Here is a 112048-nt window from a genome sequence, read left to right on the forward strand (position 1 = left end):
CCGGGTCCGCAGCCGAAGCTCGATGCCGTCAGCCACGAGGACCGGCTGAGTGGCGCCGTTGTTCCACGCGGCCCACGCTAGCCGTCCGGGAGGCGGGCGTACAGGCCGGTCGCGCACCCGTTCCGAGCCCGCGAGCGAGCCGATACCGCCGAACGCTTACCGGTGGCGCACCCGGGCGAAAAGAATCGGAAACATCGCCGAAACCCGGACCAGTTTCCTAACTGGTCTGGACCACGATTTCCAGGATCACCCGTCCGGCGGTTTCTCGTTGCCCCGCAATGGAGAGTTCCCACTGGGCGGTCATCGGCGGAACACTTGCTCCACCTCGGGCAATTACTAGGGAATTTCCCGAAACGACTTTCGAAGGGGTGTGGTGACGCCGGGCGAGCGGTATATCTGAAACGACCCGATCCGCAGTGGCCGGCCGGACTCCCCCGGCCGGTTCGACGCCGCCCGCCCCCCGTCACCGGAGGCACCATGCACCGCCTGGACCCCGCCCGCGAACACGTCATCGGGCTCTACCGCATCGTCATCGGCTTCCTGTTCGCCTGCCACGGCTTGAAAACGCTCTTCGGCCTGTTCGGCGCGAAGGCGGCCGCCGCGGTCGGCGTGTGGCCCGGCTGGTGGGCCGCGGTCATCCAGCTCGTCTGCGGCGCCCTGGTCTGCGTCGGCCTCGGCACCCGGTACGCCGCCGTGCTCGGCTCCGGCTCGATGGCCTTCGCCTACTTCACCGCGCACCTGCCGGACGGGCTGCTGCCGATCCAGAACGGCGGCGAAGCGGCCACCCTCTTCTGCTGGGCCCTGCTGGTCGTCGCGTTTGTCGGCCCCGGCCGCTTCGCGCTGAGCAATCTTCCTGCCCTGCAACGGAGTTCGCAGCGGACGGGAACCCGCGTCACCGCTTAAGGACGGGAGATCCCGACGCCGCTGCGCGCGTCGGGCCCGTACTTCGCCAGCTCCCCCGCGAGGTCGAGCCGGCCGATGCCGCCGCCCTTGGCGCGGTCCTCGTCGGTCAGCAGCTCGCGGGGGATGATCCAGACGACCTCGAACTCGAGCCCGCTGGGATCCTTGGCGTACAAAGACTTCGTGGTGCCGTGGTCGGACGAGCCGACGAGCGCGCCGGCCGCCTCGAGCCGGCCGGCGATCCGCTCGAGGTCGCCGAGGGTGTCGACCTCCCACGCGAGGTGGTACAGCCCCACGGACGTCCGCCCGGCGCCCGAGTCCGCGGCCTCCGAGCCGAGTTCGAAGAGGCCGAGGTCGTGGTCGTTGGTCGAGCCGGGCGCGCGCAGGAAGGCCGCGCCGCGGTGCGCGTCACCGCCGTCGATGTAGTCGAAGCCCAGCAGGTCGCGGTAGAACGCGACGCTCTCGGCCAGGTTCCGGACGTACAGCACGGCGTGGTTCAGGCGGAAGATCGACATCGGCTCCAGTGCCCAATCGATTGAAGTTTCAACTTCCAGGCTAGGCGCGTGACCCGAGCCGGTCAACCCACTCTCAGTGGGTCCGCCGACCGTCCGGGCGACAAACCTTCGACACCGCATCGAGGCCTGGTCCGGCGGCCCGCCGGTTCGTAGGGTGGGGAAACCGCAGGACGTCGTGTCAGCCGTCCCGCGGGCGGTGGCCCCCCGGATCCGACCTTTCCCCGAAGCCAAGTCCGGGGTGCCATCGCACTCATTTACATACATACGGCCTGTATGTAACCTGGCGAGCATGACGCCACGCAGCGAGTCCCTCGGTCAGGAGCACCGCGTCCGGCTGCCCGCCGGCGAGGTGCGGTACTTCGAGCGGGGCGCCGGCGCCCCGGTCGTGTTCGTCCACGGCGTGCTGACGAACGCCGAGCTGTGGCGGAAGGTCGTGCCCGACGTCGCCGCGGCCGGGTTCCGGTGCCTGGCCCCCGACCTGCCGCTCGGGGCGCACGACCTCCCGATGCGCGCGGACGCCGACCTCTCCGTGCCCGGCAACGCCGACCTGATCGCGGATTTCCTCGACGCGCTCGACCTGCGTGACGTCACGCTCGTCGCGAACGACACCGGCGGCGCGCTGACGCAGGTGCTGCTCAGCCGCCGGCCGGAGCGGGTCGGGCGGGTCGTGCTCACGCCGTCCGACTGCTTCGAGTACTTTTTCCCGCCGATCTTCAAGGCGCTGCCGCCGATCGCCCGGATCCCCGGTTCGATGGCGGTGCTCGGCCAGCTGCTGCGGATCCGCGCGCTCCACCCGCTGCCGCTGCTGTTCGGCTGGGTGGTCAAGCGGCCGCTGCCCGACGCCGTCGCGCAGGCCTACCTGTCCCCGCTGCGGAAGTCGGCCGGGGTGCGCCGCGACCTGCGCAAGCTCCTGCGGGACGTGCACCCGCGCCACACCCTGGCCGCCGCCGAAGCCCTGCGCACGTTCGACCGGCCGGTGCTGCTGGCCTGGGCGGCCGAGGACAAGCTGTTCCCGATCCGGCTGGCCCATCGGCTCGCCGCGCTGTTGCCGGACGCGAAGCTCGTCGAAGTCGCCGACGCCTACACGTTCCTGTCCGAAGACCAGCCCGTGGTGCTGGCCCGCCACGTCGTCGAGTTCGCGGGTGTCATGGCAGATTAGGCGGGTGCGACGTACCCAGCAGGACCGTTCCACCGGCACCAAGGCCGCCCTGGTCGCCGCTGCGCGCGAGCTGTTCGCCGCCCGCGGTTACCAGGCCGTCCCGGCCGACGAGATCACCCGCAAGGCCGGGGTCACCCGTGGCGCGCTGTACCACCACTACGCCGACAAGCAAGGCTTGTTCCGCGCCGTCGTCGAGGAGCTGGAACGCGAGCTGACCGAAGAGGTCGAGGTCGCGTTCGCGCAGGGACCGGACCCGCTGACCGGGATGACCCTCGGCCTGGGTGTGTTCCTCGACGCCTGCCTGCGTGACGAGGTCCAGCAAATTTCGCTGACCGACGCGCCCGCCGTGCTGGGCTGGGACGTGTGGCGCGAAATCGAGGCGGAGTACGGCCTCGGCCTCATCACCGGTGTCCTGGAGCAGGCCAGGGCGGACGGGCTGATCGTCGAAACGCCCGTCCGGACCCTGGCCCAGCTCGTGCTCAGCGCGGTGATGGAGGCGGCCAGGATGATCGCCTCGGCCGACGACCCCGCACGCACACGCGCCGAAGTCCAGCAGGTGCTGGCCGGCTGGTTCGCGAGCCTGCTGCGGACCTAGCGCGTCCGGTAGGTGCTGAGCACTGCCGGACCCACCTGGGTGCTCGACACCAGCCGCAGGTCGGCGGACGCCGAACCGTCGAACAGCCGCCGTCCCGACCCTGCCACGCTCGGGAAGACGAGCAGGCGGTACTCGTCGACCAGGCCGCGGCGGGCCAGCAGCTGCGCGATCCCGACCGACCCGATGACGATCAGGTCGCGCTCCCCGCGCGTCACCTCGTCGACGAGTTCTCCTTGCAGCAGCGAGGAGTTCTGCCACGCGCCGACGTCGGTCAGCGTGTGGGAGGCCACCAGCTTCGGGATCGAGTTCATCCGCTGGGAGAACTCGTCCGTGCGCTCCGGCCAGAGCTTCGAGAACAGCTCCCAGGTGGTCCGGCCGAGCAGCAGCGTCCCGGTTTCGAGCAGCGGGCCGAGCCGGAACTTGTCCCCGGCGACGGCCTCGCGGCCGTGCCGGAACGCCCAGCCGCCGGTGGCCGTGCCGCCGGAGCCGTCGGGGTCCTCCACAACGCCGTCCACGGTGACGAACTCGACGACGGTCACGCTCATGACAACTCCCGGTGGTCGTGGCGCGCCCTCCTGGCGCGGCCTCACCGGTACCTACTCGGGCCCGCTCCCGGATTCATCGCTCAGCTGCGCGGGAGTGGTGCCGTCGGCGACGTCGACGGTGTCGAACCAGCCGCAGGCGGGCTCGCCGGGCGGCCGGTCGAACCGCGTGACGTACGGCTTGACGTCGAGCACCGGGGTGCCGTCGAGCAGGTCGACCCCGGCGAACCGGATCGTGGCGCCGCGGACTTCGAGGATCCGGACCAGGCTGAGCCCGATCGGGTTCGGCCGCCGCGGGCCACGGGTGGCGAAGATGCCCATCCGGCGGCCTTCGCGGCGGAGCAGGAACGGGACCTGGGTCAGCGCGCCGGCCGGGCGGTCGGGCCGGTCCAGCAGGCTGACCAGCCACGCGTAGTCGAACCCGGCCAGGCCGGCCAGGCCTTCGGCGTACCGCTCGTCGAGCTCGACCGTACCTTCTTCGGCGCGGTTGGCGCCTGCCTGGACGGGGGTGTGCTCGAGGTCCGTGCGGGCGGTGCGCACGACACCGATCGGGATCATCGGCCCAGCTTAGGATCCCCGACCGGTGCCGTGCGCGGCCGTCACGCCGTGACGAGCGAGAGGCCGTAGGTCTGCAGGATCTCGTTCACCGGCTGGAACCACGTCTCGCCGCCGGAGCTGCAGTTGCCCCAGCCACCGGAGGTCACGCCCTGGGCCTGGTCACCGGTGATGAAGGAGCCGCCGGAGTCGCCGGGTTCGGCGCAGACGTTGGTCCGGGTCACCTGGTAGACCGCGCCCTGGGAGTAGTTGACGGTCTCGTTCAGCCCTTCGACGACGCCGCAGTGCCAGTGCGTCGTGGAGCCGGAGCGGCACACCGACGTGCCGGCCGGCGCGACCCAGGAGCCGCGCACGAGCGCGTCGCTGACCGTGCCCCAGCCGAGCACGACCGGGGCGGTCCACCAGCCGTTGCCGATGCGGATGAACGAGTAGTCGTTGCCGGGGAAGGAAGAACCGGCGAAGGTGCCCATCGCCGAGCCGTCCCAGCCGACGACCGAGCTGCCGGCGCCGCCGCAGTGGCCGGCGCTGACGAACCCGCCCTGCACGGAGAACCCGATCGAGCAGCGTGTGTTGCCGTTGATGTAGTACGGGTCGCCGCCGACGGTGCCGGCCGAGAACGGCTCGGCCGCCGGCGCGGTCGCCACGGTGACCGGGCCCGCCGCGCGGGCCTTCGCGAGGAAGGCGTCGACGTCGGCGCCGTGCGCGCCCGGGCGCAGCGTCACGACGACGCTGCCGGCGCGCGGGTCGGCGCGCCAGCCGCTGACGGCCGCGGGCGCGGGTGACGCCTTCGCGGAAGCGTCGATGGCGGCCTTGGTCGCGTCCAGCTTCGCCGCGCTGGTCCGGGCGGTGGTGGGTTCGGCGCCGGACTGCCGGACGGCGGCGGCCGCGGCCGGGTCGGTCACGCCCACCACGAGCTTGCCGAGGGCGGGGTCGAACCACGCGCCGCCGAACGCCGCGCCGGCCGCGCGCTGGGCGGCCGGCAGCACCCGTGACGCAGTCGCCTCCTGGCCGAGCCGGGCTTCGGCCTGGGCGGTGGTCAGGCCGAAATCCCGCTGCATGGCGGCGATCAGCCCGGGCGAGGCGACCGCGGGGCTGAAGGACGCCGAGGCGAGCGACGCCGTGAGGACGGCGGCGCCACCGAGGGCGAGGGCGATTCTTCGACGCATGGGAACTCCTCCAAGGCCGGGGGAAAGAAACACACCGTTCGCCGAGTGTGCGGCGGGGCGGGTGGATGGTCCAGATTTGTCCGGTCTTCTGTCCGCTATTCGCGGAGGCGAACGACTGTCCACTGCGGACTCAAGAAATGAATGCGTTGCACCGCAACGGGTTCCGCGCACAGCGAAGAGCCGCGACCGAGTCCCGCTCGGCCGCGCCGGAGGTGCCGATCCTTCCTTACAACGTTGCAAAAAGGTCTGGACCAAGTAGAGCACACGCCCGCCGGCGACGGCCCGAACCGGAGTCTGCGGGGCAGCAGACGTGCATGACCGTCCCCTCCCCCGCGAGCACGGGGCGTTGACAGCCGCCGACCTGCTGGGCCAAGATCCTATTTCCTATAGGATTCTGCGAGCAGGGGGAACGGTGGCTGTCGTCACGCGGGCCGAGGTCTTTCTCGTCGACGTCGAGGTCGAGCAGGCGCGGACCGACGCCGTGCAGGCGTTCGTGTCCCAGGAGACCGTGTTCGTGGAGCTGGCCACGGCCGACGGCGGCAGCGGGCTCGGCTACTCCTACACGATCGGCACCGGCGGCAGCTCCGTCGTCGCCCTGCTGCGCGACCACCTGCTCCCCCGGCTCGTCGGCCGGGACTCCCGGCTGGTCGAGGCAATCTGGCGGGACCTGTTCGCCGCCACCCGCGCGACGACCGTCGGCGCGATCACCTCACTCGCGCTGGCCGCCGTCGACACCGCGCTGTGGGACCTCAAGTGCCGCCGCGCCGGCGAACCGCTGTGGCGCGTCGCCGGCGGTTTCCGGCCGCGGGTTCCGTTGTACGACACCGAAGGCGGCTGGCTGCACCTGAGCACCGAGGAGCTCGTCGCGGGCGCGAAGGCCGCCGCGGCCACCGGGTGGGGCGGGGTGAAGGTGAAGATCGGCAAGCCCGACGCGAGCGAGGACCTCGAGCGGCTCACCGCGGTCCGGGAAGCCGTCGGGCCGCGGTTCGACCTGATGGTGGACGCGAACCAGTCGATGACGGCCGCCGAGGCCGTCCGCCGGGCCGCCGCGTTCGCCCCGCTCGACCTGTTCTGGCTGGAGGAGCCGCTGCCCGCCGACGACGTGGCCGGGCACGCCCGGCTCGCCGCGTCGACCCCGGTCCCGATCGCCGTGGGTGAGTCGCTGTACTCGATCGGGCAGTTCCACGACTACCTGCACCGCGGGGCCGCGGCGATCGTGCAGCCCGACGTCGCCCGGGTCGGCGGCATCACGCCGTGGCTGAAGGTCGCCCACCTCGCCGAGGCGGCCAACGTCGACGTCTGCCCGCACTTCCTGATGGAACTGCACGTGAGCCTCGCCGCGGCGATCCCGAACGGGCGCTACGTCGAGCACATCCCGCAGCTGCGGGCCATCACCCGGACCGAAATGGCGGTCGAAAACGGGCACGCGGTGCCCCCGGAAACACCCGGGCTCGGAATCGACTGGGACCGCGACGCGATGGACGACCGCCGCACGGTTTGACACCCTGCGCGGACGCAGCAGCGCCCGGCCACCCCTTTCCGGGTGGCCGGACGGTGCCGCGGAAATCAGATCTCGTCGACGTGGTAAGTGACCACCCGGGCCGGGACCAGCAGCGCGCCGGAGCATTCCGCGACCGCCGGACCGAATCCGTAGGGCACGAAATCGCCGGCCACGAACCAGAAGGCGTTGCCGTTGGCGCACTGCGCGATCACCCGGTAGCCGTACCCCTCACCGGGGAAACAACTGACCGAAACGCCCTGTCCGAACAGGATCCCGTAGCGCTCGCCGAAGCAGCCGGGTGGCGCGAAATCGCCGCCGGCCGCCGCCGCGGGCACGACCGAAAGTCCCAGCAGCGAAAACACAGCGAGCCCGAGAACCGCCAATTTCCTTCGCATGACTACTCCTCAGCGCGGAGAAACCCGACACAAAGGAGCATAGGAGCGCCGAAGAATTACCGGCAATTCATCGGGCCAGTGAACAACCACGCAGCGGAAAGTCACCACGCTGCTCCATCCGGGCTAGCCCACGCCCCTGGACGGATGGCGAAGGGTGAAGCGGTTCCCCGGAGGCTCACGCAAACCCCGGTAACGGGGACCCCCGCCCGGCAGCCCCACGAAGGCGTGCCGGGCGGGTGACGACCCACCAAAATGTCCGAAGTGGACGGTCAGTGGGCGAAGGCGGTGAGGAAGCGGTCGCGGAAGGAGTCCATCTTCCACACCGGCGCCTGCGCGACCGGGTGCAGGCCGTCGGTCCAGCCCCAGCCGGAGATCCGGTCCAGCACCTTCGGGTCCTTGGCGACGATCGTGATCGGCACGTCGTGCACCGCGCCCTGCGGGGTGACCACCGGCGGCTGGTGGTCGCCGAGGAACACCAGCACCAGGTTGTCGTCGCCGTAGTTCTGCACGAACGAGATCAGCGTCTTCAACGAGTAGTCGGTGGCGTCGCGGTAGGCGTCCCGGATCTTCGCGGGGTCCTTCCAGACCGACTCCGGCGCCTCGCCGGCCGCCGGCTGCGGGGCGAAGACCGAGCCGTCGCCGACCTGGTTCCAGTCGACGAGCCAGGGCCGCGGCGACCACGGCGCGTGGCTGGAGACAAGGTCGACCTCCGCCATCACCGGCTGCTTCCCGGCCTTCGCGAGCTCGTTGCGCTGCAGCATCGACATCGTGAACTGGTCGGGCATCGTGGCGTAGGCGTAGCCCGGCCCGTGGTAGCCGATGCTGCGGGCGTCGTAGTAGGCGTCGGGGTGGTAGAACTTCTGCCCCTCGGGCCAGTCCTTCGTGTGCGCGGGCACGTCCCAGACGGTCCGCCAGCCCGCGCGCTGGAACGCGCCGCCGAGGGTCAGCCGATCGCTGCTGAGCAGGTCGTTGTACCGCTGCTGGTTGTCGATCCACATCCCCGACTGCACGCTCGAGTGCGCCAGCCAGCTCCCGCCGCCGAACGTCGCCGAGGACAGGAACGCGCTCTTCGCGCCGATGCCGGCGGCCCGCAGCTGCGCGGTGCCCGCGTCGAGCGTCGCGCCGATCTTCGGGGCGAAACCCGGGTCGTCGAGCGCGATCCGGCCGTAGCTCTCCACGAAGGTGAGCACGACGTTCTTGCCGCGCAGCCCGGTCAGCAGCTGGTCGCCGGGGGTGGTGCGGAAGGCGTCCTCCGCGGCGATCTCACCGAAGGGCCGCTGGTCCCGCAGGTCCGCGCCCACCTGGCGCAGGTCGCCGTAGGCCAGCGCGGCGGCGCTCTGGGCGGCGAGCGGCTGCCCCGGCGCGATCTCGACGCCGAACACCGAGCTGACGATCCAGATCACGCCGAGCACGGCCACCACGCGTGTCGCCCCGGTCCGGCGGCCGGCGGCGATCCGGGTCAGGCGCAGCATCGCGAGGACCATGAACACCATGACGGCGACCGCGAGCAGCCCGGCGCCGACCAGCGCGGCGATCGTGCCGATCTCGCCGATCTGCCCGGCGAGGAACTCGACGCCGGCCTGGAAGAAGCTCCAGTCGTAGACCGGGTCGAACGGCTTCTCGAGCGTCGCGTAGAAGCCGGTGTCGAGGGCCTTCATCAGGGTCAGCAGCCCCAGCACGAGCCCGACGGCCACGGCGACGACGTTCCGCGCCCGCGGCGGCAGGACCAGCACGAACGCGGCGACGATGAGCCCTTCCACCGGCACGCGCACGAGTGCCTCGGCGGAGAAGGACGTGAGGTCGTCCGGGGCGAGCAGCCCGAACAGCACGAGCAGCGTGGCGAGCACCGTCAGGACCAGGCCGGCGAAGGCGTGCCGGCGGCGGCCGGGCCAGGGCAGCCCGAAGTCGGGCAGGGCGGTCCCCGGGTCCGGGGAGCGGCGGCGGGCGAGCCGCGGCAGCGGCAGACCGGTGTTTCCGAGCATGCGGGCCTCACGTCGTGGTTCACGGCGGTGACCGCCTCCCCTGCGGCGGGTCCGGCGGTCCTCACCGGATATACGAGCCGGCCCGGCGCGCGGTTCAAGACGCGAGCGGCCGCGCCTTACCCGGGTTGGCGCCGTTCAAACCCGAATGCCGGGCTTTCACCCGGGAAAGGGGCGGGAATACCCACGACAGGTGAGTGCGTACGGCCGTTCGGTTGCGGGCCCGTTGCGCCGGTGTTCTCCTCGGGATGTCCGAAGATCGGATTTACCGATGGAGGCTTACCGATGAATCTGTTCGACAAGGCGAAGGAAGCCCTCGGGAAGCACCCGGACCAGGCCGACCAGGGTGTCGACAAGGCCGCCGAGGCCGCCAAGCAGCGCTTCGGCGACCACGCCGACAAGATCGACCAGGGCTCGGACAAGGTGAAGGACTTCCTGCACAAGCAGGGCGGCGGCCAGCAGGACGCGCCCCCGCAGTGACCTTCCGCCGGTGAGGCCCAGCCGTCCGGGGGAAAGCACGCTTCGCTCCCCCTCCGGCTGGGTACCACCGGCTCCGTGGTCGCCACCTATCTCGTCCCCGTCCGGACCGCCCTCATCCTCTTCCCGTTCCTCGTGCTGGCCGTGATGCTGCCGGCGGCGTTCGTCAGCTACCGCCGCCGCGGCCGGGCCGGCGGGTGGACGACGGTCGTGTTCTACGCGTTCCTCTTCTACCTGCTGGCGATCGCGACGCAGACGGTGCTGCCGCTGCCCGCCGATCCGGCCTACTGCGCGGGGCACACCTACGCGAGTTCTCCGCAGTTGCGGCCTTTCTACTTCGTCGAAGTGGTGTCGCAGCGGGCCCGCGGTCACTGGAGTCCCGGCGCGCTGCTGCACAACCCGGCGGTCTGGACCACGGCGCTGAACGTCGTCATGCTCGCGCCGCTCGGGTTCTTCGTCCGCTACGCGCAGCGGATGCGGCTGGTGCCGGCCACTTTGGTCGGTTTCGGCGTGTCGCTGTTCTTCGAGCTGACCCAGCTGACCGGCCTGTGGTTCGTCTACCCGTGCCCGTACCGGCTGTTCAGCGTGGACGACCTCATCCTCAACACCGCCGGTGTCGTCGTGGGCTGGCTGCTCGCCGGTCCGCTCGGCCGGCTGCTGCCGCCGCCGGCGCCGGAGCACGAGCGTCGCCGCTACGCCGAGAAGGTCACCTTCACCCGGCGGCTGTTCGCGCTGGCCACCGACCTGCTGGGGTTCGCCGCGCTGCTCGGGTTCCTGTTCGGCCTGCTCACGCTGTTCGGCGAGGACCTGACGCACCGCGACACGCCGGTCGCCATCCTCGCCCTCGTCTGGTTCGTGGTGCTGCCGGCGGTCACCGGGTCGACCCCCGGCAAGCGCGCGATGCTGCTGCGGGTCGTGCGCCGCGGCCGCCGCCGGGCCGGGCCGATCGCGCTGCTGGTCCGCAACGGCATCCTGCTCTCCCCGCTGTGGCTCGGCTGGCTGGTGCTCGACCTGGACCACTGGGACCTCGGCGAGCACCCCGAGCAGCTGCTCCTGCCGGTCGCGCTGGCCGTGTCGGTGTTCGTGGTCGGCGTCTGGACGCCGCTGGCGGTGCTGCTCGACAGCGAGCACCGGGCACCCTACGAAAGGCTGACCCGCACGGTCGACGTCGCCATCGTGCCCCCGGCCCCCGAGCCGCCGAAACCCGCTTCCGAGCCCGTTCCGGCCGAGGTCCTTAAAGGACGGTGAGGGACCACCGCGCTGCCTCGGCCGGGTCGCGCTGGTAGATTGCGGCCGGAGCAGGTTGAGCCGCCAGCCCGCGTCCCTGATCCCTCATCCAGGAGCTTTCCATGACCACCGACGCCACGCGGCCCCGGCAGCGGTTCTCCGGTGACGGCTGGTCGCTGGACATCCACGAGGCCCCGGACCTGAGCGTGTACACCCTGCGGGGCGAGTTCGACTTCGCCGTCTCGCCGAAGCTCGCGGAAGTGTTCCCGCCGGAACCCGGCGGCGGCCGGGTCGTCGCCGACATGACCGAGGTGGAGTTCTGCGACTCGAGCTGCCTGCAGGCGCTGCTGCGGCTGTCACGCGGGCTGCGCGCGGCCGGCGGCCGGTTCGCCGTGGTGACGACCGTGCCGGCCGTGGTCCGGCCGATCGACCTGCTCGGCCTCGGCGACGTCATGCCGGTGCACCCCACGCTCGACGCGGTGCTCGCCGCCTGGGGCGCCGAATCATGACGACTTCCGAAACCCGTGTCAGCGGGGCCGGTTCCGGGCATGAAGAAGGGGAGGCCTTTTCCCCGGGGCCCGGCACGGCGAAGGAGGCGGACGTGAAACTGCGAGCTGTCCGGCACGAGCTCGGCATCTCCGCCGACCTCACCGAACTGGCCAAGGTCCGGTCCTGGGTCCGCGCCGTCCTGTGCGACCTGCCGGCCCACGTGGTCGGCACCGCCGTCATGGTGGTCGACGAGCTGACGTCCAACGCGCTGCGCCACGGCCGCGCGCCCTACCACGTCCGGCTGCTCCCCGGCGCCGCCAAGCTGCGGATCGAGGTCGACGACGGCGCCGGTGAGCCCGCCCGCCGCCGGGCGCCGTCCGACCACGGCGGGCGCGGTCTCCTGCTGGTCGAGCGCTGCGCGGCGGCGTGGGGCCAGCTGCGCCGGCCCACCGGCAAGACGCTGTGGGCCGAGCTGCCCACCGAGCCCGGGCCGGTCCATGGCTGAGCGCGTGCGCACGGCGCCCGCCGCCCCCGTGGTCGTCGACCGGGGCTGGGAAGCCGCGCCCACGGCCGCGGTCGTCGCCGACGGCGCCGGCGTGGTCCGGATCCTCAACGAAACCGCGCGTGAGCTCTTTCCCGGCGCCCGGCCCGGCTCCCCGCTCACCGGCACGGTCGCGGACTGGCTGGCCGACGCGCACGAGGCGTCAGCCGACGAGGTCGTCCGCGGCGAAGTCGGCGAACGGGCCTTCGCGGCCCATCCGATCCCGCACGGCGACGCGACGACGTGGTGGCTGATCGAGGAGACCGACGTCCTGGCGGCCCGGGAGTCGCTGGCCCAGGAGCAGCGGCGGACGGCGTTCCTCAGCGACGCGTCCGCGGCCCTGCTGGGCTCGCTCAACCTCGAACGCTGCATGGAGGTCGCCGCGCGGCTGGCCGCGGAGCACCTCGCCGACGCCGCCCTCGTGCTCGCCCCGACCACCGGTGGGAGCTTCCCCGCCGTCACCTGCGTCCGCGGCGGTGAGCCGGCGCGGTCCCGGCTGGAGATCGACCCGGACGAGCTGCCCGGTCTCGGCGAGGCCCTGCAGGGCTTTCCGCCGGTGCCTTCGCGCTGGCTCGACCCGGACGCCGCGCCCGGCTGGGTGCTGCCCGGGGACTTCGGGCCGGTCGGCTCGATCGTCGTCACGCCGCTGCCCGGCCACGGCGTCCCGGCGGGTGCCCTGGTGCTGCTGCGCAGCGGCGACCGGGCGTCGTTCACCGACCAGGAAGAGCTGTTCGCGCGCCTGTTCGCGGCGCGCGCCGGCGCGGCGATGTCGGCGGCGCGGGTGTTCGCGCAGCAGGCGTCGATCACCGACACGCTGATGCGCGAGCTGCTCCCGCCGACCCTCGAACAGCTCGGCGGGGTCGAGTTCGCCGGCCGGTACCGCCCGGCCCGCGACGGCGAACGGATCGGCGGCGACTTCTACGACGTACACTCGGCCGTCACCACCGACGGCGAAGAGGCGCTGGCCGTGCTCGGCGACGTCTGCGGCAAGGGTCTCGACGCCGCCGTGCTCACCGGGAAGATCCGCACCACGCTGCGGGCGCTGCTGCCGATGGCGGGTGACCACCACCGGCTGCTCGACCTGCTGAACCGGACGCTCGGGGACAACCAGGACGCCCGGTACGTGACGCTGGTGTTGGCCTCGGCCCGCCGCGAGGGCGCCACCGTCCGGCTGCGCGTCACCTGCGCGGGACACCCGCCGCCGCTGGTCGCGCGGGCCGACGGCCGGGTCGAGGAGGCCGAAAGCCGCGGCAGCCTGATCGGCGTGCTGCCGGAGATCGAGTCGGTGAGCGCGGACATCACGCTCGAGCCCGGTGAGACCTGCCTGCTCTACACCGACGGGATCATCGAGGCGAAGGGCGGCCCGCTGGGCGACGCCATGTTCGGTGAGCAGCGGCTCCAGGAGATCGTCGCCGAGTGCGCGAACATGCCCGCCGACGCCGTGGTCGAGCGGGTGCAGATGGTCGCGTCGCAGTGGATCGGGCGCGGCGCCCACGACGACATGGCCGTCCTGGCGATCACCGCGCCACGCGGGCAGCACCTGGCCGCGGTCGGCGGCCACAGTCGCGGGAGGTACACCGCATGAGCACCGCGACCCGCCCGGCGGCCGGCGTGGCCGGGCAGGCCGAACGGCTCTGGGACGCCGTCACGGCCGGGGACGAGTACGCCGCCGGTGACGTCGTCGTCCAAGCGCTCGGCGACGGGACGGACCCCGAGAGCGTGCTGCTCGACGTCATCGGCGCAGTGCAGCGGCGTGTCGGGCAGGAGTGGGCGGCCAACCGGCTCACCGTCGCGCAGGAGCACGCGGCGACCGCGATCAACGACCGCGTCATCGCGACGTTCGGGTACGTGCTGCGGCGGCCCGAGCCGCACCTCGGCCGCGTCACGGTCGCGTGTGTCGACGGTGAGTGGCACGCGATGCCCGCCCGGCTGCTCGCCGAGGTGCTGCGGCTGCGCGGGTTCCACGTCGACTACCTCGGCGCCCAGGTGCCGGCCCCGCACCTGGTGGCGCACCTGCACCGCACCGGGCCGGACGCGGTCGCGCTGTCCAGCTCGATCGCCACCCGGCTGCCGACCGCGCACGCCACGATCACCGCGTGCCAGGCGGCGGCCACCCCGGTCATCGCGGGCGGCGCCGCTTTCGGGCCCGACGGCCGGTACGCGCGGCTGCTCGGCGCCGAAGCCTGGGCCCCGGACGCGCGCACGGCCGCCGACCGGCTGACCGAGCCGCTCCCCCGCCCGCACGGCGCGCACCAGCCGCTCGACGACCTGCCGCACCTGGCCGACCAGGAGTACACGCTGGTCACGCGCAGCTCCAGCCGGCTCGTGAAGGCGGTGCTGGCCGGGCTGGAGGAGCGGATCCCGGCCATGCGGGCCTACACCGACCAGCAGCGCCAGCACACGGCCGAGGACGTCGCGCACATCGTCGAGTTCCTGGCGACGGCGTTGTACGTCGGCGACGCCGAGCTGTTCATCGGCTTCCTGACCTGGACCGCCGGCATCCTCACCGCGCGCGGTGTCCCGGCCGCCTCGCTGGTGCCCGCCCTCGACCTGCTGGAGACGGAGCTGCGCGACTTCCCCCGGGCCACCGGCTTCCTCCGCGACGCGCGCACGCACCTGGCGGACGCGGCCGCCGGATCGGGGCTGTCGGCATGACGAGCGCGTTGAACTGCACCTGGGACGTCCCGGACGCCACCACGGCCCACGTCGTGGTGGCCGGCGAGCTGGAGTTCACCACGGCGGCGCTGCTGCTGAAGCTGGTGACGGACCGCCTGGCCGAATACTCGGGCGTGCGCGACGTGCACCTCGACTGCGCCGGGATCACGTTCTGCGACTCGTCCGGGCTGTCGGTCCTGATCCGCGTCCACCGCGCGGTGACCACGGCCGGCGCCCGCCTGCACCTGGACAACCGGCAGCCGTCGCTCGACCGGCTGTTCATGCTGACCGGAACGGCGGCGTACCTGACCGGCGAGTCCCCGGCCGCCCGGGCCCGCGTCGACTCCTAGGCGTCCTTCCGGGCCAGCGCCGAGGGCCACCAGATCCGCCGGCCGACGTCCACGGTCAGGGCGGGCACCAGCAGCGACCGCACCAGGAACGTGTCCAGCAGGACGCCGAACGCCACGATGAACGCGATCTGGGCGAGGAACAGGATCGGGATCACCGCGAGCGCGGAGAACGTCGCCGCCAGCACCACACCGGCCGACGTGATCACCCCGCCCGTCAACGACAGCCCGCGCAGCGTGCCGTCGCGTGTTCCCCTCGTCAGTGCCTCTTCGCGCACCCGTGTCATCAGGAAGATGTTGTAGTCGATTCCCAGCGCCACCAGGAAGACGAACCCGAACAGCGGCACGACCGGGTCCGCGCCCGGGAAGCCGAGGACGTGGTTGAACACCAGCGCCGAGACACCCATCGTCGCGGCGAAGGACAGCACCACCGTCGCGATGAGCAGCAGCGGCGCCAGCAACGACCGCAGGAGCAGGGCGAGCACGGCGAAGATCACCAGCAGCACGATCGGGATGATCAGCTCGCGATCGTGCACCGACGTCTGCTGCGTGTCCAGCTGGATCGCCGTCGGGCCGCCGACCTTCGCGTTCGCGCCGGGCACCGCGTGCACGGCGTCCCGCAGCTTCCCGACGGTCGCGACCGCCGCTTCCGAGTCCGCCGGATCGTCGAGCACGGACAGGATCTGGACCCGGCCGCCGACCACCTTCGGCTTCCCGTCGGGGCCCGGCAACGGCAGCGACTGCGCCACGCCGGCCGGCTTCGCCGCGGCGAGCACGGCGGGCAGCGCGTCCGCGTCGGCGATCGTGATCGCGGGCGCGCCGAGCCCGCCCGGGAAGTGCCGGCCGAGGACCTCCTGGCCCGTCCCGGACTCGACCTGGGTGAGGAAGACGTCCGACTGCGCGGTGCCGGACGCCTTGAGCTGGGGCAGGAACGCGACGCCGATGCCGAGCACGAGCGCCGTCACCACCCAGACCGCGCGCGGCCGCCGGCCGACCAGCCGGGCCACCCGGCCCCAGATCCCGGACGTCTCGGGGTGCGGCGAGCCGAGTGCCGGCTTGAACGGCCAGAACGCGCCGCGCCCGCACAGGGCCAGCACGGCGGGCAGGAACGTGGTCGACGCGAGCAGCGCGGAACCGATGCCGATGGCCGCGACCGGGCCGAGGCCCTTGTTCGAGTTGAGGTCGCTGAACAGCAGGCACAGCACCCCGAGGATCACGGTGCCGGCCGACGCGGCGATCGGTTCGAGCGTCGCGCGCCAGGCGAGCTTGAGCGCGTCGAACCGGCTCGGGGTGTCGCGCAGCTGCTCGCGGAAGCGCGCGACGGTCAGCAGCGCGTAGTCGGTCGCCGCGCCGAACACGAGGATCGAGAGAATGCCCTGGCTCTGGCCGTTGAGCGCGAGGACGTCGTTCTTGGCCAGCAGGTAGACGACGAGGCTCGCGAGCCCGAGCGCGAACACCGCCGACAGCAGCACCAGGAACGGCAGCAGCGGGCTGCGGTAGACGACGATGAGGATCAGCGCGACCACGCCGCCGGCGACGAGCAGCAGGATGCCGTCGATGCCGCCGAACGCCTTGACCAGGTCGGCGATCTGCCCGGCCGGCCCGGTGACGAGCACGGTGAGCCCGGCCGGGGCGCCGGTGAGCCGCTCGCGGACCTCCTTGACGACGTCGGCGGGGGGTTGCCGTCGGCGAAGATCGGCACCGCGAGCTGCACGGCCTGGTCGTCGCGCGGCGCGTTTTCGGGTTTCCCGAGCGGGCCCATGACCCCCGGCACGCTGCCGAGCTCCCGCGCCTTGGCCTCGAGGAACCGGCGGTCGTCGGCGGTCAGGCCGCTCGGGCGCTCGGCGACGACGGTCGCGGGGAGCACCTGGCGGGAGCTGAACGCCTTCTGCTCGTCGGAGACTTCGGTGGCTTCGGCCGAGCGCGGCAGGAAGGCGGCGTTGTCGTTCTTCGCGACTTCGCTCAGCTTCCCGGCGAAGGGGCCGCCGAAGCCGCCCAGCCCGAGCCAGGCGATCACCAGGAGCGCGGGGATCAGCCAGCGGAGGCGGCGCGGCTTCTCGTTCATGGTCGCTAAGGTCCTTTCGTGGGCGGACACGCCCAATTGTTCAGCAGGCTGAACATTCTGCACGACGACCCGGAGTGACGGTGAGCACAACCCCCGAACCCGACCTGAGCACCTGGCCGACCGGCCGGCTGCTCGCGGTCGCCGCGCGGCTCGTGGAGCAGCGCTGGGCGGCCGTGCTCGCCGAAATGGGGCTCACCCACGCCGGACTGATCGCGCTGCACGTCCTGCGCGACGGCCCGCTCCCCCAGCGGACGCTGGCCCAGCGCTGCCAGGTCACCGACCAGACGATGAGCCGCACGCTCGACCGGCTCGCGAAGGCGGGTTTTGTCACCCGGACGGCTGACCCGGCGGACGCGCGCCGGCACCTGACCCGGCTCACCCCGCGCGGCCGGACCGTCCACGACCGGGCGGTGCGCGCCGAACCCGCACTGCTCGGTGGGCTCGGCGAGGACAGCACCTTCCGCGCCGGCCTGCTGGAGTTGATCACGCGGCTGTCCGCGGAGGATCGAGACCAACCGGTGACCTGAGCGGCCCCGCCCAGGCCGCGGGGTGTACGCGAGGCGCCACTGTGCGCTTGAGGCCCCGGCCGAGCTCACCCGGGCGATTCACTTCCCGCGGGCCTGGGTAGGTCTTCTTCCATGTGGATCGCGGTGAGCACCCCAGTGGCCCTCCTGATCGCAACCGTCCTGATGGAGCGGTTCGAGCGACGATGCACGCTGACGCCCGCCACGAAGGGCGAACCGGCCGAGCTGCCGGCTTCCGGCGCTCTCGACTAGCCGTCCTTTGTAGACAGCCGGACGACGCTCCCCCTCCTGCGTCGCCTGGCCACCTTGATGTGATCCACGTCTCATTCCTCCCCGTCGAGAACCCCGGGGTCACCCCGCGGCGACTGACGAAGCAGATCCGGCGGACTCCGGATCGAGGGAGGAGAACACCATGCGCACCAAGGCCACCCGCACGGTGACCGGACTGGCCGCGGCGGCCGGGCTCGTCACGGCGGTGAGCATCGGGATCGCCGGCGGCGCGTCGGCGGCGCCGGGAACCACGGAGGGGACCATGACCACCACGAACCAGCCGGAGCCGCCGAAGGGCGCCCGGGCCACCGTGCAGGTGAGCCCGAACCCGACGACGCAGCGCGGCCAGGAAGTGACCATCACCGGCAGCTGCGGCGGCGGCACCGGGCTCAAGTCGGTGCTCGGCGGCTTCCCGGAGCACCCGGCACTGGAGAACATCCGGATCGTCGACGCCGGTCCGGACCACTTCGTCGCCAAGGCGACCGTGGCACAGCACATCGGGAACGGCGTCGGCCCGGTCTTCGTCGACTGCGGCGGCGAAGCGGGAGTGACACTTCTGGTGACCCACGTCTGACCCGGCCGGGCCCGCTCACCGGGAATCACCTCCGATGAGCGGGCCATCCGGGCCGATTCCGCGGAATTCAGCAGGTCTTCCACGCGAAGTGGTAAATCGTGTCCACGCTCGCGTGTTCGGAATCCATTTCGATGTAACTCGCCCCCGAGGAGGTGCCCGCGTCGGCCCGCAGTTCCGCATTGATGTTCAGGTTGCGGTCCTCACCGCAGGGCGCGAACACGAGCTCGGCGACGTCGGTGACGTCGGTGGCGCGCCACACGCCGTGGAACGGCCCGGGGAAGGTGTGGCGCACCCGGGCGGTCGGCGACGTCCCGGCGAAGTAGTAGTTGGCCTGCTCGAGCGCGCTCGCCCCGCTCTCGATGTGCGCGAAGCCGCGGTACTCGGCCGAAGCGATCGCGTACGTGAATCCTTGGGGCACATGGACGAGCACGTTGATCTGGCAGTTCTTCCGGGCGTCGAGCGCGGAGGAGCCGCCGCCGGCCTTGGCGGTGAAGTTCGAGTAGTGCACCGTGAACGCCGTGTTGTCCGACGCGACGTCGGCCGAGGCGGTCGCCGTGCCGGCCGGGCAGCCGGACCCGTTGATGGTCTTGATGTCGAGCGTGATCCTTTGGTCGGGAGCCGAATCCGCCACGGATTCGACGGGTGCGGCGACGGCGGACAGAATCATTCCGGCTACGACCAACATACCGAGCATGACGCTCCTCCAAATGGGCCACGGTGCCTTTTGATCACGATGATCGCGCGCGGAACGGATCGTAGCGCGATCGCAACCTTTTCGACGGCCACTGAACGGAGTAACACGGCGACCCGGCGTGCGGGAAATCCATTTCCCGCTCATTCATCTTTCAACAATGGGATATTGTGAAAATCGGCGTCTCAAAACTGGTCTGGACCAGTATCGCGCCGGAGCGAAAGCGGCGGGGTCGAGCCGGCGAGCAGCGCCTCGGCGTCCAGCGTCGCCGCGCCGCTCCCCCGCTCCGCGAACCGCCGGGCCACCAGCGCGCCCGGGTCGGCGACGTGGTCCGCGCGCCCGGAGAGGAACGCCCACTCGTGCTCGTCGGACCCGAAGTACAGCACCGTCCCGAACACCTCGCGGAACCGCCGCCACGACGCGCGCAGCGTCTCGTTGCGCCACAGCGTCGGGCAGCCGGCCTGGCAGGTCACCACCCCGCCCGGGGCCAGCACCCGCAGGCACTGGCGGAGGAAGTCCGTGCCATACAGGCGGTTGTGCTGCGCTTCGGGGTCGGTGTTCTCGTCCGGCAGGTCGATCACGACCACGTCGTAGTGGCCGGCGGGCGCCGCGGCCAGGAACGCCCAACCGTCCTCATAGGACACCCGGACCGGGCCCTCGCCCCGCGTCGCGAGCGCCAGCTCCTCGGCGGTGTAGCCGTAGGGCAGGTGCTCGGCGCAGGCCCGGACGGCCTGCTCGTCGATGTCGACGTGGTCGACGTGCGTGGCGCCGGCGTCGACCGCGAGCTGACTGGCGACCCCTTCGCTCGAGCCGATCACCAGCACCTGCCGCACCTGGTCGGCCAGCAGCAGCGCGGGCACCATCAGCGCCTCGTGGTACACCAGCTGGCTCGCCTCGGTGCTCTGGCGCTCGCCGTCGCAGAAGAGCGAAACCCCCTGCGCGGTCTTGCCGATCAGCACCTCCTGGTACGGCGTGCGCGCGTCGAACACGACGTCGCCGACCGCCCAGACGCGGGTGAGGCCGGCGCCGACCGGCTCGTGGATCGAGGGCATCAGCGTTCTCCCCGGTGGACGACGGACAGGTGGACCGAGCCGGCGTCGAGCGCCTTCGCCAGCAGCCGCAGCGCATGCTCGGGGTCGGCGCGGTCACCGCAGGTGAACACGTCGGCGAAGAGCGACCCGTGCTCGGGGTAGGTGTGCACGGACGCGTGCGACTCGGCCAGCAGCGCGATCACCGTGGCGCCCTGCGGCGCGAACCGCTTCGCCACGACGTCGACGACCGTCGCGCCCGCCTCCGTCACGGCCGCGCGGAGCAGCTCGCCCAGCCGGGGAGCGTCGTCGAGCAGGCCCGGGTCGATGCTGTGCAGCTCGGCCAGGACGTGCCGGCCGGTGAACCGGCCGATCTCAGGCATCACCCCACCGCCCGACGCAGTACGTGCGCAGCGGCTCGATGCCGTTGAACGCCACCGACGCGTAGCTGGCGGTGTAGGCCCCGGTGCCGGGCAGGTCGAGCCGGTCGCCGGTCCGCAGGGCCAGTGGCAGCTCGTACGGCGTCCGCTGGTAGAGGACGTCGTCGCCGTCGCAGGTCGGCCCGGCGAGCACCACGGGCCCGCTCGGGCCGCCGGCGTCGACCGGCTCGAACCGGTAGGCGATCGCCTCGTTCTCGGCCTCGGCGAGCCCGTTGTACCGGCCGATGTCGAGGTACACCCAGCGCCGCTCACCCCGGTGCGCCACGAGCACGACCTCGGTGCGCAGCAGGCCCGCGTCCGCGACCAGCACGCGTCCCGGCTCGAGCAGCAGCTCCGGCCGTCCGGCCGGGAAGTGCGTGTCGAGCGCCGAGGCGATCGTCGTCGCGTACGCGGCCAGCGGCGGGACGGCGGTGCGGTGGGTGGTCGCGAAGCCGCCCCCGAGGTTGAGCCGCGTCAGCATAACGCCTTGGGCCGCGGCCTCGGCGAACAGCTTCGCCGCGGTCGCGATCCCGATCTCCCACGCGGTGACGTCCGGCTGCTGCGACCCGACGTGGAAGGCGATCCCCGGCCGCAACCCCAGCGCGGCCGCGCGCAGCACCAGGTCTAAGGCCTCCGCGGGCTCACAACCGAACTTCCGGCCGAACGGCGTCACCGAGTCCGGTGCCTCGAGCACGACCCGGATCGAGACGGCCGAGCCCGGGGCGTGCCGGGCCAGGTGGTCGACGTCGTCGGGCGCGTCGGAGGTGAACTCGCGGACCCCGCGTTCGAAGGCGAAGGTGATGTCACGGGGTTTCTTGATCGGGTTGCCGTAGGCGAGGTCCGCCGGGTCGGCGCCACGCTCGAGGCACAGCGCCAGCTCGGCCGGCCCGGCGACGTCGAAGCCGACCCCGGCGGCCACCAGCGCGTCGAGCACCGGCGGCGCCGGGTTGGCCTTGACGGCGTACCGGACCAGCGCGCCCGGGAACGCCGAACGGAACTCGCGCGCCCGCACCGCGACGGCGTCGGTGTCGACGACGAGGCACGGAGTCGGCGGGTCCCGGTCCTCGAGGAACCGGCGAAGGGGTTCGGCGCACACGGCGCCAGTCTCGCAAACGGCGTCAGGCGAACCGCCACAGGTGGTCCGGTGACCCGTTGTCGTCCCACTGGGTCACCTGCGCGCCGTCGGCCGTGGACTGCTGGTCGACGGCCATCACCTTGCCGCTGCGGACGTTGACCAGCTTCGACCAGCCGCCGCCCGCGTCGACGATCCGCCAGTTGTGGTCGGGGGTGCCGTTGTCCTGGAACTGCTGGACGTGGGCGCCGTTGTCGAGGCTCTGGTCGTGGACCGCCAGGACCTTGCCGCTGTTGCGGTTGACGATCCGGACGGTGCCGTCCCCGTTGTCCACGACCGCCCAGAGGTGGTCGGCCGTGCCGTTGTCGCTCCACTGCGTCACCTCGGCCGTGTCGGCCAGCGACATGTTCGACACCGCCAGCACCTTGCCGGAGCGCTGGTTCTGCAGCTTCCGCCACGCGGTCGTCGACGCCGCCGGGCGGGTCAGCAGCGCCAGGTAACCGCCCGCCACCGGGCGGGCCTGGAAACCGCGCTGGGTGGCGTCGGCCACGACGTACCAGTCGCTGAACGGGACGCGCTGCGGCGTGGTGTTCGCGTAGCTGTAGACGCCCTCGACCAGCGTCGTCCGGATGTTCGGCTGGTCGGTGAGCCACGCGGCGGTCCACAGCTCCCAGTCGGCCTTCGTGTAGTTGTTGCGCGGGTCGAGCAGCACCCCGTGGGCGCTCGCGCGGCCCTGGTACCAGGCCGCCTCCTGCGTCGCGACGCCGAGCGGGACCAGGTCGAGGCCGAGCACGCGGTCGGCGAAGCCGTTGTACTTCAGGCTCCAGGTGCCGGGCTGGTCGTAGGCCAGCTTGAGGTGCTGGTTCGACGGGTCCTGCGCCAGCGTCACCCACTGGCTGACGTAACCGCGGGAGACCGACCGGTACCGCTGGGCGTCGGCGGTGTTGCCGGTCGCGGCGGCGATGATCCCCATCGCCCCGACGCCGATGATGCCCTTGAGCGCGAGGTTGGCGCTGTGGGCGATGAACCCGGTGAAGTCGTCGGTCTGGTTCTGGAAGCCCGGATCGAGGGTGTTGCCGACGAGGTACTCGGCCCACTGCCGCAGGATCCGGTAGTGGGTGTTCGCGAAGGCGGCGGCGTCGGCCGAACCGAGCCGCTGCACCAGCGCGGCGGCCATGATCAGCAGGTTGGCCGACTCCTCGACCGGCATGCTCTCCTCGTTGCCGTCGTTGTGCCCGGTCGCGTCCGGGTAGTGGGTGCCGAGGTCGTGCTCGGCGTACTGCATCGGCCAGCCGCCGCGCTCGGCGTAGTCGAGCAACGGCTCCAGGACCAGCCGCAGGTACGCCGGGGAAAGGTAGAGGTAGGCCGGGAACGCCGGATAGGTGACGTCCACAGTGGACATGTTGCCGTTGGAGGAGATCTCCTTGAGGAAGCCCCACGGCGCGCCGCCGCGGTCGACCAGCTCGGTGCCGCCGAACGCCTGCCGCAGCGCCAGCGCGCAGATTCCCGCGTAGTGCTCGCCGGTGGTCCCGCCGCCGGCCGCGGCGACGGCGTCGTCGTGCAGCCGCTGGTCGATCGCGGTCGCGGCGCTCAGCGCGCTCGCGTAGTCGTCGGCGAACCAGACCGCCATGTCCTGCCAGCTGCCCCAGTAGTGCGTCCACCAGGGCCGCAGCTCGGCGCCGAGGTAGCGCACGGCGGGCGTCCGGACGTGCCCGATCGCCAGCGTGAACGGCGCCGACGTGCCGCCGGCCGCGATCGTGCCGAGGTCCTTGTTGAAGGCGAGCACCGGCCAGCGGTCGCTGATCGCGCGGGGCTGGGCGGTGTCGCTGGTGTTGCTCAAGGCTCCTTGGCCGGCGGACGCGGCGCGCACGACGGTGTCCTGCCCGATCTGCCAGCTGACCCCGGACGCCGGCGCGGCCAGCACCAGCGAGCCCCAGCCGGCCTGGTCGCCGTTCTCCTGCAGCACACCCGGGCTCGCGGGGGTGCAGCTCAGCAGCGTGTAGCCGCCCGCTTGCTGCCGCGTCCAGGTGACCGGCGTCGAGGTGTTCCCGTGCACCCACTCCGCGGAGGTGTCGAAGTGCAGGTCGACGGCGTGGGCGCGGCCGTCGGCACTGGCGGCCTGGAGCGTCACGTAGCCGAACGGGACGCTCTGGCGCTGCAGGTTCGCCGGGTCGACCGGCGAGAAGAACGTGACGGTGAGGTTCACCCCGCCGCCGGTCAGGACGTAGGTCGAGCGGGTGCCGGTGACCTGCAGGCTGACCTGCGTCATCGGCGTGAGCGCGGGTCCGCTCGGCAGGGCGGGCTGCCCGGCGAAGACGTAGGCGGCGCCGTCGATGCGGGCGAGACCGCAGAGGGCGGTGATGTGCCCGGTCCAGAAGCTCGACCAGGTGCCGGGGAGGTTGTCGGCGGGCTGCCAGGTGGACAGGTACGGCGAGCGGACGATCAGCGGCGTCGCGGGCGGCCGGATCGGGCCGAAGGTGCCGGCGGCGGCCGCGCCGCCGGGCAGCCAGAGCGCCGCGGCGACGGCGGCGGCCGTCCCTCCGGCGAGCCGGAGCAGGTCACGGCGGGTCAGGTGATCGCGTTCTCGGACGGACATCGGTGTCCCCTTCCACGGCGGCGAACAGCGCAGGCCCACTTTTACATCGTTGGTACAACGTTGTAAATCCGCCGATGGTCGGTCCGGGAAGGGCCACCGGACCACCGGGTCCGCAGGTCCGGTGGCCTTTTCGAGCCATCGGCGGGGTCGCTCCGCTCGTCTTGCCGAGCACCCCGGCCCTCCCCCGCCGATGCGGCAAGATCGGGCGCATGCACGCCGACCTCGTCTTCACCGGCGGGCCGGTCTTCACGCCCGGCGGCCGGGCAGCGGGGCCGGTCGCCGTCACCGGCGGGCGGATCACCGCCGTCGGCGGCGACCCGAAACCCCTGATCGGACCGCGCACCGAAGTGGTCGACCTGCACGGCCGGCTGGTGCTGCCCGGGTTCCAGGACGCGCACGTCCACGCCGTCGGCGCCGGGATCGAGCTCGGCCGCTGCGACCTCACCGGCGCCACGACGGTCGCGCAGTGTCTCGACGCAGTCGCCGCGTATGCCGCTTCCCACCCGCGGCTCGAGTGGCTGACCGGCAGCGGCTGGTCCCTGGAGACGTTCGAAGGCGGCCTGCCGCACCGGCGGCTGCTCGACGGCGTCGTCGCGGACCGGCCGGTCGTGCTCATCAACCGCGACCACCACGGCGCGTGGCTCAACGGCGCGGCGCTCACCCGCGCCGGGATCACCGGCGACACTCCGGACCCGCCCGACGGGCGCATCGAGCGTGACGCCGACGGCGTCGCGACCGGCGTCCTGCAGGAAGGCGCGATGGACCTCGTCATCCGCCTGCTGCCCCCGAGCACCCCCGCGGACGAGCTCGCCGGGCTGCTGCGCGCGCAACGGCTGCTGCACTCCTTCGGCGTCACCGCGTGGCAGGACCCGCTGCTCGGCGAGTACGGCGGAATGCCCGACCCGGCCGGCGCGTACGCCGACGCCACGGCGCGGGGCGCGCTGACCGCCCGGGTCACGGGCGCCCTCTGGTGGGACCGCGGCCGCGGCGCCGACCAGCTCCCGGACCTGCTGGACCGCCGGGAGTCATTGCGCCGCAAGGGGTTCCCTGCCCGCGGCGTCAAGATCATGCTGGACGGCATCGCCGAGAACCGGACCGCGGCCCTGCTGAGCCCGTACCGGTGCGGTGACCACAGTGGACTGAGCTTCGTCGACCCGGTGGCCTTGCGCGAGCACGTCACGCTCCTGGACGCACACGGCTTCCAGGTGCACTTCCACGCGCTCGGCGACCGCGCGGTGCGCGACGCGCTCGACGCCGTCGAGGCGGCCCGCGCCGCGAACGGCCGGACCGGTCACCGGCACCACCTCGCGCACGTGCAGGTGGTGCACCCCGACGACGTCCCGCGGTTCCGGCGGCTCGGCGCGACCGCGACGATCCAGCCACTGTGGGCCGTGCACGAACCGCAGATGGACGAGCTGACCATCCCCTTCCTCGGCGCCGGCCGGGCGGCGTGGCAGTACCCGTTCGGCGCCCTGCTGCGGTCCGGGGCCACCCTGGCCGCCGGGAGCGACTGGCCGGTGAGCAGCCCCGACCCGCTGCAGGGCATCCACGTCGCGGTCACCCGCACGCCGTACGGGGAAGACGTGCCCCCGTTCTTCCCGGCGCAGCGGATCGGCCTCGGCGCGGCGATCACGGCCTACACGGCGGGTTCGGCGTACGTGAACCACTTCGACGACACCGGCTCGATCCGGCCGGGCCGGCGCGCCGATCTGGTGGTGCTGGACCGCGATCCCTTCGACGGCCCCGAAAACGAGATCGGGGCCGCGAAGGCCGAACTGACCTTCATCGGGGGCCGGTGCGTCCACGGGCCATGACGGCCGGTTCCGGCTCGACGGTCACCCGCGGGCGCAGGGGCAGGTTCTCCAGCCCCTCGACGTCGAGCACCAGGAACCAGTGCGCGTTGGCCGGAATGTGGATCTTGAACATCGGTGTGGTGGCCACCCCGCCGTGCATCCGGTAGTACTGCCGGCGCCGGTATGCCTGGTAGTTGACCGCCGTCAGCAGCCTGACGTTGGCCATCGCGTCCAGGCGGACGGTCACCAGCGCGTCTCTTCGCACCGTCCCGAGGTCGAACACGTTCGCTTCCATCTTTCGTCCCTGCTTCCACGCGTGGGTTCTGAGGTGGGTCGCGGGCAGCGCGGAGCACGCCGCGAGCACACGACGGAGCGGAGGTTCGGGACGGGACCTAACCGGGGCCGGTGCCCGGTTCGCACGCTCGCCAGAGCGGGTGGAAGTCACCATGCGACTGCGCGAAGCCCCTGCCGGAGTCGGGGGCGAAGTCGGCGGTCAGGAAGGCGGGCGGGATCGGGGAGCCGCCGCCGACGGTGGCATCGGCGGGAGCGGGGCTTCGCGGGGCCGGCGGGTTCTGGGGGTGGTTCTTCTTTTTCTGGAGCAGCTGCGGTTTGTGCAGCGGCTGGGCCTGGGTTCCGGATCCGGCTTCGGCCGCGTTGGGTCCGGTCGTGCGGGCTTTGGTGGCCGCGGCGGGGCGGGCGGGTTCCGCGGACTGGGGTGAATCCGGGGTTGTCGCTTGGGGTGTGTGCTGGGGATTCGCCTCGCGGGTGGGTGCGAGCGGCTGGTCGGCGACGGGGCTCCCGGCGGGCGGGGCGGTTGTGCCGGGGCGGGCACCGTCGTTGCCGGCGGGGGCCACGACTTCGGTCACCGGGGCGACGAGGTCGGTGACCGGCTTGACGATCGGGGCGGTCGCTTCGGTCAGCGGCGCGACGAGGTCGGTGACCGGCTTGACGACGGGTTTCGCGACGTCGGTGATCGGCTGCAGCACCGATCCGACGGTGCGCGCCACGGGTGCGGCGGCCTGGACCACGGGAGCGGAGATGGGCTCGACGAGGTGCGCCACCGGCTCGACCACCGGTGCGGCGGCCTTGACCACCCGCGCAACCGGCTCGACCACGGGAGCGGCGGCTTTGACTACCCGCGCCACCGGCTCAACGACAGGCGCAGCACTCTCGACCACTCGCGCAACCGGCTCAACCACCGGTGCGGCGGTCTTGACCACTCGCGCTACGGGCTCGACCACCGGTGCGGCGGCCTTGACCACCTGCGCAACCGGCTCGACCACGGGAGCAGCGGCCTTGACCACCCGGGCCACCGGCTCAACCACCGGTGCGGCGGCTTTGACCACCTGCGCAACCGGCTCGACCACGGGAGCAGCGGCTTTGACTACCCGGGCCACCGGCTCAACGACAGGCGCAGCACTCTCGACCACTCGCGCAACCGGCTCAACCACGGGCGCAGCAGTCTTCACAACCTGCGCAACCGGCTCCGCTACAGGCGCGGTGGCCACCCGCGCTACCGGCTCGACCGCCGAGGCGGCAGTCTCGACCACCAGCACCACCGGCTTCACCACGTCAGACGCGGCCTTCACTGCCGGCTCAGCCACAGGCGTACCGGACTTCACAACCCGCCCCACCGGCCCAACCGCCGAAGCAGCAGTCTCGACCACCGGCTTCCCCACATCACCCGCAGCCGCCACCACCGCAACTCCGGCCGGCGGCGAAGCCCCCGTCGCCGCTTGCGCGTGACCTGACACCAGCCACGACAGCAACCACAACCCCGCCACGGCCCCGGCCAGCATCAGCAGCCGACGCGCGGTGGTGGTCGCGTCGCTTGCCCGGGTCACGTCGGGGAACCTCCAGAGGCGAGAGCAGACCTGGGACTTACCCTCCAACGCCCCCGGTCACACTCACGCTACGGCTCCACTGCGTCTTCCACTCGTCCGGACCATCAGCAAGCCTGAGTAAAGACTCCAGTCGGCGGAGCCCGGTACCCCAGTCGCCACGACCAGGTTGATCAGGGTTCCTGAGCGTGGTGCATCAGCGCGCCCAACGCCGTGATGCCGTGCTGGAGGCCTTCGCGGAACGTCGCGCGCTGGCCCGGGCTCAGGTCCGCGAGCAACGCGTCCTCCACCTCCGCCACCGCCGGCGCGCAGTCGGCGAGCAGGCCGCGGCCGGCTTCGGTGAGGCCCGCCAGCAGCACCCGCTTGTTGCCCGGCTTGGGGGTGCGCGCGATCAGTCCGCGCTTTTCCAGCGCCAGCACCATTTCGTGCATGGTCTGCGGCCGCAGGAACGACCGGCGCGCCAGCTGGGCCGACGACAGCGCGCCGCTGGCTTCGAGGACCGTCAGCGCCGTGTACTGCAGCGTGGTCAGCCCGAGCGGCCGCAGCGCGTCGTCGAGCAGAGCCCTGACCACCAGCTCGAGCCGTTTGACCAGGTAGAGGGTCAACGGCGCGCCGGCGGGCTGCTGCTCCGCGGTGGTGCTCACGCCGCCCATCATGACACGCGGCGGCCGTTATGCTGCGATCATGGACCACGCTCGGCAGACCCGCGTGCGGCAGGCGTTCGACACCTTCTTCGCCCCGCCCGCGCCCCCGCCGGAAAGCCACGTCCTCGACCTCTTCCACCGCACCGCCGAAACCGTGCCCGCGTACCGGAAGTTCCTGCAGGAGCACGGCATCACGCCTGCCGACGTCGCAACGATGGCGGACTTCCGCACGCTGCCGCTGGTCGACAAGGCCGGCTACCACCGGAAGTACCCGCTGCCCGAACTGTGCCGCGACGGCACGTTCGCCGGGCTCGACATGATCGCCGTCTCCTCCGGCTCGAGTGGGCACCCGACGATCTGGCCCCGCTCGCTCGAGGACGAGCTGCACGTCGCCCGGCGGTTCGAACAGGTGCTGGTGGACGCCTTCGACGCCGGCGAGCGCGGCACCCTCGCCGTCGTCTGCTTCCCGCTCGGCACCTGGGTCGGCGGCCTCTTCACCACGGCGTGCGTGCGTCACCTCGCGGCCAAGGGCTGCCCGATCACCGTGGTGGCGCCGGGCAACAACAAGGCGGAGATCCTGCGGGTGCTGCCCGAGCTCGCGCCGCACTTCGAGCAGGTCGTGCTGCTGGGTTATCCGCCGTTCGTGAAGGACGTCGTCGACACCGGGCTCGCCGAAGGCCTCGACTGGCCCGCGTACTCGGTCAAGCTCGTGCTCGCCGGTGAGGTCTTCAGCGAGCAGTGGCGGGACCTCGTCGCGCAGCGGGCCGGGATCGCCGACCCGGTCCGCGACATCGCCTCGCTCTATGGCACCGCCGACGCCGGCGTGCTCGGCACTGAAACGCCGGTGTCGGCGGGCATCCGCCGGTTCTTCGCCGACCACCCGGACCTCGCCCGCGAGGTCTTCGGCGACGCGCGGCTCCCGACGCTCGTGCAGTACGACCCGGCCAGCCGCTTCTTCGAGGTGCACGAGGGCACGCTCGTCTTCACCGGCGACGGCGGCATCCCGCTGATCCGCTACCACATCGCCGACGACGGCGGGGTCCTGCCGCACGACGAGCTGCTCGCCTACTGCGCCCGCCACGGCTTCACGCCGCCGCCTGGGCCGGAGCTGCCGTTCGTGTACGTGTTCGGCCGGTCGCTGTTCACCGTCTCCTTCTTCGGCGCGAACGTCTACCCGGAGAACGTCACCGTCGGCCTGGAGCAGCCCGGCATCAGCGACGTGGTGACCGGGAAGTTCGTCATCGAGGCGGTCGAGGACGCCGACCGCGACCGGCGGCTGCGCATCACCGTCGAGACGGCGCCGGGCGCGACCGCCGACGCCGCGCGGATCGCGGAGTCGGTGCGCGCGCAGCTGTGCCGGCTCAACAGCGAGTTCGCGCACTACGTCCCACCGGAGCGGCAGCTGCCCGACGTCGTCCTGCGGCCCGCCGGGGATCCCGAGTACTTCCCGGTCGGCGTCAAGCACCGCTACACGCGGCCGGCCTAGGCGCGGGCGAGCTTCCGGAACCGTTCACGGCGTTCGCCGGCCGACGAGCCGTCGGCGATGTCGTCGTCGAACCACGAGCAGAGTGCGGCCCACAGCTCCGCGCGGGCGGTGAACTCCTCCTCCGTCACCAGCGCGCCCTCGAACTCCGCGATGTCGGTCACCAGCTGGTCGAGCCGCTGGTCGCAGAGCCGCACGTACTCGCGGACGACGACGTTGGCGTCGAGGCCGGTCTTGCCGCGCGAGCCGGCCGCGCCGCGCAGCTGGGCGTGCAGCCGGTCCTCGCTGTAGAGCGGGAACCCGCTGATCGAACCCGGGTACCCCGAGTCGGCCGACCACTCGCGGAACGCGCAGATCGCCTGGTAGCGGGTGTACCAGTCCTGTTTCCCGGTGGCCAGCCGGGAAAGCTTCCGCCAGGCGTCACGGTCGGCCGAGCGCCAGCGGTCGAGCGTCCGGCCGTCCGGCCGCGGCCCGGGATCGAGGATGCGGACCCGCCAGAAGTGCGCCCGGCACGCGGCGATCTCGCCGACGAGGTGCCGCACGTAGCTGACCTGCTCCCAGACGTGGGCGCGCTGCGGCCGCAGCGGGGCGGCCCGGTCCGGGGAGAAGGTGACCATCTCGAAGACGCGGAACAGCTCGTGCCCGCGCAGCGCGGCGAGGTCGGGGTCCTCCCCCATCACCCACGAGCGGCGCTCGGGCAGCCGTCCGCTGTGGCTGATCGTCGCGGCGTGGTAGAGCTCGCGGATCGCGCGGCGCGCCACTTCGTCCCGCGCTTCGCCGGTGAGACGCGGGTTGCGGGCCCGGTCGCGCAGATCCCGTTCCCCGCGGGGACCGACTTCGAGCATGGCGACGGCGTAGACGCTCGCCGCGTTGTAGCACTCTTCCCACGACTTGCGTCCGCCCGCGGCCTCGACCGTGTCGTCGAGCCTCTGCGGGTCCGGCGGCCACCGCCGGTCCGGGCAGACGTCGGCCAGCTTCACGCGGCTGCGGGGGTAGGCCGGGCGGGGTTCGGGGACGGCGCCGGACATCGGCTCGACGTCGGCCATCGCGCGCCGCACCACCGTCCAGATCAGAGACAGCTCGAGCGCGCGGTTCGTCAGCTGCTGCCAGCTGCGGGTCCAGCGCCGGCCGAACCGGCGGTAGTCCTCGAGGAGCCGCTCGATCTCGTACTGCGAAAGCGCGCCGAGGTACGACCGCATCTCCGCGGCCCGCTGGTTGTACTCGGCCAGCTGCTCCGGCGTCGCCTCCTGGACGACCAGTTCGCGCGCCGGCACCCGCAGCACCCGGCGGTGCAGCTCGAGCCGCTTCTCCCGCGGGATCGGGTACGGCCGTGTCCGGACATCGAGCTCGACGTACCGGCGGAACCGCAGTTCCAGCGCCGCCCGTAGTTCGGCGCGGCGCAGCGCCCGTGCGTCGTCGGGCGCGCTCGCGGTCGTGCGCCGCACCCACCACGAGCCGGCCACGGAGTCGCCGTGGCCGAGCACGAGGGCGTGCCGGTACCGGGCGATCAGCAGCGCGACGTCCCGGCCGCGGCCGGCGTGACGCGGCTGCCGCGCGAAGTCGGGGCCGATCCACCAGCGGGCGAGGGCCGGCTTTCCCCGGCTGCAGACGGTGATCACGTCGTCGTAGGTGGCGAGCGCGTCGAGATGCAGGTCGAGCTGCTCCTGCAGCGCCGCGATCTCGAGTCTGATGTAGACGTTCGACGGGTCGAGGCTGACCGCGCGGTAGTACTCGGCGAGGGCTTCGTCGTAGCGGCGGTAGGTGACGAAGTGGTTGGCGCGCTGGTAGGCGTCGAAGAGCTCGTAGGGGATCTTCGCGTCGCGCCAGGCGGCCCAGTGGATGTTCGTGCGCACGTAGGCGCTGCGCGGGATGACCAGCGCGGCGACGGCGTTCGCGGCCCGGTGCAGCACCCGCGGCCAGTTCTCGTCCTCGATCACCAGCGGGCTGGCCGCGAACCGCGGGACGCGCACGAGCTCGAGGATCAGCTGGTAGCGGCCCGCGGTGTTGCCCGGCCGGACCGTGCCGGTGACGGTGAACGCGGCGGGCGGCTGCGCGAGCCGGATCAGCTTGGTGGCGGCCTTCCACCAGCCGTCGGCGGCGTCGCCGGCGTGCTCGACGATCTGGATGAAGTCGTACGAGCTGCCGACGCCCGGGACCGGCGTCGGTGTGTAGAGGCGGGAGTCGTTGAGGAACCGCTTGAAGGTGGCGGTCAGCTCGACGGCGGAGTCGATCTCGCGGTCGTGGCTGTCCGGCGCGCGTTCGTCGACGAAGAGCCGGATGTCGATCTGGTTGGCGCGGAAGGCGGCGGCTTCGAGCCGGGCCTTGCCGACGAAGTACAGGGTGAGGACGGCGGAGACGACCACGACGGACGTCTGCAGCACGGTCCAGGTGATGATGCTCGCGACCTTCGGGTCGCGGACGAACGTCCAGCTCTGGAAGAACGGCAGATAGGGCACCACGGCGAAGCTGACGGCGACGAGCCCGGCCGTCACCGCCGCGAACCACCACCTGATCCGGTGAGCCTTCGGCAGTTCGGCTTGGTCGAAGCCGGCATGTCGTCGCGCGGGCACCGTCGATCACCCCCTCGTGTCGCCAGGTTACTCGCAGAGGGGGTGCGTTTCGTTACGGCCCGTGATCCGCGACGTCGGCGATCACCTGGGCGTGGCACAGCAGGGGGACACACCAGCAGCCGAGCCGCTTGCCGCGCAGCTCCGGCAGGAGCGCGAGCAGGTCCGGCCGGGCGAGGAGGTGCTCACGGTACTGGGCGAGGACTTCCTCGCGGGTGCCGTCTTTCCCGGGCCGGAACGGGCTGGCGAGCTTCGAGCCGGCGAGGTGCCAGCCGCCGCGGTGCATCGCCCGCCCGACGTAGACGACGTCGGCGTAGTCCGGGTCGTCGCGGTGGCCCTTCAGGTTGACGACGGTGGTACCCATGGGCCCACCTTGGCATGGCGGCCGGTGGAGTGCCTCTGCTGACACGACGGCTGATGGTCGGCGACCAGCTCATCCAGCCGCCGCCGAGCCCGAACCGGATCAGAACCCGGGCCGGGTCCGGGCCCGGCAGCTCGGCCCGCATCGGCAGCCCAGCCATCAGCCCACCCTGGCACGGCGGCCAGTTTCCTCCTACTGACCCGAGGCCTGGTGATCCGCCACCAGCTCATCCAGCCGCCGCCGAGCCCGAACCGGATCAGAAGCCGGGCCGGGTCAGGGCCCGGCAGCTCGGCCCGCGTCGGCAGCCCAGCCATCAGCCCACCCTGGCACGGCGGCCGGTTTCCCCTACCGATCCGAGGCCTGGTGATCCGCCACCAGCTCATCCAGCCGCCGCCGGGCCCCAGCCGGGTCCGGACCCGTCAGCTCCGCCCGCGTCGGCAGCACCGCCGTCAGCCCCCACGCCCGCCCCCGCGCCCAGGTGGCGTCGTCGATGTCCAGCGCCGCGCGGAACCGCCGACGCCCGGCCGCCGACAGCACCGACCACGCCACGATCAGGTCGCACGCCGGGTCGCCGACCGCCATCGTGCCGAAGTCGATGACCGCGCTTATCCGGCCGTCGCGGGACAGGAGGTTCGCCGGGGCCGGGTCGCCGTGGATCCAGACCGGTGGGCCGTCCCACGGCGGGGCCGCGCGCGCCGCCTCCCACACCGCCGCCACCGCCGGGATGTCGATCAGGCCCGCCAGCGCTTCGATCCGCGGGGCGAGCCGGGCCGGGGCGATCGCCGAGTCGCGTTCGTCGGTCGTCGGGACGCCGCGAAAGCCGTTGCTCCACTGGGGTGGCGGGCCGCCGGTGGTGTCCGCCCGGCGCAACGCGGCGAAGAACTCCGCCAGCTCCTCGGCCGGGTCGGCCACGCCGTCCGGGTCGAGCGACTCGCCGGGCAGCCAGCGCAGCACCGACCATGGGAACGGGTAGCCCTCCCCCGGTTCGCCTTCGGCCAGCGGCACCGGGACCGGCAGCGGCAGCCCGGGCGCCAGCTTCGGCAGCCATTCCTGCTCGCGCGCGACCTGCCCGGCCCAGCGCCCGTACCGCGGCAGCCGCACCGCCAGGTCCGGTCCCAGGCGGAACGTCGCGTTGTCCACGCCCTGCGTCGGCGCGGGCTCGACCGGCAGCCCGGCCCACCGCGGGAACTGCGTCGCCACCAGGCGCCGGACCACCGGCGTCGTGATGGTCGCTTCGTCGGACGACAGGTCTCCGGTGGCCAAGGCACCCCTCACGTCGGTGTGGTCGCGGCCGATCACACCGGGTCACGGCGCGGCTGTCCACCGAATTTGCCGCGCTGGTCCACCTAGTGCAGATGCACTATGCTGGAGGTCCTGGTTGAACCGTCAGCCGCCGCTACCCGACGAAAGGGTGTGCCGCGATGGTTCCCGAACCCCGCCCGGCCGACCACGATCTCACCGGCGCCTGGGTCAACGCCCACGGCGACATGTCCCTGCGGGTCGTCCGCCCCTCCCGCCACACGGTCGTGGTCGAGGTGGCCGGCGAAATCGACCTCTCCACCGCGCGCCGGCTCGACGAAGTCCTCCAGTCCCGGATCCGCAGCCAGGTCGAAGAGGTCGCCATCCACCTCGACGGCGTCACGTTCTTCTCCGTCGCCGGGCTGAACTCGCTGCTGCGGGCGCAGCTGCTCGCCGACGCCGCGGGCGCCCGCCTCACCGTCGACCCGGGACGGTCCCGGGCGGTGCTGCGGCTCTTCACGTTGCTGCCGATGGACTTCTACGGCGTGATGAACCCCCGGCCGGTCGGCTGACCCCGGATCACGAAGGCGTGCCGCGGCCCAGCCGCCGGACGGCTTCGACGATCACCGTGTTCGGCGAGCCCTTCACCAGGTACTCGGTGACGCCGGCCGCGGCGAGCCCGGCCATCGAGGCCCGGTCCGCGTAGGCGGAGAAGGCCAGGATGGCGGTGCCGGGGCTGCACCGTGCGATCTCGCGCGCGGCCCGCGCGCCGCCCCCGCCCGGCATCCGGACGTCGAGGACCGCGACCGCCGGCCGGTGGCGCTCGGCGAGCCGGATCGCCTCGTCGGCGTCGCGGGCGACCGCGACCACCGCGATGTCCGGCTCCTCGTCGAGGACCTCCTTGAGGACGTCGCGGATCATCACGTCGTCGTCGGAGATCAGCACGCGCAGCGCGGTCACGGTTCGAGCCCCGTCACGTCGGGCAGCATCGGCAGCCAGAACTCGACCACCGTGCCGTCGCCCGGGGTGCCGGCGACCGACAGCCAGCCGTGCGCGGCCTCGGCCCGTTCGTGCATCTCGACCAGCCCGAAGTGGCCCGAGCCGACGTCGTCGCCCGGGGTGCCGACCCCGTCGTCGGTGATCCGCACGAGCGTCCCGTTGTCCACTGTGGACAGCGTGAGGTCCACTCGGGTGGCCCGGGCGTGCTTGTGGACGTTGCTCAGCGCCTCCTGGCAGATCCGGTACACGGTGATCGCCGCCGCCGGGGACGGCTCGGCGGTGAGGTCGTCGTGCACCGTGTGCGCGAGCCCCCACCGGCCCGCGACCTCGTCGACGTACCCGGCCACGGCTTCCACCAGGCCGCGCTGGTCGAGCTCCGGCGGGCGCAATCGGGACACCAGGCCGCGCAGCCTGCCGATGGCGGCCTGCACGGCGTCGTCGAGCCCGCTGACGGCGCTCGCGTGCGGCTCCGGCAGCCGCCCGGCCAGCAGCTGCAGCCGCATCCCGACGGCCACCATGGACTGGATCGACTCGTCGTGGACGTCCCAGGCGATCCGGCGCCGCTCGACCTCCTGGGCGTCCACGAGGTGGCCGACGAGCCGGCGGCGCTCGCGCAGGGCCTGCTCGGCGTTGCGGCGCTCGGTCATGTCGCGGGTGACCTTCCCGAAGCCCTGCAGCCGGCGGTTCGCGTCGAAGAGGGCGGTGATCACGACGTTGGCCCAGAACCGGCTGCCGTCCTTGCGCACCCGCCAGCCCTCGTCCTCCAGCCGGCCCTCCTCGGTCGCGATCTCCAGCTCCCGCGCGGGTTTCCCCGCGGCGACGTCTTCGGGCGGGTAGAACACCGAGAAGTGCTGCCCGATGATCTCGTGGGCCGCGTAACCCTTGATCCGCTCGGCGCCGGTGTTCCAGCTCGAGATCCGCCCGGCGGGGTCGAGCATGAAGATCCCGTAGTCCTGCACGCTCTGCACCAGCAGGCGGAACCGTTCTTCGCTGTCCCGCAGGGCCAGCTCGGCCGCGCGGCGCTCGGACATGTCCCGGGTGACCTTGCCGAAGCCGCGCAGGCTCCCGTCGTCGTCGACCAGCGCGGTGATCACGACGTTGGCCCAGAACCGGCTGCCGTCCCGGCGCACCCGCCAGCCCTCGTCCTCCAGCCGGCCCTGCTCGATCGCGGTCTCCAGCTCCCGCGCCGGTTTCCCCGCTGCAATGTCTTCGGGCGGGTAGAACACCGAAAAGTGCTGCCCGATGATCTCGCCGGCCGAATAGCCTTTGATCCGCTCCGCCCCGGCGTTCCAGCTCGCGATCCGGCCACCGGTGTCGAGCAGGAAGATCGCGTAGTCCTGCACGCTGTGCACCAGCCGGCGGAACGGCTCCTCGCGGTCGTCCGCCGGATCACCGACAACCTGGCCGAATCCCCGCACCTGCCCGTATTCGTCGAGCAACGCCGTTGTCACGACGTCGGCCCGGAAGCGGGAGCCGTCCTTGCGCACCCGCCAGCCCTCGCCGCTCGACTGACCCCGCTCGGCCGCGATCTCCAGCTCTTGCGCGGAAGCCGCGTCCTCCGGCGGGTACAACACTGAGACGTGCCGTCCGACGATCTCCTCGGCCGGGTAGCCCGCGACGCGCTCGGCCCCCGCGCTCCAGCTCGTGACCCGCCCGTCCGGGTCGAGCAGGAAGAGCCCCTGTGCCGGCCGGAGCGCGTCGTCCATGCCGCAACTGTGCCGGATGCGCGGGCGCGGAGCACGCCGTGACGGGCGGGGCTCAGCCCGCGAGCTCGGCGGACGTGGCGGGCAGCGCACACCAGACCACCTTTCCCCGGCCGTGGCGCTCGGACCCCCAGGCCAGGGACACCCGCTCGACGAGGGTCAGGCCCCAGCCGCCGTCGGGTCCGGCGGGCCGGCGCACCGGCGGCGCCGGGTCGTCGTCGAACACCTCGACGCGGATCCGCTCGGCGGCCACGCTGATCTTCAGGACGGGTACTCCGCTGCCGTGGCGCAGCGCGTTGGTCGCGAGCTCGGTGACGACCAGCAGCACGTCGTCGACGACGGTGCTGTCCGCCCAGGCGAGCAGGGTGAGCCGGGCGAACCGGCGCGCTTCGGCGAGTCCGCCGGCCAGGTCGGTGAGGGTGCACTCCGCGACGAGCGGGGCCGGGCTTTCCACGGCCTCAAGCGTGCCCCGGCGCGGTGCCCCGCGCGAGATGCAGGCAGCGCGGGACCACTGGTGCACCTGCATCAGCCGATGAGGCCCTCCCGGCGGGCGACGGCCACCGCTTCGAGCTTCGACCGCGCGCCGAGCTTCTCCAGCACCCGCTGGACGTGGTTGCGCGTGGTGTTGCGGGAGACGCCGAGCCGCCGGCCGATTTCGTCGGTGGTGGCGCCTTCGGCGAGCAGGTCGAGGGTCTCCCGCTCGCGCACCGTCAGCCCCGCGCCGGGCGCACGTCCGGTGAGCTGGTCGAAGACCCCGGGCAGCAGCTCCGGGTCGAAGACCACCCCGCCGGCGGCCACGTCCCGCACCGCGGACTCCAGCACACCGAGCTGCGACGACTTGAGCAGGAGCCCGGCCCCGCCCGCCTTCGCCACCTGCACGGCGATCGCCGCGGTCGCGTCGCCGGTCAGCACCAGCACCCGCGCGCCGCCCGAGCCGAGCTCCGCGATGACACCGAGGGCGTCGCCGTCGGAGAGCCGCCGGTCGAGCACCACGACGTCCGGCTCGTGCGCACGCGTGTCGAGGACGGCTTCGGCCCGCGACCGGGCGCGGCCGACCACGGTGATCCCGTCGGCGCGGTCGAGCGCCTGCTGCAGCGCCTCCGCCACCATGTCGTGGTCCTCGACGAGGAGGACGCGGACGGGACGGGGTTCGTCGGGGCTGCTCACGGGGATCCCTCGCTGGACGGCGGCTGCCGACCCATCTTAGGCGCTCCGCGGGGTTCCTTCCTCCGGTGTGGACGCCGCTCAGAAGCCCGGGGAACTCGGCCGCAGCAGGCCTTCGGGCCCGGTCACCGGCAGCCGGCCGACGAGCTCTTCGTGGTCGCCCGCCGTCCGCAGCACCGGCGGGCGGACCGGCCCGGCCGGCGGGGTGGCGGAGCGCAGCCCGTCGAGGAACCGGACGACCGCGTCCGCGGGAGGCACCACGTCGCCGCCGAGGTACCCGAGCACCTCGGCCGTTTCCCCGCCCGCGGGCTCGACGACCGCCGCCCAGCCGTGCACCTCGTGCCAGACCAGCGCGAGATCGTGATCGTGGTCCGGCCGCGCGCGGTCGAGGGCCACGTAGCCGGAGCTGGGCACACCGAGGTCGAGCGAACACGACTCGAAGCCGACTCCGGCGGCCTTCGCGACCCGCCCGAGGTAGGCCCGCAACCCGCGGGCGAAGTGGTATTCGGTGTCCTTGCCGAAGTCCATGAGCTTGTCCACGGTCGTGCCTCCCGGGGCCGGTGCGCTGCCCGGATACCCGGTGCCGGCGCGGTTACACGCTCACTCCTCGATCGCGCCGCCGACGGCACGCAGGTGCGCGCGGAAGGTCAGCGCTGGGTCGGTTTCCCGCGCGGCGAGGAAGTCGCGGAAGCGGACCTGGTCGCGCAGCGGCTCGCCGGAGCGGATCCGGTCGGCCTGGCGGCGTTCCGTGTCACGGATGCCCTCGGCGAGCGTGAACAGCTTGCCGGCGCGGTCGAGCGGGACGAACAGGACACCGTCGTCGTCACCGAGCACGAGGTCCGCGGGCCCGATCCGCCAGGTGCCGACGACCGCTTCGTCGAGTCCGCCGTCGACCCGCGGGCCGAGGCTCAGCGGGCCGGTGGGGAGCGAACCGAGACTGAACACCGGCAGGCCGATGGCGCGGATGTCGGCGGTGTCGCGGTGCAGCCCCCAGATGACGACCCCCGCGAGCCCGGCCGCGCGGGCCTCCAGCACCACCAGGTCGCCGACGCAGCTTTCGTCGAGGCGGCCGCCGTTGTCGACCACCAGCACCCCGCCCGCGGCCGCGTTCTCGAACGCCTCCAGGAAGACGTCGACACTGCCGACGTGCCGGGCGGGCACGGCCGGGCCGAACAGGCGGCTGCCCGGTTCCACCGCGCGGGTCGTCGCCGGGGCGCAGCGGACCGGGAGCCCGGCCCGGATGCACGCGTCCGCGAGGTGGGCGGTGGTCAGCGTCTCGAAGCGGGTTCTGAGGTCGTCCATGCCGATCAGCTAACCACCGTTCCCGGTTTCGGCGGTCACCCAGGCCAGGTATTCGGCGCTGCCGCCTTCGACGGGCGTGGCGATGATCTCCGGGAGGTCGTAGCCGTGCAGCTGCCCGAGCCGTGCGGTCAGCGCGGGCACCCGGGCGGCGGTCGTCTTGATCTCCACGCGCCACTCCTGGTCGCTGCGGACCTCGCCCTCCCAGCGGTAGACGCTGGTCACCGGGCCGACGATCTGCGCGCACGCCCCCAGCCGTTCCGCCACCGCCGCGGCGGCCAGTTCCCGGGCCGCCGCTTCGGAATCGGTCGTGGACGTCACGATCACGTGCTCTGCCACCATGTCCGCGAGGCTACCGGCGCAGGCGGGCCATCGCCGCCGCACCGAGCAGCGGCCCGACGGCGAGCAGCGGCACCGCGGCACGCCAGCCGACGGCGTCGGCCACCAGCGGCAGCAGCTGGATCGTGCCCGCGCTCAGCAGGAACCCGAAGGCCGTCATCGCGGTCAGCGCGGTGCCGACGTAGCGCGGGTCCGCCGTTTCCGCGAGCGCCGCGGAGAACTGGCCCGAGTCGGCGATCACCGCGACACCCCAGACCAGCAGCACCGGCAGCAGCAGGCCGGCGCCCGCGGCCGGGTACGACAGCAGGGCGCAGCCCGCGCTGACGAGCATGGCCGCCGTCGCGACCACCACGCGGCCGCAGCGGTCGGACAGGACACCGCCCAGCACGCAGCCCGCCGCCCCGCACAGCCTGATCACGGCGAACGTCGTCAGCCCGCCGGGGCCGCCGGTCGCGGCGAGGTAGGCCGGCAGCCACGCCCACAGCGCGTAGAGCTCCCCCATGTGGCCGAAGTAGCCGAGGCACACCAGCCGCTGACGGCGGTCGGCCGCCATCCGCAGCAGGTGCCGCGGCTGCCACGGCGGCGCCGGGGCCAGGTCCGGGCCCGGCCGGACGAACACCGCCGAGATCCCCGCCCCGGCCGTCGCCAGCGCGGCCGAGCAGAGCAGAACGGCTTGCCACGGCAGGGAAGCCGGCGCGGACCGCAGGCTCGGCAACGCCGACCCGACGGTCAGCGCGGCCAGCAGCACGCCGAGCGCGGTCCCCCGCCGCCGCGGGAACCACGACACCACGGCCTTCATCCCGACCGGGTAGACGCCGGCGAGCGCGAAGCCGGTCAGGAACCGCAGCGGGACGACGACCCCGTGCGCGCCGGCGCACCACGGCAGCACCGCCGTCGCGCCCGCCGCCAGCAGCGCGCTGCCCGCGATCAGCACCTGCGGCCGGACGCGGTCGGCGAGGTTCAGGGCGGCCGAAACCACGGCGCCGCAGGCGAAGCCCACTTGGACGGCCGCCGTGAGCAGGATGGTGTGTTCGCGGGAGAGGCCCCATTCCGCGCGCAGCGCCGGAACCACCGCGGACGCCGAGAACCAGACGCTCATCGCGCACACCTGCACCGCGGCGAGGAGCGCGAGCTGCCGGGCGCCCGTCGTGGGCCGCGCCGGCGCCGGCCGGAGAGTGATCACCGGTCCTACTTGCGCTCACCCGGCGGTGCGGGTCAACGCCCGGTCATGCCTCTTCACTCCATGGGTTGGAAAACTTCTCACATCCTGGGCTCAGGTCGTGGGCTTCGCGCTCGTCGAGGTCGTCGGCGTGGTGGTCGTGGTCGGGGTGGTCGTGCGGGTCGGCGTCGTCGTCCGCGGCGGGGTCTTGCGCCGGGTCGTGGCCGGCGGGTTCGTGTGCTGGGGCACGACCGTCACCTGCGCCGGCTGCGAGTCCTCCGGCGACGGCAGGGTCACCAGCGTCGGCGTCTCGGTCGCGGAGCTCGACGCCGGCGGGGTCGTCCCGGACGGGGTTCCGCCCGAGCTGCTCACCGCGACGGCCACCCCGCCGATCGCGACGACCGCGACCGCGCACAGGCCGACCACCACGCCCCGGCGGGAAGCCCGCCGGCCGGGGCTCGCGGTGTCGGACTTGCCGCGCCCGAGCGACGGCGGCGGCGCACCCGCGCCGAACCCCGGCGTGGCCATCTCGCGCGTCTCCTCCCGCGGCGCCGGCACGCGGACGACGTCGGGCGGCGGCACCGGCCGGAGCGCCGGCTGTGATCGCGTCGCCTGCACCAGCCCGGACCGCCCGGACGCCAGTGCCGCGGCGCCGAGCGCGACGCCGTACTTCGGGTGGATGTCGACCGCGGTCGGCCGGCCGAGCTCGGCCGACACGAGCTGCGACACCAGCGGGATCCGCGACGAGCCGCCCACCAGCAGCACCGCGCCGAGGTCGGCCGGCCGGAGGTTCGCCGAGCGCAACGCCCGGTGCAGCGACCCGATCGTCGCGGTGATCGACGGGCGGACCATCTCCTCGAACTCGCCGCGGGTCAGCCGCACCTCGGTCTGCACCGTCGGCAGCAGCACCGGGACGGCGGTCTCGGTGTCGGCGGACAGGGCTTCCTTGGCCAGCACGCACTCCTGGCGCAGCCGGACGACCGCGGCCACCGCGCCGGCGTCGTCGGGGTCGATCTGCGACAGCTTCCCGTCGAGCGCGCGGTCGACGTGCCCGAACACGGCTTCGTCGAAGTCGACGCCGCCGAGCCCCTCGATCCCTTCCGGGGTGCCGAGGATCTCGAAGCCGCCGCCGCGCTTGCGCAGCACGGTCGCGTCGAAGGTGCCGCCGCCGAGGTCGTAGACCGCGACGACGGCGCCGTCCTCCAGCCGTTCCTGGGCGGCGTAGTGGGCCGCCGCGGCCTCCGGCTCGGTGATCAGCCCGACGTGGTCGATCCCGGTCAGCCGGGGCACCTGCTCGAACAGCTCGCGCTTGTACGGCCCCCAGTTCGCCGGGTGCGTGAGCGTGATCCGGTCGGGCCGGCCGCCCTGCTGCCCGGCGACCGTCCGCACGACGTACCCGAGCAGGTGCGCCATCAGCGACGCCACCGAATGCGGCGCGCCGCCCAGCAGCACCGGTGTCGGGTCGCCGAGGCGCCGTTTGAACTCGCGCGCCACGCGGTCCGGCTCGACGGCCGCGCGCCGGCTCGCCGCGTCCCCGACCAGCACCCCGCCGTCGGCGCGCAGCAGCATCACCGACGGGATCGCCGCGGTGCGGTCGCCGAGCGACACCATTTCGACGTGGCCGGCGCTGTCGACGGCGGCGGCCGTGAAGGTCGTGCCGAGGTCGATGCCCAGTCCGTAACCCATGTCAGCCTCCGCCGGCGGTGTGCGCGTGGTCAAAAGTCGGGTGCTCGTCCGGGACCGGCTCCGGTTCCTCGGCGTGCGTGGGGTGTTCGTGGTGGTCCTGGTGTTCGTGGTGGTCTTCGGGCGGCGGCGGGTCCACCGGCTCCGGTGGTTCCGGTGGCGGTTCGTCCGGCACGCCGCGTGTTTCCGGCTCGTGGTGCCGGGGCGGCTCGAACGGGTGCTTCTCCGCCGCGGGCGGACGCGAGCCGGTCACCTCGCCGGCGTCGTGGTGCGCGGGTTCGCGTTCGGTCGCGAAGCTGTGCCGCGGCGCCGGGTGCTCGGCGAGCGTGGCCGACGCCGCCATCGTCGTCTCGACGGCCGCCGGCGCGGTGTCCACTGTGGACGGCTGACGGGCGAAGGTGACGACCGGCGACGCCGGCGGCCCGGGCAGCGACGGCGCCGGGGCGGTGACCGACGCGGTCACGGTGGTGCCGCGGGCCTTGTCGGTGATCACCTCGGTCTGGTGGATGGTCGGCCCGGCCGGCTCGCCGAAGGGGTCCTCGGCCCGGGCCTGCTCGTCCACGCCGACCTCGACCTCGATCCCCGGCGGGCCGGTCTCGGCCTCGTCGAGCACGACGGTCTCCTCCTGGAACACCTCGATGTCGCCGTGCCCCGGCGCGTCGGGGGTCAGCTCGTAGGTCAGCGAACCCTGGTGCTCCACGGTGATCGTGCCGTCGGGGTTCTCGTGGATCACGACGTCGGCGTCCTGGACGATGTCGATGTCCGTGTCGCCGGGGGTCCCGTCGCCGGGCACCACGAGGTGCTGGTGGTCGACGTAGACCTCGTCGTGGCCGTGGTTGTGCACCACGAACCGCTCGGTCGCGTCGATGACGAAGTTGCCGAACTCGTCTTCACGGACGTCGATCTGCTCGAACTCCTCGACGGTCGGCAGGTCCTCCAGCGGTGTGCCCTCGGTGGTCTCCGGGTGCCAGACCGTGCCGGTCTGCGCCTCGACGGAGCCGTTCTCCCCGCGGGTGACGGTGCTGGTCTCGACGTGCGGCACGTACTCGTGGCCGCTGTCCTGGGCAGTCTCCGCGGCGGCCGGTTCCGGCTGCGGCGGGGGCGGTGGGGGCTGGCTCGCGCCCGGCGTCAGCAGGTTGCCGGCGACTTCGGAGGCGACGGCGCCGGCGACGGCCGTGGCCGCCCGCTTGATCTTCTTCGGCAGTTCGGTCACGACAAGACCTCCGCCCGGGCTTCGCTGAGCAAGATTCCTTCGCAGGTGCGGACCAGGACACGGGCGGCCTCGCGGACGTCACGCGGCGACGCGGGGTGCTCGGCGCGCCGCTGCCACCTCAGCAGCTGCGCGCCGAGCGCCTGCCGGACCGCGGCGCGGCCCGCGTTCCCCGGCAGGTTCAGCCGGCTCGCCGCGTCCACCCCGGCCGCGCCGAGCAGCCGTTCCGCGTCGCGAGCCTCGTCGGTGGTGAACAGGACCACGCCGAGCCGGATCGAGTCGATCAGCTGGATCTCGGCGAACTCGTGGGCGCCGGCGACGATCCGCTCCCACTCGTGCAGCAGGCCGCCGGTGCGGTCCGGGAAGGCGCGCAGCACGAGCTCCGCCGCCTGCAGCGCCGACCGCGCCTTGAGCACGTCGGCCCGGGCGGCGAACTGCGTGGTCAGCAGCGAGCGCAGGCCGTGCAGGCCGCTGCGGGCCAGCAGCTCCCCCGACAGCGCCCGCGCGCCGGTCACCAGGCCCCCGCGGGTCAGCTCGACCGACAGCCGGACGCCGAAGAGGCCGTAGCGGGCCAGCAGCTCGGCGCGTTCGGCGGCCGGAACGTCCACTTCGGACTCCCCGCGGGCGAACCTGTCGGCCGACGTCAGCAGCCCGGCCACGTCGGCCTCCGGCGCGGCGGCCAGCACCCGGAACGCGCGGTACTCCGACTCCTTCAGCGTCGCGGCCGAGCTGGCCAGCAGGCCGGCGACCGGCACGACGGTCTGGCAGAGCCCGCGGACCCGCGAGTCGCGGGCGTACCGGCCGGCGATCTTCGCCGCCGAGTCCAGCGCGTCCACGCGGGCGTGCCCGACCTCGTCGGCCCGGGCCAGCACGCCGATGGTGTTCACCGGGCGGCGCTGGGCGGGGTCGTCGTGGAAGGCCTCCAGGAACCGGACGTCGTCGCCGTGGACGTGGCGCATCAGGTAGATCACCGCGTCCGCCGTGCCGACGCCGTCGCCCTCGGGGACCAGCGCCACCTCGGTGCGTTCGGACACCGCCGGGCGCGCCGAGCCGAGCCCGGGCGTGTCGATCAGCGTCATCACCCGCAGGGCGGGCGACGGCCAGTCGACGACGAGCCGGTCGACGTCGCCGGGCGGCAGGCCCAGCTCGAGGCCGAGCGTGCCGGACAGGCGCCCGAACGGCAGCTGGCGCGGCATCCCGCGCACCGGGTGCAGCATGATCCGGTAGGTCGGGCCGTTGCGGTACCAGGTGACGACGCGGGTGCACTCGCCTGCGTCCGTCGCCGCCAGCTCCTGGCCGACGAGCGCGTTGAGCAGGGTCGACTTCCCGGCCTTGACGCGCCCGGCGATGGCGACGCGCAGCGGCTCGGCGAGCCGGCCGGCGATCTGCCGCAGCATCGGCTCGGCGGGGGTGCCGGCGTACCCGGCGCAGGCGCGGGCGACGAAGCCGCGGACCTGGAGGTAGAGCGTGGTCATCGGGTCACCGCCGGAACCGGCCGGGACTGCGGCGCGCTGCGCAGGGTGAGCTCGTCGGCGCGGCGCGCGAGCACCTCGAGGGCTTCGATGTCGGCCTCCAGCCGCTTGAGCTCGCCCGCCTCGGACTCGTCGTCGAGGACGGCCTTCTTGGCCGCGGCCAGAGCTTCGGTCAGGGACCGCTGCAGTTCTTCGACCCGCGCGCTGTAGGCGTCGCGGAGCTCTCGTTGGACGGTCCGCATCGCGTCGCGGGAGTCCTTGCCGACCTGCAGGTTGAACTCGTCGACGAACCGGCGCACGGCGGTCTTGGCCAGGCCGCGGCGTTTCTCCAGCTGCCGCTTGCGTTCATCGACGAACCCGGAGCGGCCCATGAGCAGGCCGGCGGCGACGCCGAACGGGGTCGGGATGGCGAGCGCGGCCATCTTCGTCAGCATCGAGAACATCAGGAAACCGCTGTAGGCCTTCTGGAACGCGGCCATCCCGGTGGCGCCGCGGGTCTTGACCCCGGTGAACGACGAGTCGATGTCGATCTCCTCGACCACCTTCACCGGCGCCTGGACTTCGCGCGGCAGCACGGCCTGCGACTCGGCGAGCTCGAAGTGCTCGGCGACGCGGGTGGCGAGGTGGCGGGCCTGCTTGACGAACGTCGCGTAGTTCTCGAGCGTCTCGTTCGCGAGGCGCTGTCGCAGCCACTTCTCGAACTCGTCCCAGTTCTTGGCGGGGTCGCCGTCTTCGATGGCCTCTTCGGCCTCGTGCAGCACCCCGCGGGAGCGGGCGCGCAGGTCGTAGTCCACATCGGACGAAATGTCGGCGAAGCCGTCGAAGAGCAGCTGCTGCCACTTCGCGGACTGGCTGCGCAGCGCGTCGACGCGGTCGTTGACCCGGCCGAGCTCGGTGACGAGGGCGGCGGACTGTTCGGGGTGGGCGAGCGAGGTCCGGCGGGCGCGCAGGGCGGCGTGCAGCTGCCCGACGGCGGACCCGACGTGCAGCCCGACGGCGTTCAGCGCGGACCGCTCGGCGTCCCCGACGACCCCCTGCAGGCGCTTGACCAGCTGCGGGAAGCCGGACTCGACGTTCATCGACTGGTCGGCCGAGCGGGCCGCGACGGTCCGCAGCTCCGAGGAGACCGCGACGGTGTCGAGGGTGATCCCGCAGGCTTCGAGGTGGCCGGCGTTGAGCTCGAGGATCCGCCGCCACTGCGGGTAGAGGTCGATCTTGGTGAGGACGAAGAAGACGCTCGGGCAGAGCTCCTTGACCGTCCGGAGGAACCGCAGCTCGGCGCCGGTCAGCTCCTGCGAGGCGTCGGAGAGGAAGAGGACGGCGTGCGCCCGCGGCAGCGAGCTGACGGTGACGGCGTTGTGCAGCGAGCCGAGCCCGCCGACGCCGGGGGTGTCGACCAGCACCAGCCCACCGGAAAGCAGCTGGCGGCTGATCGACGCGGTGACCGACTTCAGTTTCCGGACGTTCCCCGGGTTCCCGGCTTCGCTCACGTGGGTCGGCAGGTCGTCGAGGGAGATCCGCTCGGTCCACGGCGGCGACGAAGGGTCGGCCGGCTCGTAGGTCGCCAGAGCCCCGGACTCCGGCGCGAACCGGACGACGGTCGGCACCGCGGTCGCGATGTCGTCGTCGACCGGGCAGATCTTGGCGGTCAGCAGGGCGTTGATGAGAGAACTCTTGCCCTGCTTGAACTCCCCGACGACGTAGACGGTGACGTCCGGTTCGGACAGCAGGCGCCGGGCGTCGGTGAGCCTGCGGACGAGATCGTCCCGCCCGTAGGCCCGCGCCCCCTTGACCGCGAGGTCGAGTGTGTCGAGGGCGATGGCTCCCCCGCCGCTCGGCTCCTGCATGACCGCTCCTCAGTCCTTACCGGATGTCCGCTCAGTAGTGCTCGACGTCGTGGTGGTGGTCGGCGTGGTGCTCCTGGTGGTGCTCGTCGTGGCGGTGGTGGTCGTGCTCGTGGCTCTCGTGGTGCCCGGTGGACGCCTGCTCGTTGAACTGGTTTCCGCCGTGGTGGCCGCTCGCGCCCTGCTCGTTCTGGAAGATGTTGCCGTGGCCGCCCGTGGAGGCCTGCTCGTTGAACTGGTTCCCGCCGCCGGCGCCTTGTTCGTTCTGGAAGATGTTGCCGTGGCCGCCGGTCGAGGCCTGCTCGTTGAACTGGTTGCCGCCGTGGCCGGCGCCCTGCTGGTTCTGGAAGATGCTGCCGTGACCGCCCGTGGAGGCCTGCTCGTTGAACTGGTTCCCGCCGTGACCGCCGGAACCCTGCTCGTTCTGGAAAATGCTGCCGCTGCCACCGGTCGAAGCCTGCTCGTTGAACTGGTTCCCACCGTGACCGCCGGAACCCTGCTCGTTCTGGAAAATGCTGCCGCTGCCACCGGTCGAAGCCTGCTCGTTGAACTGGTTCCCACCGTGGCCACCGGAACCCTGCTCGTTCTGGAAGATGTCGCCGCGACCACCGCCAGTCGAAGCCTGCTCGTTGAACTGGTTGCCACCGTGACCGCCGGAACCCTGCTCGTTCTGGAAGATGCTGCCGCTGCCACCGGTCGAAGCCTGCTCGTTGAACTGGTTGCCACCGTGACCGGAACCCTGCTGGTTCTGGAAGATGTCCCCGCGACCACCACCAGTTGAGGCCTGCTCGTTGAACTGGTCACCGCCGTGGCCACCGGAACCCTGCTCGTTCTGGAAGATGTTTCCCACGCCGCCGCCGGTGGAGGCCTGCTCGTTGAACTGGTCCCCGCCGTGACCGCCCGAGCCCTGCTCGTTCTGGAACACGTCACCGTGGTGACCGGCCGAAGCCTGCTCGTTGAACTGGTTCCCGCCGCGGCCGGCGCCCTGCTCGTTCTGGAAGATGTCCCCGCGACCACCACCAGTCGAAGCCTGCTCGTTGAACTGGTCCCCACCGTGCCCGCCGGAACCCTGCTCGTTCTGGAAGATGTCCCCACGACCACCAGTCGAAGCCTGCTCGTTGAACTGGTCCCCACCGGAACCCCCCGAACCCTGCTCGTTCTGGAAAATGCTCCCCGAACCCCCACCCGTGGAAGCCTGCTCGTTGAACTGGCTCCCACCGGCTCCTTGCTCGTTCTGGAAAACGTCGCCCGATGAAGTCGTCATCGTGTGCACTCCTGCTCTTCGGATCGGTGAAGCCGATGCCCCTCCGTTGTCATCCAGTCTTGGGCCGCGAGCCCCTCCGGTCATGAGTAGCGCGCTACTCGGCTTCGCGGCCGCGGCCGGCGCGGGCTACCTAAGGACCGTCGCCGGGACTACTCCCCTCCGGGCGGCCCACCACCGAAGCGAGCTCGCGGCGGCCGGAAATACCCAGCTTCGCGTAGACGCCGTGCAGGACGTTGTCGACCGTCCGCACCGAAACCACGAGCCGGTCCGCGACCGCGCGGCTTGTCAGGCCCGTGGCCACCAGGCGGGCGATCTCCAGCTCGCGGACCGTGAGGTCGAGCGGTGTGTCCAATAGGGCCAACGCCGGTGTCGCCGCGTCCTCGCAGGACGCCAGCCACGCCCGCGCGCGGTTGGCCGACGTCGCCGCGCTGCCGAGCTTGCCCGCCGCGCGGTGGGCTCGGGCCGCCTCGGCCGATGCCTCCGCTGCCAGCAGACGTGCGCCCGTGTCGGCGAAACCCGTTGCCACCTCGTCCAGTTCCGTTGCGGACGCTGCCCGCGCGTGCGCGGAGTAGAGCGCCCCCAGCGTGCCGCCCGGGGAGCCGAAGGAGTCCGAACCCGCGCCGAAGCGGACCAGGTCGTGGCGGATCTCGGCGGCCACCGCGAGCCGGCCCGCCACCTCCGCCGTCGCCGCGGCTTCGGCGGCCAGCTCTCTGGCGCGCGACAGCTCGCCTCGCGCGGCGGCCAGCCAGGCGCGGCTCCACCCGCCGAGAGGATCCGCGGGCAGGCCGGGCACCTCCTCGGCGCGGCCGGCCATCGCCGTCGCGCGGGCCAGGGCCGCCACGACGGCCGGCCGGAACGCGTGCGGCTGGTCGTGCTCCTCGGCCGCCAACGCCTCCCGCAACCAGCGGATCGCCGCCCGGATGTTCCCGTACGCCAGCGCCACCGTGCCCAGCGACGCCGCCGCGCCGGCCAGCGCCGGGCCCCAGCGGTCCCCCACCGCGTCCCGGTAGCCCTCCCCGGCCAGGTCTTCGGCCTCTTCGAGCCGTCCCGACCGGCACAGCGCGACGATCCGCGCGTGCTCCAGCCGGACCCTCGCCCCGGGCGCACAAGCGTCCGAAATCCGCGAAGCCACGGCCATTCCCTCTTCGACGACGCCGAGGCACGCTTCGGTGCGTCCGCATTCCGAGAGGGCGTCCGCCGCGACCACCAGCGCCGCGAGCCGGAGCGGATCACCGCGGCGGTTGCGGTCCAGCACCGGCCCGAGCAGGTCGAGCGCGGTCCGCGGCTCACCCGCGGCCGCCCGCAGCGCCGCCCGGGCGGTCACCAGGTCGTCCGCGGTCCCGGACACCCCGGTCTCCGCGGTGTCCAGCACGGCTTCGGCCTCTGGCGCGCGGCCGAGCCCGAACGCCAGGTTCAGCGCCCGGGTCGCGGCGACGCGGGCGTGCTGCGCGTCCGACACCGTCTCGCCGGCCAGCTCGGCGAGCAGCGCGTCGGCGTCGGCGTGGCGGCCGCCGGCCACCCGGACCTGGGCGAGGAGGAACTTCGCCCCGAACCCGCCCCCCATCCGGACGGCCTCCGCCGCCAGCTGTTCCGCCTGCGGGAAGTCCTTGCGCAGCAACGTCTCCGCCGCGGCCCGGACCAGCTGCGGGTCGGTCGGCAGCCCGGCGGCCAGGCGCCACCGCACCAGCCGCGGTTTGTCCTCGGCGCGCCGGGCGCCGGTGAGGTCCAGGGTCTGCGCGAGGATCCGGTAGGTGTCACGCTGGCGCAGCGGTGACGTCCGGCGCCGGATCACCTCCGCGTACAGCGGGTGCGCGAGCCGCACGTTCAGCCGCCGCCCGGTGCGTTCCGAGACGACCAGCCCGGCCTGCTCGGTGGTGGCGAGGACCCGCCCGGCGCCGAGGCGCACGAGGGGCTCGCTGCCCAGCGGCTCCCCGAAGGCGAGCAGCTCCAGCAGCCGCCGTTCGTCGGCGTCGACCCGGTCGGTGCGGGTCTCGATCAACTCGACCAGCCGCGGGGTCGCCCGCAGCGCGCCGCTCCACCGCCACACGCCGTCCCGGGCCGACAGCTCGCCGCTGTCGAGCCCGCCCTGCACGAGCTCCCGCAGGAAGAGCGGGTTCCCGAGGGTCAGGTGCCAGAGCCGGTGCTCGGCGCCGTCGTCGAGCCGGCCGCCCAGCGCGGCGGTGACCAGCTCGGTGGTCTGCGGCCGGGTGAGCTCCCGGACGTCGAGCCGCTCGGCGACGCGGTCCTTCCACAGCGCGAACACCGGGTCGGGCACGCTCACGCCGTGCGGCGCGATCACGATCACGAATGCCGACGCCGTCGCGGCCAGCTGGTGCACCAGGGTCGCCGAGAGGTCGTCGAGCAGGTGTGCGTCGTCGACGCACAGCACGAGCCGGCGTCCCTCGGCGCCGCGGGTGAGGTGGCCGGCGACCTGGTTGAGCCGGTGCGCGCGGTCCGCCGGGCCTTCCGTGCCCCCGGGCAGCAGATGCGCGAAAGCGCCAAATGGAATCGTCGAGGCCGACGACATCGCGCGCACCCAATGCGTGCGCGCGCCCCCGGCGGCCAGTTCGGCCAGCAGCACCTTGGCCAGCCGGGTCTTGCCGGCGCCGGCGCGCCCGGTCAGCAGCAGGCCGCACACCTCCGCGTCGGCCAGCGCCCGGCGCGCCGCCGTCAGTTCTTCGTCGCGGCCGACCAGCGGCCAGTTCGTCCCCACACCCACTGCCTCCCCGTGCCTCGCGGCTTTCCGGTGTCCGCGCACACCTGTTCCACGGATAATGACCACGCACGGCCCGGTGGAGTACCGGATCCGCGCGGCGATTTCGCATTAATCGCCGAATGGCGCGGCGAACACGACAGAACGGACATTCGATCTTTCATTCCGTGAGCATTTACCGTCCATTAACGGGAAATCGTGATCATTGATTTCCCGGTGATTCTTTTTCCCGCCCGAGCATGATTCCGGCGACCCGTGGCAGGACGACGGCGTTCCAGCCGCCCATCCCGGTGGCCAGTGCCGGCTCCGGGCCGCCGGTCCACACGCGCACCTGTCCCGCGCGCAGGTCCGTGCCGAGCACCGCCGCCCACGGCACCTTCTTCCCGGACCACCGGCAGCGGCGCAGGCCCTCGGCGTCGGCGTCGATCCGCGGGCGCCGGCCGAACCGGGCGGTGGCGCCGGCGGTGATCGCGTCTGCCGCGGCGCCGGCGATCCGCGGGCAGGCCGCGCATTCGACCAGTTCGACCAGCCGCCGCCAGGTCTCGCGCGCGTCGTCCAGTTCGCCGCCCCGGCCGAACGCGTCGAAGACGAACCGGCCGCGCACCGGGCCCGCGGCCAGGCCGAGCGCGTAGCTGGCCTGGCGCGGCCGGGCCGCCGCCGCGTAGGCGACCCGGTCGACCTCGGCCAGCCGGAAGACCCGGTCCCCGATCACGATCACGTCCCCCGCCGCGGCGAGTGTGCGCCCGCCGCTGGAGACCCGTAGCCCGCCGGACCCGGTGAACGAGAACTTCCCGGCCGCCACGGGTTACTTGCCGGTCTTCGCCAGGCAGAGCACCACGCCGGTCTGGCCCTCCTTGCCCTCCCAGAACACCTGGTCCGCGTCCGGGTAGGCGGTGCACGCGCTGACCTGCGCTTCCGTCTGCGTCTTGTCCTCGATCCGCGCGACGACCTTCAGCGTCGCGTTCGCCGCGCCGCAGTCGACGATCTTCACGTAGTTCTCGCCGCTTTCGGTGACGCAGTTGCCGGCTTGCGCGTTCTCGCCGTTGTCCCGGGTCGCCACCCAGACCAGGGCGAGGATCGCGGCGACGACGACCAGGAACACGGTGAGCACGATCTTCTGGCGCCGCTTCGACTTCTTGGGCGCGGCGGGCGGCTGGGCCGCCCCGGGTTCGCCGGTGTGGGTCATGGTGTTTTCCTCCCTCGAAAAACCGGTTGTCACCTCCTGGGCGTTCCACGGCCGTTCCACGACGTTCCACCGGAGTTCGAGACAGCGTCCCGCTCGGACGGCCAGGATGGGGCGAGTCCCGTTCGCCGACGTGAGGACCCGAGGATGACCCGACTGCCCGCTCTGGCCGTCTCCGCGATCACCGCCGCCGCGCTGCTCACCGCCGGCACGGCCGAGGCCGCGAGCCCGCCCTTCACCGGTTCGGTGTTCCGGGCTACCCACAACAGCTACTCGGGCAACGTCGACGGCGCGAAGAGCTCCATCGCCTACCAGCTCGACCACGGCGTCCGGTTCATCGAGCTCGACGTGCACGACAACGGCTACGCGACGAACCACGACTACGGCGTCGGCCACGACTCGCCCGGCAACGCCGTCGACCACAGCGGCGGCAACCCGGCGTCGAACAACCTGCGCGACTGGCTGGCCACGGTGAACTCGTGGTCGGCGGCGCACCCGGCGGCCGCGCCGATCGTGGTGATGCTCGACCTCAAGGACAACCTGACCGACAACACCTCCTACGCGGCCGGCAACCTCACCGCCGTCAACCAGGAGCTGGAGTCGGTGTTCGGCAGCCGGCTGCTGCGGGCGCAGGACTACCCGGCGGGCCAGCCGACGGTCGACGCGCTGCGCGGGCGGGTGCTGCCGCTGCTGTCCGGCGACGCCGGGACGCGTGCCGAGTACAAGCGTGACGTCGGTTCCCACCCGGCGGTCGCGCTCAACGGCCGCGGCCAGGTCGTCGAGGTGCACGACTCGGGCGCCGGCGCGCTCTGGTACTGGACCGGCACGTACGGCGCCGACGGGCGCATCACCTGGCTGCGGCACGGGAAGTACGACAACGGCCAGACGCCGGCGGTGGCGCTGAACGACAACGGCGACCTCGTCGAGGTGCACCAGTCCCAGAGCGCGTCGACGCTCTGGTCGCACGTCGGCAAGCTCGGCGCGGACGGCGAGATCACCTGGCAGGCGAGCCGGCAGTACGACAACGGCGTGCTGCCGACCGTCGCGTTCACCGACGGCACCCACCTGCGGGAGATCCACCAGAGCCAGAGCACCAGCCAGAACTGGGCCTGGAACGGCACCCTGGCGGGCACGACGGTCTCGTGGACCGGCAACACCAAGACCTCCGACGCACGGTTCGCCAAGGACGTCGCCACGAACGGCAGCCGGCGGGTGAAGGTGTGGACGGGCGCGGACGGCCCGACGCCGTCGAACACCCTGCGCGTGGACACCGCGAGCGTCGCCGGTGACCGGATCCGCTACCGGCAGGTCGCGTTCGACGAGTTCCAGAAGGGCGACAGCGCGGAGCTCCAGCAAGGTGCGCTGTTCTACGGCGCGCCCGCGACGGAGTCGGCGTTCATCACCGCGGCCCGCGGCTCCGGCAAGCTGGTCCGCGGCTGGGACTTCGACTCCGCGAGCCAGGCGACCACACCGCTGGCGAGCTACCCGGCGACGAACCACCCGTACGACGCCTGGTACCAGACGCTGCTGACCCAGAACGGCGCCGTGGAGTAGGGAGCCTCAGCCGGGGCGGTAGCAGCAGCGGGTCCCGGTGCGGACGCCGTCGCGCAGGACGTCGCCGATCACCGCGTCCGCCGCGGCGATGCGGGTCAGCGCCCGCCGGATCGCCTTGCCCACGGCGATCCGGGCCTTCTCCTCGGCCCCGGCGAACTCCCGCACCCGGCCGGCCAGGCCCGCGGCGGCGGACAGCTCGCCGAGCAGCCAGTCGCGTTCGGTCCGCACCCGCTCGGCGCGGCCGTCGTCGTGGTTGGCCTCGTGCTCGTCGAGCTCGGCCTCCAGGGTGGCCAGCCACCGGCGGTAGTGGCTGGTGGCGGCCGGGTCGAGCACCGGCTGCGCGGACGTCGCGGCGGGCCGCACGCCGGGCCCGGCGGCCAGCTCGACGGCCGGCAGCTCGTGGCCCGGGTACTCCAGCAGGGTCGCGAGGTAGCCCATGCCGACGCTGTGCTCGACGAGCACCGACCGCGCGCCGAGGCTCACCAGCCAGTGCTTGCCGTGCCGGTGGCAGGTGACGCGCCCGGCGGCCGGTCGCGCGGGCGCGTCGGGCAGGACCATGCCGAGCTCCGCCGCTTCCTTCACCGCCGCGGCCCGCTCGCGCTCGGCGCCGGCCGAGCCCGGCAGCAGCGCGAGCGCCTGGGCGAGCCGGGCACGGGAAAGGGCCGCGGCCGGCCAGTGCGCCAGGGCCAGGTTGTCCCGCACGGCGGCCCGGAAGTGCCCGGCCGCGCGTTCGGCCTCCCCGGCGGTCAGCATCGCCACGCCGAGCGCGTGCTGCACCGAGCCGAAACACGCGACGCCCAGGCTGGCCGTCATCGGCAGCCGCGCGAACGGGGTCAGCAGCGCGTACGCGGCGAGCGCCGACTCGACGTCCGAGAGCAGGCACGCGGACTCGACGATGCCGTACATCGCCACCAGCCAGCTGCTCGACCGCGGCAGCAGCGCGAGGTCACGTCCGCGCAGCCGGGCCAGGGCGCCGGCGGCTTCACGGTGGTCTCCCGCTGCCGCGGCGGCCACGGCCAGCGCGGCGACCGGCGCGTTGTCGATCGCGCTCAGCGTGGGCGAGTTCGCCGTCTCCCGCAGCACCGGCGCCAGCTCCGCGATCCGGCCCTGGTACCAGCGGATGGCGACCAGCTGCGCCGCGTACCAGGCGGGCGCGTCCGCGTCGCCGGCGCGCTCGCCGCGTTCCGCGCAGGCGGCGGCCCGCGCTTCGGCCCCGGCGAAGTCGCCCGCGCGGATGGTGAGCATGACGTCGACGGCGTCGAGCACGAACCCGACCGCGAGGTGGTCCCGCTCGGCCAGCTGCCCGCGCAGGTCGGCGAGGCCGCGCCGGGCGTGCGGGTCGCCGTCGAGGAAGAGGTCGACCGTGCGCCAGAGCAGGCCCATCAGCAGGTCGCTGCGCCGCGAGGTCCGGAAGCCCTCGGTGATCAGCTCCTGCGCGAGCGCGCGGCGCTGCCCGCCGTGGTCGGGCCCGAGCAGGCAGTGGTGGGCGAGGCTCGCGGCCTCGGCCCAGGCCACCGGGTCACCCGCGCGCTTGGCCTCTTCCAGCACCGCGAGGATCCGGTTGCTCTCCCCCGCCACGTAATCGGCTTCGCCGGCGATCCGGGCCTTGAGCCGCAGGGCCAGCGACGAACCGGGCTCCACCGCCTCACGGGCACTGCGCAGCCTCGCCTGCAGCAACGCCGCCGCGGGCGCGCTGCGGTGCTCGTGGACCCACAGCCCGCCCAGGCCCAGCGCGGCGCGCGCCATCGCCGTGCCGTCGGCCGCGGCCTCGGCGGCCCGGTACGCGCGGTCGAACCACTCGCGGCCGGCGCGCAGGTCACCGTCGACGCCGAGCGCGTGTTCGCCGTGGCCCAGCAGCTCTCCGAGACCGCTCGGCGCCGGCCGGGTTCCGCTGTCCAGCACTGCCCGCCCCCTCTCCCCGGCGAAGATGGTCCCCCCGGAACCGGACCGGGTCAACACGGGAAACCCGCGCCGGTGGCCGGGAATTTTCCGTCCTCGGCCGTCCATTCGGGACAGTCACGCACCGGACGCCGACGGTGACCGTCAGCGGACGGCCAGGGAACGGTCAGCGCCGCCCGGGAAGCTCCGGGGCATGAAGAACCTCACCGTCCTCATCTCCGGCGCCAGCATCGCCGGCCCCGCCCTCGCCCACTGGCTGACCCGCTACGGCTGCACCGTCACCGTCGTCGAACGCGCCCCCGCGGTGCGGCCCGGCGGGCAGGCGGTCGACTTCAAGGGCGACACCCACCGGACCGTGCTCGAGCGGATGGGCATCCTCGACGAGGTCCTGGCCCGCCAGACCGGCGGAACCGACCAGACGATCATCAACGCCGAGGGCCGCGCCCAGGCGGTGATCCCCGGCGAGTTCACCGGGGGCGAGATCGAGATCCGCCGCGGCGACCTGGCCCAGCTCCTCTACGAGCGCACCGCCGAGCACTGCGAGTACCTGTTCGGGGACACCATCACCGCGCTGGTCGAGACGGCCGACGGCGTGGACGTCACCTTCGCCGACGCCGCGCCCCGCCGGTTCGACCTGGTGGTCGGCGCGGACGGCATCCACTCGAACGTCCGGCGGCTGGCCTTCGGTCCGGAGCGGGACTACGTCCGCTTCCTCGGTCATTACTACGCGCTGGCCGAGCTGGGCGAAGAGGTCGCCGACGGCGACGCGGTGATGTACAACGAACCGGGCCGGATGACCGCGGTCGGCGGGCCGAAGGCGTCGGCGTTCTTCGTGTTCGCCTCGCCGGAGCTGGACTACGACCGCACGGACGTCGCGAAGCAGCGGAAGCTGGTGGCCGAGGCCTACCGCGGCGCCGGCTGGCGCGTGCCCGAGCTGATCGCGAAGGTCCCGCAGGCTCGCGAGTTCTACCTGGACTCGCTCGCCCGCGTCACGATCGACCACTACTCGCGCGGCCGCGTGGTCCTGCTCGGCGACGCCGCGTACGGCAACACGCTCGGCGGCTTCGGCACCGGCCTGGCGATCGTCGGCGCGTACGTGCTCGCCGGCGAGCTCCTGGCCGCCGGCGGCGACCACCGGGCCGCCTTCGCGGCGTATGAAGAGCAGTTCCGCGGCTACGCCAAGATCTCGCAGCGCGGCAGCGCGGGCCCGTTCCTCGCGCCGCCGTCCCGGCTGCGGATCAAGCTGCGGGACTGGACGTTCAAGTCCCGCTTCCTGCTCCGCATGATGCTCAAGGCGACCGACAACTTCGCCACCCACATCGCGCTGAAGGACTACGCCTCGGGCTCGTAGGCCAGGTTCGGCCGCAGCCACTGCTCGACCTCGGCCACCTCGACCCCCTTGCGGCGCGCGTAGTCCTCGATCTGGTCGCGGTTCAGCCGCCCGACGGTGAAGTACTTCGAGTCCGGGTGGGCGAAGATCAGCCCGGACACGCTCGCCGCCGGCGTCATCGCGAACGACTCGGTCAGCGCCATCCCCAGCTCGTCCGCCTCCAGCAGCTCGAACAGCTCGCGCTTCTGGCTGTGGTCGGGGCTGGCCGGGTACCCGAGCGCCGGGCGGATGCCGCGGAACCGCTCCGCGTGCAGGTCTTCCAGCAGCGGGTCGGCGTCCGGCTCGAACCAGTCGCGGCGGGCCTTGAGGTGGATGTGCTCGGCGAAGGCTTCGGCGAGCCGGTCGGCCAGCGCCTTGACCATGATCGCGCGGTAGTCGTCCTGCTCGGCCTCGTACTTCGCGGCGAGCTTCTCGGCGCCCTGGATGGCGACGGCGAACCCGCCGAGGTGGTCACCCGCGGGCGCGATGTAGTCGGCGAGGCAGCGGTTCGCGCGGTCCAGCGGCTTCGACGTCTGCTGGCGCAGCATCGGGAAGCCGACGTGGGCGAACTCGCCGTCGAGCAGGATGTCGTCACCCTCGCGGTGCGCCGGCCAGTACGCGTACGCGCCCTTCGCGGTGAAGCTGCCGTCGGCGATGATCTGGTCCAGCAGCGTGTTCGCGTCGTCGAACAGCTCCCGCGCGACCGGCTGCTCCAGGATCGCCGGGTACTTGCCCTTGAGCTCCCAGGCGAGGAACAGGAACTGCCAGTCGACCATCTCGCGCAGCTCGGTGATGCTCGGCTCGACCACCCGGACGCCGGTGAAGGCCGGGGTCGGCAGGTCGTCGAACGACACCTTCTCCGGGTTCGCCCGCGCCTGCTCGAGCGTGAGCATCGGGCGGCGCTGCTTGTTCGCGTGCTGCTCGCGTAGCACCTCCTGGTCGGCCCGGTTCCGCTCGGCCAGCTCGATCGACCGGTCCGGGTCCAGCAGGTCGGAGACGACGCCGACCACGCGCGACGCGTCGAGCACGTGCACGGTCGCGTTGTCGTAGGCGGGGGCGATCCGGACCGCGGTGTGCTGGCGGGACGTCGTGGCCCCGCCGATGAGCAGCGGCAGCTTCAGCCCGCGGCGCTGCATCTCGGTGGCCACCGAGACCATCTCGTCGAGCGACGGTGTGATCAGCCCGGACAGCCCGACCGCGTCCGCCCCCTCGGTGACGGCGGTGTCGAGGATCTTCGCCGCCGGCACCATCACGCCGAGGTCGATCACCTCGTAGTTGTTGCAGCCGAGCACCACGCCGACGATGTTCTTGCCGATGTCGTGGACGTCGCCCTTCACCGTGGCGAGCACGACCTTGCCCTGGCCGTTGGACACCTCGGCCCGCCCCGCGAGCCGGGCCTCCTCCTTCTCGGCCTCCATGAACGGCTCGAGGTAGGCGACCGACCGCTTCATCACGCGGGCGCTCTTGACCACCTGCGGCAGGAACATCTTGCCGGAGCCGAAGAGGTCGCCGACGATCTTCATGCCGTCCATCAGCGGGCCTTCGATCACCTCGAGGGGCCGCGCCAGCTGCTGCCGCGCCTCTTCGGTGTCGTCCTCGATGAAGTCGACGATCCCGTGCACGAGCGCGTGCGAAAGCCGTTCCTGCACGGTGCCTTCGCGCCAGGAGAGGTCGACGACCCGCTTGGTGCCGCTGCCCTTGACGTTCTCGGCGAAGCTCACCAGCCGGTCGGTGGCGTCCTCGCGGCGGTCGAAGAGCACGTCCTCGACCAGCTCCAGCAGGTCGGCCGGGATGTCCTGGTAGACCGCGAGCTGGCCGGCGTTGACGATGCCCATGTCGAGCCCGGCCTGCACGGCGTAGAAGAGGAACGCCGAGTGCATCGCCTCGCGGACGACGTCGTTGCCGCGGAAGGAGAACGAGAGGTTCGAGATGCCGCCGCTGGTCCGGGCGCCCGGGCAGCGCTCCTTGATCCGGGGCAGCGCGTCGATGAACGCCTTCGCGTAGCCGTTGTGCTCGCTGATGCCGGTGGCGACGGCCAGCACGTTCGGGTCGAAGATGATGTCCTCGCCCGCAAAGCCGGCCTGCTGCGTCAGCAGGTCGTACGCGCGGCCGCAGATCGCGACCTTGCGGTCGGCGGTGTCGGCCTGGCCCTGCTCGTCGAAGGCCATCACGACCACACCGGCGCCGTAGTTGCGGATGACGCGGGCCTGGGCGAGGAACGGCTCCTCACCCTCCTTGAGGCTGATCGAGTTGACGACGCCCTTGCCCTGGATGCAGCGCAGGCCGGCTTCGAGCACGGTCCACTTGGAGCTGTCGACCATCACCGGGATGCGGGCGACCTCGGGCTCGGTGGCGATGAGGTTGAGGAAGGTCGTCATCGCCTGCTCGCTGTCGAGCAGGTCGGCGTCCATGTTGACGTCGAGCAGGTTCGCCCCGCCGCGGACCTGCTCGAGCGCGACGTCGACGGCGGCCTGGTGGTCGTCGGACTCGATGAGCCGCCGGAACCGCTTCGAGCCGGTGACGTTGGTGCGCTCGCCGATCATCACGAACCCCGTGTCGGCGCCGATGCCGAACGGCTCGAGCCCGCTGAACCGCGTGTGGGTGCGCGGCGCGGGCACTTCGCGCGGGGTGACGCCTTCCGCGGCGGCGGCGATCTTCTTGATGTGGGCCGGGGTCGTGCCGCAGCAGCCGCCGACGAGGTTGACCATGCCGTCGCGGGCGAAGCCGCCGATCAGCCCGGCGGTCTCCTCGGGCGTCTGGTCGTACCCGCCGAAGGCGTTCGGCAGCCCGGCGTTCGGGTGACAGGCGACGTAGGTGTCCGCGAGCCGCGACAGCTCCTCGACGTGCGGGCGCATCTCTTCCGCGCCCAGCGAGCAGTTGACGCCGACGACCAGCGGCTTCGCGTGCTCGATCGAGCTCCAGAACGCCTCGACGGTCTGGCCCGAGAGCGTCCGGCCGCTCAGGTCGACGATGGTGACCGAGATCCACAGCGGCAGGTGCGGCGCGACGTCGCGGGCCGCGGCGATGGCCGCCTTGCAGTTGAGCGTGTCGAAGATCGTCTCGATCATCAGCAGGTCGACGCCGCCCTCGGCGAGCCCGGCGATCTGCTCCGCGTACGCGGCCTTGACCTGCTCGAACGTGACGGCCCGGTACGCCGGGTCGTCGACCTTGGGCGACAGGCTGAGCGTGACGTTCAGCGGGCCGATCGAGCCGGCGACGAACCGGCCGCCCGCTTCGTCGGCGGCCTGGCGCGCGAGCTGCGCGCCGCGGACGTTCATCTCGTGGACGTGGCGCTCCAGCCCGTAGTCGGCCTGGCCGATGCTGGTGGCGGTGAAGGTGTTCGTCGTGGTGATGTCCGCGCCCGCGGCCAGGTACTGGCGGTGCACGTCGAGGATGACGTCCGGGCGGGTGAGGTTGAGCAGGTCCGGGTCCCCGGTGACGTCGTGGGTGTGCTCGCCGAAGCGGTCGCCGCGGTAGTCGGCCGGGGTCAGCCCGGCGCCCTGCAGCATCGTTCCCCAGGCGCCGTCGAGCACCGCGACCCGCCGGCCGAGCAGCTCGCGCAGGCGCGCGGTGGCGTCGGACTCTCGCGGGGTGTTGGGGTTCACCGGCAGCCTCCCTCGGTCGGGAGGCGCCCTTGGGTGGTCGTGCCGGCCGAGCGTGGCGGACCCGGGTCCGTTGCAGCGCCTCTCGACCTGTGACCCACGGTAGCGGACCGAGGCCCGGGCACGCCATCTTGCGGACTGCTCTGTCCACGGACTGGGACGAATCCGGCAACAACCCGGCAACCCGGCCCGCCTTGAAAACTGAAACACGTTCTAATACGCTCCTCGCGTGGACTACGGAATCGTGCTGTTCACCAGCGACCGAGGCATCACCCCGGCTTCCGCGGCCCGCGCCGCCGAAGCCGCCGGGTTCGCCACCTTCTACGTGCCCGAGCACACGCACATCCCGGTGAAGCGCGAGTCGCCGCACCCGCGCACCGGGGACGCTTCCCTGCCCGACGACCGCTACAGCCGCACGCTCGACCCGTGGGTCGCGCTGGCGACGGCGGCCGCGGTCACGTCGCGGATCCGGCTGTCCACCGCGGTGGCGCTGCCCGTCGAGAGCGACCCGATCACGCTGGCCAAGACGATCGCGAGCCTGGACCACCTCTCCGGCGGGCGGGTCACGCTCGGCGCCGGGTTCGGCTGGAACGTCGACGAGCTGACCGACCACGGGGTGCCCGGCAACCGCCGCCGCACCGCGCTGCGCGAGTACCTCGAGGCGATGAGTGCACTGTGGACGGAGGAAGAAGCCGCCTACGCCGGGGAGTTCGTCTCCTTCGGGCCCAGCTGGGCGTGGCCGAAGCCGGTCCAGCCGCACATCCCGGTGCTGCTCGGCGCGGGTCCGACGGAGAAGACGTTCCGCTGGATCGCGCGCCACGCCGACGGCTGGATCACCACCCCGGCCGACACCGACCTGGACGGGCATCTGGCCCTGCTCAAGGAGATCTGGCGCGACGAAGGCCGCGAAGGGGCGCCGCGGGTCTGCGCCCTCGGGGAACGCCCGGACCGGGAGCGCCTGGCGCACCTGGACTCGATCGGCGTCACCGAAACCGTCTTCGGGCTCCCGGACCGGGCGCCGGAGGAGGTCGAAGCGTGGGTCGGCCGGCTCGCCGGCAAGCTCGGCCTGGTCACCGCCCCCGCACACTGAACCGGCGGGACACGGAAGATCCGTGTCCCGCCGGTGCCGACCACCCGGGGTCAGCTCGCGGTCACGCCCTGGCGCGCCCGCAGGTCGAGCTCGATCTGCTCCAGGCTGCGTCCCTTGGTCTCCGGGACCAGCCACTTGGTGAGCACGAACAGCACCACGTTGATCCCGGCGAACAGGAACATCGAACCGCCGATGCCGAGCGAGCCCACCGCGGAGATGAGCGGGAAGACCGCGCTCACGATGCCGGTCGCCGCCCAGAGGACAACACTGCTGACGCCCATGCCGGCCGCGCGGTACTTCAGCGGGAACACCTCGGCCATCATCACCCAGACGACCGCGCCCCAGCCGAGCTCGTAGCCGACCAGGTACAGCACCATCATCACCAGCATCAGGATGCCGCGGGTGCCGGTGTCGTGGACGTTCAGCACGACGAGCCCGGCCGCCGCCAGCGTCACGACCATGATCACGTTGCCGATGAGCAGCAGCGGCTTGCGGCCCCAGCGGTCGACGACGAACACGACCCACGCGGTGAACAGGAACTTCGTGACACCCAGCAGCACGCCGGACAGCAGCGCGGCCTGGGTGGCGAAGCCGAGGCCGATCAGCATCGTCGGGAAGTACGCGTTGATCGCGTTGACCCCGCTGAACTGCTGGCCGACGGCGAGCAGGATCGCGACGACCATCATCGGGCGCACGAAGCCGGAGAACAGCTCGCGGAACCGCGGCTTGGCCTCGGTGTCCAGCCGGATGACGTCGCGGATCGTCTCGATCTCTTCGTCGAGGTTCACGGAGTTGCCGTGCGCGCTCGCCAGGACCCGCCGGGCTTCCTCCTCCTGGCCGTTCTTGAGCAGCCAGCGCGGGGTCTCCGGCAGGAACGCCAGCCCGACCAGCAGGATCGCGGCGGGCACGATGGCGCCGGCGAACATCCAGCGCCACGCCGAGATCGGGCCGAGCCAGTAGCTGACCAGGAACGCGATCAGGATGCCGAGCACGATGAAGATCTGGTTGAGCGCGCCCATGGCGCCGCGCAACCGGGCCGGCGCGAGCTCCGACAGGTAGGTCGGCACCGTCGAGGACGAAAGCCCGATGCCGAGGCCGATCACCAGCCGCGAGATCACGAGCAGCGCGAACGTCGGCGAGAAGCTCGCCGCGAGCGTGCCCACGATGACCACCACCGCGGCGACCATGATGGTGCGCCGCCGGCCGAGGGCTTCGTTGATGCGGCTGGAGAACAGCGCGCCCACGATCGCGCCGACCGAGAGGCTGGCGGTGATCACACCCTTGTCCCAGGCGGTCAGCGACCACGCTTTCCCGATGAACGGGAGCACCCCGGAGATCACCCCGAGGTCGTAACCGAACAAGATGCCGCCGAGCGCGCCGAAGAAGTACAGCGTGGTTCGGCTGATATGCCGCGGCGGGGCCGTCTGCGTCATTGCCGGGTCGCCTCTTTCATAGGTTCAGTCCAGCCAGCGGGGACCACACTCACACGCCGGAAAAAACCGGGCAAGGCAGTCCTGATAACAATTCAGAAACGTGATCGCCGTTCACATATGTGATACCGCTTGGCGCACAACGTTACTCCGTCCGCGCGAGCGCCGATTCGGTACACAATGGACACGATCTGTCTCGTACGGCGGTTCAGGAATCCTTTGTGGATGATTACGGAAAGCGAAATCCGCGCGCGATTTGCGACGGTGCGTGAACCGGTTTCCGCTGAGCGGGAAATAGCCGCAGAGGCGTTCGGCCACCTGAACGGGCGGGCGCGGGTCCGGCCGCGCGAGCACGGCGCCGAAGCTGGACCGCAGCGGCGTCGAGGCGGGGTCGCCGCACGGCCGCGGGAGCTCGATGCGCGGGCTGAGCCTCAGCCTCGCCGAGGCGGCTTCAGAGTGAAATCCGCGGGCCGTACGGGGCGCGGTGAGGAAGGAGTCCGGGGGTGCGCGGACCGGCGTCGGCCGGAAGGGGGTTTCAACCCACCCCCAGGCGGTTGAAACCCCCTCCCCGCGCCCCCAGACCCGGACGTCGCTCCCAGCAGCCGCAGCCTGCTCGGGCGCTGTCCCGGTGACTATCACTCTCCCCGGTGCGGCCCGCGGCCGCCATTCCTGCCGAAAGAGGACTTTTTCGCCCGGTCACACCGCGGTTACCTGCGGAAACGCGCCTCGGAGGTACGGATATACCCAGGCGGACCGGCAAAACTTACCCGCGGGACAGCGGCCGCGCCCTCAGGCGCTCTCCAGCACGACCTTGCCGACGTGCGCGCCGGACTCGAGGTGCTTGAGGGCGTCCTCGACCTCGTCGAAGGCGAACCGGCGGTCGACGACGGGCCGCAGGCCGGACTGCTCGATGGCCTGGTTCATCGCCTGGAACGTCGCGCGGGAGGCGTTGGTGAGCCCGCGCAGGGTGAGCTGCTTGACCAGCACGAGCACCGGGTCGGCCGCGCCTTCGTGGGTCAGGACGCCGGCAACGCTGACGTGCCCACCATAGCGCGCGGCGATCATCGACTGGCCGATCGTGCCGCCGCCCCCGACGTCGACGACGTGGTCGACCCCGCCGCCGGTCAGCTCGGCCACGGCGGCGCCCCACTCCGGCGTCGTCGTGTAGTTGAGCGTGTCGGCGGCGCCGAGCGCGCGCAGCCGCTCCAGCTTCGTGTCGGAGCTGGACGTCGCGATGACGCGGGCGCCTCCGAGCGCCGCGAACTGCAGGGCGAACGTGGACAGGCCTCCGCTGCCCAGGGTGAGCACGGTCTGGCCCGGCGCCAGCCTGCCCTCTTCGACCACCGCGCGCCACGCCGTCACGCCGGCGCTGGGCAGGGTCGCCGCCTCGGCGTAGTCGAGGTGGGTGGGGACGGCGACCAGCGCGTCCGCCGGGAAGACGGCGTACTCGGCGAGCACCCCGTCGAGGGTGCCGGCGAGGTCGTCCGCCGTGTTGTGCGGCGTGCCGGGGCCCGACTGCCAGTCCGGGAAGTACGTCGCCGCGACCCGGTCACCCGCGGACCAGGCGCCCACGCCCTCGCCGACCGCGACGACCTCGCCCGCGCCGTCGGACAGCGGGACGACGTCCGCCTTCACCGGCTTCGGGTAGAAGCCCTTGATGATCATCAGGTCGCGGGCGTTGACCGCCCACCCGCGCATCCGGACCAGCACCTGCCCCGGGCCGGGCTCGGGGGTGTCGCGCTCGCCCACGACGAGCTGGGCGCCGGGACGCGGCAGGGAAAAATACTTCACAGCGGCTCCAAGGGTGCGGGAACTCCTCAACGAAGCCAGTGTGTCGAACTCGCGAGCTCCGCGTCGACGATCTCCACGAGTTCCGGGGTCAGTTCGGCGAGCGAGCCCGGCAGGTGCCGGACGCCGTGGGCGGCCATGAACTCCCGCTGCCGCGCGTGGGCGGGGCTCGACGGGAACCCGATGAAGCCGGCGCCGTGCGCGCGGGCGTCCTCGGCCACGCGGCTGACGTCGTCGACGAACACGATCTCGTCGAACCCGGCGCCGAGCACGGTCCGGGTGATGTGCTCGACGCCCGGCCGGTGCTCGTTGATGCTCACGTACGGCACCTCGGGGTCGAACAGGTCCACGAGGTCGCCGAGGTGCCGGTCGAAGGTGTGCTCCCGGGTCCGCCCGCCGTAGCAGACCAGCCGGACGTCGAGCTTTCCGAGCGCCTCCAGGCAGTCCCGCGCGCCTTCGGCGACGCGGATGGGGTGCTCGGCCAGGTAGTCCTGCCGGGCGGCCCACAGCTGCTTCAGGGTCTCTTCGGCCGGCTGGTCGAGCCCGCAGAGCGCGGTGACCTTCTCCGCGACGACGATGTCCCGCAGCCCGATGACGTCCCGTTCCGCCGCGGCGTCGTAGACCCCGCCGTGGTCGGTGACGAACCGCGCGATCATGGCCAGGTACGTGTCGTCGATCAGCACGCCGTCGCAGTCGAGGGCGACCACGCGGACCTTCCGCAGCCCGCTCACCGCTGCGCGAACACTTCCCGCGCGGCGGCGATGGCGTTGAGCGCGGCCGGGAACCCGCAGTAGAAGGCCAGGTGCAGCACGGTCTCCACCGCCTCCTGTTCGGTGCCGCCGACGTTGAGCAGGCCGTGGATGTGCACCTTCAGCTGCGGCAGCGCCGTGCCCAGCGCGACGCACGCGGCGATCGTGACGATCTCGCGGTGGCGCAGGCTCAGGTGCGGCCGGCTGTAGATCTCGCCGAAGGTGAACTCGATGATGTAGGTCGCCAGGTCGGGGGCGATGTCCTTCAGCGCCTCCGCGACCTTCTCCCCCGCGTCGCCGTCGACGGCCTTCATCGCGGCCAGCCCGCGCTCGTAGCGGTCTTCGATGCCCGCCCACGGCACGTCGGTGGTCTCGGCCGGCGTCTCGTCCGCCGGCAGGGTTTCGAACAGCGCCTTCAGCTCGCCCAGCGCGTTCAGGGTCGCGGGGAAGCCGGCGAACGAGCTGATGTGGATGACCGTCTCGACCAGCTGGCGGCGGGTGCAGCCGACGTTGAGCGCGGCCTTGGCGTGGAACTGCAGCTGGGAGCCCGCGTAGCCCAGCGCCGTGAGCGCGGCGACCGTCGCCAGCTGCCGGTCCGGCAGCGGCAGGCCGGGGCGGTGGTAGACGTCGCCGTAGATGAAGCCGACGCACTGCTCGCCGAACTCGGCTTCCCCGATGCTCGCGAACAGGTCCAGCACGGCCGGCCGCTCGACCCCGCCGAGCCGCCGGATGAGCTCGAGGCCCTGGGCGAAGGACGCCGAGCGGTCCTGCTGCTGCGCTTCGGACATCGTGGTGTGGTTTCCCTTCCGGAGTGGGTTTTCGGGTCAGTCCAGGTAGGCGCGGGTGGCCTGGTCGGCCTTGCGGCGCTCCAGCGTGTCGATGCGCCCCTGCCCGATCATCGAGTACTCGATGCCGGCGGTGGCGACGGTGCGCCCGTGCTGGCGGACCGCCGTGCTGGCGCGGAACTTGAGGTTGCTGTCGCGGCTGAGGTCGGACTCCTCGATCAGCGACTCGACCGTGGCCGGCAGCGGGAACAGGAAGTCCTGGAACGACAGGTCGATCCGCTTCCACACCCCCGCGTAGGCGGGCGCGCCCAGGCGCGGGCGGACCGCGGTCTCGAACTGCGCGATGCAGATCTGCCGCATCGCCTCGATGATCACGATGCCCTGCACGTGCTCACCGGTGTGGTGGTCGAGGATCAGCTCGTTGTCGCGGTGGATGCGCAGCTCGGCCCGGCAGTGCGTGGCCACCGGGCTGTGCACGCCCGCCAGCAGCACGTTCTCCGGCCGGTCCTTGTGCACCACCCCCGGGTGCGCCAGGGACTGCCGGAACGCCGCCGGGTCGGCGAGGCGCACCGACGCCTCGCTCTTTTCGCACGCGGCTTCGAGCAGGTCGCAGTCGGTCCCGTCGATGCCCTGACCGACGTGCACGACCCAGTGGCAGCCTTCCACCTCCGGCGCGCCGGAGGTGAGCATGGCCAGCAGGTCCGACATGGTCAGCACCCGGTCGCCGCGGGCGAACCGCGCGAACCGGTCGGCGACCACCACGACGTGGCGGCGGGTGTGGCCTTCGAACGCCCAGTCCGGCTCGACGGGAGCGTCCTGCGGGCGCGGGGAACCCTCCGGTGCCATCCGCGGCACCTCCATCCGGGTCGGGTCGCCCGTCACGACCGAGCCGAAGCTTGGGCGTCCAGGAGAGCCTCGGCGAGGCTCCGGGCCGTCGCGGCCGCGCGCCAGCGCGGTCCGGTCAGCTCGGTGGCCAGGACCTTGAGCATGGCACGCACCATGTCCGGCTGCTTCGCCACGTCCGTGGCCAGCAACGGTTCCACCTGCGCGGCCGCGCCGTCGAGATCGTCGAGCCGCAGGTGCGCGCGGCCGGTGTCGATCCGGATCATGGGGTCCATGGCCTCCCAGCGGTTTTCCAGCGACAGCTTTTCGTAGGCTTCGCGGGCCGTCCTGAACTCGCGCAGCGCGGCGCACGCCTGCCCGACCGACAGCAGCGAGGTCCCGGCCATGTAGTGGCGGCGGTCCTTCGTGATGTTGAAGAACCGGTCCTCCCCGCCCGCGCCCAGGTCCGGGTCCTCGATGCTGGTCCAGCGCGCGATCGCGTCGAGCACCTGCTGCTCGGCCTGCACCGACGACCAGCCGCGCGCCTCGGCGAGGATCAGCGGCGCGTCCGTCAGCCGGCCGCCGACGTGGTAGTTGAGCCCGTCGGCGGCGAGCTTCGCGGACTCGATGCCGTTGCCCGACCAGAAGGCCACGCGTGCCTGCGACGTGCGCACCCAGCGCCGGGCGAGGAAGTCGTCGGCGTACTGGGTGTAGAGCCAGGCCGCGGAGTTGAGCTCGCGCGAAAGGCGGTACCGCCCGAGGTCGCCGGCGATCCACGCCATCATCGCGGTGGACTTCGCCCCGACCAGGAGCAGGTCCTGGGTCTGTTTCGGCCGCTGGCGCCCCTTCAGCAGCGCCGACGCCCGCTCCTCGATGACGGCGAGCTGGCCGAGGATCGAGTCGGGCGCGGTGCGCGTGTAGGCGCTGCCGAGGAAGTCGAGGTCCGACCAGAGGTCGTCGAGCTGGACGTCGTCGACGTTGGTCTTGGTCAGCAGGATGGCGTCGTCGAGTGCGCTGGCGCCGAAGTCCTCCTCCGGCCGCAGCTCGGTGCGGGGCGCCGCGCTGCGGGCCGGCGGGACGTCGTGCTCGGGCACGGCGACCGCGGTCACCAGCGCCGGCTCGTCGGCGTGGTACTCGGCGAGGTCCTTGGCCGGCAGCTGCTCGAGGTCACGCAGCCCCAGCAGGGACTTCCAGCCGGTGCCGTACACCTGCGCGAGCACACGCAGCGCCGCGACGGTGGGCCGGACACCGCGTTCGGGCCACTGCTCGTACTCCCAGATCCGGGTGCCGCGCATGCCGGCCTTGGGGTCGCCGGTGACGGCGTTGTAGTGGTGCGCCGCGACGTCGAGCGAGAGCTCGGACGCGAGCCGCCACGCGGTCCGGGGCGGGATCCGGCATTCGACGATCAGGTTCTCCGCCACCCTGGCCGGCATCGCCGCCTCGGGAAAACCCAACGCGGCCAGCCGGTCGCGCAGTTGTGCACGGTAGGGCTTACTCCCTGGCTTTACCTGTCGACTCATCGTTCATCCAACGATTTCCGGAGTACTGGTGCACACGGACGACAGTACCGCAGCGTGACCGTAAGGGCCCAGGACGTCACCAAGGACCTGGTCACAGCACCCCGTAAGGGTGAGAGAACCCCCAAATCGTGCACGTGCAGACGACAGTGCCTCACTCGACCAAGCGAAGGGACGGTGGAAACCCACCGCCCCTTCGCCGCTCAGCCCGCCGCGAGGAAGCGCGCCCGGATGCCCGCGCCGAACGCCGTGGGCGTGCCGTCGTAGGCAGAGATCATCGCCGGGCCGGTGCCGCAGTTCCAGGTGTTCCACGTCCAGCCGAGGTAGGACGCCTGGTGCCGGTCGAGCCAGTCCATCAGGCCGGTGACGTACCCGCTCGCGCAGTCGTTCTCGCCGATCTCCCCGGCCACCAGCGGCACCGCCGCGGCGACCGGCGCGAGCTGGCTGTCCCAGCAGGACGCCGAGCTGCAGACGTTGAAGTTGTAGGAGTGCCAGGACGCGACCAGGTTGCCCGCCGGGTCGCTCGGCCGGTACTGCAGCCACCCGGTGAGGTCGTTGGAGTACGCGAGCCCGCCGAGCATGATCACGTTGGTGGCGCCGGTCGAGCGCACCGCGTTCACCAGCGTCTGCATGCCCGCCACCGGGTACCCGATGCCCGGGCACGCGGAACCGCCGTCGCGCCAGCACGTCCAGGCCTGGGCCGAGCCGGAGACGGCGCGGTCGAGGTAGGGCTCGTTGAACAGGTCGAGGATCGTGGCGTTGTCACCCTTGAACGTGGTCGCGACCGAGGTCCACAGGTCCACCGAATGCGCCGTGTTCGTCATCGGCTTCTGGCAGGTCGAGCTCACGTCCGCGCACGCCGACGAGTTTCCCGTGTAGACACCCTGGGTCCAGTGCAGGTCGAGGATCGCGAAGAGACCGTTCGCGTGCAACAGGTCCACATAGGACTTGAGCGCGGCGCGGTAGGTCGCGCCGGCGTACTCCGGCTTCACGTTGGGCAGCCCGAGCCAGCAGTCCTCGTTGAACGGCACGCGCACGACGTTGGCGTGCCAGCTCTTGATCGCGGCCACCGAGGCCGCGTCCATCGGGCCGTCGAAGAGGCCGTTGCCCTGCACACACGCGAACTCCCCGCCGGAACGGTTCACCCCGCGCAGGGTGACCGGGGTGCCCGCCGGGTCGGCCAGGCGGTTGCCCGCGACGTGCAACGCGGGCGCGTCCCCCGGCGGCGGAGTGGTGGTGGTCGTCGTCGGGGTTGTCGGGGTGGTGGTCGGCGTGGTGCCGCCGCAGGGCGCGCCGTTGACGCTGAACGACACCGGGGCGGTGTTCGTGCCGCTGTAGGCGAAGTTCGCCCCGGCGGTGACCGACGCGTTCGGCGCGACGGTGCCGTTCCAGGTCGCCGGGGTGAGCGTGACGGTCTTGCCGCTCTGGGCCCAGGTGCCGTTCCAGCCCTGCTGCAGCTGCTGGTTCCCGGTGTAGGCGTAGCTGACCGACCACCCGGACAGCGGCGCCGTCCCGAGGTTCTTCAGCGTGAGGTTGGCGGTGAAGCCGGTTCCCCAGTCGTTCGTCGTGTAGCCGACTTCGCAGGCCGTGGCCGCGGCGGCGGGCGCCGGGGTGCCGAGGGTGAAGGCCGTCGTCGCGCCGACGACGGCGAGTGCGCCGAAGGCGCCGAGCAGTGCTGGTCCGGAACGCATCGAACACTCCCTTGTGCAGGACTCATCATGAGAGCGCTCCCAGCAGCGCTGGACAGTACCGCCCACCCCGAGCCCTGTAAAGCCCGCCGCGATCTTGGGGAATATTCTTCCGAATCCACCCCAACGGCGGCATCCGGCCGCCTGGGCCGGTGGCCCAGTGCGACCGCGGGATCGGTTTCCCGCCAACGGGTTCGGCCGTTCAGGAGCGTTCAGTGGGCGCCGGGAGCGGCCGGCCGCCGGAAAACGGGCCACCGGAACGGGCCGCGGCCGGGTCGCGCTTTACAACCCGGACATCCCGGGGTTACGTTCTCGGCGGCTGGAAGCGCTCCCATGCCAGGTCGCCTCGCCAGAACGCGGCCATCACCCAGGGGCGTCGTGGTGCAGGCCACGGCGCCCCTGGCCGCGTCCTCGTCCGCCTCCCGGGAGACCCGATGACCAGGTTCGCCGGCGCCCTCGGCGCGCTCTGCCTCGCCGCCGCGGGCACCACCGCGGTGGTCGCCGCCGGTCCCGCCACCGCCGCGCCGGCCTGCGAAGTCGGCTACCGCGCCAACGCGTGGCAGACCGGGTACACCGCCGAGATCACCGTGACCAACGGCGCCACCGCGCTCTCGTCCTGGACGCTCACCTGGCACCAGCCCGGGAACCAGGTCGTGACGTCCGCGTGGAACGCCACCGTCCGGCAGTCCGGCGCCGCGGTCACCGCCGAAAGCCTGCCCTACAACGCCGCGCTGCCCGCCGGCGCTTCCGTCTCCTTCGGCGTGCAGGGCACCGCCACCGGGACGAACCCCGATCCCGTGGACTTCGCGCTCAACGGCGTCGCCTGCGGTGACCCCGCTCCCCCGGTGACGACCACACCGGCCACCACGACGTCCGCACCACCGCCCGCCGGGTGCGCCGAAGCCGTGGTCTGCGACGACTTCGAGCAGCAGACCGGCGGCGCCCCGGGCGGCCGCTGGACCGTCGGCGCGGCGAACTGCCAGGGCACCGGCGCGGTCACCGTCGACGGCACGGTCGCGCACTCGGGCAGCCGGTCGGTGAAGGTCACCGGCCAGGGCGGCTACTGCAACCACACCTTCTTCGGCACGAGCGTCCCCGGCACCGGTCCGCTCTTCGGCCGGTTCTGGGTCCGGCACACCACCCCGCTGCCCGCCGGGCACGTCACCTTCCTGGCGATGCACGACTCGATCGACAACCGCGACCTGCGCGCCGGCGGCCAGAACCACGCCCTGCAATGGAACCGCGAGTCCGACGACGCGACCCTGCCGGCGCAGAGTCCGGCCGGGGTCGCCCAGAGCGTCCCGCTGCCGACCGGGACGTGGTCCTGCTTCGAGTTCGAGCTCGACGGCGCCGCCGGGCAGCTGCGGACCTGGCTCGGGTCCGCGGCGGTGCCCGGGCTGGTCGCCGACGGTGTCGCGACTCCCGACGTCGACCAGCAGTGGCTCGCGCGGGCCTGGCACCCGTCGGTGACCGACCTGCGGCTGGGCTGGGAGAGCTACGGCACCGACGCCGACACGCTGTGGTTCGACGACGTGGCCGTGGCTCCCGCGCGGATCGGCTGCGCTACCGCCTGACGATCCGGTCGATCTCGGCCAGCTCGTCGTCGGTGAACTCGAGGTTGGCCGTGGCGGCGACGGTGTTCTCCAGCTGCGCGACGCTGCTCGCGCCGATCAGCGCGGAGGTCACGCGGCCGCGGCGCAGCACCCAGGCGATGGCCAGCTGCGCCAGCGTCTGCTCACGCCGCTTCGCGACGTCGTTCAGCGCGCGGATCGTCGCCAGGGTTTCCTCGGTGAGGCGGTCGCGGGTGAGGAACGGGCTCGCGCCGGCCGCGCGCGAATCGGCCGGGACGCCGTCGAGGTAGCGGTCGGTCAGCAGGCCCTGGCTCAGCGGGGAGTACGCGATCGACCCCACGCCGTGCTCGTCGAGGGTGTCCTGGAGGCCGTCCTCGACCCAGCGGTTCAGGATCGAGTACGACGGCTGGTGGATCAGCAGCGGGGTGCCCAGCTCCGTCAGCGCGGCGATCGCGGCCGCCGTCTGCTCCGGCGAGTAGTTGGAAATGCCCGCGTAGAGCGCTTTCCCCGACCGGACGGCGGTGTCGAGGGCGCCCATGGTCTCTTCGATCGGCGTCTCGGGGTCCGGCCGGTGGGAGTAGAAGACGTCGAAGTGGTCCAGGCCGGTGCGCGCGAGGCTCTGGTCCAGGCTGGCGAGGAGGTTCTTGCGGGAGCCCCACTCGCCGTACGGGCCGTCCCACATCAGGTAGCCGGCTTTGGACGACACCAGGATCTCGTCGCGGTACGGGTGGAAGTCGGCGGCGTAGTGCCGGCCGAAGTTCGCCTCGGCCGCGCCGGGCGGCGGGCCGTAGTTGTTGGCCAGGTCGAAGTGCGTCACGCCGAGGTCGAACGCCCGCCGCAGCACCGCGCGCTGGACGTCGAGGGGCTTGTCGTCCCCGAAGTTGTGCCAGAGGCCGAGCGACACGGCGGGCAGCTTGAGCCCGCCGCGCCCGGCGCGCCGGTACGGCATGTCCGCGTACCGGTTTCCGGCGGCGGTGAAGGGCGACATGGTTCTCCTTGTCGGGAAGACGGCTCGGGCGAGTCTAGCCGCGCGGCTTCAGCGCCCCGGCGAACGACGCGGCGGGCGGCAGCGCCGGCAGCAGCGTCGCCTGGTACGCGTGGTAGATGTCCGGTTTGCCGGCCCAGACCGTCGACGCGGGCCGGTTCTCCGGGTCGAGCTCGTGGTGCCACGACCCGAGTTCCCGGTCAGCGAAACAGGCTTCGGCGTGTTCACACCACTGCGCGAACCGGTCGAGGTAGGCCGGGTCGCCGGTCTCCTGGTGCAGCGTCCACGCGGCGGCGATCGCCTCCGCGACCACCCAGTGCAGGCGGGTGCGCACCACCGGCGTCCCGGCGAAGTCCGTGGTGTAGACGAATCCCGGCCGGCCGTCGACCGCCCAGCCGTCGCGGACCGCGGTGTCGAACAGCGCCACCGCGTCGGGCACCAGCCACTCGGGCGCGCCGTCACCGAGCGCCCGCTTGAGGTGCACCGCCAGCCGCGCCCACTCGAAGAGGTGCCCGATCGTCGCGCCGAACGGGCGGAACGGGTGCGCGGGCTCGTCGCGGTTGTGGTCCAGCAGCACGTGCCACCGCGCGTCGTAGTGCTCCGGCAGCCGCCAGCCGTGCGCGCGGGCCTCGCCGTGCACCAGCTTGTCCACAATGGACAGCGCGCGGCCGGCCCAGACCGGGTCGCCGGTGACGTCCGCGGCGGCCAGGAAGGCCTCGACGCTGTGCATGTTGGCGTTGGCCCCGCGGTAGTCCTCGAGCCGCGTCCAGCCGCGGTCCCAGACGTCGGCGACGCGGCCGGGGCCCGGCTCCCAGAACCGGCGTTCGACCACGTCAAGCGCCTCGGCGAGCAGCGGTTCCGCGCCCTCGGCGCCGGCGGCCACCGCGCTCGCGGCGGCCAGGACGACAAACGCGTGCTCGTAGGCGCGCTTCTCTGACAACGTTGTCGTCGCGTACCAGCCGCCGTGGTCCGGGTCGCGCAGCAGGCCCGTCAGCGCCGCCACCCCGTGGTCGACCTGCGCTCCCGTGTCCGAGCCCTGCAGGGACGCCAGCGCGAAGACGTGGGTCATCCGGCAGGTGATCCAGGTTTCGACGGGCCGGTCGAGCACCGGGCGGCCGGTGTTGTCGAGCCAGGCGAACCCGCCGCCGGGGTGCGCCGCGCGGGCGGCGAAACCGAGCAGCCGGGCGGGTTCGGCCCGCACCCAGGCGGGAACCGATGACGGACTTTCCACGCTGTGCCTTTCTCGGTGATCGACGGCCTCCGCCAAGGTAGGCCAAGGCGTCCGGGCCCGTCACCGCGGGCTGTTCCGGAGGCGCGCCACCGCGTATCCTGACCTTGAGAGCGCTCCCAGTCTTCGACGCACGCTACCCGACGAAGGGACAGACGTGACCAGGAGACGAAGTACGATCCTCGCCGCCGTCACCGTGTTGCTGGCGAGCTTGACGGCTATCCTGCTGAACACCGGCACCGCCGAAGCGCACGGCGCCCTGATGAAACCGGGCAGCCGGACGTTCTTGTGCTGGCAGGACGGGCTCAGCTCGACCGGCCAGATCATCCCGCAGAACCCGGCCTGCTCGGCCGCCGTGGCGACCAGCGGCGCCAACTCGCTGTACAACTGGTTCGCCGTGCTGCGCTCCGACGGCGCCGGGCGCACACGCGGGTTCATCCCGGACGGAAAGCTGTGCTCCGGCGGCAACCCGGGGTACGCCGGCTTCGACCAGGTCGGCGACTGGCCGCTGACGCACCTCACCGCCGGGGCCACGTTCGACTTCTCCTACAACGCGTGGGCCGCGCACCCGGGCTGGTTCTACACGTACGTGACGAAGGACGGGTGGGATCCCTCGAAGCCGCTCACCTGGGACTCGCTGGAGGACCAGCCGTTCCTGACCGTCGACCACCCGCCGGTGACCGGCCAGGTCGGCACGGTGGACGGGCAGTACAAGTGGACGGGCGCGCTGCCGTCGGGCAAGTCGGGCCGGCACATCATCTATTCGGTGTGGAAGCGCTCCGACAGCGCCGAAACGTTCTACGGTTGCTCGGACGTCACGTTCGACGGCGGGCACGGCGAAGTCACCGGCGTCCACTCGCCGGGCACCCCGACCACGACGCCGACGACGCCCACCGACCCCCCGCCCTCGGGCGGCTCGTGCATGGCGATGTACGAGGTGACCAACTCCTGGAGCGGCGGCTACCAGGCCACGGTGACGGTCATGAACCACGGCACCACGGCCTACCGCGGCTGGCAGGTGGGCTGGACCCTGCCCACGGGCCAGACGGTCGGCAGCGTCTGGAACGGCACGCTGAGCCAGTCGGGCTCGGTGGTGACGGTCCGCAACGCCGACTGGAACGGCCGGGTGGAGCCGGACGGCGAGACGACGTTCGGCCTGGTCGTCAACGCGCCGGGGACCAACCCGGCCCAGCCGACGCCGACCTGCCAGGGCAGCTGACCGGGCGCCGGCCCCGTCCGTCAGCGGGCGGGGCCGGTGCTGCCCCGGGTGATCAGCCGGGGCCGCGACGCGCAGACGTCACCGGGGTGTTCCCCGGCGAGCAGGTCGCGCAGGACCGACGCGGCGAGTGAGCCGAGCTCGGCCAAGGGACGCCGCACGGCGGTGAGCGCGGGACGGACCAGGCGGCAGAGCGGGGTGTCGTCCCAGGAGACGACGGAGAGGTCCCCGGGCACGGAGAGGCCGAGTTCGCGCGCCGCGACGAGGACGGCCACGGCGAGGGTGTCGGTGTCACAGAGCAGCGCGGTGGGACGCGGGTGGGTGGTGAGCACCCGGCGGACCGCGCCGACGGAAGGTCCGGGATGTCCCGAGTCGGCGGTGAGCACCCGGCGGACCGCGTCGGCCGAGGGTTCGGGATGTCCCGGGTGGACGGTCGGCGCCTCGCCCCTTCGCGCGGCCGGCGACCCGAGCCGCGCCACCGCCTCGGTGAACGCCCGCTCCCGCACTCCCGCGTCCGCGAACGGCGCCGCTCCCGCGATCCGCCCCACCCGCCGGTGTCCCAGCGCCGCGAGGTACTCCAGCACCTCCCCCACCCCGGCCACGTCGTCGACCCACACCGACGGCACGCCCGGCACCCCGCCGGGGCCGCCGAGCACCACCGCCGGCAGCCCGACCTCCGCGGCATTCCGCGGCCCCGCGAGCAGCACGCCGTCCACTCTCCGCTCGGCCCGCCAGCGCCGGTACACCACCAGCTCGGTCTCCCGGTCCGGCGCGATCCGCACCAGCAGCTCCGATTCAAACCCCGCCAGCAGCGCCCCCAGCAGCAGCTCCGGCGGCCGGTCGAGCACCAGGCCGGTGACCCCGGTGCCGGCCGGCGCGGGGCCGCACCAACCCAGCCGCCGCGCGGTCTCCGTGATGCGGCGGCGGGTCTCCTCCGAGACGCCCGGCCGGCCGTTGAGCGCGTACGAAACGGCCCCTTTGGACACTCCCGCCTCCCGCGCGATGTCGGTGACCGTCGGCCGTTTCACCGGACACCACCGGAAAGCCGGTCCGTGTCCGCGCGGACACCCGCCGTCGTGCGCCTTGACACCCGGGGCTCCCGCGAACAACACTCCGTCCGGGAGCGCTCCCAGTCACGAGGGAGTGGCAGGCCAATGGGGAGTGCGCGCACATGAGGCAGATCCGAAGACGGCTGGCCTTCGCCGTCACGCTCGTCCTGCTCGTCCTGACCGGCGGGTGCGGGCCGGGCACCCCCGAAGCCATCACGCTGACCCTCGCGACCTTCGGCCAGTTCGGCTACGACGACCTGATCCCCGGCTACGAGTTCACCCACCCCGGGATCACCATCACCCAGGTCCGGACCGAGCAGGGCGGCCCGTACCACCAGGACCTGCTGGCCAAGCTGCAGAACGGCCAGCCGCTCGCCGACGTCCAGGCCGTCGAAGAAGGACACCTCGCCGACGTCCTGGCGCAGTCCGGGAAGTTCGCCGACCTGGCCGAGATCGGGCCCGCCGACGTCAAGCCCGGCCGGTGGCTGGAGTGGAAGTACGAGGCCGGCCGCAGCAAGGACGGCAAGCTCGTCGGTTACGGCACGGACATCGGCCCGCTCGCCATGTGTTACCGCAAGGACCTCCTCGAAACGGCCGGGCTGCCGACCGATCCTGGTTCGGTGAAGACGATGTTCGCGACCTGGGACAGCTACTTCACGGCGGGCGAGAAGTACGTCAAGCGCACCAAGGGCAAGGCCTGGTTCGACTCCGCCGCGCAGAACTTCAACGCCATGGTCAACCAGCTCCCGGTCGGCTACCTCGACCGCGAAGACCACTCGACGCTGGAAACGAACACCGCGCTGCGCGGCGCCTGGGACCAGGTCACCACCGCCGTGAAGCAGGGCCAGTCGGCCGGGCTCACCGCCTTCGCCGACGACGGCAACAACGGCCTGCGCCTCGGCGCCTTCGCGACCAAGGTCTGTCCGTCGTGGATGCTCGGTGTCATCGAACAGCAGGCCGGGCTGGGCAACGCCGGCAAGTGGGCGATCACCGACGCCTTCCCGGACGGCGGCGGCAACTGGGGCGGCTCCTACCTGACCGTGCCGACGTCGAGCGAGCACCCGAAGGAGGCCGCCGCGCTCGCCGCGTGGCTGACCGCGCCGGAGCAGCAGCTGCACGCGTTCCGGGTGAGCGGGAACTTCCCCAGCCAAGTCGACGCCTTCACCTCCCCCGATCTGCTCAGCGAGATGAACGGCTACTTCGGCGGCGCGCTGAGCGGGCAGGTGTTCGTCGCGCAGGCGCAGAAAGTCGGGAAGCCGCAGTACAAGGGCCCGGGTGACGGCAAGATCCAGGAGACGGTGATCGCGCCCGCCCTCGGGTCGATCGAGCGGGGCGCCGACCCGGCCGCCGTCTGGCAGCAGGTGCTGATCGGGGTGCACCGGGTGGTGCCGTGAGTCCGGGACCGGCAAAACCCGCTCGCGCGGGCCCGCCGGAGCAGGCAGGGTGCCGGTCATGACCACTCCCCTCTCCACACCTTGGCGGCACTACGACCTCCGCCGCCCGGGTCCCGAAGACCACCTGCCGGTGCTGGCCGTCCTCGACAGCTGGTGGGACGGCATGGGCGGCCCGGAAGCCTCCCGTCAGCGGGCCCTGCTGCTGCCCAAGCTGATGTTCCAGCACTTCACCGACAGCAGCTTCGTGGTGACCTCCGACGAGCGGATCGTCGCGCTCCTGATCGGCTTCCTCTCGCCGTCCCGGCCGGCGGAGAGCTACATCCACTTCGTGGGTGTCGACCCGGCCGAGCGCGGCAACGGGCTCGGCGCGGAGCTGTACGAGCGGTTCTTCGCCTACAGCCGGGCCAACGGGCGCACGACCGTGCGCGCGATCACGTCGCCGGTCAACAAGGGATCGCACGCGTTCCACACCCGGCTGGGGTTCGTCACCGAGCCGGGCCCGAAGGAGTTCGACGGACTGCCGGTCCAGCCCGACTACGACGGGCCGGGGCTGGACCGGCTGTCCTTCCGCAAGGACCTCTAACCGGACACGCTGAACGACCGCACGCCCAGCCCGGTCTGGCCCTGCCACGGTTCGAAGCCGAACTGGACGCTCGTCAGGTACCAGGCGTCGCTGATCTTGCCGCGGTTGACGCCGTCCCGGGTGAAGTCGCTCAGGTTGACGTCGAGGCTGTCGGTGCCGGACGTGCGGACGTAGGAGATGACGTTCCAGCCGATGTTGCCGAACCAGACGTTCCACGTCGCTCCGGCCAGCTGCGCCGTCCCGATGACGCTGCCGACGGGCTGCGGGGCGCCGCGGTGGTTGCCCCAGATCATCACCTCGGCGCCGGTGTTCTGCCCGGCCGGGTTGGGGTTCGGGTCGTACCAGACGTCGTAGGCCGCGTCCCACTGTCCGGCCTGGACGGTCGCGTAGTCCACATGCGACCGCAGCGAGCCCAGCGACCGGACCTGCCGGGGCAGGCCGCTGCCGCTGCTGCAGTTGCCGTAGTGGCAACCGGCGAACACCGACGGGTAGCTGCCCGGCGCGCCGTTGGTCGGCCGGTTGTGCGACGCCGTCGTGACGGTGAACCCGGTGGCGGACACCGAAAGGCACTGGGTCGTGTCGTCGCCCCAGTTGTTGTTCTGCACGATGTACTTGCCGCCCTGGATGCGCAGCGAGCCGTATTTGTCACAGAGCTGCGTGTCCGCGGCCGCCGGTGGGGCGGTCAGCACCACACCGCCGGAGAGCAGCACGGTCGCGGCTCCGAACGACGCCAGTGTGGCCCGTAGCCGGTTCTTCATGAGCGGTTCCTTCCTGGAGTGGACGGGGTGGAGACCCGGGCCGGACGGCGGCTGCGCGGCACCGCCCGGCCCGGGAGCACTGCGGGGCTACTGCACCGGCGGGTAGGCGTTCTGGACCAGCTCCTCGAACTGGGCCTGGAACCACTTGCCGGACAGCGGCGAGTTCGGCAGGGCGCCGGTCAGGTTGCCGCCGTTGGCCTGGTCGCTGCCGTGGTAGGTCGGGTCGCACATCCGGTCGAAGCCCTTGCCTTCGTCGTTCGGGATCTGCGAGCTCGCGCCGTCGGACTCACCCGGCGGCTTGATCCAGACGTAGGCGTCGAAGTGCGCCGCGGGCGACGCGGTCGGCCGCGTGCCCAGCCCGGCTCCGCTCTGGTTGCACCAGTTGCCGCGGTGCAGCCGCCGGTCGATCCGGCCGGAGTTGACATAGCTGTCCACAGTGGACCCGGACGCGCTGCCGGGCCGGGCCGAGCCGCCCCAGCCGTTGCGCGACGTGTCGATCAGCATGCCGATGCCGCTGGGCAGGCCGGCCGAGACGAACGCGTTGTACATCGCGGTGGCGAACGGCACCTCGGCGAAGTACGGGTTCCACTGGTAGAAGGTCGCCGACTTGATCTGCTGGCCGCCGACGGTCAGGTTCGGGTCGGGCAGGTTCGGCTCGGTCAGCGGCGTGTAGTTCGCCGTGTCGCTGATGAAGCCGTCGATGCTGTTCACCCCGGCCGTGGTGCCCTGCAGCGTCTGCTTGACCAGGTTGACGAACGGGCCGAAGTTGCTGTCCCAGCCCAGCCACGCCGAGTGCGCGATGTCCAGGTAGTTGTAGACGTTGGAGATCGCGTGCAGCTTGTTCAGCGCGTACTGGATGCCCTGGGTGTAGGCCCCGGTGGACTGCGCTTCGGCGCACTTGGCCGTCGCGGTGTTGGTGATCAGGTTGGGCAGCGAGTCCGGTTCGACGACCGCGACGACCCGCAGCGGCGCGTACTTCGCATCGGAGAGGATCGAGGCGATCGGGTCGATGTACTCGCTCTTGTACCGGGCCAGGCCGTTCGAGCCGGCCTGCAGCTCACCGTTGGACGCCAGCGCCGCGCAGTCGCGGTTCGGCAGGTCGTAGACGACGATCTGGATCGTCACCGGCGTCCCGCCGCTCTGCTGGGCCAGCGCCGCGTCGAGGTGCCCGCGCAGGCCGCGCGCGCTCGACGTGCCCTCGATCGCCGCGATCCGGTCCAGCCAGACGGCCGTGGAGGTGTTCGCGACCTTAGCCATCTGCGCGCCGAGCGTGCCGCCCTTGGCCGCGGCCGCCGCGGTCACCGAGGCCGACCAGTCCGGGTTCACGTACCCCTTGGCCCCGGCGTACGGGTTGTCGACGTGGGTTCCGGGCTGCGGAGTGGTTGTGACGGTGGTCGGCGTGGTCGTGGTCGTCGGAGTGGTCGGCGTCGTGGGTGTGGTGGTCGTGCCGCCCGTGGTGCCGTCACAGTGGACGCCGTTGAGCGAGAAGGAGGCCGGGACGGCGTTGTTGCCGTTGTACGACCCGTTGAAGCCGAGGCTCGCGGTCGCGTTCGTCGCCAGCGTGGGGCCCCAGCTGGGATTTTTCGCGCTGACGTGTTTACCGCTCTGGCTGAACGTCGCGCTCCAGCCCTGCGTGACCTGCTGGTTGCCGCCGAAGTCCCATTCGAGGTTCCAGCCGGACGTGATGGGGTCACCGAGGTTGGTCACCGTGATGTTCGCGGTGAACCCCGGCTCGTACAGGTTGGTGCTGTAGGTGACCTTGCAGCCGGTGGCGGCGGTCGCCGGGCTGCCCCCGGCCACCAGCAGCCCCGCGACGACCGCGGCGGCCGTCACCGAGGAAGCCACGGCGAACCGCATCTTCCTCTTCGGGGACCAGAATGCACTCTTCATCGAGTGTGCTCCTTCGTGTTGTCGGGTCAGGCGGAACAGCTGGTGGAGCCGACGGCGAAGCCGCTGGGAGAGCCGGTCGAGGCGCCGGTCGCCTGGAAGCCGATCGACGTCGAAGCGCCGCCGGCCAGGTCGGGCGCCCAGGACGGCGCCTTGGCCGTCGCCTGCTGCCCGGACTGGGTGACGGTGGCGCCCCAGCCGCCGGTGATCTGCGTCCCCGAAGGCGCGGTCCAGCCGAGCGCCCACGTCTTCAGCGGGGTGGTGCCGGTGTTCTTGAGCGTGACGGAGGCGACGAACCCGCCCTGCCACGCGTTGTCGACGTGGTAGGTGACCGCGCAGCTCACCGCGGGCGGCGGGTCGGTGGTCCCGCCACCGCCGCCGACCGGCGGGATCAGGTACGGCTGGAGGATCGCCTGCTTGGCCTGGTTGACCGTCGTCCAGTCGTCGTTGAGGATGCCGCCGGTGTCGCCGGAGTTGGGGTTCCACGACCAGTACGTGAAGCTCATCCCGGACGTGCCGGTTCCGGCGTACTTCATCAGCTCCTGCAGCCACGTCTTGTCGCGCGGGTCGGCGAGCGTGGTGCCGAACTCGCCGAGCAGCACCGGCGCGATGTTCTGCTTCTGGAGGTAGCCGAAGAAGTGGTCCCACAGCGCCGGCAGGTTCGCCGGGAACGCCGGGTCGGAGAACCACGGCTGGGCGAACACCGACGTCGCGTACTCGTGCGCCGAGTACACCAGCTTGTCCGGTTTGGACAGTCGCACCGGGAACTGCCGCGCGCCGGAGAGGTTGCCGCCCCACCAGCCGCACTGCGGGTCACCGGTGCCGCTGACGCAGTCGACACCCTCGACGATGACCAGCCAGTCCGGATTGGCGGAGAGGACCGCGTTTCCGCCGCGCTCGGCGGCGAGGCGCCAGTCGGTCGCGGTGTCCCCGCAGCCCCAGCACGCTCCCCCGCCACCCTGGATCGAGTGCGGCTCGTTGTGCAGGTCGGCGCCGATCACCGTGGTGTTGCCCTTGTAGTGCTGGGCGAGCATCGTCCAGTCGGACAGCCAGCGGCTCTCGGGGTAGGCGCTGGTGTACCAGAGCGGGGACTGCGCGCCGGAGTCCGGCCGGTGCTGGTCGAGGATCACGCGCATGCCCTTGGTGCCGGCGTACGCGATGATCTTGTCGAGCACCTGCAGGCCGGAAAGCCCTTGCAGGTCGGGGTTCTGGACGGCGTCGATGCTGTTCGGCTTGACGCCGGGGTCGAAGAGCTGGTTGGAGTAGGGCAGCCGCAGCGTGTTGTAGCCGAGGCCCGCCATCTGGTCGAGCATGTCCTTGTAGTTGCGGCTCCACAGGCCGTGCGGCGAGTAGTTGCCGGTCTCGGCGCCGAACCAGTTGACGCCGGTCATCCGGACCGGCGTGCCGGTGGCGTCGACGAGCTGGGCGCCGGACGCGTGCCAGTAGCCGGTGCCGGTTCCCTGGAGCGCGGGGGCCGCGGCGGCCGGGGACGCCGTGAGAACGGCGCCCCCGACCAGTGCGGCGACCGCGAGGGCGAGCAGTCGCTTCATCGAATGCCTTTCAGCCGAACAGGGCGACGTGGGCGGCGAACGCCGTGGCGATCTCCGACTGCGCCCAGAACCGGTGGTAGGTGAACGTCGGCGCGGCGCCACCGTCCAGATAGGACTGGACCTTCGGCCACTGCGGGTCGCTCTTGTAGAAGGAGCGGATCGAGGTGAACGTCGAGCCGGCGCTGATCGGGTCGCCGTTCGGCATCGTGCCGGTCCAGCCGGAGGGCACGTACAGGCCCTGGTCGGTGGTGGCGTTGTAGGCGTCGTCGAACCGGTTGTAGTCCGTCCGGGTCTCCGGCACCGCGATGCCCTTGCTGTCGGTGTTCGCCGAGAGCGCCGTCAGCAGGCTCTCCCCCACGGTCTTGGCCTGGGCGTTGCTCGAGCCGGCCGCGTAGTAGAGGAGCGTCTTGGCCAGCGAAGCCGCGACCCCGACGTCGTTGCTGTAGTTCTTCACCGTGACGTGCAGGCTCGTGTTCGAGCCCGGGCTGGTGGCGTTCCAGGTGTCCGGCGCGCCGCTCCAGCCGAGGTCGGCCGGGATCTGGAAGCTGCCGCCGGCGCCGACCGTGGTGTTCGCGATCGCCCACGGGACCCACTTGTCGAGGATCTTCTTGGCCCGGGCGTCGTTCGTGGCCTGGTAGTACTCGGCGATGCGTTCCATGCCCCAGGTCTGGAAGCCGAACCACTGGTTGCTCGGCGGGTCGTGCCAGACCGGCTGCTGGTCGTAGAACATCCCGTAGAACGTCGGCGTCCCGGACGGCGGGGTGCCGTACTGGCCGTCCCAGCTGTTGGTCGCGCCACCGGCGAGGCCGCCTTCGGACGACTGGAGCCACTGCAGGAACTCCAGCTGCCGGCCGAGGCTGGTCGCCCAGTCGCTCGCGCCGGTCGCCGACGTCACCTTCAGGCCCGGATCCGCCGACAACGCGTACGCGGCCAGCGGGTTCTGGTAACCCTGGTGCGCCGCGCCGTCACCGATGCGCCACGCCCAGGCGTTCTGGTCGAGCGAGCCGCCCCAGGCGTAGTACCAGGAGACGAGGTAGTGCTCGCTGTCCTTGCCGGTGCCGGCGGGGCAGCTGCTCGGGTTGACGCAGTTGCCGATCTTCTTGAAGTACTTGTCGAACAGCGAGTACCGGAGGTAGTCGCCCATCTTCGACGCCTTCTTCACCACCGCCGCGACATCGGCGCTCTTGCCCTGCGCCTGCGCCCACTTCTCCGCCTGGAAGGCCACCTGGACGGCGCGGGCGTCCGCGTCCGGCGCGTCGGTGTACTTCCACTGCTTGGCGTAGGCGGAGTCGCCGGTGAACAGGTCGAGGTAGCCGTTCTTGCCGCCGAACTTCAGGGTGTCGCAGCTGGGCTGGGTGACGGTCTCCCAGACCGACTCCTGCGAACCGCGCTGGAAGGTGTTGATGAACGCGGGCGCGGTGTTCGTGCCGTCCTCGCAGTGGCCGAACTTGTAGATGTTGTCGACGTCGAGCAGCCAGTGCATGCCGTAGACGTCCGCCGAGCCGTAGGCCGCCTTCAGCTCGGCCGCGATCGGGTCGCTGCCGACGGAGACGCCGGTCTGCAGCTGCGAAGGGTAGGACTTCGGGCTCGGGTACTCGGCCGCGTAGGTGGCGGGCTTGCTCGCGTTGTAGCCGGAGTTGCCCGGCTGGTCGGCCGCCGACGGGATCGCGTACGTCTCGATCGACGTCCAGGCCTGGTTGAACGGCGACCAGTCCCCGGTGATCCGCCCGTAGGACGCCTCCAGCCACAGGTAGTAGCTGAACGCCTCCGACGTCGTCTCGTGGCCGTGGTCCGGGGCCTCGACGATCAGCGTCTCGATCGAGTGGTAGGGCACCAGGATGTTCCCGAACTTGCGGAAGTAGCCGTTGTTCGGGTCCTTGATCTTGTTGTACTGGGTCAGGAACGCGAGCTGGTAGTCCGATGTGGACGACGAGATCTCGGTGACCGTGACGGTGGCCGCGGTGTAGCCGGTGCCGCTCGCGGTGAAGGTGGCGCTGCCCAGCGCTCCCCCGTTGTCGGCGCTCTTCACGGTGACGTTCTGCGGGGTGCTCCAGTTCGCCGTCGTGAAGGTGAGGCTCGTCGGGGTCGCGGTGAGGTCGGTGCTGCCCGCCGTGCGGGCTACGCCGACGGTCACCGAGCTCGTCGGCGCGCCGGCGAGACTGACCGCGAACGTGGTTGTCCCGCCCTGCTTGACCTGCGTGGTCGCCGGGGTCGCGACGATCGTGGGTCCGGAAAGGACTTTCACGCTCACCGGGCTCGACGACGTCGAGGCGTTCTTGTTGTCGTAGGCCTTGGCCGTGATCGAGTACGTCCCGGCGGGGACGTTCGCCCAACTGCCTTCGAACGGCGCGGTGGTGTCGGTGGCCAGCAGGCTGTCCCCGGCGTAGAACTCGACCTTGCTCACCGTGCCGTCGGAGTCGGCGGCCGTGGCGGCGAGCGGGATCGTGGCCGGGGCGTAGTAGGTGCCCGACGACGTCGGCGACGTCAGGCTGACGGTCGGGGCCTTGTTGGCGCCGGTGCACGCGGTGCCGTTGACGGAGAAGTCGGTGGGCGGGCGGTTGGCGGAGCCCTTCGAGCCGTTGAAGCCGAAGCTCGTGCTCGCCCCGGTGTCGAGGTGGCCGTTGTAGGAGAGGTTCGTCGCGGTGACCGCGGCGCCGGTCTGGGCGAAGGTGGCGCTCCAGCCCTGCTGGACCTTCTGGCCGTCGAGGAAGGTCCAGCCGACCTTCCAGCTGTCGAGCGGCGCGCCGTCGTTGCGCAGCGAGACGTTCGCGGTGAACCCGGTGTCCCAGTCGTTGGTGGTGTAGGTGACGGAACAGGCGACGTCGGCGGCGAGCGCCGAGGAGGGGACGACCAGCGCGGCGGTGAACGCGACCACGGCCGAGGCCATGGTCAGCGCGCGGCCGCGTAACCAGCGCGTTCGGCGCACAAGGCGCCGTCGGGGAGAGGAACGCATGGCTGCGGAACTCCTTTGTCCGTAGGGAGCCAGCGATCTGGGAGCGCTTCCAGGCGCAGACGGTAGCCAGCCGGAAACGTGGATGTAAAGAATCGAGTCAGAAGGACACCGCGGGCGCGGACGTCACATCCGTGCTCCCGGCTCGCACCGGCGCACTGAACGCTCCTGAACAGCCGCCCCCGATGGTCGCCCGTTCACTCGTCCGGCCCAGCACCGCGGTCACGCTCAGTGCCAAGGAAACACCGTTTAGCGCCAAAGGCGTGCACCTCAGGCGGGATCGCTCCCAGCCACCGGCGCCCCCGGCCGTGTCGACCCTTCAATCACGCGTGTCGACCCTTCAATCACGTGAGTCGACCCTTCAGACACATGAGTTCGCCGGTCGGCCCGTGCGGGAAGGGTCGACACGCGTGATCAGGAGGTCGACACGCGTGATTGGGGGGTCGACACGGGGGTCAGCTGGAGGCGCGGACCGCCAGGGAGACCGGGAGGATCTGCTGCCGCGGCTTGAGGTTCTGGTCGTCGAGCAGCTGGATCAGGGTCTCGACCATCGCGTGGACCTGCTCGCGCGGGTCCTGGTGGACCGACGTCAGGGGTGGGTCCATCGCCGGGGCCAGGGTCGCGTTGTCGTCGAAGCTGACGACCGCGACGTCCTCCGGGATGCGGCGGCCGGCCGCGTCCAGGGTGCGCAACGCGCCCACCGCCATCATGTCGCTGGCGACGAACACCGCGTCGAGGTCCGGTTGCCGGGTGAGCAGGGCCGACATCGCCGAAGCGCCGCCGGCCAGCGTGAAGTCGGCCTCTTCGGCCAGGTCGGCGGGGTCGAGGCCGGCGTCGAGGAGGGTCTTGCGCCAGCCGGCGAGCCGGTCGATCGGGGCGCTCTGGTCCTGCGGCCCGGCGATGGTGCCGATCCGCCGCCGTCCGGCCGCGACCAGGTGCTCCACGGCCAGCCGGGCGCCGCCCTCGTTGTCGAAGTCGACGACGTGCACCCCGCGGCGGATGCCGGCCGCCTGCCCGCCGAACACCACCGGGATGCGCAGCAGCCGCAGCGCCTTGGGCAGCGGGTCGGCGCGGTGCGGCGCGAACACCAGCGCGCCGTCGACGTGCCCGCCCTCCAGGAACCGGACGGTCTTGCTCAGGTCCTCGCGCGTGTCGCTGAAGATCAGCACCATCTGACGGCCGACGTCGGCGAGCTCGCGGTAGCCGGCCCGCATGACGGCGGTGCGGTACGGGTCGTCGAGCAGCCGGGCCTCCGGCTCCGACAGCACCACCGCGATCGCCCCGGTCCGGCGGGTGACCAGCGACCGCGCCGCCTGGTTCGGGGAGTAGCCCAGGTCGCGGGCCGCGGCGAGGACCTTCTCGCGCGCCGCCGCGCTGACGTACGCGTCGTCGTTCAACGCGCGCGACGCCGTCGACCGCGACACGCCGGCGAACGCCGCGACGTCCTCCAGTGTCGGCCGTTCTTCATCCCCTGCTCGAGGCCCCACGCCTACCGCCCTCGCTCCCGCCACCACCTGTACGCGGACAGCTTAACCGGCACTCGTGCGCAAAGTCCGGGAGCGCTCCTCGCAGGAAACGCTCCGGTTACGACCCCTTGACACCGGTCGAGGCCCCAACCAGACTCTGCGACACCTGGGAGCGCTCCCAGTCCGGCTCCCAGCAGTAGGAGCGCTCATTCCCGTCAACAAGGTGGTTGGACACGTGAGAACGATCCGGAACGGCCTGGTCCTGGCACTGGGCATCACGATGACGGCGCTCGGCGCCACGGCCTGCGGTGGCGGCGGTGACGAAACCCCGGCGGCAGCGGGTCCGAACGAGCACGTGGACCTCACGCTGGCGACGTTCACCGAGTTCGGCTACGAGGCCCTCATCCCGGAGTACGAGCGGCTGCACCCGAACATCAAGATCACCCACCGCAAGACCGGCCAGGGCGGCCCGTACCACCAGGACCTCATCACCAAGCTGGCCGCCGGCTCCGGTCTCGCCGACGTCTCCGCGGTCGAGGAGGGCCACCTCTCCGACGTCCTCGACAAGGGCTCGAAGTTCAACGACCTGAGCAAGATCGGCCCCGCCGACGCCTCCCCCGACCGCTGGCTCGGCTGGAAGTACGACGCCGCCAAGACCAAGGACGGCAAGGTCATCGGCTACGGCACCGACATCGGCCCGCTCGCCATGTGCTACCGCAAGGACATGTTCGCCGCGGCGGGCCTGCCGACCGACCCCGAGGCCGTCAAGCCGCTGTTCGCCAGCTGGGACAGCTACTTCTCCGCCGGCGCCGACTACGTCTCGAAGACCAAGGGCAAGGCCTGGTTCGACTCGGCCGCGCAGAACTTCAACGCGATGGTCAACCAGCTCCCCCAGGGTTACATCGGCTCCGACGACAAGCTCGCCGTCGAGGGCAACCAGGGCATCAAGGACGCCTGGACGAAGGTCACCGACGCCGTCGCCAAGGGCGAGTCGGCCAAGCTGACCGCGTTCAGCAACGAGTGGAACACCGGCTTCAAGCAGGGCGCGTTCGCCACGAAGGTGTGCCCCGCGTGGATGCTCGGCGTGATCAAGGAGCAGGCCGGCCCGGAGAACGCGGGCAAGTGGGCGGTCACCGCGGCCTTCCCCGGCGGCGGGGGCAACTGGGGCGGCTCGTACCTGACCGTGCCGACGCAGTCGAAGCACCCGAAGGAAGCCGCCGAGCTGGCCGCGTGGCTGACCGCGCCGGAGCAGCAGATCAAGGCGTTCCAGGCCAAGGGCACCTTCCCGAGCCAGGTCAAGGCGCTGTCGGACCCCGCGCTGCTGAGCCAGACCGACGCCTACTTCGGCGACGCGAAGGTCGGCGAGCTGTTCGCCGAGCAGGCCAAGAAGGTCCAGAAGCCGCAGTACAAGGGCCCGGGCGACGGCCAGATCCAAGAGAACGCCTCCAGCCCGGCGCTGCAGGCGGTCGAACAGGGCAAGTCGGCGGCGGACGGCTGGCAGCAACTGGTCGACTCGGCGAAGAAGATCACCCGCTGACCTCATGACCGTCATCGACAAGGTCGCGCCGGAAGGGAGTACGGCCGGGAAGCGAGTGTCTTCCCGGCCCACCTTCCGGCACAAGCTGAGCCGGTGGGACGTCAAGGTATCGCCGTACCTCTACGTCGCGCCGTTCTTCGTCGTGTTCGGGATCGTCGGGCTGTTCCCGCTGCTCTACACCGCTTACGTCTCGCTGTTCGATTGGAAGGCCGGGGACGACAACCCGGAGTTCATCGGCTTCGACAACTTCAAGGAGCTGTTCGCCGACAGCCAGTTCTGGAACGCGCTGACCAACACGATCAGCATCTTCCTGCTCTCCAGCGTCCCGCAGCTGATCATCGCGGTGCTGCTGGCGGCGTTGCTCGGCGCCCGGCTGCGCGGCGCCACCGGCTGGCGCGTCGGCATCCTGCTGCCGTACGCCGCGAGCCTCGTCGCGATCGGCATCATCTTCGCCAACCTGTTCGGCCCCAAGTACGGGCTGATCAACGGCGTGCTGCAGACGATCGGGCTCGACCCGGTCGACTGGCAGGCCAGCCGGTTCGGCAGCCACGTCGCGATCGCGATCATGGTGAACTGGCGCTGGACCGGCTACAACGCCCTGATCGTGCTGGCGGCGATGCAGGCCATCCCGAAGGAGCTGCACGAGGCGGCGTTGATCGACGGCGCGGGCACGTGGCGCCGGTTCACAGCTGTCACCCTGCCGCTGCTGAAGCCGACGCTGGTCTTCGTCACCATCACCTCGACGATCGGCGGCCTGCAGATCTTCACCGAGCCCAAGCTGTTCGACGCCCTGCCGGGGTCGAACAACGGCGGCTCGACCAACCAGTTCCAGACCGTGACGCTGTACCTCTACCAGTCGGCGTTCGAGAACTACAACCTCGGCTACGCCTCGGCGATCGCCTGGGTGCTGTTCGTGATCATCGTGCTCATCGCGCTGGTGAACTTCTTCCTCACCGGCCGGCTCGCGCGGACCCCGGCGGTGAAAAAGAAATGACCACACTCCAAAGTGGACTGCGCAAGTCCGTCGCCACGCTCGGGAAACCGCGCAAGGCGACGTACATCGTCCTGGCGATCTTCGTGCTCGGCTCCCTGTTCCCGTTCTACTGGTCGTTCCTGGTGGCCAGCCGCGACAACGGGATGCTCACCGAGCGCATCCCGCCGTTCGTGCCCGGCGGCAACTTCTTCGCCAACGCCGCCCGCGTCTTCGACACCGTGCCGTTCTGGAAGGCGCTGGCCAACAGCGTGATCGTGTCCGGCACGGTCACGCTCACCACGGTGCTGTTCTCTTCGCTGGCCGGGTTCGCCTTCGCGAAACTGCGCTTCAAGGGGCGCAACGGGATGTTCGTGTTCATCGTCGTCACGCTCGCCGTGCCGACGCAGCTCGGCATCATCCCGCTGTTCATCGCGATGTCGGAGCTCGGCTGGGCCGGCGGCCTGCAGGCGGTGATCGTGCCCAACCTGGTCACCGCGTTCGGTGTCTTCTGGATGCGCCAGTACACAGTGGACGCGCTGCCGTACGAGCTGATCGAGGCCGCGCGCGTCGACGGCTGCAGCATGATCCGGATCTTCTGGAACGTCTGCCTGCCCGCCGTGCGCCCGGCCGCGGCGATCCTCGCGATGTTCACGTTCATGACGTCCTGGAACGACTTCCTCTGGCCGCTGGTGGTCCTGGACGCGGGCAACCCGACCGTCCAGGTGGCGCTGGAGAAGCTCCAGAGCGGTTACTACGTCGACTATTCGCTGGTGCTGGCCGGCACGACCCTGGCCACCATCCCGATCCTCATCGTCTTCGTCCTCCTCGGCCGCCAGATCGTGGCCGGGATCATGCAAGGTGCCGTGAAAGGGTGACCATGTCCGTACATCCCGACAGCGTTCGGGCGGAGACCGCGTCGATGTTCCCGCCCGGCTTCGTCTGGGGCGCCGCCACCGCGGCGTTCCAGGTGGAAGGAGCCACCACGGCCGACGGGCGCACCGACTCGGTCTGGGACGTCTTCGCGCGCCGTCCGGGTGCGGTCGTGGGCGGCGACACCGGCGACCCGGCCGCCGACCACTACCGGCGCTACGGCGAAGACGTCGACCTCATGCGCCGGCTCGGCCTCGGCGCCTACCGGTTCTCGCTGGCGTGGCCACGGGTCCGCCCGGACGGCGGCGCCCCCAACACCGCCGGGCTCGCCTTCTACGACCGCCTGGTCGACCGGCTCCTGGAGGCCGGGATCCAGCCGTGGGCGACGCTCTACCACTGGGACCTGCCCCAGGCGCTGGAGGACAAGGGCGGCTGGACGGCGCGCGACACCGCGTTCCGGTTCGCCGACTACGCCGAGACGGTGCTCGCCCGGCTCGGTGACCGCGTCGCCAGCTGGTCGACGCTCAACGAGCCGTGGTGCGCGGCGATGCTCGGGTACGCGGGCGGCATCCACGCGCCCGGCCGCACCGACCACCCCGCCGCCGTCGCCGCGACGCACCACCTGCTGCTGGGCCACGGGCTGGCGATGGACGTGATCCGCCGGCACGCGCCGGGCGTCCCGGCGGGCATCACGCTGAACCTCTACCCGGTCGTCCCGCACGACCCGGCGAACGTCGCCGACGTCGCCGCGTGCCGCCGCATCGACGGGCTGCAGAACCGGCTGTTCCTCGACCCGGTGCTGCGCGGCGGCTACCCGGACGACCTGGTCGCCGACCTCGCGCCGTTCGGGCTGGGCTCGGTCGTGCGGGACGAGGACGCCGCAGTCATCGGCGCGCCCGTCGACTGGCTGGGCGTGAACTACTACCGCGACTACCGCGTGGCGGGCCGCCCGGTGCCGGGCAGCGAGCCGGCGGGCCCGGAGTGGGTCGGGGCGGGCGACGTCCACTTCGTCCCGGACCCGGCGGCAGCACACACCGACTCCGGCTGGGAGGTCCAGCCGGCGGGCCTGACGGAGTCACTGCTGCAGGTCCACCGCGGCTACCGACGGGTGCCGCTGTACATCACCGAGAACGGCGCGGCATACCCCGACGTCATCTCCGACGGCGGCGACATCGTCGACACCGACCGAGTGGCATTCCTCGACTCCCACCTCCGAGCAGCGCACGACGCCATCGCGGCGGGCGTCGACCTACGCGGCTACTTCTACTGGTCACTGCTGGACAACTTCGAGTGGGCGGAGGGCTACGCAAAGCGGTTCGGCCTGGTCCACGTCGACTACACAACCCAGCAGCGCACCCCGAAGCAGAGCGCACACTGGTACTCACGGGTGATCGGGCTGAACGGCCTGGGCTGACGAGGACCCAGACCCCCTCCCGCACCCCGATCCGAAGCCAGAACACGGCCGACGGCACCGGGTCAAGGCATCTTTCCCGCCTTGACGCGGCGCCGTCGGCCGTAGTCACAATGAAGGCTTCGGGGTGCCGGAAGGGCCCTACACCTATGCCAAACTGGCCGGTATGGGACTGCGCAGCGAAGCTTGGTTCAACAACCCGGCCGACCCCGGAATGACGGCGCTCTACCTCGAGCGGTACATGAACTGGGGCCTGACCAGGGAAGAGCTGCAGTCCGGCAAGCCGATCATCGGCATCGCCCAGACCGGGTCCGACCTCTCCCCCTGCAACCGGCACCACCTGCAGCTGGCCGACCGCACCCGGGAAGGCATCCGCGAGGCGGGCGGGATCGCCATCGAGTTCCCCGTCCACCCCATCCAGGAGACCGGCAAGCGCCCCACCGCCGCGCTGGACCGCAACCTCGCCTACCTCGGCCTGGTCGAGACGCTCTACGGCTACCCGATCGACGGCGTCGTGCTGACCACCGGCTGTGACAAGACGACCCCGGCCTGCCTGATGGCCGCCGCGACCGTCGACCTCCCGGCCATCGTGCTCTCCGGCGGGCCGATGCTCAACGGCTGGCACAACGGCGAGCGCACCGGCTCCGGGACCATCGTCTGGAAGGCCCGGGAGCTGCTGGCCGCCGGCGAGATCGACGACGCCGGGTTCATGGAGCTCGTCGCGTCGTCCGCGCCGTCGCCGGGGCACTGCAACACCATGGGCACGGCGTCGACGATGAACGCGCTCGCCGAAGCGCTCGGGATGAGCCTGCCCGGCTGCGCGGCCATCCCGGCGCCGCACCGCGACCGCGCGCGGATGGCCTACCGCACCGGGCTGCGGATCGTCGAGATGGTGCGCGAGGACCTCAAGCCGTCGGACATCCTGACGCGCGAAGCGTTCGAGAACGCCATCGTGGTGAGCTCCGCGATCGGCGGCTCGACCAACGCGCCCATCCACATCGGCGCGATCGCCCGGCACATCGGCGTCGACCTGCCGCTCGAGGACTGGCAGCGGCTCGGCCACGCCGTCCCGCTGCTGGTCGACCTGCAGCCGGCCGGCAAGTACCTCGGCGAGGAGTTCCACCGCGCCGGCGGCGTCCCGGCCGTGGTGCACGAGCTGATGCGGCACCGGCTGATCCACGAGGACGCCGGCACCGTCAACGGCCGCACGCTCGGCGACAACTGCCGCGCCGCCGAGGCCGGCGACCGCGACGTCATCCGCACCTTCGACACGGCGCTCACCGGGGACGCCGGGTTCCTCGTCCTCAAGGGCAACCTCTTCGACGCCGCGATCATGAAGTCCAGCGTCATCTCCCCCGAGTTCCGGCGGCGCTACCTCGCGGGCGGCGTCTACGAGGGCACCGCCGTCGTGTTCGACGGCCCGGAGGACTACCACGCCCGCATCGACGACCCGGACCTCGGTGTCGACGAGCACTCACTGCTCGTGATGCGCGGCACCGGCCCGCTCGGCTACCCGGGCTCGGCCGAGGTGGTCAACATGCGCCCGCCCGCCGAGCTGATCAAGCGCGGGGTGCACGAGCTGCCCTGCCTCGGCGACGGCCGCCAGTCGGGCACGTCCGGGTCGCCGTCGATCCTCAACGCCTCCCCCGAGGCCGCGGCCGGCGGCGGGCTCGCGGTGCTGCGGACCGGCGACCGGGTGCGGATCGACCTCTCGGCCGGGACCGCGAACGTGCTCATTCCCGGCGAAGAGCTCGCGCTGCGGCACAAGGAGCTGGCAGAGTCGGGTGGGTACCCGGTGCCCGAAGCGCAGACACCGTGGCAGGAGATCCAGCGCTCGATGGTCGACCAGCTGTGCGACGGCATGGTGCTGCGCCCGGCCGTGACGTACCAGCGGATTGCCGCCACGAAGGGCATCCCCCGCGACAACCACTGATTTTCCCGCCGAAAGACCGCTTCGGCCGGGCGCGGAGCGGGTACCACTTCGATAGCCGAGGCGAGGAGGCCACCCATGCTGCCGGAGCGAGAACGCCACGCCCTTCGCGAGATCGAAGCCGGGCTGCAGGCGAGCGACCCCGCGTTCGCCGCCGCCTTCAGCGGCCGGCGGCCACGCCGGGTCACCCGGGCGAACCTCCTGCTCGTCCTCTGCGACGTGACGGCGGTCGTGATGCTCGTCGTCGGTCTCTTCGCCCGCGACGCCGCCCTCGTGCTGTGGGGCACGGTCAGCGCGGGCGCGCTGGTCGCCTGGCACATCGCCCGCAGCGAGAAGACGCACAAGTCCACCGAGGGCGACACGACCCCGACCGCCGACTCCCACTGAGCAGGCGGCCGGTAGGTCCACAGTGGACTGTTCGGCCGCCTTCGCCGCGCCCGCGACCGCCTCGGCCATCGCGGGCACCAGCGCCTCGTCGAACACGCTCGGCACGACGTGCCCCGGCTCCAGGTCCTCCCCCACGACGTCGGCCAGCGAGCAGCCCGCGGAACATCCCGGGGAACGCCGGCACGTTGTTGATCTGGTTGGGCTGGTCGCTGCGGCCGGCCGCGACGATCTCCGCGTGACCCCGCGCCGCCCGGGGTCGACCTCCGGGTCCGGGCTGGCCGGCGCGAACACGATCGCGCGGTCCGCCATCGCGGCGACGTCGTCCGGTTCGAGGAGGCCACCCGCGCTCACCCCGACGAAGACGTCCGCGCCGCGCAGGGCGTCCTGCACACTGTCGGCGACCCCGGGTGTGTAGTGCTCGGCGAGGTCGTCGGGGTGTCCAGCGGGTCGCGACCTCGACCTTCGTTGCCGGGGCCCGAAACGCTCAACTGAGCTGCTTCAACGCCGCTTCCGCCGATCCCGCGTGCTCGTCCAGGTCCCGCCACGGGTCGGCCTTGCGCGCCAGCCGCTGCTTTTCCCGCGCCGGGCCCCAGCCGGCCGGGTCGGCCTTGCCCAGCTCCCGCCAGTCCAGTGGGGTCGCGGCGGCCGCGCCCGGGCGGGCGCGCAGCGAGTAGGGCGCGACGAACGTCTGCGCGTACCCGTTGCGGTTGGCGTCCAGGAAGATCCGGTCGCCGCGCTTCTCCTTGCGCTGGGCCGTCGTCAGCCGGTCGGGGTCGTCCGCGGCCACGGCGCCGGCCAGGGCGCGGGAGAGTTCCAGCACGACTTCCGTGTCCGCCTTCGCGTCGAGGGGCGCCAGCACGTGGAAGCCGCGGCCGCCGGTCGCCTGGACGAACGCGGTGAGCCCGGCCCGCTCGTAGTGGTCGCGGATCCGCCGCGCGACCGCGCGCAGCTCGGTGACCGGGGTGCCCTCCGGCGGGTCGAGGTCCAGCACGAGCCGGTCCGGGCGCTCCGGTGCGTCCACAGTGGACAGCCAGACGTGGAACTCGATGCTGCCCTGGTTCACCAGGTAGTCCAGCGTTTCGGCGTCTTCGCAGACGACGTACTCGTCCATGCCGCCGCCGCTGCGGGGCACTCGCTCGACGCGGATCGAGTCCGGGAAGTGCTCTCCCGGGTGCTTCTGGAACCAGCTCTGGCCTTCGATGCCGTCAGGGTAGCGCCGCAGCGTCAGCGGGCGGCCGCGCAGATGCGGCAGCATGACGTCGGCCACGGCCCGGTAGTACTCGGCGACGTCCCCCTTCGTCAGGCCGTCACCGGGGTAGAACACCTTGTCCGGATGAGAGATCTTCACACCCGCTCCCTCAGGACGCCTTGAGCGCCTTCTCCAGCTGGGCGCGGGTCATCTTCGACCGCCCCTTCACACCCTGCTCGCGGGCGAGCTTGTCGAGGTCGGTCTTGGACAGCTCGCCGAGGTCAGGCTGCTTCTTCGTCGTCTTCTTGGGCGCCTTGCCGCTGCCCTTGCGGCTCTTCACGCTGCGGGACAGGGCTTCGAAGAGGTCGACGACGTCGGCCGAGGGCTCCGGCTCCTCCTCGTGCGTGATCTCCTTGCCGGCCTTCTTGGCCTTGAGGAGCTTCTCGACGCGGCCGGAGTACTCGTCGCGGTAGTCCTCGGGCCGCCACGGCGAGGTCATCTCGTCCACCAGCGACAGCGCCATGTCGAGCTCCTTCGGCCGCGGCTTCGGCAGCTTGGGCAGCCCGCCCATGACGTCCTTCGGCTTCCGCAGGTCGGCGACGAAGTGGAGGGTGTTGAGCACCATGACGCCGTCGCCGGCGCGGATCGCCGACAGGTACTCCTTGCCGCGCAGCACGAACTTGGCGATCCCGGCCTTCTCGCTGCGGTCCATCGCCCGCAGCAGCAGGCCGTACGCCTTGGCGAAGTCCTCTTTCGCGGGCTTGAGCCAGTACGTCCGGTCGAAGAACCAGGGGTCGATCTCGTCCAGGCCGACGAACTGCTCGATGTCGATCCGCCGGGACCGCTCGGGCGCGATGTCGTCCAGCTCGTCGGGTTCGACGAGGACGTGGTCACCCCCGCCGAGGTTGTACCCCTTGACGATCTCGTCCTGGGTGACCTCGTCGCCGGTCCGCTCGTTGACCTTGCGGTTGCGGATCCGGTCGGACGTCCCGCGTTCGAACTGGTGGAAGTGGATCGTGTGGTCCGCCACCGCCGGGTACAGCTCCACCGGGACGGTGACCAGCCCCAGGCTCAGCGCCCCGCTCCACACCGGTCTGGCCATGTCGACCTCCTCACCGCCATCCGATACCCGCGGCGAGTCCCGGCGAAACCGGCTCAGGCCACTTCGCTGCTGCGGCCGTCACCCCGGTGCAGGCCCAGCATTTCGAGCAGCAACGCGCAGTCATCGGGGTCCTTCGCACTGGCCGCGACGGTCAGCGCGGCCTTGCGGCGCGTCTCCGCCTGCTCCGGGGTGTCCCCGCCCTCCAGGAGGAGGTCCGCCACCGGCCGCAGGTCGTTCCGCTTGTCTCGCATGTTGTTCTCCCCTCCGGTCAAGGCCTTCTCCCGCGGACTACCCGGGAGCACCTCACGCGACACAAGAGGCACCGAAAGGGTCACCGGAGACAGCCTCGATTAGGCCGAACGAGTGAATTCAGTGGGCTTTGGCGGCGGAACCGGCAAGGTAGGTGAGACCCACGTCACAACAGGAGGCCGGATGGGCACCCAGATCCGCATCAGCCGCGAGGACGGCTCGCTGCCCTGCGAGGTCTGCGGCTTCCCGACGATGCACGTGGCGCAGGTCGTCGCGGACGACGGGACGGTGCTCGGCCGGACCCTCGTCTGCACGACGTGCCAGCGCAGCCGGCACCGCCCGGAGGCGGCGCTGGAGACGGAAGCCCCACCCGACGAGGTCCCGACCGCCTAGCCGGGGCCCGGCCGCCGTCAGCCGGTGGTCGTCGCCACCGCGGCCACGAACTCGGCCGCCACCTCGTGCAGCTTCCGGTTGCCGTCCTGCGAGCGCTTGACCAACCGCTGGAACGCCTCTTCGGCCGTGATGCGGTGGGCCGCCATCAGGATGCCCTTGGCCTGGTCGATCACCGCGCGGGTCTCGAGCGCGCGGTTGAGCTGGTCGATCAGCTCGCGTGCCGCGAAGTAGCGGCGGGCGCTGCGGAGGCCGAACACCACCGTCGCCGTGTACAGCTCGAGGATCTTCGTGCCCAACTCGCTGAAGCCGTGCTCGCCGAAGCCGAACAGGTTGACCGCGCCGGACATGTCGCCGTCCACCGTCAGCGGCGCCGCCAGGAAACTGGCCACGCCCAGCTGCTCGGCCGACGACACGAACTGCGGCCACAGGTCCCCGACAGCGCCGACGCCGACACGCACCGGCTGGCCCGTCTCGGCCGCGCGCAGGCACGGGCCGTCTCCGATCCGGTACTGCTCGCGGTCGAAGTTGACCGCCCGCTGGTCGGTGCTCGCGACCGTCTCCGGCACGCCCTCCCGGACCAGCGTGATGCTCGCCATGTCCGCCCCCGGCACCACCTGCACCACGTGGTCGCACACCGCCTGCAGCATCTGGCCGAGGTCGAGCTCGGTGTCGAGCATCGCGGTCAGCGACTCCATCGCGAGCGTGACCTCGTCCAGTCTCGCGGTGAGCTGCTCATGGCCGCCCGTCATCCTGGTAACGCCCCTCTTCTGGTTCTCAGGGCGCTCAAGACCAGGGAGGACCCGGGCGCGCGCCACTAGTGGGCCGCTAGCGCTTTAACGGGTCCAGCGCGAGATTACTGCATCCCGATCACGCCGGGCGCAAGCGGTCACCGCCGTCGTGGGGCACGCGTCCGTTCGGAGCAACGGCCCTTCGCGGCTAGCCACGCAGTGCCGGAAGCAGCTCTTTTTCGGCGAAGTCGAGGAAGCCCTCCTGCTGGTCTCCACCGATCTGGATCAGCGCGACGTCGGTGAAGCCGGCCTGCTCGAACTCGCGCACGCCGGCCACGATCGGCTCGACGTCGGGGCCGCACGGGATCGACCCGGCGACGTCGTCCTCGCGGACGAACTGCGTCGCCCCGGCGAACCCGGCCGGGCCCGGCAGCTCGGCGTTGACCTTCCAGCCGCCGGCGAACCAGCGGAACTGCTCGTGCGCGCGCTTCACCGCCGCGTCGCGGTCGGGGCCCCAGGACACCGGCAGCTGCGCGATCTTGCGGCTCGGCGGGCCGGGCTTCGTCGCGTCCCACTCCTGCGCGAGCTCGGCCTTCGGCTCGACGGCGATCATCGCGTCGGCGACCGGGGCGAACCGCTTGACCGACTGCGAGCCGGACACTGCGATGCCGACCGGCGTCCGCTTCTCCGGCAGGTCCCACAGCTTGGCCGAGTCGACGCGGAAGTGCTTGCCCTCGTAGTCGAAGGAGCCGCCGTCGAAGAGCCCGCCGATGATCTGCACGGCTTCGGCGAGCATGTCGTGGCGGACGTTGGCCGGCGGCCAGCCGCGGCCGACGACGTGCTCGTTGAGGTTCTCCCCCGCGCCGAGGCCCAGCGTGAACCGGCCGCCGGAGAGCGCCTGCACGGTCGCCGCCTTCTGCGCCACGACCGCCGGGTGGTAGCGCATGGTCGGGCACGTCACGAACGTCATCAGCTCGACGCGCTCGGTGCTCTGCGTGACCGCGCCCAGCACGCTCCAGGCGTAGGGCGAGTGCCCCTGCTCGGCGAGCCAGGGTGAGTAGTGGTCGCTCATCACTTCGAAGTCGAAGCCGGCCTGCTCCGCGCCGGCGGCGAACCGGACCAGCTCGTTCGGGCCGGTCTGCTCGGTCATCAGGGTGTAGCCGATCTTCATCGGCGTCTCCTCTCCGTCGGCCCCCCGCGTACCCGGGGGAAGTCCGCCGTAACCGACCGTCATGGGTGACGTTTGCCCGGCGACCGGCCGGGTACCCCGCGGGCGTCGGAAGGAGTGGTCATGCCCCAGTCGTGGAGCGCCAAGCGCGAACGCCAGTACGAGCACGTCAAGGACTCCGCCGAAGACCGCGGCGCGAGCACCAAGCGGGCCAAGGAGATCGCGTCGCGGACGGTGAACAAGAACCGCGCCCAGGCCGGCGAGTCGAAGCAGGCGAGCAGGACGTCGCTGAAGGACAAGTCGCCCCAGCAGCGCGGCGGCGAGCGGTCGGGGAACGGCAAGGGGCCGGGCGGCCCGACGAAGGACCAGCTCTACAACGAGGCCAGGAAGCGCAACATCGACGGCCGCTCCAAGATGTCCAAGAAAGAACTCGAAAAGGCGCTGGGCCGGTGACCAGACCGGAAACCCCTGATCGGCAAGTGTCAGCGTTCCCCCGGATGGGTAGTAGCTTCGGCATGGAAGAAACACGAAGTGGCGGCCTGCAGGGCGGCCAGCCGGCGGCCGACGGGCTGCTGGACGAGGTGGTCGAGCTGCGGCTGCCCGCGATGGCGGAGCAGATCCCGCTGGTCCGCATGCTCACCCACGGCATGGTCTCTCGCGCCGACTTCGGCCTGGACGCCATCGCGGACGCCAAGATGGCCGTCGACGAGGCGTGCGCGCAGCTCGTCCAGCTGGCCGAGCTCGGCTCGCAGCTGCACTGCCGGTTCCGGCAGTCGCCCGAGGGGCTGCACGTCGTCGTTTCGACCCGGTCCACCGACCCGCGGCCGCCGAGCGACCGCACGTTCGGCTGGCACGTCCTGACCACGCTGAGCCGTTCGGTGACGGCGCACTGCGACGTTCTCCCCGGTGGAGGCGCGGGCATCGTCACGATCGAGCTGGTGCTCAACCCGGGAACGAGCGCGTGAGCGGCGAGCGCAAAACCCTCCTGCACCGACCGGACGAATACGCCCACTGCGAACCGCTGTTCGACGAGCTGGGGACGCTCGACGCCGACGACCCGCGGCGGGACGTCGTCCGGGCGAGACTGGTGACCGAGCTGCTGCCGCTCGCCGAGCACATCGCGACCCGGTTCTCCGGTCGCGGCGAGCCCCGCGAGGACCTCGTCCAGGTGGCGCGGATCGGTCTGATCAACGCCGTCGACCGGTTCGACCCCGCACGCGGGCACGACTTCCTGTCCTTCGCCGTGCCGACGATCATGGGTGAGGTCCGGCGGCACTTCCGCGACACCGGCTGGTCGGTGCGGGTCCCGCGGCGGCTCAAGGAGCTGCACCTGTCCCTGAGCCAGGGCTCGGCCGCGCTCTCGCAGCGGCTGGGTCGCGCGCCCACGCCGACCGAGCTGGCCGAGCACCTGAACCTCGACGTCGACGAGGTGCGCGAGGGCCTCATCGCCGGCAACGCCTACCAGGCCCTCTCCGTCGACAAGCCAGTCCACGACGACGCCGAGGCGCTGTCGCTGGCCGACACGATGGGCGAGCCCGACCACGAGATGGCCATGGTCGAGAACCACGAGGCCCTCCAGCCGCTGCTGCAGGAACTGCCGGCGCGGGAGCGCGCGATCCTGGTGATGCGGTTCTTCGGCGGGCTGACGCAGACCCAGATCGCCGACCGCATCGGCATCTCCCAGATGCACGTCTCCCGGCTGCTTTCGCAGACCCTGGAGCAGCTGCGCGGGAAGCTCACCGGCGACGCCTGAGGCCCCGGACCCGCTTCACCTTTCTTCCTCGTTCGACAAAGCGAGCCGGTGCCGATCGTGCCCTCGTGGGCACGGCCGGCACCGGCTCTCGTCGTGGGTCAGCGCAGCCAGCCGGGGCGGTCACCCTTGCGCAGCCGCCGCCACTCGCCCGCGAACCGCTCGCGCAGCTTCTCCGCGGTCGCGGCGTCCTGGGCGTGCAGCAGCCCGAAGGTGAAGGTGTTCTGCCCCTCGCCGTGCCCGGCGATGGCGAGGTGGTGCAGGACGTCCCGGCCCACCACGGTGTCCTGGTGCTCGCCGAGGGTGCTCTGGGCGGTCTTGACGTTCTTGCGCCACTGGCGCAGCTTCTCGCCGTAGACCGGCTTGACGGTGTCCGCGGCGTACCGGGCCCGCTTCGCCTTCTTGCGGACGTCGTGCAGGGCCGTCTCCAGCTCTTCGCCGTCGAGCCCGCGTGTCGCCGCTTCGGCCCGGCGCAGCTTCTTGGCCGCCTTGCGGACCGGCTTGCGCAGCCCGGACTTCGCGGGCTTGCGCGCCTTCGCCGTCAGCGGCGGCTCTTCCAGCATCAGGTCCAGCGCCCGCAGCAGCGCCAGGTACCGCTTGCCGGTCAGCGCCGCCATCGCCTTGGTCCGGCCTTCCTCGGCCTCGCGGGCGAAGTAGCGGGTGAGGAACTGCCGCAGTGGCCCGAAGACCAGCTCCGGCGGCACGCCGTCGAGCCGCTCGGCGAGCCGTTCCTCGGTGACCTCGGTGTCCCGGGCGGAAGCCAGCTGCTGCCCGAGCCACTTCAGCTCGGCCGTGAGCGGCCCGGTCGTCTTCTTGTCCACAATGGACCCGAAGGTGCGCAGGGCGCTGCGCAGCTTCCGGGTGGCCACGCGCATCTGGTGCACGGAGTCCTCGACGTCGAGTCGCACCCCGACGTCGGCCCGGCGCAGCTGGGCGTGGTGCTCCCGCAGCGACGCCAGCACGACCGCCCCGGCCGTGGGCTTCTTGCGCCGGCGCGGCGCCGCCGGCACGCGGTCGCCGATCAGGCGCCGCAGCTTCGACGGCCACGGCGACGCCGACGCGCCCGCTTCGGACAGCGCGCGGTCGAAGTCGTCGAGGCGGCCGGGTTCGGTCCCCGGGTCCAGCTCGAGCTCCAGCTCGCGCCACTCGTCGAGCCGGGCGCTCTCGCCGCCGGCCTCACCGGTCACGTGGTCGTCGGTGAGGGTCGCGATCGTGCGGCCGTCGGCGTCGGCGAGCCGGTGCTCGAAGCGGTCGGTGCGCAGGTGCGCGATCGGCACCAGCTTCTCCCCCAGCGTGTAGGCCCGGACCAGGCGCCGGAGCCGGCCGGGGACCTTGTGGACGTCGCCGCCGAGCGGCAGCTGGATCTCCTGGCGCTCGTCGGCCGAGACCGGCAGCTTGAGGTGCCAGCCCGCGTCGTGCCCGCCCACGCGGCGCCGCAGCGTGATGCCGCCGCGGGCGAGCCGGAACGTCTCGGTGTCGTAGTAGGAGGCGTCGAGGACGTGTTCGACCGGCGGGTCCTGCGCCTCGACCCCCGCGACGCCGACCAGCCGGGGCACACCGCTGCCCGCGACGATCTCGTACTTGCGTTCGCGCTCGGTCACCGTCGACGGCGCTGCCATGGTCAACCTCCTTGGGGTCCGGGTGTCCTCCCCGGGTACCCGGCGGGTGCCGGGCCGACACGGGATTCGCCGCGCGAGCAGCGGGTATCCGTGGCGGGAAATCCCCCGGCGACCAGGAGCGTGCATGAACGGCAGCCAGCCCGCAACCGATCTGACCACGGTGCTCGCCGGTGACCACCGCGAGCTCGACCGGCTGTGCACCGAGCTCGAGCTCGGCCAGGGCAGCCCGGAGAACCGCAAGGACCTCGCCGACCACCTGATCGCGGAGCTGGTCCGCCACGCCGTCGCCGAAGAGCCCTACCTCGAGGGCGACGGCGACCTCACCGAAGCCGACGGCCTGATGCGGCAGCTGGAGGGCGCGGGGCCGCAGGAGACCCGCTTCGAGCGGCTGCTCGGCGGGCTGATACGCGCGGTGCGCCGGCACGTCCGCGACGAAGGACCCGCCGCGCTGAAGCAGATCCGGCTGAGCTGCTCGCCCGACCGGCGGCACGAGCTGGGCCAGGAGGTCCTCGAAGCCCGCGACGCCGCGCCGATGCTGCCGCACCCCGGCTTGGCCGACCGGATGCCGCAGGCCGACCAGCTGTGGCCGGGCCCGGGGTTCGTCGACCGCGCCCGCGCCGCCCTGAGCCGGGCGGCCGGCGCACCCGGTTGACCCGCCCGCCGTCCGGGATCGGGTTGAATGGGGGCACCACCCCGGCCGTGACGGACAGCGAGGACGAATGAGCGTCGGCAGAGACGAGTGGGCCCGCGAACGGGCCGCCTTCGGGCAGGACGGCCCCGCCGCGGCGGGCGTGCTGGCGACCCAGTTCGCCGACCTCACCCGGACGCTGCTCGACGCGACGCCGACCGTCGGCGGGGTGCTCAAGCTGGTCGTCGGCGCGGCGGTCGCGATCGTGCCGGGCGCCGACCTGGTCAGCGTCACGCTGCGCGCGCCCGACGGCACGTTCCACACCCCCGTCGAAACCGACCCCGTCGCTCTTAAGCTCGACCAGCTGCAGTACGACCACGGCGAAGGCCCGTGCGTCGAGTCGGCGCGCCCGGACGGCCCGGCCATCGGCTGGTCCCAGGACGTCGGCACCGACCCGCGGTGGCCGTCCTTCGGCCCGGGCACCGCCCAGCACGGCTACCACTCGGTGCTGGCGACGGCCCTGCTCCCGGACGCGCGGCCGCCACGCCTGTCCGGCGCGCTCAACATCTACTCGGCCAGCAGGGACGCGTTCGACGACCGAGCGGTCGACACCGCGCTCCTGCTGGCGACCCACGCCTCCCTCGCCCTGGCGCACACCGAAGCCCTGACGACGGCCGAGCTGGAAGCGGCCCACCTGCGCCGCGCGCTGGAAAGCCGCGACGTCATCGGCCAGGCGAAGGGCATCCTGATGCAGCGCCGCGGGATCACCGCCGAGGAGGCGTTCGACGTGTTGCGTGACGCCTCCCAGCAGCTGAACGTCAAGCTGGCGGACCTGGCCCGGACACTGGCCACCCGGCACACCGAGATCGACGTCCCCGAATGACACACCGAAGGCCGCCACCGGGTTCCGGTGACGGCCTTCGAAGCGGGAGCTCCTACTGCGCGGAGTACGGGGAGCGGTTCTCCAGCGGCGGGCTGACGTCCGGGTACCGCGCTTCCTGGCTCGGCACCGGGTTGACGGTCGGGCCCGGGTCGGGCTGCTGGGGCCGGTTGCCGCGCTGGACGACCGCCTCGACCTCCTGCTCACCGCGGATGCGGGCGAGCACACCGAGCGTGATCGCGTGGGCCAGCGCCAGGATCAGCAGCAGGACACCGACGCGCCCGACGACGCCGGGCAGGTCACTGCCGCCCAGGTTGATGGTCGAAACGAGGGCCAGCACCCCCAGCGTCACCAGGTGGAACAGCACCGTGACCAGCCGGGTCATCGAAGCGCCCGCGGCCGGGTTGCCGTAGGAGTTCTCCAGGTAGCGGCGGCCGCTGCGGTAGATCACCTGCCCGTCGATCAGGACCAGCGCGATGCCGATCGCGAGGAACGACAGATACGCGTTCGTGGCCATGCCGGACGCTCCTTCCTGGGGGGACCTCTCCGGGTGAAATACCCGGCGGGTTGCGCAGGGAAACCCCGCGGTCACCCCGTGAAGGTTTCCGGGTCGGGTCCGGTGCGGCGGCCGTCGTCGAGCTTGCCGACCGCAGTCATGTCCTCGTCGTCGAGCTCGAAGCCGAAGACGTCGATGTTCTCCCGCATCCGCTCGGCCGACGACGACTTCGGGAACACGATGTTCCCGAGCTGGATGTGCCAGCGAAGCACGATCTGGGCGGCCGTCCGCCCGTGCTTCTCGGCCAGGTCGGCGAGCACGGGGTCTTCGAGCACCTCGGCCTGCGCGAGCGGGCTCCACGCCTCGGTCGCGATGCCGTGGGACTGGTGGTAGGCCCGCAGTTCCGTCTGCTGCAACGCGGGGTGCAGCTCGATCTGGTTCACCGCCGGCACCGTCCCGGTCTCTTCGGCGAGCCGGTCGAGGTGGGCGGGCTGGAAGTTCGACACCCCGATCGCGCGGGCCTTGCCCGCCCGCAGGATGTCCTCGAAGCCCTGCCACGTCCGGACGTAGTTGTCCTTCTGCGGCAACGGCCAGTGGACGAGGTAGAGGTCGACGTAGTCGAAGCCCAGCCGGCGCAGGCTGCCTTCGAGCGCGGTGATCGCGTTGTCGTGCCCGTGCGCGTCGTTCGCCAGCTTGGTCGTGACGAACACGTCTTCGCGCGCCAGGCCGGACTCGGCGACACCGGCGCCGACCCCGTCTTCGTTGCGGTACATCTGCGCCGTGTCGATGTGTCGGTACCCCGCGTCCAGGGCCGCCCGCACGGCCCGCGCGGTCTCCTCGGGCGGGATCTGGAAGACGCCGAACCCGAACTGCGGGATCCGGACGCCGTTGTTCAGCTCCACGGTGGGGACGTCGGCACTGGTGGTGGTCATGCTTGCGGCCTACCCGACTGCTCCAGGCGCGAAACACGCCGGGACGGCAGCAGCCCACGGTGTCGCTCGTTCGAGTGAATCCGGGGTGGCAGGCGCCCTGGCCACCCGGCGCCGGACCGGGCAAACCCGGCGGATCGCCGTGGTTGACGCCGCACCGGGCCGGGTACACGGCGGCCAGGCGAGGAGGTGTTCCATGATCGAAGAAGTCAACAAGAAGCCGGCCGCCGACCGGTCGGTGGGTGAGCTGGTGACCGACCTCACCGACGAGGTGAAACGGCTCGTGCGGGACGAGATGCGGCTCGCCGTTTTCGAACTGCGGACCAAGGGCAAGAAGATGGGCCTCGGCGCCGGGCTGTTCGGTGCGGCCGGGCTGTTCGCGCTGTTCGGCGCGGGCACGCTGGTCGCGGCCGCCGTGCTGGCACTGGCGCTGGTCGTGCCCGGCTGGCTGGCGGCGGTCATCATCGCGGTCGCGCTGTTCGTGATCGCCGGGATCGCGGCGCTGGTCGGCAAGAAGGAAGTCACGCAGGCGGTGCCGCCGGTGCCCGAAGAGGCCATCACCGGCGTCCGCGAAGACGTGGACACGGTGAAGCAGGGAGTGCGCACATGAGCGGGGACTTCCCGAAGAACGCCGAGGAGGCGCGGCTCGACCGGGACACGACCCGGGAGGAGCTCACCGAGACGCTGGAAGCGCTCGGGCAGAAGCTCGACGTGAAGACCCGGGTCAAGGAGAACGTCGACGAGAAGCTCGACCTCGCGACCGCAAAGGTCGCCGACGTCACGAACGAGCCGACCGCGGTGAAGTTCCGCCAGGGCGCGGACGTCGTCCGGAGCAACCCGGTCCCGATCTTCGCCGGTGTGCTGGGCCTGGTGATCCTGATCCGCCTGATCCTGCGCCGGAGGAACTCGTGAACAAGGCCTTGTACAAGCCGATGAGCTGGGTGGTGGGCGCTCTGGGCGGCCTGCTCGCCGGCCAGGTCTTCAAGCAGGTCTGGATGCGCGTGGCCGGGGAGGACGACGCCCCCGACGCCACCGACCGCGACTACACCTGGCAGCAGGTGGTCATCGCGGCGGCGGTGCAGGGGGCGATCTTCGGCGCGGTCAAGGCCGCCACCGAACGCGCGGGCGCCGTCGGTTACCGGAAGGCGACCGGCGACTGGCCGGACGACTGACCACAGTGGACGGCCGGCGGCGGGGCGCTCACGCCTCCCGGCCGGCCTCCGGCACGGGGCCCGAGGCGAACCGGGCGAGCGCGGCGGCGGTGCGCGGGTGGATCTCCAGCAGGAGGTCCGCGCCGGTCGCCTCCAGCGACCGCGAGACGGCGTGCCCGGCGACGACGACGGCGAGGTCGGCCCGGCCGTTCGCCTGCAGCAGCGACCGGACCCCGGCGCAGCTGAGGAAGGCGACCCGGGACAGGTCGACGACGAGCCGCTCACCGGTGGCGAGGGCCTGGTCGAGGGTGCCGACGGTGGCGGCGTCGATGTCTCCCACCAGCGTGACGACACGGATTCCACCCGGTCGGTCGGTGGTGGTGACGGTCAAGCCGGACGGATCATCGATCGTGCGGAAGAGGTCGTACATGGCGCTCCCTATTGCGGCTGGCAGGGGCGCTGACCGGAGCACGTTTCTGAACAACAGCCAACACCCCTGACCGTACGCCCCTGTGCCCGCAGGTCAACCCCGCGGGTTCCCCGTCCCGACCTGGGGTAATCCGCGGGGCCGAAGATCCGTCCCGGAAGGAGACCCATGCGTGCCGTGATCGTCGGAGGCGGTTTCGCCGGATTCCACGCGGCCAAGAGCCTGCGCAAGGAATCCGGCGAAGACGTCGAGATCGTCGTGCTCAACCCGACGGATTACTTCCTCTACCTGCCGTTGCTGCCGGAGGTGGCGGCCGGGATCCTCGACCCGCGGCGAGTGACGGTCTCCCTCCCCGAGACGCTGCCGGGTGTCCGGCTGGTGCTCGGCAAGGCGACCGGCGTGGACTTCGACACCCGCGAAGTGAGCTACACCGATCCGGAGGACGAGGACCACCGGATCGGGTACGACCGGCTCGTGCTCGCGGCGGGCAGCGTCAACAAGCTGTTGCCGATCCCGGGTGTCCCGGAGTACGCGCACGGCTTCCGCGGCGTGCCGGAGGCGCTCTACCTGCGTGACCACATCACCCGGCAGATCGAGCTGGCCGCGGCGGCCGACGACCCGGCCGAACGGGAGGCGCGGTGCACGTTCGTCGTGGTCGGCGCCGGGTACACCGGCACCGAGGTCGCCGCGCAGGGCCCGGCCTTCACCGAGGCGCTGGCCGCGCGCCACCCCGAGCTCGCCGGTCAGCAGATCCGCTGGCTGCTGCTCGACGTCGCCGAGCGTGTGCTGCCCGAGCTCGACGCCCGGCTCGGCCGGACCGCCGACGAGGTCCTGCGCGCCCGCGGGGTCGAGGTGCTGATGAAGACCTCCGTCGACCACGCCGACGTCAAGGGCGTCACCCTGACCAGCGGCGAGCCCGTGCCGACCCGCACCCTCGTCTGGTGCGTCGGCGTGCGGCCGGACCCGCTGGTGGACGGCCTCGGGCTCGAGACGGCGAAGGGCAGGCTCGTGGTCACCGACGAGCTGCGCGTGCCGGGCCACGACGACGTGTTCGCCTGCGGTGACGCGGCCGCGGTGCCCGACCTCACCCGCCCCGGCGAGTACACCGCGATGACCGCGCAGCACGCCGAGCGCCAGGGGAAGCTCGCCGGCCGCAACGTCGCCGCGTCGGTGGGCTACGGCCGTCCCCGCCGCTACCGGCACCACGACCTCGGTTTTGTCGTCGACCTCGGCGCCGGGGCCGCCGCGGCGAACCCGCTGCGCATCCCGCTGTCCGGGCTGCCGGCCAAGGCGGTGACGCGGGCCTACCACCTGATGGCGATGCCCGGGAACCGCGTGCGCACGGCGGTCGACTGGATCCTGGAGAAGCTGACCGGCCGCCAGACGGTCCAGCTCGGGCTGGTCCGGTCGGGCTCGGTGCCGCTCGACACCGACTCCCCGGAGCTCCCCCGGCGGTGACCTCCCGCGCAGGAGTCCACTGTGGACTTCCGGTTGGGGGGGGGGATCGAGGCGGCACTGTCCGGCCGGCCGCCGGCGGGGCGGGTCAGTCCTCGTCGAAGACGGCCAGCGCCTGCCGGCGGTGCAGCAGGTCGACGGCTTCGTCCAGCTGCCGTTCGAGCTCCTTCAGCCGGGCCCGCTCCGCCGGGGTCAGCCCACCGTGGTGGAGGGCCGCGGCGCGCAGCCGGTGCTCCTCGTCGATCAGGTCGGCGATCCGGTCGGTGATTTCGTGCGCTGCCATGGGAAATGCCCTTTCGACGCCGGCTGCCCGCGAGCTTACTGCGCCGATCGCCCGCCGTCCGCCGTCTCACGGGCGAGCTCGACGAAGGCGCGCACCACCGGCGGCGCCGGGCCCGTCCGCCAGGCCAGGCCCAGGTCGATCCGCGGCACCGGGTCCCCCAGCCGCCGCAGGACGACTCCTCGGCGGCGCAGGCCGCGGGCGCGGTGTTCCGGCACCGCCGCGATGCCCGCGCCCTCGGCGACCGCGCGCATCAGCTGCTCGTCCTCCGGCTCTTCGCGGACGATCGGCGGGACGCCGTCCGGCCACACCTGGCCGCTGATCGTGTCGTACTGGCCCGGGCCGTTCTCCCGCGGCCAGAACACCACCGGTTCCGCCGCGATCCACGCCCGCCGCAGCCGGCCACGGCGGCGGGCCAGCGGGTGCCCCGACGGCAGGGCGATCAGCACCTCCTCCGAGCCGACCACCGCCACCTCGACCCCCGGCTCGGACACCGGCGGCCGCACGAAGCCGGCGTCGATCTCGCCGGCGGCCAGCCGGGCCAGGTTGAGGCTCGTCCAGCCCGTCTCCAGCGCCAGCTCGACCTCCGGGTGCCGCGTGCGGTAGGCCGCGACCAGGTCGCCGGCGAGCGGGCCGGGCGCCGACCGGGTGTAGGCGATCCGCAGCCGTCCGGTGTCGGCCCGCCCGGCCGCGGTGATCACGCCGCGCGCCCGGTCCAGGCGGTCGAGCAGGTCCCGCGCCTCCGCCGCCGCGACACGGCCCGCCTCGGTGAGCGCGAACCGCGGGCCCGAGCGGTCGAGCAGCGCGACCCCCAGCTCCGCCTCGAACGCGCGGATCTGCTGGCTCAGCGACGGCTGGGACACGAACAGCCGCGCGGCCGCCCGGGTGAAGTGCATCTCTTCGGCGAGCACGGCGAAGTAGTGCCATCGGCGAAGGTCCACCCAGCGATTATAGGCCGATCCTATGCAGCCATCAGGACCAGGTCTTGGACCGCCCGCGCCGGCCGCTGCTGTCCTGGAGGGGTGACCACGACCAGCGCACCCCTGACCCGAGCCGACCGCCGGCAGCTCGCCCTCGCCGCCGCGGCGGACCGCGGGCTCGTCGACCCGATGGCCGGCTTCGTCGACCTCGCCGGCCTGCGCACCGCCGTCGAAGAGCTCACCGACGCGTTCGCCCCGCTCGGGCGCGTCCAGCACACGGTCGCCGCCAAGGCGTGCGGCCTCGCGCCGCTCCTGCGGTTCCTCGGCGACCTCGGGGTCGACGCCGAGGTCGCGAGCCCGGGCGAAACCGCGGTCGCCGAAGCCGCCGGGCTCCGCGGCCCGCGGCTGGTGCTCGACTCCCCCGCCAAGACCACCGCCGAGCTCGCGCACGCCCTCGCCGAAGGCACCGCGGTCAACGCCGACAACTTCCAGGAGCTCGCCCGGCTCGACGCGCTGATCGGCGCCACACCACCGCGGTCGGTCCTGGGCCTGCGGATCAACCCCCAGGTCGGGGCCGGCCGGATCGGTGACACGAGCACCGCGACCGCCGCGTCGAAGTTCGGCATCCCCTTGCGCGACAACGGGAACCGGGAACGACTCCGCGAGGCCTTCGCGCGCCGGCCGTGGCTGACCCGGCTGCACGTCCACGTCGGCTCGCAGGGCTGCCCGCCGGAGCTGATGGCCGCCGGGGTCGCCGCGGTGCACACGCTCGCCGAGGAGATCAACACCGAGGCCGGGTACCGGCAGGTCACTAGCCTCGACCTCGGCGGCGGGCTGCCGGTGAACTTCGCGTCCGACGAGCCGGGCCCGACCTACGCCGGTTACGTCGCGACGCTGCTCGCGCGGGTCCCGGCCCTGGCCGACGGGCGGTACTCCTTCGTCACCGAGTTCGGCCGCTCCCTGCTGGCGAAGAACGGGTTCCTCGTCAGCACCGTCGAGTACACGAAGGTCGCGGGCGGCCGGCCCATCGCCGTGACCCACGCGGGCGCCCAGGTGGCGGCCCGCACGGTGCTGCAGCCGGAGCACTGGCCACTGCGGCTCAGCGCGCTCGATCCCACCGGGACGCCGAAGAGCGGACCCGAAGTGCCGCAGGACATCGCCGGGCCGTTGTGCTTCGCCGGTGACCTCCTCGCCCGCGAGCGGCCGCTGCCGCTGCTGGAGCCGGGCGACTTCGTCGTCGCACACGACACCGGCGCCTACTACTTCGGCGCGCACTACGCGTACAACACGCTGCCGCGCCCGGCGGTGCACGGCTTCACGGTGACCGATCGTGGTGACGTCGAGTTCACGCCGATCCGCCGTGTCCAGTCGATCGCCGAGCTGGTCGCGGACGCGGGCGGTGAATTCCTCGGAGCGCTCCCGGAGGCTTGATCCCCGGCGTACGATCCGGGCACGCCGAGGGGAGACTGCCATGGGGGCCGGTCGCGAATCCGGGTTGCTGCCACGTTTTGCCGCGGTCGGAGTCGGGATCGTGGTCGCCGCGCAGGCGGTGGTCCTGACCGTCCTGTCCGGCCGGTACGGCTTTCACCGCGACGAGCTGTACTTCGTCGCCGCCGGCCACCGGCCCGACTGGGGGTACGTCGACCAGCCGCCGATCACGCCGTGGCTGGCCCGCGCGTCGACGGCGTTGTTCGGCGAGACACCGACGGGCCTGCGCGTGGCCGCGACGCTGCTCGGCATGGCGACGGTCGTGGTCGTCGTGCTGATCACCCGCGAGTTCGGCGGCGGCCGCGGGGCGCAGCTGTTCACCGCGATCGCCACGGTGCTGTCGTCCTATGTGCTCGTCGTGACGCACATGCTGGCCACCAACACCGCGGACCTGCTGCTGTGGTCGCTGATCACGTTCTTCGGCCTGCGGCTGCTGCGGACCGGCGACGGCCGCTGGTGGCTCGCCGTCGGCGCCGCCGCCGGGCTCGGCATGGCGAACAAGTGGCTGGTCCTGATGCTGCTGTCCGGGCTCGGGATCGGCGTGGCCGTCGCCGGGCCGCGCCGGGTGCTGCGCAGCTGGTGGCTCGCGGGCGGGGTGGCGATCGCCGCCGTCCTGACGGCGCCGGTGGTGCTCTGGCAGGCGTCCCACGGCTGGCCGATGCTCACCGTCGCCGGCGGGATCAGCGAAGACGACGGCGTCGAGAACCGCATCCTGTTCGTGCCGATGCAGGTGGTCTACCTCTCCCCTGTGCTGGTGCCGGTGTGGATCGCCGGGCTGGTGCGGCCGTGGCGCCACGCCGGCCTGCGCTGGGCGCGTGCCCTCGCGATCGCCTACCCGGTGGTCTGCGTCGAGCTCCTCGTCCTGGGCGGGAAGCCGTACTACTCGGTGCCGTTGCTGCTCGGGCTGGTCGCGCTC

The 112048-nt window shown here is 72.1% G+C and carries 108 protein-coding genes (2 of these 108 only partly in view); 45 read left to right on the forward strand and 63 right to left on the reverse strand.

Going from position 1 to position 112048, the window contains the following annotated elements; all coding sequences use genetic code 11:
* On the reverse strand, window positions 1-36 hold the start of the coding sequence (locus tag ACZ63J_RS07925; RefSeq protein ID WP_465398566.1) for an ATP-binding protein. It extends 723 nt beyond the left edge of the window; the window shows 36 of its 759 coding nt (coding positions 1-36); the start codon lies at window positions 34-36; its stop codon lies off the left edge, out of view.
* A gap of 441 nt (window positions 37-477) precedes the next feature.
* Here ACZ63J_RS07925 and ACZ63J_RS07930 point away from each other — a divergent pair, with 441 nt between their 5' ends.
* Entirely contained in the window at window positions 478-903 is a 426-nt protein-coding gene (locus tag ACZ63J_RS07930) for a DoxX family protein (RefSeq protein ID WP_465305538.1), read from the forward strand.
* Here ACZ63J_RS07930 and ACZ63J_RS07935 read toward each other — a convergent pair.
* On the reverse strand, window positions 900-1415 hold the full coding sequence (locus ACZ63J_RS07935; protein ID WP_465305540.1) for a VOC family protein: 516 nt from the start codon (window positions 1413-1415) through the stop codon (window positions 900-902). The genes ACZ63J_RS07930 and ACZ63J_RS07935 overlap by 4 nt on opposite strands.
* 289 nt (window positions 1416-1704) lie before the next feature.
* On the opposite strand from ACZ63J_RS07935, the gene ACZ63J_RS07940 reads away from it, so the two are divergent.
* Window positions 1705-2574 (forward strand): alpha/beta fold hydrolase, encoded by an 870-nt coding sequence (locus tag ACZ63J_RS07940; protein WP_465398567.1) that lies wholly within the window; start codon window positions 1705-1707, stop codon window positions 2572-2574.
* A gap of 4 nt (window positions 2575-2578) precedes the next feature.
* Window positions 2579-3169 (forward strand): TetR/AcrR family transcriptional regulator, encoded by a 591-nt coding sequence (locus tag ACZ63J_RS07945; RefSeq protein ID WP_465398568.1) that lies wholly within the window; start codon window positions 2579-2581, stop codon window positions 3167-3169.
* Here ACZ63J_RS07945 and ACZ63J_RS07950 read toward each other — a convergent pair.
* The 3 genes from ACZ63J_RS07950 to ACZ63J_RS07960 are packed head-to-tail and all read right to left on the reverse strand — an operon-like array spanning window position 3166 to window position 5432.
* Complete coding sequence (locus ACZ63J_RS07950; protein WP_465398569.1) at window positions 3166-3714, reverse strand: dihydrofolate reductase family protein; 549 nt, start codon at window positions 3712-3714, stop codon at window positions 3166-3168. The two genes, ACZ63J_RS07945 and ACZ63J_RS07950, sit on opposite strands and share 4 nt — an antisense overlap.
* Window positions 3715-3765: 51 nt before the next feature.
* On the reverse strand, window positions 3766-4269 hold the full coding sequence (gene tsaA, locus ACZ63J_RS07955; protein ID WP_465398570.1) for a tRNA (N6-threonylcarbamoyladenosine(37)-N6)-methyltransferase TrmO: 504 nt from the start codon (window positions 4267-4269) through the stop codon (window positions 3766-3768).
* A 41-nt stretch (window positions 4270-4310) separates the two neighbouring features.
* Window positions 4311-5432, reverse strand: a complete 1122-nt coding sequence (locus ACZ63J_RS07960; RefSeq protein ID WP_465398571.1) for a S1 family peptidase — start codon at window positions 5430-5432, stop codon at window positions 4311-4313.
* A gap of 412 nt (window positions 5433-5844) precedes the next feature.
* Here ACZ63J_RS07960 and ACZ63J_RS07965 point away from each other — a divergent pair, with 412 nt between their 5' ends.
* Window positions 5845-6933 (forward strand): mandelate racemase/muconate lactonizing enzyme family protein, encoded by a 1089-nt coding sequence (locus ACZ63J_RS07965; RefSeq protein ID WP_465398572.1) that lies wholly within the window; start codon window positions 5845-5847, stop codon window positions 6931-6933.
* A 65-nt stretch (window positions 6934-6998) separates the two neighbouring features.
* Here ACZ63J_RS07965 and ACZ63J_RS07970 read toward each other — a convergent pair whose 3' ends face one another.
* Window positions 6999-7328 (reverse strand): hypothetical protein, encoded by a 330-nt coding sequence (locus tag ACZ63J_RS07970; protein ID WP_465398573.1) that lies wholly within the window; start codon window positions 7326-7328, stop codon window positions 6999-7001.
* A 269-nt stretch (window positions 7329-7597) separates the two neighbouring features.
* Entirely contained in the window at window positions 7598-9310 is a 1713-nt protein-coding gene (locus ACZ63J_RS07975) for an alkaline phosphatase family protein (RefSeq protein ID WP_465398574.1), read from the reverse strand.
* Window positions 9311-9592: 282 nt separating this feature from the next.
* On the opposite strand from ACZ63J_RS07975, the gene ACZ63J_RS07980 reads away from it, so the two are divergent.
* The 7 genes from ACZ63J_RS07980 (at window position 9593) to ACZ63J_RS08010 (ending at window position 15046) form a co-directional block, all read left to right on the forward strand.
* Window positions 9593-9787, forward strand: coding sequence for an antitoxin (locus ACZ63J_RS07980; protein ID WP_465336731.1), 195 nt, complete (start codon window positions 9593-9595; stop codon window positions 9785-9787).
* Between the two features lie 75 nt (window positions 9788-9862).
* Entirely contained in the window at window positions 9863-11032 is a 1170-nt protein-coding gene (locus ACZ63J_RS07985) for a VanZ family protein (protein ID WP_465398575.1), read from the forward strand.
* Window positions 11033-11133: 101 nt separating this feature from the next.
* Entirely contained in the window at window positions 11134-11520 is a 387-nt protein-coding gene (locus ACZ63J_RS07990) for an STAS domain-containing protein (protein WP_465398576.1), read from the forward strand.
* A 92-nt stretch (window positions 11521-11612) separates the two neighbouring features.
* Window positions 11613-12005, forward strand: a complete 393-nt coding sequence (locus tag ACZ63J_RS07995; RefSeq protein ID WP_465398577.1) for an ATP-binding protein — start codon at window positions 11613-11615, stop codon at window positions 12003-12005.
* Window positions 11998-13626 carry a PP2C family protein-serine/threonine phosphatase gene (locus ACZ63J_RS08000; RefSeq protein ID WP_465398578.1) on the forward strand — a complete coding sequence of 543 codons (1629 nt, stop codon included), beginning with the start codon at window positions 11998-12000 and terminating at the stop codon, window positions 13624-13626. The genes ACZ63J_RS07995 and ACZ63J_RS08000 overlap by 8 nt, the downstream gene beginning before the upstream one ends.
* Window positions 13623-14696 carry a cobalamin B12-binding domain-containing protein gene (locus tag ACZ63J_RS08005; protein ID WP_465398579.1) on the forward strand — a complete coding sequence of 358 codons (1074 nt, stop codon included), beginning with the start codon at window positions 13623-13625 and terminating at the stop codon, window positions 14694-14696. Before ACZ63J_RS08000 ends, ACZ63J_RS08005 begins: the two co-directional genes overlap by 4 nt.
* Window positions 14693-15046 (forward strand): STAS domain-containing protein, encoded by a 354-nt coding sequence (locus ACZ63J_RS08010; protein ID WP_465398580.1) that lies wholly within the window; start codon window positions 14693-14695, stop codon window positions 15044-15046. Before ACZ63J_RS08005 ends, ACZ63J_RS08010 begins: the two co-directional genes overlap by 4 nt.
* On the opposite strand, the gene ACZ63J_RS08015 is transcribed toward ACZ63J_RS08010, so the two are convergent.
* Both ACZ63J_RS08015 and ACZ63J_RS08020 read right to left on the reverse strand, forming a co-directional pair.
* Window positions 15043-16659 (reverse strand): MMPL family transporter, encoded by a 1617-nt coding sequence (locus ACZ63J_RS08015; RefSeq protein ID WP_465398581.1) that lies wholly within the window; start codon window positions 16657-16659, stop codon window positions 15043-15045. The two genes, ACZ63J_RS08010 and ACZ63J_RS08015, sit on opposite strands and share 4 nt — an antisense overlap.
* The gene (locus ACZ63J_RS08020) at window positions 16557-17108 is read right to left on the reverse strand and encodes a hypothetical protein (RefSeq protein WP_465398582.1); all 552 of its coding nucleotides are present in this window, start codon (window positions 17106-17108) and stop codon (window positions 16557-16559) included. Before ACZ63J_RS08020 ends, ACZ63J_RS08015 begins: the two co-directional genes overlap by 103 nt.
* Window positions 17109-17182: 74 nt before the next feature.
* On the opposite strand from ACZ63J_RS08020, the gene ACZ63J_RS08025 reads away from it, so the two are divergent.
* The 3 genes from ACZ63J_RS08025 (at window position 17183) to ACZ63J_RS08035 (ending at window position 18476) form a co-directional block, all read left to right on the forward strand.
* On the forward strand, window positions 17183-17635 hold the full coding sequence (locus ACZ63J_RS08025; protein ID WP_465336741.1) for a MarR family winged helix-turn-helix transcriptional regulator: 453 nt from the start codon (window positions 17183-17185) through the stop codon (window positions 17633-17635).
* A 123-nt stretch (window positions 17636-17758) separates the two neighbouring features.
* Window positions 17759-17884 (forward strand): hypothetical protein, encoded by a 126-nt coding sequence (locus tag ACZ63J_RS08030; RefSeq protein WP_465336743.1) that lies wholly within the window; start codon window positions 17759-17761, stop codon window positions 17882-17884.
* Window positions 17885-18044: 160 nt separating this feature from the next.
* A complete protein-coding gene (locus ACZ63J_RS08035; RefSeq protein WP_465398583.1) occupies window positions 18045-18476 on the forward strand; it encodes a hypothetical protein in 432 nt (143 codons plus the stop codon).
* Between the two features lie 67 nt (window positions 18477-18543).
* Here the strand turns inward: ACZ63J_RS08035 and ACZ63J_RS08040 are convergent, their stop codons facing one another.
* From ACZ63J_RS08040 to ACZ63J_RS08060, 5 genes are all read right to left on the reverse strand, one after another.
* Entirely contained in the window at window positions 18544-19170 is a 627-nt protein-coding gene (locus ACZ63J_RS08040; protein WP_465305579.1) for a DUF4360 domain-containing protein, read from the reverse strand.
* Window positions 19171-19352: 182 nt separating this feature from the next.
* The gene (locus ACZ63J_RS08045) at window positions 19353-20219 is read right to left on the reverse strand and encodes a spermidine synthase (RefSeq protein WP_465398584.1); all 867 of its coding nucleotides are present in this window, start codon (window positions 20217-20219) and stop codon (window positions 19353-19355) included.
* Window positions 20219-20578, reverse strand: a complete 360-nt coding sequence (speD, locus tag ACZ63J_RS08050; protein ID WP_465398585.1) for an adenosylmethionine decarboxylase — start codon at window positions 20576-20578, stop codon at window positions 20219-20221. The genes ACZ63J_RS08045 and speD overlap by 1 nt, the downstream gene beginning before the upstream one ends.
* Entirely contained in the window at window positions 20571-21710 is a 1140-nt protein-coding gene (locus ACZ63J_RS08055) for a type III PLP-dependent enzyme (protein ID WP_465398586.1), read from the reverse strand. The genes speD and ACZ63J_RS08055 overlap by 8 nt, the downstream gene beginning before the upstream one ends.
* Window positions 21711-21732: 22 nt before the next feature.
* The gene (locus ACZ63J_RS08060; RefSeq protein ID WP_465398587.1) at window positions 21733-24282 is read right to left on the reverse strand and encodes a glutaminase domain-containing protein; all 2550 of its coding nucleotides are present in this window, start codon (window positions 24280-24282) and stop codon (window positions 21733-21735) included.
* 209 nt (window positions 24283-24491) lie between these two features.
* Here ACZ63J_RS08060 and ACZ63J_RS08065 point away from each other — a divergent pair, with 209 nt between their 5' ends.
* Window positions 24492-26096, forward strand: a complete 1605-nt coding sequence (locus tag ACZ63J_RS08065; protein WP_465398588.1) for an amidohydrolase — start codon at window positions 24492-24494, stop codon at window positions 26094-26096.
* Here ACZ63J_RS08065 and ACZ63J_RS08070 read toward each other — a convergent pair.
* The 3 genes from ACZ63J_RS08070 to ACZ63J_RS08080 all read right to left on the reverse strand — a co-directional run bounded on the left by ACZ63J_RS08070 (window position 26065) and on the right by ACZ63J_RS08080 (window position 28572).
* Complete coding sequence (locus ACZ63J_RS08070) at window positions 26065-26370, reverse strand: DUF1883 domain-containing protein (protein ID WP_465398589.1); 306 nt, start codon at window positions 26368-26370, stop codon at window positions 26065-26067. The genes ACZ63J_RS08065 and ACZ63J_RS08070 overlap by 32 nt on opposite strands.
* 97 nt (window positions 26371-26467) lie before the next feature.
* Window positions 26468-27919 (reverse strand): hypothetical protein, encoded by a 1452-nt coding sequence (locus ACZ63J_RS08075; RefSeq protein WP_465398590.1) that lies wholly within the window; start codon window positions 27917-27919, stop codon window positions 26468-26470.
* Between the two features lie 170 nt (window positions 27920-28089).
* The gene (locus ACZ63J_RS08080; RefSeq protein ID WP_465336757.1) at window positions 28090-28572 is read right to left on the reverse strand and encodes a MarR family winged helix-turn-helix transcriptional regulator; all 483 of its coding nucleotides are present in this window, start codon (window positions 28570-28572) and stop codon (window positions 28090-28092) included.
* Between the two features lie 28 nt (window positions 28573-28600).
* Between ACZ63J_RS08080 and ACZ63J_RS08085 the strand changes: the two genes are divergently transcribed.
* Entirely contained in the window at window positions 28601-30046 is a 1446-nt protein-coding gene (locus ACZ63J_RS08085) for a phenylacetate--CoA ligase family protein (RefSeq protein WP_465398591.1), read from the forward strand.
* Here ACZ63J_RS08085 and ACZ63J_RS08090 read toward each other — a convergent pair.
* The 3 genes from ACZ63J_RS08090 to ACZ63J_RS08100 form a co-directional block, all read right to left on the reverse strand.
* Window positions 30043-32613, reverse strand: a complete 2571-nt coding sequence (locus ACZ63J_RS08090; RefSeq protein WP_465398592.1) for a tetratricopeptide repeat protein — start codon at window positions 32611-32613, stop codon at window positions 30043-30045. The two genes, ACZ63J_RS08085 and ACZ63J_RS08090, sit on opposite strands and share 4 nt — an antisense overlap.
* A 52-nt stretch (window positions 32614-32665) precedes the next feature.
* Complete coding sequence (locus ACZ63J_RS08095; RefSeq protein ID WP_465398593.1) at window positions 32666-32974, reverse strand: DUF4326 domain-containing protein; 309 nt, start codon at window positions 32972-32974, stop codon at window positions 32666-32668.
* A gap of 342 nt (window positions 32975-33316) precedes the next feature.
* A complete protein-coding gene (locus tag ACZ63J_RS08100) occupies window positions 33317-34234 on the reverse strand; it encodes an aminoglycoside phosphotransferase family protein (protein WP_465398594.1) in 918 nt (305 codons plus the stop codon).
* A 158-nt stretch (window positions 34235-34392) separates the two neighbouring features.
* On the opposite strand from ACZ63J_RS08100, the gene ACZ63J_RS08105 reads away from it, so the two are divergent.
* Window positions 34393-34782 carry an STAS domain-containing protein gene (locus ACZ63J_RS08105; protein WP_465398595.1) on the forward strand — a complete coding sequence of 130 codons (390 nt, stop codon included), beginning with the start codon at window positions 34393-34395 and terminating at the stop codon, window positions 34780-34782.
* Between the two features lie 7 nt (window positions 34783-34789).
* On the opposite strand, the gene ACZ63J_RS08110 is transcribed toward ACZ63J_RS08105, so the two are convergent.
* The 12 genes from ACZ63J_RS08110 to ACZ63J_RS08165 form a co-directional block, all read right to left on the reverse strand.
* The gene (locus tag ACZ63J_RS08110) at window positions 34790-35170 is read right to left on the reverse strand and encodes a response regulator (RefSeq protein WP_465398596.1); all 381 of its coding nucleotides are present in this window, start codon (window positions 35168-35170) and stop codon (window positions 34790-34792) included.
* A complete protein-coding gene (locus tag ACZ63J_RS08115; RefSeq protein ID WP_465398597.1) occupies window positions 35167-36915 on the reverse strand; it encodes a PAS domain S-box protein in 1749 nt (582 codons plus the stop codon). Before ACZ63J_RS08115 ends, ACZ63J_RS08110 begins: the two co-directional genes overlap by 4 nt.
* 52 nt (window positions 36916-36967) lie before the next feature.
* Window positions 36968-37366 (reverse strand): ATP-binding protein, encoded by a 399-nt coding sequence (locus ACZ63J_RS08120; RefSeq protein WP_465398598.1) that lies wholly within the window; start codon window positions 37364-37366, stop codon window positions 36968-36970.
* A gap of 71 nt (window positions 37367-37437) precedes the next feature.
* A complete protein-coding gene (locus tag ACZ63J_RS08125; protein ID WP_465398599.1) occupies window positions 37438-38079 on the reverse strand; it encodes a response regulator transcription factor in 642 nt (213 codons plus the stop codon).
* A gap of 78 nt (window positions 38080-38157) precedes the next feature.
* Window positions 38158-38616 (reverse strand): DUF6292 family protein, encoded by a 459-nt coding sequence (locus tag ACZ63J_RS08130; protein WP_465398600.1) that lies wholly within the window; start codon window positions 38614-38616, stop codon window positions 38158-38160.
* A 60-nt stretch (window positions 38617-38676) separates the two neighbouring features.
* A complete protein-coding gene (locus tag ACZ63J_RS08135) occupies window positions 38677-39378 on the reverse strand; it encodes an RraA family protein (protein ID WP_465398601.1) in 702 nt (233 codons plus the stop codon).
* 9 nt (window positions 39379-39387) lie between these two features.
* Complete coding sequence (cutA, locus tag ACZ63J_RS08140; RefSeq protein ID WP_465336776.1) at window positions 39388-39717, reverse strand: divalent-cation tolerance protein CutA; 330 nt, start codon at window positions 39715-39717, stop codon at window positions 39388-39390.
* Window positions 39718-39727: 10 nt separating this feature from the next.
* Window positions 39728-40897, reverse strand: a complete 1170-nt coding sequence (locus ACZ63J_RS08145; RefSeq protein ID WP_465398602.1) for an MFS transporter — start codon at window positions 40895-40897, stop codon at window positions 39728-39730.
* Between the two features lie 90 nt (window positions 40898-40987).
* The gene (locus ACZ63J_RS08150) at window positions 40988-42559 is read right to left on the reverse strand and encodes an Hsp70 family protein (RefSeq protein WP_465398603.1); all 1572 of its coding nucleotides are present in this window, start codon (window positions 42557-42559) and stop codon (window positions 40988-40990) included.
* A 1-nt stretch (window position 42560) separates the two neighbouring features.
* Window positions 42561-43769 carry a hypothetical protein gene (locus ACZ63J_RS08155; protein WP_465398604.1) on the reverse strand — a complete coding sequence of 403 codons (1209 nt, stop codon included), beginning with the start codon at window positions 43767-43769 and terminating at the stop codon, window positions 42561-42563.
* A complete protein-coding gene (locus ACZ63J_RS08160; RefSeq protein WP_465398605.1) occupies window positions 43766-45241 on the reverse strand; it encodes a dynamin family protein in 1476 nt (491 codons plus the stop codon). The genes ACZ63J_RS08155 and ACZ63J_RS08160 overlap by 4 nt, the downstream gene beginning before the upstream one ends.
* Window positions 45238-47085: a dynamin family protein gene (locus ACZ63J_RS08165; RefSeq protein WP_465398606.1), complete on the reverse strand. Its 1848-nt coding sequence runs from the start codon at window positions 47083-47085 to the stop codon at window positions 45238-45240. Before ACZ63J_RS08165 ends, ACZ63J_RS08160 begins: the two co-directional genes overlap by 4 nt.
* Before the next feature lie 37 nt (window positions 47086-47122).
* Between ACZ63J_RS08165 and ACZ63J_RS08170 the strand changes: the two genes are divergently transcribed.
* Window positions 47123-47863 carry a hypothetical protein gene (locus ACZ63J_RS08170; protein WP_465439367.1) on the forward strand — a complete coding sequence of 247 codons (741 nt, stop codon included), beginning with the start codon at window positions 47123-47125 and terminating at the stop codon, window positions 47861-47863.
* A 27-nt stretch (window positions 47864-47890) separates the two neighbouring features.
* The gene (locus tag ACZ63J_RS08175; protein ID WP_465398608.1) at window positions 47891-48337 is read left to right on the forward strand and encodes a hypothetical protein; all 447 of its coding nucleotides are present in this window, start codon (window positions 47891-47893) and stop codon (window positions 48335-48337) included.
* Between the two features lie 139 nt (window positions 48338-48476).
* Here the strand turns inward: ACZ63J_RS08175 and ACZ63J_RS08180 are convergent, their stop codons facing one another.
* The 3 genes from ACZ63J_RS08180 to ACZ63J_RS08190 form a co-directional block, all read right to left on the reverse strand.
* On the reverse strand, window positions 48477-51059 hold the full coding sequence (locus ACZ63J_RS08180; protein ID WP_465398609.1) for an AAA family ATPase: 2583 nt from the start codon (window positions 51057-51059) through the stop codon (window positions 48477-48479).
* A gap of 202 nt (window positions 51060-51261) precedes the next feature.
* The gene (locus ACZ63J_RS08185; RefSeq protein WP_465336789.1) at window positions 51262-51861 is read right to left on the reverse strand and encodes a hypothetical protein; all 600 of its coding nucleotides are present in this window, start codon (window positions 51859-51861) and stop codon (window positions 51262-51264) included.
* A 3-nt stretch (window positions 51862-51864) separates the two neighbouring features.
* Window positions 51865-52245, reverse strand: coding sequence for an LppU/SCO3897 family protein (locus ACZ63J_RS08190; RefSeq protein WP_465312376.1), 381 nt, complete (start codon window positions 52243-52245; stop codon window positions 51865-51867).
* A 144-nt stretch (window positions 52246-52389) separates the two neighbouring features.
* On the opposite strand from ACZ63J_RS08190, the gene ACZ63J_RS08195 reads away from it, so the two are divergent.
* Window positions 52390-53796 (forward strand): PI-PLC domain-containing protein, encoded by a 1407-nt coding sequence (locus ACZ63J_RS08195; RefSeq protein ID WP_465398610.1) that lies wholly within the window; start codon window positions 52390-52392, stop codon window positions 53794-53796.
* Between the two features lie 6 nt (window positions 53797-53802).
* On the opposite strand, the gene ACZ63J_RS08200 is transcribed toward ACZ63J_RS08195, so the two are convergent.
* Entirely contained in the window at window positions 53803-55698 is a 1896-nt protein-coding gene (locus ACZ63J_RS08200) for a hypothetical protein (RefSeq protein ID WP_465398611.1), read from the reverse strand.
* A gap of 190 nt (window positions 55699-55888) precedes the next feature.
* Between ACZ63J_RS08200 and ACZ63J_RS08205 the strand changes: the two genes are divergently transcribed.
* Complete coding sequence (locus tag ACZ63J_RS08205) at window positions 55889-57046, forward strand: FAD-dependent monooxygenase (RefSeq protein WP_465398612.1); 1158 nt, start codon at window positions 55889-55891, stop codon at window positions 57044-57046.
* On the opposite strand, the gene metH is transcribed toward ACZ63J_RS08205, so the two are convergent.
* Entirely contained in the window at window positions 57028-60669 is a 3642-nt protein-coding gene (gene metH, locus ACZ63J_RS08210) for a methionine synthase (RefSeq protein WP_465398613.1), read from the reverse strand. The genes ACZ63J_RS08205 and metH overlap by 19 nt on opposite strands.
* Window positions 60670-60895: 226 nt before the next feature.
* On the opposite strand from metH, the gene ACZ63J_RS08215 reads away from it, so the two are divergent.
* Entirely contained in the window at window positions 60896-61756 is an 861-nt protein-coding gene (locus tag ACZ63J_RS08215; protein WP_465336798.1) for a TIGR03619 family F420-dependent LLM class oxidoreductase, read from the forward strand.
* Window positions 61757-61806: 50 nt separating this feature from the next.
* Here the strand turns inward: ACZ63J_RS08215 and ACZ63J_RS08220 are convergent, their stop codons facing one another.
* From ACZ63J_RS08220 to ACZ63J_RS08250, 7 genes are all read right to left on the reverse strand, one after another.
* A complete protein-coding gene (locus ACZ63J_RS08220; RefSeq protein ID WP_465398614.1) occupies window positions 61807-63189 on the reverse strand; it encodes a sugar porter family MFS transporter in 1383 nt (460 codons plus the stop codon).
* Between the two features lie 786 nt (window positions 63190-63975).
* Complete coding sequence (locus ACZ63J_RS08225) at window positions 63976-64977, reverse strand: zinc-dependent alcohol dehydrogenase family protein (protein ID WP_465398615.1); 1002 nt, start codon at window positions 64975-64977, stop codon at window positions 63976-63978.
* Between the two features lie 26 nt (window positions 64978-65003).
* A complete protein-coding gene (locus ACZ63J_RS08230; protein WP_465398616.1) occupies window positions 65004-65705 on the reverse strand; it encodes an HAD family hydrolase in 702 nt (233 codons plus the stop codon).
* Complete coding sequence (locus ACZ63J_RS08235) at window positions 65702-66511, reverse strand: carboxymuconolactone decarboxylase family protein (protein ID WP_465336804.1); 810 nt, start codon at window positions 66509-66511, stop codon at window positions 65702-65704. Before ACZ63J_RS08235 ends, ACZ63J_RS08230 begins: the two co-directional genes overlap by 4 nt.
* Before the next feature lie 36 nt (window positions 66512-66547).
* Complete coding sequence (locus tag ACZ63J_RS08240; RefSeq protein ID WP_465336805.1) at window positions 66548-67354, reverse strand: AfsA-related hotdog domain-containing protein; 807 nt, start codon at window positions 67352-67354, stop codon at window positions 66548-66550.
* 32 nt (window positions 67355-67386) lie between these two features.
* The gene (locus ACZ63J_RS08245) at window positions 67387-68850 is read right to left on the reverse strand and encodes a hypothetical protein (RefSeq protein WP_465398617.1); all 1464 of its coding nucleotides are present in this window, start codon (window positions 68848-68850) and stop codon (window positions 67387-67389) included.
* Window positions 68851-69050: 200 nt separating this feature from the next.
* The gene (locus tag ACZ63J_RS08250) at window positions 69051-70538 is read right to left on the reverse strand and encodes a cellulase family glycosylhydrolase (protein WP_465398618.1); all 1488 of its coding nucleotides are present in this window, start codon (window positions 70536-70538) and stop codon (window positions 69051-69053) included.
* A 431-nt stretch (window positions 70539-70969) separates the two neighbouring features.
* Between ACZ63J_RS08250 and ACZ63J_RS08255 the strand changes: the two genes are divergently transcribed.
* Window positions 70970-72109, forward strand: a complete 1140-nt coding sequence (locus ACZ63J_RS08255) for a cellulose-binding domain-containing protein (RefSeq protein ID WP_465398619.1) — start codon at window positions 70970-70972, stop codon at window positions 72107-72109.
* Here the strand turns inward: ACZ63J_RS08255 and ACZ63J_RS08260 are convergent.
* On the reverse strand, window positions 72099-73094 hold the full coding sequence (locus ACZ63J_RS08260) for an aldo/keto reductase (protein WP_465398620.1): 996 nt from the start codon (window positions 73092-73094) through the stop codon (window positions 72099-72101). The two genes, ACZ63J_RS08255 and ACZ63J_RS08260, sit on opposite strands and share 11 nt — an antisense overlap.
* Before the next feature lie 34 nt (window positions 73095-73128).
* On the reverse strand, window positions 73129-74322 hold the full coding sequence (locus ACZ63J_RS08265) for an AGE family epimerase/isomerase (protein ID WP_465398621.1): 1194 nt from the start codon (window positions 74320-74322) through the stop codon (window positions 73129-73131).
* Window positions 74323-74476: 154 nt separating this feature from the next.
* Here ACZ63J_RS08265 and ACZ63J_RS08270 point away from each other — a divergent pair, with 154 nt between their 5' ends.
* Window positions 74477-75538 carry a lytic polysaccharide monooxygenase gene (locus ACZ63J_RS08270; RefSeq protein ID WP_465398622.1) on the forward strand — a complete coding sequence of 354 codons (1062 nt, stop codon included), beginning with the start codon at window positions 74477-74479 and terminating at the stop codon, window positions 75536-75538.
* A gap of 20 nt (window positions 75539-75558) precedes the next feature.
* Here ACZ63J_RS08270 and ACZ63J_RS08275 read toward each other — a convergent pair whose 3' ends face one another.
* The gene (locus tag ACZ63J_RS08275; RefSeq protein ID WP_465398623.1) at window positions 75559-76563 is read right to left on the reverse strand and encodes a LacI family DNA-binding transcriptional regulator; all 1005 of its coding nucleotides are present in this window, start codon (window positions 76561-76563) and stop codon (window positions 75559-75561) included.
* Between the two features lie 143 nt (window positions 76564-76706).
* On the opposite strand from ACZ63J_RS08275, the gene ACZ63J_RS08280 reads away from it, so the two are divergent.
* Window positions 76707-77978 carry an ABC transporter substrate-binding protein gene (locus tag ACZ63J_RS08280; protein WP_465398624.1) on the forward strand — a complete coding sequence of 424 codons (1272 nt, stop codon included), beginning with the start codon at window positions 76707-76709 and terminating at the stop codon, window positions 77976-77978.
* 58 nt (window positions 77979-78036) lie between these two features.
* Window positions 78037-78561 (forward strand): GNAT family N-acetyltransferase, encoded by a 525-nt coding sequence (locus tag ACZ63J_RS08285; protein ID WP_465398625.1) that lies wholly within the window; start codon window positions 78037-78039, stop codon window positions 78559-78561.
* Here the strand turns inward: ACZ63J_RS08285 and ACZ63J_RS08290 are convergent.
* The 5 genes from ACZ63J_RS08290 to ACZ63J_RS08310 all read right to left on the reverse strand — a co-directional run bounded on the left by ACZ63J_RS08290 (window position 78558) and on the right by ACZ63J_RS08310 (window position 87157).
* Window positions 78558-79319 (reverse strand): GH12 family glycosyl hydrolase domain-containing protein, encoded by a 762-nt coding sequence (locus tag ACZ63J_RS08290; RefSeq protein ID WP_465336818.1) that lies wholly within the window; start codon window positions 79317-79319, stop codon window positions 78558-78560. The two genes, ACZ63J_RS08285 and ACZ63J_RS08290, sit on opposite strands and share 4 nt — an antisense overlap.
* A gap of 87 nt (window positions 79320-79406) precedes the next feature.
* Window positions 79407-81209 carry a glycoside hydrolase family 6 protein gene (locus tag ACZ63J_RS08295; RefSeq protein ID WP_465398626.1) on the reverse strand — a complete coding sequence of 601 codons (1803 nt, stop codon included), beginning with the start codon at window positions 81207-81209 and terminating at the stop codon, window positions 79407-79409.
* A 26-nt stretch (window positions 81210-81235) separates the two neighbouring features.
* On the reverse strand, window positions 81236-82756 hold the full coding sequence (locus tag ACZ63J_RS08300) for a cellulase family glycosylhydrolase (RefSeq protein WP_465398627.1): 1521 nt from the start codon (window positions 82754-82756) through the stop codon (window positions 81236-81238).
* Window positions 82757-82766: 10 nt separating this feature from the next.
* The gene (locus ACZ63J_RS08305) at window positions 82767-85709 is read right to left on the reverse strand and encodes a glycoside hydrolase family 48 protein (protein WP_465398628.1); all 2943 of its coding nucleotides are present in this window, start codon (window positions 85707-85709) and stop codon (window positions 82767-82769) included.
* Between the two features lie 452 nt (window positions 85710-86161).
* Window positions 86162-87157, reverse strand: coding sequence for a LacI family DNA-binding transcriptional regulator (locus tag ACZ63J_RS08310; RefSeq protein WP_465337464.1), 996 nt, complete (start codon window positions 87155-87157; stop codon window positions 86162-86164).
* A 250-nt stretch (window positions 87158-87407) separates the two neighbouring features.
* On the opposite strand from ACZ63J_RS08310, the gene ACZ63J_RS08315 reads away from it, so the two are divergent.
* The 7 genes from ACZ63J_RS08315 to ACZ63J_RS08345 all read left to right on the forward strand — a co-directional run bounded on the left by ACZ63J_RS08315 (window position 87408) and on the right by ACZ63J_RS08345 (window position 94695).
* Window positions 87408-88709: an ABC transporter substrate-binding protein gene (locus ACZ63J_RS08315; RefSeq protein WP_465398629.1), complete on the forward strand. Its 1302-nt coding sequence runs from the start codon at window positions 87408-87410 to the stop codon at window positions 88707-88709.
* Between the two features lie 4 nt (window positions 88710-88713).
* Window positions 88714-89703 (forward strand): carbohydrate ABC transporter permease, encoded by a 990-nt coding sequence (locus ACZ63J_RS08320; RefSeq protein ID WP_465336824.1) that lies wholly within the window; start codon window positions 88714-88716, stop codon window positions 89701-89703.
* Window positions 89700-90557 (forward strand): carbohydrate ABC transporter permease, encoded by an 858-nt coding sequence (locus ACZ63J_RS08325; protein ID WP_465336826.1) that lies wholly within the window; start codon window positions 89700-89702, stop codon window positions 90555-90557. Before ACZ63J_RS08320 ends, ACZ63J_RS08325 begins: the two co-directional genes overlap by 4 nt.
* A gap of 2 nt (window positions 90558-90559) precedes the next feature.
* Window positions 90560-91966 (forward strand): GH1 family beta-glucosidase, encoded by a 1407-nt coding sequence (locus ACZ63J_RS08330; protein ID WP_465398630.1) that lies wholly within the window; start codon window positions 90560-90562, stop codon window positions 91964-91966.
* Between the two features lie 163 nt (window positions 91967-92129).
* Complete coding sequence (locus ACZ63J_RS08335; protein ID WP_465398631.1) at window positions 92130-93896, forward strand: IlvD/Edd family dehydratase; 1767 nt, start codon at window positions 92130-92132, stop codon at window positions 93894-93896.
* Window positions 93897-93971: 75 nt separating this feature from the next.
* Window positions 93972-94280, forward strand: a complete 309-nt coding sequence (locus tag ACZ63J_RS08340; protein ID WP_465398632.1) for a DUF3040 domain-containing protein — start codon at window positions 93972-93974, stop codon at window positions 94278-94280.
* A gap of 22 nt (window positions 94281-94302) precedes the next feature.
* The gene (locus tag ACZ63J_RS08345; protein ID WP_465398633.1) at window positions 94303-94695 is read left to right on the forward strand and encodes a hypothetical protein; all 393 of its coding nucleotides are present in this window, start codon (window positions 94303-94305) and stop codon (window positions 94693-94695) included.
* A 69-nt stretch (window positions 94696-94764) separates the two neighbouring features.
* Here the strand turns inward: ACZ63J_RS08345 and ligD are convergent, their stop codons facing one another.
* The 3 genes from ligD to ACZ63J_RS08360 are packed head-to-tail and all read right to left on the reverse strand — an operon-like array spanning window position 94765 to window position 96822.
* A complete protein-coding gene (ligD, locus tag ACZ63J_RS08350) occupies window positions 94765-95628 on the reverse strand; it encodes a non-homologous end-joining DNA ligase (RefSeq protein WP_465398634.1) in 864 nt (287 codons plus the stop codon).
* Between the two features lie 10 nt (window positions 95629-95638).
* Window positions 95639-96571, reverse strand: coding sequence for a non-homologous end joining protein Ku (gene ku, locus ACZ63J_RS08355; RefSeq protein WP_465398635.1), 933 nt, complete (start codon window positions 96569-96571; stop codon window positions 95639-95641).
* 53 nt (window positions 96572-96624) lie between these two features.
* Window positions 96625-96822: a hypothetical protein gene (locus tag ACZ63J_RS08360; RefSeq protein WP_465312409.1), complete on the reverse strand. Its 198-nt coding sequence runs from the start codon at window positions 96820-96822 to the stop codon at window positions 96625-96627.
* Window positions 96823-97003: 181 nt separating this feature from the next.
* Between ACZ63J_RS08360 and ACZ63J_RS08365 the strand changes: the two genes are divergently transcribed.
* Window positions 97004-97213, forward strand: a complete 210-nt coding sequence (locus tag ACZ63J_RS08365) for a hypothetical protein (protein ID WP_465398636.1) — start codon at window positions 97004-97006, stop codon at window positions 97211-97213.
* Window positions 97214-97230: 17 nt separating this feature from the next.
* Here the strand turns inward: ACZ63J_RS08365 and ACZ63J_RS08370 are convergent, their stop codons facing one another.
* A complete protein-coding gene (locus ACZ63J_RS08370; RefSeq protein ID WP_465312411.1) occupies window positions 97231-97962 on the reverse strand; it encodes an ANTAR domain-containing response regulator in 732 nt (243 codons plus the stop codon).
* 187 nt (window positions 97963-98149) lie between these two features.
* The gene (locus tag ACZ63J_RS08375) at window positions 98150-99112 is read right to left on the reverse strand and encodes a TIGR03557 family F420-dependent LLM class oxidoreductase (protein ID WP_465398637.1); all 963 of its coding nucleotides are present in this window, start codon (window positions 99110-99112) and stop codon (window positions 98150-98152) included.
* A 120-nt stretch (window positions 99113-99232) separates the two neighbouring features.
* On the opposite strand from ACZ63J_RS08375, the gene ACZ63J_RS08380 reads away from it, so the two are divergent.
* The 3 genes from ACZ63J_RS08380 (at window position 99233) to ACZ63J_RS08390 (ending at window position 100862) form a co-directional block, all read left to right on the forward strand.
* The gene (locus ACZ63J_RS08380) at window positions 99233-99562 is read left to right on the forward strand and encodes a plasmid stabilization protein (protein ID WP_465398638.1); all 330 of its coding nucleotides are present in this window, start codon (window positions 99233-99235) and stop codon (window positions 99560-99562) included.
* Between the two features lie 62 nt (window positions 99563-99624).
* Entirely contained in the window at window positions 99625-100074 is a 450-nt protein-coding gene (locus ACZ63J_RS08385; protein WP_465398639.1) for an ATP-binding protein, read from the forward strand.
* Complete coding sequence (locus ACZ63J_RS08390) at window positions 100071-100862, forward strand: SigB/SigF/SigG family RNA polymerase sigma factor (protein WP_465312415.1); 792 nt, start codon at window positions 100071-100073, stop codon at window positions 100860-100862. The genes ACZ63J_RS08385 and ACZ63J_RS08390 overlap by 4 nt, the downstream gene beginning before the upstream one ends.
* 98 nt (window positions 100863-100960) lie before the next feature.
* Here ACZ63J_RS08390 and ACZ63J_RS08395 read toward each other — a convergent pair whose 3' ends face one another.
* The gene (locus ACZ63J_RS08395) at window positions 100961-102478 is read right to left on the reverse strand and encodes a CYTH and CHAD domain-containing protein (RefSeq protein ID WP_465398640.1); all 1518 of its coding nucleotides are present in this window, start codon (window positions 102476-102478) and stop codon (window positions 100961-100963) included.
* A 124-nt stretch (window positions 102479-102602) separates the two neighbouring features.
* Here ACZ63J_RS08395 and ACZ63J_RS08400 point away from each other — a divergent pair, with 124 nt between their 5' ends.
* Window positions 102603-103130: a hemerythrin domain-containing protein gene (locus ACZ63J_RS08400; protein WP_465398641.1), complete on the forward strand. Its 528-nt coding sequence runs from the start codon at window positions 102603-102605 to the stop codon at window positions 103128-103130.
* Window positions 103131-103197: 67 nt separating this feature from the next.
* Complete coding sequence (locus tag ACZ63J_RS08405; protein WP_465398642.1) at window positions 103198-103989, forward strand: ANTAR domain-containing protein; 792 nt, start codon at window positions 103198-103200, stop codon at window positions 103987-103989.
* A 52-nt stretch (window positions 103990-104041) separates the two neighbouring features.
* On the opposite strand, the gene ACZ63J_RS08410 is transcribed toward ACZ63J_RS08405, so the two are convergent.
* On the reverse strand, window positions 104042-104503 hold the full coding sequence (locus ACZ63J_RS08410) for a hypothetical protein (RefSeq protein WP_465336843.1): 462 nt from the start codon (window positions 104501-104503) through the stop codon (window positions 104042-104044).
* A gap of 71 nt (window positions 104504-104574) precedes the next feature.
* Window positions 104575-105414, reverse strand: a complete 840-nt coding sequence (locus ACZ63J_RS08415) for an aldo/keto reductase (RefSeq protein WP_465398643.1) — start codon at window positions 105412-105414, stop codon at window positions 104575-104577.
* 193 nt (window positions 105415-105607) lie between these two features.
* Here ACZ63J_RS08415 and ACZ63J_RS08420 point away from each other — a divergent pair, with 193 nt between their 5' ends.
* From ACZ63J_RS08420 to ACZ63J_RS08430, 3 genes are read left to right on the forward strand one after another with little or no spacing between them, the layout of a single operon-like run.
* Complete coding sequence (locus tag ACZ63J_RS08420) at window positions 105608-106021, forward strand: phage holin family protein (protein WP_465398644.1); 414 nt, start codon at window positions 105608-105610, stop codon at window positions 106019-106021.
* Entirely contained in the window at window positions 106018-106323 is a 306-nt protein-coding gene (locus ACZ63J_RS08425) for a DUF3618 domain-containing protein (protein WP_465312422.1), read from the forward strand. The genes ACZ63J_RS08420 and ACZ63J_RS08425 overlap by 4 nt, the downstream gene beginning before the upstream one ends.
* Window positions 106320-106583: a DUF4235 domain-containing protein gene (locus ACZ63J_RS08430; protein ID WP_465312423.1), complete on the forward strand. Its 264-nt coding sequence runs from the start codon at window positions 106320-106322 to the stop codon at window positions 106581-106583. The genes ACZ63J_RS08425 and ACZ63J_RS08430 overlap by 4 nt, the downstream gene beginning before the upstream one ends.
* A gap of 28 nt (window positions 106584-106611) precedes the next feature.
* On the opposite strand, the gene ACZ63J_RS08435 is transcribed toward ACZ63J_RS08430, so the two are convergent.
* On the reverse strand, window positions 106612-106992 hold the full coding sequence (locus ACZ63J_RS08435) for an STAS domain-containing protein (RefSeq protein ID WP_465398645.1): 381 nt from the start codon (window positions 106990-106992) through the stop codon (window positions 106612-106614).
* A 165-nt stretch (window positions 106993-107157) separates the two neighbouring features.
* Here ACZ63J_RS08435 and ACZ63J_RS08440 point away from each other — a divergent pair, with 165 nt between their 5' ends.
* On the forward strand, window positions 107158-108447 hold the full coding sequence (locus ACZ63J_RS08440; RefSeq protein ID WP_465398646.1) for an NAD(P)/FAD-dependent oxidoreductase: 1290 nt from the start codon (window positions 107158-107160) through the stop codon (window positions 108445-108447).
* Window positions 108448-108532: 85 nt separating this feature from the next.
* On the opposite strand, the gene ACZ63J_RS08445 is transcribed toward ACZ63J_RS08440, so the two are convergent.
* Window positions 108533-108727, reverse strand: coding sequence for a DUF2630 family protein (locus ACZ63J_RS08445; protein WP_465312426.1), 195 nt, complete (start codon window positions 108725-108727; stop codon window positions 108533-108535).
* Window positions 108728-108762: 35 nt separating this feature from the next.
* Complete coding sequence (locus ACZ63J_RS08450) at window positions 108763-109665, reverse strand: LysR family transcriptional regulator (protein WP_465398647.1); 903 nt, start codon at window positions 109663-109665, stop codon at window positions 108763-108765.
* An 81-nt stretch (window positions 109666-109746) separates the two neighbouring features.
* On the opposite strand from ACZ63J_RS08450, the gene ACZ63J_RS08455 reads away from it, so the two are divergent.
* Together ACZ63J_RS08455 and ACZ63J_RS08460 are read left to right on the forward strand one after the other, a co-directional pair.
* Window positions 109747-111075, forward strand: a complete 1329-nt coding sequence (locus ACZ63J_RS08455) for a type III PLP-dependent enzyme domain-containing protein (RefSeq protein ID WP_465398648.1) — start codon at window positions 109747-109749, stop codon at window positions 111073-111075.
* Window positions 111076-111115: 40 nt separating this feature from the next.
* Window positions 111116-112048: the 5' portion of a glycosyltransferase family 39 protein gene (locus ACZ63J_RS08460; protein WP_465398649.1), read on the forward strand. The gene runs 567 nt beyond the window's last position; 933 of the gene's 1500 nt are visible here — the first part of the coding sequence; the start codon lies at window positions 111116-111118; the stop codon falls past the right edge of the window.

It is taken from the genome of Amycolatopsis sp. NPDC104863, assembly GCF_055582965.1.

Excerpts from the sequence above, each read along its gene's own strand:
- ACZ63J_RS07930 (WP_465305538.1), top strand. The coding sequence starts at position 478 with ATGCACCGCCTGGACCCCGCCCGCGAACACGTCATCGGGCTCTACCGC.
- ACZ63J_RS07935 (WP_465305540.1), bottom strand. The coding sequence starts at position 1,415 with ATGTCGATCTTCCGCCTGAACCACGCCGTGCTGTACGTCCGGAACCTG.
- ACZ63J_RS07940 (WP_465398567.1), top strand. The coding sequence starts at position 1,705 with ATGACGCCACGCAGCGAGTCCCTCGGTCAGGAGCACCGCGTCCGGCTG.
- ACZ63J_RS07950 (WP_465398569.1), bottom strand. The coding sequence starts at position 3,714 with ATGAGCGTGACCGTCGTCGAGTTCGTCACCGTGGACGGCGTTGTGGAG.
- tsaA (WP_465398570.1), bottom strand. The coding sequence starts at position 4,269 with ATGATCCCGATCGGTGTCGTGCGCACCGCCCGCACGGACCTCGAGCAC.
- ACZ63J_RS07960 (WP_465398571.1), bottom strand. The coding sequence starts at position 5,432 with ATGCGTCGAAGAATCGCCCTCGCCCTCGGTGGCGCCGCCGTCCTCACG.
- ACZ63J_RS07970 (WP_465398573.1), bottom strand. The coding sequence starts at position 7,328 with ATGCGAAGGAAATTGGCGGTTCTCGGGCTCGCTGTGTTTTCGCTGCTG.
- ACZ63J_RS07975 (WP_465398574.1), bottom strand. The coding sequence starts at position 9,310 with ATGCTCGGAAACACCGGTCTGCCGCTGCCGCGGCTCGCCCGCCGCCGC.
- ACZ63J_RS07980 (WP_465336731.1), top strand. The coding sequence starts at position 9,593 with ATGAATCTGTTCGACAAGGCGAAGGAAGCCCTCGGGAAGCACCCGGAC.
- ACZ63J_RS07990 (WP_465398576.1), top strand. The coding sequence starts at position 11,134 with ATGACCACCGACGCCACGCGGCCCCGGCAGCGGTTCTCCGGTGACGGC.
- ACZ63J_RS08000 (WP_465398578.1), top strand. The coding sequence starts at position 11,998 with ATGGCTGAGCGCGTGCGCACGGCGCCCGCCGCCCCCGTGGTCGTCGAC.
- ACZ63J_RS08005 (WP_465398579.1), top strand. The coding sequence starts at position 13,623 with ATGAGCACCGCGACCCGCCCGGCGGCCGGCGTGGCCGGGCAGGCCGAA.
- ACZ63J_RS08010 (WP_465398580.1), top strand. The coding sequence starts at position 14,693 with ATGACGAGCGCGTTGAACTGCACCTGGGACGTCCCGGACGCCACCACG.
- ACZ63J_RS08020 (WP_465398582.1), bottom strand. The coding sequence starts at position 17,108 with ATGAACGAGAAGCCGCGCCGCCTCCGCTGGCTGATCCCCGCGCTCCTG.
- ACZ63J_RS08035 (WP_465398583.1), top strand. The coding sequence starts at position 18,045 with ATGCGCACCAAGGCCACCCGCACGGTGACCGGACTGGCCGCGGCGGCC.
- ACZ63J_RS08040 (WP_465305579.1), bottom strand. The coding sequence starts at position 19,170 with ATGCTCGGTATGTTGGTCGTAGCCGGAATGATTCTGTCCGCCGTCGCC.
- ACZ63J_RS08045 (WP_465398584.1), bottom strand. The coding sequence starts at position 20,219 with ATGCCCTCGATCCACGAGCCGGTCGGCGCCGGCCTCACCCGCGTCTGG.
- speD (WP_465398585.1), bottom strand. The coding sequence starts at position 20,578 with ATGCCTGAGATCGGCCGGTTCACCGGCCGGCACGTCCTGGCCGAGCTG.
- ACZ63J_RS08060 (WP_465398587.1), bottom strand. The coding sequence starts at position 24,282 with ATGTCCGTCCGAGAACGCGATCACCTGACCCGCCGTGACCTGCTCCGG.
- ACZ63J_RS08065 (WP_465398588.1), top strand. The coding sequence starts at position 24,492 with ATGCACGCCGACCTCGTCTTCACCGGCGGGCCGGTCTTCACGCCCGGC.
- ACZ63J_RS08070 (WP_465398589.1), bottom strand. The coding sequence starts at position 26,370 with ATGGAAGCGAACGTGTTCGACCTCGGGACGGTGCGAAGAGACGCGCTG.
- ACZ63J_RS08080 (WP_465336757.1), bottom strand. The coding sequence starts at position 28,572 with ATGATGGGCGGCGTGAGCACCACCGCGGAGCAGCAGCCCGCCGGCGCG.
- ACZ63J_RS08085 (WP_465398591.1), top strand. The coding sequence starts at position 28,601 with ATGGACCACGCTCGGCAGACCCGCGTGCGGCAGGCGTTCGACACCTTC.
- ACZ63J_RS08095 (WP_465398593.1), bottom strand. The coding sequence starts at position 32,974 with ATGGGTACCACCGTCGTCAACCTGAAGGGCCACCGCGACGACCCGGAC.
- ACZ63J_RS08105 (WP_465398595.1), top strand. The coding sequence starts at position 34,393 with ATGGTTCCCGAACCCCGCCCGGCCGACCACGATCTCACCGGCGCCTGG.
- ACZ63J_RS08115 (WP_465398597.1), bottom strand. The coding sequence starts at position 36,915 with ATGGACGACGCGCTCCGGCCGGCACAGGGGCTCTTCCTGCTCGACCCG.
- ACZ63J_RS08135 (WP_465398601.1), bottom strand. The coding sequence starts at position 39,378 with ATGGACGACCTCAGAACCCGCTTCGAGACGCTGACCACCGCCCACCTC.
- cutA (WP_465336776.1), bottom strand. The coding sequence starts at position 39,717 with ATGGTGGCAGAGCACGTGATCGTGACGTCCACGACCGATTCCGAAGCG.
- ACZ63J_RS08150 (WP_465398603.1), bottom strand. The coding sequence starts at position 42,559 with ATGGGTTACGGACTGGGCATCGACCTCGGCACGACCTTCACGGCCGCC.
- ACZ63J_RS08160 (WP_465398605.1), bottom strand. The coding sequence starts at position 45,241 with ATGACCACGCTCTACCTCCAGGTCCGCGGCTTCGTCGCCCGCGCCTGC.
- ACZ63J_RS08165 (WP_465398606.1), bottom strand. The coding sequence starts at position 47,085 with ATGCAGGAGCCGAGCGGCGGGGGAGCCATCGCCCTCGACACACTCGAC.
- ACZ63J_RS08190 (WP_465312376.1), bottom strand. The coding sequence starts at position 52,245 with ATGACCCACACCGGCGAACCCGGGGCGGCCCAGCCGCCCGCCGCGCCC.
- ACZ63J_RS08195 (WP_465398610.1), top strand. The coding sequence starts at position 52,390 with ATGACCCGACTGCCCGCTCTGGCCGTCTCCGCGATCACCGCCGCCGCG.
- ACZ63J_RS08205 (WP_465398612.1), top strand. The coding sequence starts at position 55,889 with ATGAAGAACCTCACCGTCCTCATCTCCGGCGCCAGCATCGCCGGCCCC.
- ACZ63J_RS08220 (WP_465398614.1), bottom strand. The coding sequence starts at position 63,189 with ATGACGCAGACGGCCCCGCCGCGGCATATCAGCCGAACCACGCTGTAC.
- ACZ63J_RS08235 (WP_465336804.1), bottom strand. The coding sequence starts at position 66,511 with ATGTCCGAAGCGCAGCAGCAGGACCGCTCGGCGTCCTTCGCCCAGGGC.
- ACZ63J_RS08240 (WP_465336805.1), bottom strand. The coding sequence starts at position 67,354 with ATGGCACCGGAGGGTTCCCCGCGCCCGCAGGACGCTCCCGTCGAGCCG.
- ACZ63J_RS08245 (WP_465398617.1), bottom strand. The coding sequence starts at position 68,850 with ATGAGTCGACAGGTAAAGCCAGGGAGTAAGCCCTACCGTGCACAACTG.
- ACZ63J_RS08250 (WP_465398618.1), bottom strand. The coding sequence starts at position 70,538 with ATGCGTTCCGGACCAGCACTGCTCGGCGCCTTCGGCGCACTCGCCGTC.
- ACZ63J_RS08255 (WP_465398619.1), top strand. The coding sequence starts at position 70,970 with ATGACCAGGTTCGCCGGCGCCCTCGGCGCGCTCTGCCTCGCCGCCGCG.
- ACZ63J_RS08260 (WP_465398620.1), bottom strand. The coding sequence starts at position 73,094 with ATGTCGCCCTTCACCGCCGCCGGAAACCGGTACGCGGACATGCCGTAC.
- ACZ63J_RS08280 (WP_465398624.1), top strand. The coding sequence starts at position 76,707 with ATGAGGCAGATCCGAAGACGGCTGGCCTTCGCCGTCACGCTCGTCCTG.
- ACZ63J_RS08285 (WP_465398625.1), top strand. The coding sequence starts at position 78,037 with ATGACCACTCCCCTCTCCACACCTTGGCGGCACTACGACCTCCGCCGC.
- ACZ63J_RS08290 (WP_465336818.1), bottom strand. The coding sequence starts at position 79,319 with ATGAAGAACCGGCTACGGGCCACACTGGCGTCGTTCGGAGCCGCGACC.
- ACZ63J_RS08295 (WP_465398626.1), bottom strand. The coding sequence starts at position 81,209 with ATGAAGAGTGCATTCTGGTCCCCGAAGAGGAAGATGCGGTTCGCCGTG.
- ACZ63J_RS08300 (WP_465398627.1), bottom strand. The coding sequence starts at position 82,756 with ATGAAGCGACTGCTCGCCCTCGCGGTCGCCGCACTGGTCGGGGGCGCC.
- ACZ63J_RS08305 (WP_465398628.1), bottom strand. The coding sequence starts at position 85,709 with ATGCGTTCCTCTCCCCGACGGCGCCTTGTGCGCCGAACGCGCTGGTTA.
- ACZ63J_RS08320 (WP_465336824.1), top strand. The coding sequence starts at position 88,714 with ATGACCGTCATCGACAAGGTCGCGCCGGAAGGGAGTACGGCCGGGAAG.
- ACZ63J_RS08325 (WP_465336826.1), top strand. The coding sequence starts at position 89,700 with ATGACCACACTCCAAAGTGGACTGCGCAAGTCCGTCGCCACGCTCGGG.
- ACZ63J_RS08330 (WP_465398630.1), top strand. The coding sequence starts at position 90,560 with ATGTCCGTACATCCCGACAGCGTTCGGGCGGAGACCGCGTCGATGTTC.
- ACZ63J_RS08335 (WP_465398631.1), top strand. The coding sequence starts at position 92,130 with ATGGGACTGCGCAGCGAAGCTTGGTTCAACAACCCGGCCGACCCCGGA.
- ACZ63J_RS08340 (WP_465398632.1), top strand. The coding sequence starts at position 93,972 with ATGCTGCCGGAGCGAGAACGCCACGCCCTTCGCGAGATCGAAGCCGGG.
- ku (WP_465398635.1), bottom strand. The coding sequence starts at position 96,571 with ATGGCCAGACCGGTGTGGAGCGGGGCGCTGAGCCTGGGGCTGGTCACC.
- ACZ63J_RS08360 (WP_465312409.1), bottom strand. The coding sequence starts at position 96,822 with ATGCGAGACAAGCGGAACGACCTGCGGCCGGTGGCGGACCTCCTCCTG.
- ACZ63J_RS08365 (WP_465398636.1), top strand. The coding sequence starts at position 97,004 with ATGGGCACCCAGATCCGCATCAGCCGCGAGGACGGCTCGCTGCCCTGC.
- ACZ63J_RS08370 (WP_465312411.1), bottom strand. The coding sequence starts at position 97,962 with ATGACGGGCGGCCATGAGCAGCTCACCGCGAGACTGGACGAGGTCACG.
- ACZ63J_RS08375 (WP_465398637.1), bottom strand. The coding sequence starts at position 99,112 with ATGAAGATCGGCTACACCCTGATGACCGAGCAGACCGGCCCGAACGAG.
- ACZ63J_RS08380 (WP_465398638.1), top strand. The coding sequence starts at position 99,233 with ATGCCCCAGTCGTGGAGCGCCAAGCGCGAACGCCAGTACGAGCACGTC.
- ACZ63J_RS08385 (WP_465398639.1), top strand. The coding sequence starts at position 99,625 with ATGGAAGAAACACGAAGTGGCGGCCTGCAGGGCGGCCAGCCGGCGGCC.
- ACZ63J_RS08395 (WP_465398640.1), bottom strand. The coding sequence starts at position 102,478 with ATGGCAGCGCCGTCGACGGTGACCGAGCGCGAACGCAAGTACGAGATC.
- ACZ63J_RS08400 (WP_465398641.1), top strand. The coding sequence starts at position 102,603 with ATGAACGGCAGCCAGCCCGCAACCGATCTGACCACGGTGCTCGCCGGT.
- ACZ63J_RS08405 (WP_465398642.1), top strand. The coding sequence starts at position 103,198 with ATGAGCGTCGGCAGAGACGAGTGGGCCCGCGAACGGGCCGCCTTCGGG.
- ACZ63J_RS08410 (WP_465336843.1), bottom strand. The coding sequence starts at position 104,503 with ATGGCCACGAACGCGTATCTGTCGTTCCTCGCGATCGGCATCGCGCTG.
- ACZ63J_RS08415 (WP_465398643.1), bottom strand. The coding sequence starts at position 105,414 with ATGACCACCACCAGTGCCGACGTCCCCACCGTGGAGCTGAACAACGGC.
- ACZ63J_RS08420 (WP_465398644.1), top strand. The coding sequence starts at position 105,608 with ATGATCGAAGAAGTCAACAAGAAGCCGGCCGCCGACCGGTCGGTGGGT.
- ACZ63J_RS08425 (WP_465312422.1), top strand. The coding sequence starts at position 106,018 with ATGAGCGGGGACTTCCCGAAGAACGCCGAGGAGGCGCGGCTCGACCGG.
- ACZ63J_RS08435 (WP_465398645.1), bottom strand. The coding sequence starts at position 106,992 with ATGTACGACCTCTTCCGCACGATCGATGATCCGTCCGGCTTGACCGTC.
- ACZ63J_RS08440 (WP_465398646.1), top strand. The coding sequence starts at position 107,158 with ATGCGTGCCGTGATCGTCGGAGGCGGTTTCGCCGGATTCCACGCGGCC.
- ACZ63J_RS08445 (WP_465312426.1), bottom strand. The coding sequence starts at position 108,727 with ATGGCAGCGCACGAAATCACCGACCGGATCGCCGACCTGATCGACGAG.